We start from the raw sequence: 115,343 nt of genomic DNA, 5'->3' as shown, positions 1-115,343 counted from the left end.
AACCCAGGTCCAGCGAGCAGGTCGCCTCCAGGGTTGGCATCAGCACGCGTTTTTCCGGGTTGAGGATCTTCGCCGTCTCGCCCATGAACTTCACGCCGGCGACCACCACGGTCTTGGCCGGGTGGGCATTGCCGAAGCGCGCCATTTCCAGGGAGTCGGAAACACAGCCACCGGTTTCTTCGGCCAGGGCCTGAATCACCGGGTCGCAATAGAAGTGCGCCACGAGCACCGCGTCCTGAGCCTTGAGCTCGGCGGCGATGGCGGCACGGTAATAAGCCTCTTGCTCGGCAGTCAGCGGTTTGGGCTGTTTGGCATCGAGGTGGGCTTGAACCAGAAGGCGTTCGGAAATCTGCGTCATGTTCGCAAGACCTGCAGGCGCATTCGCGCGAAAGTCGAGTATACACCCGGCTCCGGACCGCTAGAGGGTACCGCCGGGAGAGTGAGTAATATCAGGCACGGACAGCGTTGAAGCTGCGCAAGGCTACAGAATATCCCGTTGATACAAAAGATCATTCTGACCTGCGTCAGCGCAGGCATCGGCGAAACAGGCGATGGCCGAATTGCAGGCAAAAAAACCCGGAAATCCTCACTTTCGTGGGCCTTCCGGATTTTCTAAACCGCCAAATATGGTGGGTCGTGTGGGATTCGAACCTACGACCAATTGGTTAAAAGCCAACTGCTCTACCAACTGAGCTAACGACCCGCTGTGTGGTGGCGCGTATAATACTGATTTTTAAGGACTATTCAACACCTTTTTGAAAAAAATCAAAAATAAGGGGTTGGATCGTCCACACCCGCTGCCGCGAAGCCTTCTGCGCGCAGGCGGCAGCTGTCGCATTTACCGCACGCACGGCCGTCATCGTCGGCCTGATAGCAGGAAACGGTCAGGCCGTAATCAACGCCCAGCTTCACACCAGCCTGGACGATCTGTGCCTTGCTCAGGTTCTGCAACGGCGCCTGGATGCGGAAACCGTTGCCTTCCACGCCGGCCTTGGTTGCCAGGTTGGCCATGCGCTCGAACGACTCGATGAACTCCGGGCGGCAATCCGGGTAACCGGAATAATCCACTGCATTGACGCCGATGAAGATATCGCGCGCACCGAGCACTTCCGCCCAACCCAGCGCCAGCGACAGGAACACGGTGTTGCGTGCCGGCACGTAAGTCACCGGAATGCCCTCGCCCAGCTCTTCAGGGATGTCGATGCTGGTGTCGGTCAGCGCCGAGCCGCCCATGCCATTCAGATTAAGACCGATGACCTTGTGCTCGACCACACCCAGATTGCGAGCCACGCGCGCAGCGGCGTGCAATTCGGCATGAGAACGCTGGCCGTAATCGAAACTCATGGTATAGCAGGCATAACCTTCGGCGCGGGCCATGGCCACTACGGTGGCCGAGTCGAGGCCGCCGGACAGCAGAATGACGGCACGTTTTTCGGTAGTGTTCAGTTGTTCAGTCATCTCAGCGCCCCGGCTCGTCATTCCAAAGATATTTGTGCAGCTGCAATTGCAGGCGCACCGGCAAGTTGTCCGCCACCACCCAGTCCGCCAGCTCACGCGCATTCAAGTCATGGTGGCTGGGGGAAAACAGCACTTCCCCGGCGCGGCGATCGAGCCCGTACTGAATCAGTTTCGATACCGCCCAGTCGTAGTCCTCACGCGAGCAGATGACAAACTTCACCTGATCGTTGGGCGTAAGCAGCTCGATATTTTCGTAGCGGTTGCGATGGGCTTCTTTCGAGCCCGGCGTTTTCAGGTCCACAACGCGACTGACGCGCGGATCGACCGCCGAAACGTCCAGGGCACCGCTGGTTTCCAGCGAGACCTCGTAGCCGGCATCGCACAGCTGCTGGAGCAAAGGAATGGCGTTCGGCTGGGCCAGCGGCTCACCGCCGGTCACACAGACGTATCGCGGGCGAAAACCGGCGACTTGCTCGAGGATGTCGTCGAGGGTGCGCACGGTGCCGCCGCTAAAGGCGTAGGCGCTGTCGCAGTATTGGCAACGCAAAGGGCAACCGGTCAGGCGCACGAAAACTGTGGGCAGCCCGGCAGTCCGCGTTTCCCCCTGCAACGAGTAGAAAACTTCGGTGATTCTCAATGTGTCTTGCATAGTCGCCACGGGCGTAACAGCTAAACAGGCTGTCCGCCTCCGTCAGGCACTTCAGGCAATCCCGCCAACGCGTGGACCACAAGAAGCGTGTTTCAGAAAAAGGGCGTGAATTCTAACGAAAAAACCCGCGACAAGCGCGGGTTTCTTCCAAACGGGTCAAGCCTGCTTACATGCGTTGCAGATCGCGCTGGGCCAGTTGCGCGGCGGAAGTCCCCGGATACTGGGACACCACCTGCTGCAAAATGCCTTTGACCTTGTCGGTGTGACCGAGGCGGCGCTCTACGTCAGCCAGCTTGTACAGCGAATCCGGCACTTTGTTGTGCTTGGGATACAGCTGCGAAACCTTGGCAAATGCCTGACCTGCACCTTGCAGATCGCCTTTGGCCAGGTTCACTTCGCCCAGCCAGTATTGGGCATTGCCCGCGTACTGGCTGTTCGGGTACTTACGCAGGAAAGCGGCAAACGCCTGGCTGGCCTTGTCGAAATCCTTGGCTTTGATCAGGTCGAAAGCGGCATCGTAATACAGCTTTTCCTTGGCCGGATCAGCCGGTTCGCTACCTGCGGCAGGTGCCTGGGCCGCCGTGGCAGCCCCCGCACCCGCGGCAGCACCGGCAGCAGCACTTGCATCGCCACCGGCAGAAGAATTCTCGGGAGTCGCGGCTGGTGCAACGCCGGATCCTATGCGCCGATCAAGATCCTGGTATCGCTCCAGGGATTCCTGCTTCATGCGCGCAACCTGATTCTGCAGTTCTTCGATCACGCCTTGCTGGCGCGAGATCTGATCCTGCATCTGTTGCAATTGGTTGAACAGCATGCCTTGTGCCGAGGCAGGGGCCGAAGCCGCTCCCCCGGCATAGGCGCCGTTCGTACCGTAACCCGCAGGCGGATAACTGCTCCCGCTATTTGAATAACCGGAGTTGTCATCGACCACAGGAACCGCAGCCCACGCCGCAAGCGGCGCGAGGCTGAGAGCCAGAACAGTTACAGCACGACGGCACGTTCGCATATCGAATTACTTACGCAGTTCGACGCGACGGTTCTGGGCCCAGGACTGCTCGTCGTTGCCGGTAGCAACTGGACGCTCTTCGCCGTAGGAAACCAGTTCCAGCTGAGCTGGGGAAACACCTTGCAGTACCAGGTAGCGCTGAACGGCTTTCGCACGACGCTCGCCCAGTGCCATGTTGTACTCACGAGTACCACGTTCGTCGGTGTTGCCTTCCAGAACAACGCGAGCGCCGTTTGCTTTCAGGTCTTTGGCGTGAACGTCCAGAGCGCGCATGGCTTCTGGCTTCAGGTCCGAGCTGTCGTATTCGAAGTAGAAGGTGGTGATTGCGCGCAGAGCAGCTTCTTCGCTCAGGGAACCGTCAACGGCACCGGTGTTTGCGCCGTAACCAGCGTTTGGATCAACAGCGCCTTCACCGGCGTTGTCGCCGCCTTTGGACGAGCAACCTACAGCTACAGCCATGGCCAGAGCCAGCGCAGCAAATTTACCAAACTTCAGCATTTCCATCGTGAAACTCCTAATGAACCCCAGTGTGTTAAGTAAAACGTGTAGCGCCCGCTCACTTCAGGTAAGGGGACCAGGACGGTTCTCTGACTTCGCCTTGAGCGGTAGGAAGCGGGAGCCTCACGCGTCCATTAATGGACACGAGCATCAAGACTCCCCGGCCCTGTTGGCGGGTGGCGTAGATTACCATGGTGCCGTTGGGCGCAACAGTAGGTGACTCGTCCAGAGTGCTATCAGTGAGGATCTTTACACTACCCCGCTGCAGATCCTGAGCTGCCACCTTGAAATTGGTGAAGCCATCCTGACGATGAATCATCACCAAAGTCTTTTCATCAGCCGAAAGTTTCGGGTTGGCGTTGTAGTTGCCTACGAACGTCACACGCTCGGCACCACCGCCACCGACGCTGGTTTTATAGATCTGCGGTTTGCCGCCACGGTCGGAGGTGAAGTAGATGGTCGAACCATCCTTGCCCCAGAACGGTTCGGTGTTGATGCCAGGACCGGAAGTTACGCGGGTCAGCTGACGCGAACCGAGATTCATCACGTAGATGTCCGGGTTACCGTCTTTCGACAGTACGAACGCCAGACGCGTGCCATCCGGCGACCAGGCTGGCGCGCCATTGAGGCCTTCGAAGTTGGTGATCTGCTCGCGGCGACCGGTGTCGATGTTCTGCATGAAGATGCGCGGACGCTTCTGTTCGAACGACACATACGCGATACGCTTGCCATCCGGTGCGAAACGCGGCGACAGGATCGGCTCACGCGATTGCAGCAGGGTCACTGCACGGGCGCCGTCATAGTCGGAACGCTGCAGCGTGTAGCGAGTGTTTTTCTCGGAGAAGCGCTCGGCGGTCACGTACAGCAAACGCGTCGAGAACGCACCGTCGATACCGGTCAGCTTCTGGAACGACTGATCGGAAATGAAGTGCGCCATGTCACGAATCTGGTCGGTCGTGCCGGAAACACTGCCGTCGGCCACTTTCTGTTCGGTGGCAACGTTGAACAATGCCCACTGCACCTGCAGGCGACCGCCCGCTGGAGCGATGCTGCCGACCATCATGTACTGAGCACCTACCGCCTTCCAGTCACGGAAGATGATTTCGCTCGGCTGGCTTGGCTGGCTGATCATGTTGGCTTTTGGAATCGGCGAGTAATAGCCCGAGTTGCGCAAATCGTTGCCAATGATTTCGGCCATGTCATCCGGCAGCACCGCACCGCCCTGCATGCCGAACGGCACGACCGCGATCGGCGTTGCCCGATCGCTGCCGCTGGTGACCAGAATGTTCTTTTCATCTGCCATCGCGATCCCTGCCATGCAGCAGATCACGACCAGCATTCCTCGAAGAAGGTTTCTCACAAGGCTAGATCCTCAGGTGTGAATGTCATCTTGAATGAACGATACGGAGCGAAATCGCTCGGCTTCATTCCCTGCATTTCTGTCAAACGTCCAATATTCTTCACTGCCGCGACTGCCGAAGCATCGAACGGGCCGTCACCACTGGATTTGGCCACATTGACCGAAGTCACCGTACCGTCCGGCAACATGCCGATCTGCAGCACCACCGTCATGCCTTTGCGTGCCGAAGGTGGACGTGCCCAGCCTTCTGCCGCTCGTGCACGAATCAGGTCATCGAAACTGCCCGCGACTTCGTCACCCTGCTCATCAGCCAAGGCCTGCTGACGTTGCGGCGTGTCGGAAAGCAGGTCTGCCAGGGCCTGAGCCTTTTTATCCTCGGCAGATTTGCGTGCCGCTTCCTGCGCTTTCTTCTTCGCAGCATCGGCAGCAGCTTTCTTCTTCGCGTCTTCGGCGACTTTCTTCTTCGCCTCTTCAGCTTCGGCTTTCTTCTTGGCGTCTTCGGCGGCTTTCTTTTTCGCGTCTTCGACGATCTTTTTCTTGGCTTCTTCCGCAGCGGCTTTCTTGGCCTCTTCTTCAGCGGCCTTCTTGGCTTCGTCTTCGGCTTTCTTCTTGGCTATATCAGCCAATTGTTTCTCTTCGGCCTTTTTCGCCTCGGCTTTCTTCGCGTCGTCGGCTTTCTTGGCTTCATCAGCCTTTTTCGCTTCGTCCGCTTTCTTCGCCTCGTCGGCCTTCTTGGCTTCCTCGGCCTTTTGAGCCGCTTCCTCTTTCTTTTGTTCCGCCGCCTTCACCGCTTCCTGCTCGATCTTTTTCTGTTCCATCTGCTCGACTTCGGTCTGGCGCGCGGCGGATTTCTTCGCCTCACCCGCAATCTTCTGATTGGTCTGGGTGGTTGCCTGACTTTTCGATTTCAGCTGGTACAGAGTCGCCTGGACGATCGGCTTGGCCGGCGGCAGTTCGGGCGTGAAGGCAAAACTGACGAACAGCATGCCGAACACCAGCACGTGCAGGACAATCGCCAGAACGCTGGGCCAGAAGTAGCTTTCCGAGGCGGACGGCTCTCGCTGTTGCTGCATCAGGGGGCCTCGGTAATCAGACCAACGTTACCGACCCCGGCCTTCTGCAACCCGCCCATGGCACCCATGACGGCGCCGTAGTCGACAGTCTTGTCGCCACGGATGAACACCTGGGTGCGTTTGCCACCCTCGGTGCCGGCGCGAATGATCTTGGTCACCGCATCGGTCATCTGTGGCAGGGTCATGGCGCGATCCTGCTGTTTCTCGGTGTCTACTTCGCTGCCAAGGTTCCAGTAGTAGGTCTTGTCAGCCTTGATCGAAATGGTCAGGACCTGGGTGTTGTTGTCCTGCGGCAAGGCTTCGCTGGAAACCTTGGGCAGATCAACTTTCACGCCCTGATTGAGCATCGGCGCGGTCACCATGAAGATGACCAGCAGCACCAACATCACGTCGATGTAGGGCACTACGTTCATCTCGGCGACCGGCTTGCGCTTTTTGCGAGCTCGAGCGATTAAAGCCATCGGGAAATACCTGCTTATTCTTCGCTGGTGTGCACTTTGCGGTGCAGGATCGCCTGGAATTCATCGGCGAAGGTGTAGTAGCGGCCCAGCAAGGTTTCGCTGCGCGCAGCGAAACGGTTGTAAGCGATGACCGCCGGGATTGCGGCGAACAGACCGATCGCGGTGGCGATCAGTGCTTCGGCAATACCCGGTGCCACGGTGGCGAGGGTCGCCTGTTGGGCGCTGGCCAGACCGCGGAAGGAGTTCATGATCCCCCAAACGGTACCGAACAGACCGATGTACGGGCTGACCGAACCGACGGTGGCGAGAAACGGCAGGCTCTGCTCGAGTTTCTCTTCTTCGCGCGAGATGGCGACACGCATGGCACGCGCCACACCTTCCATCACTGCTTCAGGATCGACGCCTGGCTGCTGACGCAGACGGGAGAATTCCTTGAAGCCGGCACGGAAGATCTGCTCTACGCCCGAGTCCGGATCCGGGTTGCTGCCGGCCTGACGGTACAGCTTCGACAGATCGATCCCCGACCAGAAGCGCTCTTCAAAGCTCTCCAGGGCGCGTCGACCGGCACGCAGCAGATTGCTGCGCTGAAAGATCATGATCCATGAGGTCACCGATGCGGCCACCAGGGTCAACATTACCAACTGCACCACGATGCTGGCATTGCTGACCAGGCTCCACATGGAGGAATGGTCGACGACGTTAGCTTCCACGCTTTATCTCCTGCTTTGAGTGTGTACCCGGACCGACCGCGTCGGCGAAGGCCGCCCGCAAGTCTTCGGGAAGGGCCCGGGGTTTCAAACTGTCGGTGCGCACACAGGCCACCAGAAACTGCCCTTCGCAGAGCAGCACATTATCCGTCGCCCGCCTGACCTGCTGCTTGAAGCGCAGGCTGGCACGGTTCAATTCGGTTACATCAGCGCTTACCAGCAGTTCGTCGTCCAGTCGCGCCGGCGCGTGGTAGCGCGCTTCGCTGGAATGCACGACAAACAACAGGTCCTCCCCGGCAAGCTGCGACTGGGCAAAGCCCAGTTCGCGGAGCCGCTCGGTTCGAGCCCGTTCCATAAACTTGAGGTAATTAACGTAATACACGATGCCGCCCGCATCGGTGTCCTCGTAATAAACGCGACAACGATGTGCGAACGGCCCAAGCCCGTTTTGCGCGCGCATACTCTAGTGCTTACTCCTCAGGTTGCCAATCCGGCGAGACAACTGTTTTTCGTGGTTTCAAAGCTTTACCGCAAAAGTACCGTGCTGTGACAGTACAAACCCTGAATAAATCGCCAACAAATGTGTATCAATCGTCCGCCGCATCAAGAAACTCGTCTGCCACGGGCATCTCGCCCATGCGTGACGGAATGTTCAAACCGAAATGCAGGTACGCATGTCGGGTCACTACCCTGCCCCGCGGCGTGCGCATGATGTAGCCCTGCTGAATCAGATAAGGTTCGAGGACGTCCTCGATGGTGTGGCGCTCTTCGCTGATCGCCGCCGCCAGGCTGTCGATGCCGACCGGGCCACCGTCGAACTTCTCGATCATCGTCAGCAGCAGACGCCGGTCCTGATGATCGAAACCGTGTTCGTCGACATCCAGCAGATTCAACGCCAGATCCGCCACCGACTTGGTGATATGACCTTTGGCGCGCACTTCGGCAAAGTCCCGCACTCGACGCAACAAACGGTTGGCAATGCGCGGGGTGCCACGCGCGCGACGAGCGATCTCGAACGAACCCTCCGGATCCAGCGGCAGCCCGAGAATACTCGCCGACCGGCTGACGATCGTCGCCAGATCCGCCGTGCTGTAGAACTCCAGGCGCTGGACGATACCGAAGCGGTCACGCAACGGATTGGTCAGCATGCCGGCGCGAGTGGTGGCGCCGACCAGGGTGAACGGCGGCAGGTCGAGCTTGATCGAACGCGCCGCCGGCCCTTCGCCGATCATGATGTCGAGCTGAAAATCTTCCATGGCCGGGTACAGCACTTCTTCGACAATCGGCGACAGGCGATGGATTTCGTCGATGAACAACACGTCGTGCGGTTCGAGATTGGTCAGCAGTGCCGCCAGATCCCCCGGACGCTCCAGCACCGGACCGGAGGTGCTTTTGATCGACACGCCCATTTCTTCAGCGATGATATTGGCCAGTGTGGTTTTACCCAGCCCCGGCGGGCCGAAGATCAGCGTGTGATCCAGCGACTCGCTGCGCCCGCGCGCAGCCTGGATGAACAGCTCCATCTGCTCGCGCACAGTTGGCTGGCCGATGTAGTCGGCCAGGCTGACCGGGCGAATAGCGCGGTCCTGGACTTCTTCGCGCTCGCGCGGGCTGTGCGCAGCGGCAATCAGACGATCAGCTTCAATCACTTAAATCATTCCCTTCAGGGCGCGGCGGATCATGTCTTCACTGCTCAAATTCTTGTCCTTGATGGCGGAAATCGCCTTGCTCGCTTCCTGCGGCTTGTAGCCCAGGGAAATCAGCGCGCTGACCGCATCGTTTTCGGCGGTATTGACCGGCGCCGGGCCGTCTGGCTGATTCGGCACCAGCGCGAACATGGCCGGCGAGGTTTCCCACGCCTTGAAGCGATCCTTCAATTCGACCAGCAGGCGCTCGGCCGTTTTCTTGCCGACACCCGGCACCTTGGTCAGCGCCGAGGTGTCCTGCGACTGTACGCAACGGATCAGTTCGTCGACTTCCAGGCTCGACATCAGTGCCAGGGCCAATTTCGGCCCGACCCCGTTGAGCCGGATCAACTCGCGGAAAAAGTCTCGCTCACGCTTGCCGGCAAAACCATAGAGCAACTGCGCATCTTCGCGTACGACCAGATGGGTATGCAGGGTCAGCGGTTCACCGACCGACGGCAGGCGATAGAGGGTGGTCATGGGCACTTCGAGCTCATACCCGAGGCCGTTTACATCCAGAATCAGGTGCGGCGGCTGTTTCTCAACCAGGGTGCCGCGCAAGCGTCCAATCACGTTTCAGATCCTTGAGCGTTGGCCAGCCGTGGGCTGGCGACTGTCGAAAGGCGAAATCCGCGCCGACGACACAGGCGCACACATCCGCTTTCAGGAAAATTGTTGCTGATGCTATCAGAGACGCAGGCGCCCGCCACGACTGCGTGCGGTCCCCAGGCCGTGCGGTAGCAGGCTGGAACGCGTGTGCGCATGGCAAATAGCGATCGCGAGGGCATCGGAAGCGTCGATCTGCGGCTTGCTGGTCAGCTTGAGCATGTGCATCACCATCATCTGCACTTGTTCTTTATTGGCGGCACCGGTGCCCACTACGGCCTGCTTGACCTGAGTGGCGGTGTATTCGGCAATCTCCAGGCACTCTTCGGCGCCCGCAACGATAGCCGCGCCACGGGCCTGCCCTAGCTTGAGCGCCGAGTCGGCATTTTTCGCCATGAAGACCTTTTCGATGCCCATGGTGACCGGACCGTAAGTCTGGATGATTTCGCGCACGCCGCGATAAACAATTTGCAAACGCTCGTGCAACTCGCCCGCACCGGTACGGATGCAGCCAGACGCCACATAAACACAGCCGCCCCGCCCGGTATCGCGAACGATCCCGTAACCGGTGATGCGCGAGCCGGGGTCAATACCAAGAATTAAAGTCATAGCGCCTGCTGGTTCGAAATAACACAAAAACAAATGTGGGAGCTGGCTTGCCAGCGATGACGGAGTGTCAGGCGCCATCAATGCTGATGCGCCGACGCCATCGCTGGCAAGCCAGCTCCCACATTGAATCGTAGTCGCTCTTAACCGAGCTGAGCAGCGACGTCTTCCGGAATATCTGCGTTGGAATAGACGTTCTGCACGTCATCCAGGTCTTCAAGCATGTCGATCAGCTTGAGCACCTTCTCCGCACCTTCCAGATCCAGCTCGGCGCTGGTGGTCGGCTGCATGACGATTTCCGCGTCATCGCCCTTGAACCCGGCGGCTTCCAGCGCATTACGCACCGCGTAGAAGCTGGTGAACGAGGTGAACACGTCGATTGAGCCGTCCTCATGCGTGACGACGTCATCGGCATCGGCTTCCAGCGCCGCTTCGGTCAGCGCGTCCTCATCGACGCCCGGCGCGAAGCTGATCTGGCCCTTGCGCTCGAACAGGTACGCCACCGAACCGTCGGTGCCGAGATTGCCGCCACACTTGCTGAACGCGTGACGCACAGCCGCAGCGGTACGATTGCGGTTGTCGGTCATGCATTCGACCATCACCGCCACGCCGCCCGGGCCGTAACCTTCGTAGGTCAGCTCTTCAACGTTGTCCGCCTCGGTCGCACCGGCGCCGCGCGCGACGGCGCGGTCAATGATGTCGCGGCTCATGTTGGCGCTCAGCGCCTTGTCCAGGGCCAGACGCAGACGCGGGTTGGAGCCCGGATCACCGCCGCCCTGACGGGCCGCAACGGTCAACTCGCGGATCCACTTGGTGAAGATCTTGCCTCTCTTGGCATCCTGACGTTCTTTGCGGTGCTTGATGTTCGCCCACTTGGAATGACCTGCCATAACTCGCTCCGAATTCTCTTTGAAACGTTGCCCGCCCTGCGTGTGCAGCGGCCAGCAAACACAAAAATCTCGACCTGCTCTTATAGAAAGAAAAAGGCGCATCCGAAGATGCGCCTTCAGGCCCGTCTTACTCAGCCTTTGGCGTTTCGCGCAAACGAATGTGCAGCTCGCGCAAGGCCTTGGCATCCACCACGCCCGGAGCCTGCGTCATCACGTCGGCAGCACTCTGGGTTTTCGGGAAGGCGATCACTTCGCGGATCGACTGGGCGCCGGTCATCAGCATTACCAGACGGTCCAGACCGAAGGCCAGACCACCGTGTGGCGGTGCACCGTATTTCAGCGCGTCGAGCAGGAAGCCGAACTTCTCTTCCTGCTCCGCTTCGTTGATGCCCAGCAGACGGAACACCGCTTGCTGCATTTCCTTGCGGTGGATACGGATCGAACCGCCACCCAGCTCGGTGCCGTTGAGCACCATGTCGTAGGCACGCGACAGGGCACCGGCCGGGTTGGCCTCGAGCTCTTGCGGGGTGCACTTCGGTGCGGTGAACGGGTGGTGCAGCGCCGAGAAGCTGCCGTCGTCGTTTTCTTCGAACATCGGGAAGTCGACGACCCACATTGGCGCCCACTCGCAGGTCAGCAGCTTGAGGTCGTGACCGAGCTTGATGCGCAGCGCGCCCAAGGCTTCGCTGACGATCTTGGCCTTGTCGGCGCCGAAGAACACGATGTCGCCATCGACAGCGCCGACGCGATCGAGGATCACGTTCAGCTTGTCTTCCGGGATGTTCTTGACGATCGGCGATTGCAGACCGTCAACACCGGCTGCGCGCTCGTTGACCTTGATGTAGGCCAGGCCCTTGGCGCCGTAGATGCCGACGAACTTGGTGTAGTCGTCGATCTGCTTGCGCGGCATGCTCGCCCCGCCTGGAACGCGCAGTGCGGCAATGCGGCACTTCGGATCGTTGGCCGGACCGCTGAATACCTTGAATTCGACTTCCTTGAGCTGGTCGGCAACGTCCACCAGCTCCAGCGGAATACGCAGGTCCGGCTTGTCGGAACCGTAGCGGCGCATGGCTTCTTCGAAAGTCATGTGCGGGAATTCGCCGAATTCCAGATCCAGCACTTCCTTGAACAGGTTGCGGATCATTTGTTCGGTCAGGCCCATGATCTCTTTTTCATCGAGGAAGCTGGTCTCGATGTCGATCTGGGTGAATTCCGGCTGGCGGTCGGCGCGCAGGTCTTCGTCGCGGAAGCACTTGGCGATCTGGTAGTAACGGTCGAAACCGGCCACCATCAGCAGCTGCTTGAACAGCTGCGGCGATTGCGGCAGGGCGAAGAACGAACCGGCGTGGGTGCGGCTCGGCACCAGATAGTCACGCGCACCTTCAGGGGTGGCACGGGTCAGGATCGGTGTTTCGACGTCAAGGAAGCCGTTTTCGTCGAGGAAGCGACGGATGCTGGTGGTCATGCGCGAACGCAGACGCAGCTTCTCGGCCATTTCCGGACGACGCAGGTCGAGGAAGCGATAGCGCAGACGGGTTTCTTCGCCGACGTCGGAGAACTCGTTGAGCGGGAACGGCGGGGTTTCCGACTCGTTCAGCACTTCCAGTTCGTAACCCAGCACTTCGATCATGCCCGAAGCCATGTTGGCGTTGGTTGCACCGGCCGGACGCAGGCGCACCTTGCCGGTGATCTTCACCACGTATTCGCTGCGCACGCGATCGGCGGCAGCGAAGCTCTCGGCGCGATCCGGATCGAAGACCACCTGGGCCAGACCGTCACGATCACGGATATCGAGGAAAATCACCCCGCCGTGGTCGCGGCGACGGTGAACCCATCCGCAAAGGGTAATTTCCTGACCTTCCAGGCTTTCGTTCAGTTGGCCGCAATAGTGGCTGCGCATCATGATAATGGTTCGCTTCTCGTCATTCGATATTCGGTGGAGATTCCGTTGCCCAAGCAATGCGGAAACTCACGCGTGTCGTTCGTTCAGGGCTTGAACCCTAGTCAGCTTTGTCGCCACCGGCCAGATTCTTCTTGGCTCCGGTCTTGAAATCGGTCTCGTACCAACCGTTGCCGCTGAGGCGAAAACCCGGCATGGACAGCTGTTTCTTCAGTTCAGGTGCCTGGCAGGCAGGGCAGGCGACCAACGGTGCATCGCTGATCTTCTGAATGGCTTCCAACTGATGACCACAGGAAGCACATTGGTAATCGTACATCGGCATGGAGGTGTCTCGGCGATCAGATTGCTGCCGCGCGCAGGGCTTTGCGGCGAAAGAGCGGGATTATATCGATTAAATGCGGCCTGTGCAGCCGCTAAGCTGCACAGGCCGCGACCTCATTTGCAAGCGCCGTATCAGAGCGAATCGGACCGCGCCACCTGACCGATTCCGTTCATCACACACACGACCCGCACCAGCGCGCTGAAATTCTTCACCCCGCCGTGCCGCAGATGCACTTCACGATCGACGTGAGACAACAGCGAGCTGATCGAACAGCAGTTGTCCGCCGCCATCGAGCCGAGGATGTTCCAGTAAACCTGCTCCAGACGCAGGCAGGTTGCATAACCGTTCAGGCGCACGGACCGCGACAACGGCCTGATCAGCGCCATGTCGAATCCGCTGACGAACGGATCGACCCTCAAATCATGTGGCGCGCCGACCCTGCGGTCGCCGCGCCTGTCTCCTTCTACCATATCGCTGACACTCCTTTGTCATCTCTGCTTGCTTGAAAGGGTCACATCCTGTGGCTTTCATAAAAGCGCAGACACAAAGTTATAGCCAGACGACTTGTTGACCGTCACCGTAGGATAAGCCAACGATACAAGTAAGATTTTGCACGGACGCAGGCCTCGGGTTGCAAGGCCTGCGTACTGCCATCAGGCCTCGAGCAGTGCGCGCAACATCCACGCGGTTTTCTCGTGCACCTGCATGCGCTGGGTCAGCAGGTCGGCCGTCGGCTCATCGCTGACCTTGTCGAGCAGCGGGAAAATCCCGCGCGCCGTGCGAGTCACCGCTTCCTGGCCTTCAACCAACTGCTTGATCATGTCTTCGGCGCTCGGCACGCCCTCTTCTTCCTTGATGGACGACAGACGTGCATACGTGGCATAGGCACCCGGTGCTGGAAAGCCCAGGGCGCGGATGCGCTCGGCGATCGAGTCCACCGCCAGCGCCAGTTCGTTGTACTGCTCTTCAAACATGAGATGCAGGGTACGGAACATCGGGCCGGTGACGTTCCAGTGGAAATTATGGGTTTTCAGATACAGCACGTAGGTGTCCGACAGCAGACGCGACAGTCCTTCGACGATGGACTTGCGGTCTTCTTCACTGATACCGATATCGATTGCCATGTTGACCTCCTGAGGGTGATTGATTTCATCCAGAAGCTGCAGGCCCACTCTAGCAAGGCTGCCGCCACCTCGCAGCCCTGATCAAACGCTTGCCCTGCGACAAAACGACCGACGCACTGCCACTGGCCGGGCTGATTTGAGTCGTCGCAGGCTTTGCTGTTAAATAGGCGATGTGTCGCCATGCCCCGTTTTTCGGGGTGTTCGCGCATAGGCTGATGCCGTGAACGTGTCCACCGCCTCTTTATTTTGTTCCGAAGCGAACCGTTCGCCTTCAGCTCTTCCTTGTGAGCCGTCATAAACGTGAGCCAATCAAAATGTTGAAAATCGTCCACCTGCTGATGGGCGCAGCAGCTTTGCTGCTGTCGTTCATACCCAGCTTGAAATCCGAAGCCGTTCCCTACCTGCAACAACCCGATGCACTTTACCTGGCCTTTTTCGGCCTGCTGAACCTGATCCTTGCCCCCGTGATCCCTTACTGGAACAAAGGCCCGCGTCAGCATCTGCAAAACCTGGTCAGCGCTCTTCTGGCATTGACCGTCGTCCTGCAAACCTTGACCCTGATCGCGCCGATGCCGGTCATTGCCGGCCAGCCAGCGGTGCTGTTCAGTCTGGTGATCGCCCTGGTTGCGGTGGTCGTGCACCTGTCGGTGAGCTTCTATCGTTCTTCACCGGCCGCCGCGCCGACCAGCTATGACATGACCAACCGCGATACCGGTACCGTCAAGTGGTTCAACACCTCCAAAGGCTTCGGCTTTATCTCGCGCGATTCCGGCGATGATATTTTCGTGCATTTCCGCGCGATCCGTGGCGAAGGTCACCGCGTTCTGGTCGAAGGCCAGCGCGTGGAGTTTTCGGTGATGAACCGCGACAAGGGCCTGCAAGCCGAGGACGTCATCGCCGCGCTGCCGCGCCGCTGACCCAAAGCAAAAAACCGCGAACAGCCTGGCTGCTCGCGGTTTTTTTTATGCCTGCATGAAATCAATAATGCGGCGGCGGTGCGTCTTCCTCGAAAGAGCCGAACTGCCCGACCATTTCCTCCTGGCGCTTTAGCAGTGCCGCCATCTGCAGTTGCAGGCGCTCGACCATGCGCTGCTGTTCCACCAGCACGTCATTCAACGCCTGAATCGTATCGTCCTGAAAAGCCAACCGGCTCTCCAGATCGGTAACGCGTTGTTCCAGATCCATGACTCAGCCCTCCACAAACGTGAAATCGTCGGTCAGCACCAGGCGCAGACGCTCGCGGATGGCGGCCACTTGCTCAGCACTGTAGGCCTGGGCCGGGTGTTTGCCCCAGACCGGGGCCGGCCAGGCGGCATCAGTGCGTTTGCGCACAATGACATGCATGTGCAACTGGCTGACGACGTTGCCCAGGGTGGCGACGTTCAGTTTGTCGGCATCGAACGAATCCTTGAGCAGCTCGGCCAGCGTGGTGGTTTCCTGCCAGAGCTGCTGCTGGTCGGCGACATCCAACTGAAACAACTCGCTGATATCTTCGCGACGCGGCACCAGGATGAACCACGGGTATTGGCTGTCATTGGACAGCAGCAAGCGGCAGAGCGGGAAGTCACCGATGACCAGGGTGTCCTGTTGAAGTCGTGAATCCAAAGCAAACACTGCGCATTCTCCTGGGCTGATCCTGATGGTTGAGCCTGGCGCTCCACCGGTGGACGGCGCGCCAGACAACAGATGCGCAGCATACCTGCGAATGCGTCGATCTTCACGATCACTGCGCCTGCTTGCCGCTGCGGCGCCCCGACATGTCACATTTGCTCGGCGTACGCACCAGCATGGATCCTGAAGCAGTTGCCGGATAACGCGAATACCCGAACATCCCCGCGCATCCGCAAGCCGTGCCGATTCCGCTTGCAAGCGTTTGAGCCCATGAGTGATTTTTTTGCACCAAAACCGCTCACTACGTCTACGCTCAGTGCGTCGGACATCCGCCGAATACTCAGCAACGGGGTGAACCGGTAACGTTTTTTGTTGTCTTGCGCGCGCCATGGCTTGGCAACACCATGGCATGCATGGCGTCAAGACACTTTGAAAAAGGGCCTGGCGCCCCGTATTTACAAGGCTTTTATGGACACAGACGCGTACCCCGAAAAATAACCGCAACGAAACTGCGGTTTGTGCACGCTTGTTGCATTCGTACCCATATGGACTATAAGCGCACCACCGGAAGTGAACGCTTAAAGCCAAGAAAAACCGTGGCATGGCTGCCCGACTGGAGATTCAAGTGTTTTGCCAAGGACTCTTTTTTAGCGATGCAAACGACTGCAAAACAGCAGAAAAAGTTGTCGGTCCGATTGCATCGAAACTGTGAATTTGCGACATCTACCAAGCCGATTGCGACAGCGTCGTAAAGAAGCCGAAAGGTTGTATTCGCAAGTATCGCCAACAATGTCGGCGTGATATAAGTTTGCGCCGACACAAAAAAAAGAGCCGCCCAGATAATAAAACAGGTGGGACGGCAGTACTCTTCTAAAAACCAAAGGAGCAAATCACGATGCGCGTGATGAAGTGGAGCATGATCGCCCTGGCTGTTGCAGCAGGCACCTCGCAGTTCGCAGTGGCGTCCTCTCAGGACGAAGCCAAAGGTTTTCTGGAAGATCAGAGCCTGAAGCTGAAGACTCGTTTCGAGTACATGAACCGTGACTACAAGAACGGCGCAGGTAACGTTTCCAACGGTGACGGCACTTTCAAAAGTGGCTATCGCCAGGATAGCGGTATCAGCCAACTGCTGACTTACGAATCGGGCTTCACTCAAGGCACCGTAGGCTTCGGTCTCGACGCCATGGCCATGGGTTCGGCCAAACTGGACGGCGGCTCGGGTCGTCGCGGCAACGGTCTGTTCGCCAATGACAGCGACGGCAACCCTGAAAAATCCCAGGGCAAGATCGGCGGCGCGGTCAAATTCCGTGTATCCGACACCGTTCTGAAATACGGCCAGCAATTCGTTGCCAGCCCGGTTTTCGCCACTGACGACAGCCGTCTGTTGCCAGAAGTCGCTACCGGTACCCTGATCACTTCCAAAGAGATCAAAGGTCTGGAACTGAGCGCAGGTCGCTTCACTGCTCTGAGCAAGCAAACCGGCATGGGTCGTGACAGCATCGGCGGTCTGCCGGACGAAGATGGCAACGGCGGCAAAGGCCTGACCAGCATCAACATCTTCGGTGCCAGCTACTCCTTCACCGACAACTTCACCGGTGCCCTGGCTGCTTCCGACGCTGACGATTACTTCAAGAAGTACTACGTCAACCTCAACTACACCTTGCCAATCAACGACGAACAGTCGCTGAACTTCGACTTCAACGGCTACCACACCAAAGGCGACAGCCGCGGTGATCTGGTTGACGCGATTGGCGACGGCACCACTGGCGTGGACAACAATCTGTGGTCCCTGGCTGCTGCGTACAGCATCGGTGCTCACAAATTCACCCTCGCTCACCAGCGCTCCAGCGGCGACAACGCTTACTACTACGGCGTTGACGGCAACAGCACCATCTTCGTTGCCAACTCCATTCAGATCTCCGACTTCGTGGGCCGCGACGAGCGCTCCTGGCAAGCTCGCTACGACCTGAACATGAAGACTTACGGCGTACCTGGCCTGAGCTTCATGACCCGTTACGTGATGGGTGACCACATCACCACCAACGGGCTGGGCGAAGGCAAGGAAAACGAGTGGAACGCCGAATCCAAATACGTGATTCAGGAAGGTCCGGCCAAGGACCTGTCGTTCCGCCTGCGTTATGCCATGTACCGTTCCAACGGCGCATACAGCGGCTACTCGTCTGACAACAACGACACCCGTCTGATCGTTGAGTACCCACTGAACATCCTCTAATCCGGATGCACAGTTGACGTACTGTAGAGCGCTGCTCTAACAAAAAACCGCTCACCTGATTCAGGTGAGCGGTTTTTTTATGGCTCTGCCTGAACAATTCAAGTCAGAACATTAGGAAACTATCTATTAGCTAGCAAACTTTAATGATCATAAAAAACCCCAGGAAGTTTCCTGGGGTTGATGCAGTACTGAAGTATCAACTTGCAGACTTAACGCCGGGTTCCTGAACTACGCGAATAACCCGCTGAGGAAACGGAATATCGATACCGGCGTTTTTCAAACGATCTCGCGACTGTTCATTGAACATGAACATTACATCCCAGTAATCGGCGGTTTTAACCCAAACTCGCAGGGAAACCGTGATCGAACTGTCGCCGAGTGTCGAGATCACCGCTTGTGGCTCAGGGTCCTGCAGCACGCGCTCATCCTTGGCCAGATCCAGCAGCACCTGACGGGCCTTTTGCAGATCGGCTTCGTAATCGACACCCACATCGAAAACAACCTTGCGGGTCGGTTGACGGTTGGTGTTGGTGATGATGCCGTTGGACAGATTGCCGTTAGGCAGGATGATGGTCTTGTTGTCGCCGGTACGCAGCACCGTGTGGAAAATCTGGATGCTGTCGACGGTGCCTGCCACGCCTTGGGCTTCAATCCAGTCGCCGATACGGAACGGCCGGAACAGCAGAATCAGCACGCCACCGGCGAAGTTCGCCAGGCTGCCCTGCAATGCCAGACCGATGGCCAGACCGGCGGCACCAATGGCGGCTACGAACGAGGTGGTTTCGACGCCGATCATCGACGCGACGCTGACGATCAGCAGCACCTTGAGAATGATGTTCGCCAGGCTGCTGATAAAGCCTTGCAGCGCCAAGTCAGCATTGCGCAGGGCCAGCAGGCCGCCGAGCTTTTGCGTGACCTTGTTGATCAGCCACCAGCCGATGGCCAGAGTAATCACCGCCAGCAGTACGCGACTGCCGTATTCCATGATCATCGGAATCCACGCCTGGGACGCCTTGACCAGGTTGTCCACCTCAGCATTCAAATCCATGTTCTTTCTCCTGATTTCCGGCTTCCCGGGTGTACACAAAATAATGTGGGAGCGAGCCTGCTCGCGAAAGCGGTGTGTCAGTCAACTTTTCGCTGAATGAAACACCGCATTCGCGAGCAGGCTCGCTCCCACAAGCCATCCGACAGAGCTTAGTCGCGGAAGTTGTTGAACTGCAGCGGCATGCCGAATTCCTTGGCGCGCAGCGCCGCGATGGCTTCCTGCAGGTCGTCGCGCTTCTTGCCGGTCACGCGCACTTGCTCGCCCTGGATGGCGGCCTGCACTTTCAATTTGGCTTCCTTGATGTGGCCGACAATCTTCTTCGCCAATTCCTTGTCGATGCCTTCCTTGAGCACGGCGTCCTGCTTCATCAGCTTGCCCGAGGCGTAAGCGTCCTTGACCTCAAGGCACTGCACGTCGATCTTGCGCTTGACCAGCGCCAGCTTGAGGATTTCGATCATTGCTTCGAGCTGGAATTCGGCCTCGGCGGTCAGGCTGACGGTCAGGTCCTTTTCCTTGAACTCGAAGCTGCCTTTGCCTTTCAGGTCATAACGACGGTCGAGTTCCTTCACGGCGTTCTCGACCGCGTTGGTGAGCTCGTGTTTGTCCAGTTCGGATACCACGTCGAACGACGGCATGTAATCTCTCCAATAAAAAGGCGCGCTCGATGGTGATGGAGCGCGCTTGGCTTGCGGTTAAAATCGGGCTCATTATAACGGGTCTTTTCCCACCGATACGGCGCGCCGCACATGCCTGCAAGCAATCGAGCAAAAAACTGATGTCGACTCCCTGGCATGTACTGGGCGCCGGCAGTCTCGGCACTCTATGGGCGACCCGCCTGGCCCGCGCGGGCCTGCCGGTGCGGTTGATCGTGCGCGACCAAACGCGTTTGCGCAGCTACACGGCTGCCGGTGGACTGACCCTGGTAGAAAACGGACAAGCCAGCACCCATGCAGTTCCCGCTGAAACCGCGGATAACCCCGCGCCGATCCGCCGCCTGCTGGTGGCGTGCAAGGCCTATGACGCCGAGAACGCCGTCGCCCGTATCGCCCCGCGACTGGCGGCCGATGCCGAGCTGATCCTGCTGCAGAACGGTCTCGGCAGTCAGGATGCCGTCGCCGCCCAGGTCCCGCATGCGCGGTGTATCAGCGCTTCCAGCACCGAAGGTGCGTTTCGCGATGGCGACTGGCGCGTGGTGTTTGCCGGACACGGTTTTACCTGGCTCGGCGATGCTGCAAACCCATTGGCGCCGATCTGGCTGGACGATCTGCAAACGGCGAACATTCCCCATGAATGGACCGCTGACATCCTCACCCGCCTGTGGCGCAAACTGGCGCTCAACTGTGCGATCAACCCGCTGACGGTGTTGCACGACTGCCGTAACGGCGGATTGACCGAGCATCACTGTGAAGTCGCCACCCTGTGTGGCGAGCTGGCCGAATTGCTTGAACGTTGTGGCCAACCGGCAGCGGCGGACAACCTGCAAGCGGAAGTCGAGCGAGTGATTCAGGCCACCGCGGCCAATTATTCCTCGATGTATCAGGACGTCGCCAACCAGCGCCGCACCGAAATCAGTTACCTGTTGGGCCACGCCTGCAAAGTTGCTGAACGTCACCGGGTAAACCTGCCGCACCTGCAGCAACTGCAACAGCGCCTGATCGCCCGTCTTTGCAGCCTCGGATTGCCCAGCGACTGAGCAGCGGCTACGCTGGCGACTTGTTCCTTTGTTGCGATAAACCTGATGCCATTGCGCCAGCGCCTCGAAAACCTGCCGGTCGGCCAGAAACTGTTGGCCGCCCTGCTGGTGTTGTTGACCACGGTTCTGCTGGTCGCCAACCTGACCTTCATCAGCGCCGCCTATTACATCTCCCAGGAAAGCATGGCGCCGCAGGCCTTGCAGACCATCGGCCGGCTGATCTCCAACCCGAGCCTGGTCAGCGAAGCCCTGCAATCACCGCAAAGTGCCGAGCGCCTGCTCAAGGAGCTCGACAGTTATTCACCGCTGCGCGCCGCCGCCCTCTATGACGGTAAGGGGCAGCGTCTGGCGCAAGTACAGCGCGGCGACAAGCTCAGCCTGCCGGAGCATTACCGCCACGTCGAGGCGTGGCAACTGACCGAATTTCGCAGCAACCAACTGATCACCCTGCCCCGTCCCGGCACCTCGCCGGGCCATCTGTTGCTGGTCGCCAGCAGCGAATTGCCGATGGCGTTCTACACCGGCACGTTGACCGCAAGCCTTGGCATCCTGATCTTCAGCGTGCTGCTGTGGCTGGTGATTGCCCGGCAGATCAAACGCCTGATCACCCGGCCGATCCATCAGCTTGAGGAGCTGTCGCGCCAGGTCACCCGCGAAGAGAACTACGCCCTGCGGGCCGCGCGCGGCAACCACGATGAAATCGGCAGTCTGGCCGAGGCGTTCAACACCATGCTGTCGCGCATCGAAGCGCGTGAGCAGCAGCTCAAGCGTGCCCGCGATGATTCGCAAGCGGCTTACGATCAGGCCCAGGGGCTGGCCGAAGAAACCCGCCACACCAACCGCAAACTGGAACTGGAAGTCCAGGTGCGCAGCAAGATCGAGAAGAAGCTCACCGGCTTCCAGAACTACCTCAACAGCATCATCGACTCGATGCCCTCAGCGCTCATCGCCCTCGACGAGCAGCTCTACGTCACCCAATGGAACCAAGAAGCCAGCGCCCTCTCCGGCACGCGTCTGGACGAAGCACTGAACCAGCCGATCTTCCTTGCCTTCGAACCGCTCAAGCCGTTTCTGCCGCAACTCAAGCAGACCGTCGAGCAGCACACCGTGGCAAAAATCGAGCGGGTCACCTGGTTCAAGGACGACGAGCCGAAGCACTACGCGCTGACCTTTTATCCGCTGATGGGCGGTGCCGGGCGCGGGGTGGTGATTCGCATCGACGACATCACCCAGCGCCTGTCGCTGGAAGAAATGATGGTCCAGTCGGAAAAAATGCTGTCGGTCGGTGGCCTGGCTGCCGGCATGGCCCATGAAATCAACAACCCGCTGGGCGCGATCCTGCACAACGTGCAGAACATTCGTCGGCGCCTGTCCACCGATCTGCCAAAAAATCTGGAAACCGCCGAGCAACTGGGCATCGACCTGGACACCGTCAACCGCTACCTGCAAGGCCGCGAAGTGCCGCAACTGCTCGACGGTATTCAACAGGCCGGTGCGCGGGCGGCGAAAATCGTCACGCACATGCTCAGTTTCAGCCGCCGCAGTACCCGGCAGATGGCGCCATGTGATCTACCGGCCCTGATCGATCAAGCCGTGGAAATCGCCGGCAACGACTTCGATCTGGCCATCGGTTTCGACTTCAAGGGCCAGGCGATCATCCGTCAATTCGACCCGGCGCTCGGCCCGGTGCCGGGCACCGCCAACGAGCTCGAGCAGGTGCTGCTCAATCTGTTGAAAAACGCCGCGCAGGCGATCCACCAGCGCGAGGACGACAGCGAGCCGGGGCGGATCATTCTGCGTACCAGACTCAATCCGCCCTGGGCCGAGATTCAAGTCGAAGACAACGGTATCGGCATGAGCGAAAGCGTGCGCAAACGCACCTTCGAGCCGTTCTTCACCACCAAGGAAATCGGCCAGGGCACCGGACTGGGCTTGTCAGTCTCATACTTCATCATTACCAACAATCACAAAGGGCAGATGGAAGTGCAGTCCGCGCCGGGCCAGGGCACCTGCTTTACCTTGCGCCTGCCGCTGAGCCAGCCAACGCCCATCGCCGCCGAAAACCATCAACTACCGAGGTAACCCATGGGCTTTCGCCTGTCGAAAATCTACACCCGCACCGGCGACACCGGCGAAACCGGCCTGGGCGACGGCCGTCGCGTGCCCAAGGATCACCCACGGATCGAGGCGATCGGCGAAGTCGATACGCTGAACAGTCAGGTCGGCGTGCTGCTGGCCGGATTGATCGCCGAGCGTGAAAGCTGCCCGGGGCTGAATGAGCTGATCGAGGTGTTGGCGCCTTGTCAGCATCGCCTGTTCGATTTGGGCGGCGAACTGGCGATGCCGGAATATCAGGCGTTGAACGCAGCGGAAATCGAACGGCTGGAAGCAGCGATCGACGTGTGGAATGAAGAGTTGGGGCCGTTGGAGAATTTCATTCTGCCGGGCGGCTCAATGCTGATCGCCCAAGCGCATGTGTGCCGCAGCCTGGCGCGCAGTGCCGAGCGACGCTGCCAGCATCTGAATGCGCTGGAACCGCTGGCCGGAGTTGGCCTGGCGTATATCAATCGGTTGTCGGATTTGCTGTTTGTTGCGGCAAGGTTGATTGCGCGGCGGCAAGGGGTGGCGGAGATTTTGTGGCAGGCGGCCCAAAAGCCAACAGAAATGTAGCGCCTGTTTAGCCGCCATCGCTGGCAAGCCAGCTCCCACAGGTTCAACAACATTTGTGAACGACACAAAACCCTGTGGGAGCTGGCTTGCCAGCGATGAGGCCAGCAGCCTTTACAGAGATTCAGGCCAGAACGCGCGAATCCCCGCGACACCCTGCGCCCCGATGCTCCAGGCCTTGTCCCGCTCCGCCGGCCCTACCCCACCGAGCAAAAACACCGGTTTGCTGAAACCTTCGATAAGCGTCCCAGCCTGCTCCCAACCCAACGGCTGCGCATCCGGATGGGTCAGCGTCGGCTGTACCGGCGACAGGGTGACGAAATCCACGCCCATCTGCTCGGCCAGCGCCAGTTCTTCAGCGTTGTGACACGACGCCGCCAGCCAGCGCTCCGCCGGCAACGGCCGCCCCGCCGCCGCGTATTTACGCAACTGCGCCGATGTGATGTGCCAACCGGCCGATGGGAAATCGCCGAGCCATTCGAACGGTCCCTTGATCATCAACTGCGCCTTGCCGGCACACAGCCCGACCGCATCGACGGCCAGATCGCGGTATTTGGGGTCATAGCCATTCGGCGCGCGCAGCTGGATCAACTTGATGCCGCTAGCAATTGCTTTCTGGATCCCGCGAAGCAGCGCCGGGGTTTCCAGATCTTCCGGAGTGATCAGGTATTCGGCTGGCAAACGCGCCGCGGCAACGATCGGCTGGTTGGCCGCCGGGACTTCATAATTCACCAGCTCCTTCGACGTCACCCAGGCCAACGGCTGGCCTTCGGCGCCATGCGGTTCGCCACTGAATGCCGAGACTTCCCAGACATCCAGCAACACTTGTTTGTCCGGATAATCGTGGCGCACCTTGATCAGCGGCCGGGCGGCGCCAACGACGATGCCCAGTTCTTCGTTTAATTCCCGCGCCAGCGCGCTTTCTACTGACTCGTCGGCCTCGACCTTACCGCCGGGAAACTCCCACAGACCACCCTGATGCTGAGTGTCGGCACGGCGCGCGATGAGGATTTTGCCGCTGGCGTCACGAATGACCGCAGCGGCGACATGAACGCGTTTCACGGCTTCAATTCCTCCAGCCCGGCCTTTTGCCACGCTTTGAATGCAGGCCATTGGTAGACGGTTTCAACATAGGCTTCGTCGGCGGCCGGCAGTTGCACTTGATAGGTACGCAGGCGTACGGCAATCGGTGCGAAGAAGGCATCGGCCAGACTGACCCGGCCGAACAGGTAGGGCCCTTCTTCGGTCGCTGCTGCACGACATTCCGCCCACAAGGCGAGCATGCGCTCGATGTCGACCTTCACTTCTGGCGGCACCGGATTGAGCGGCGCGTCGTGATTGAGGTTGAACGGCATGTGATTGCGCATGGCGAAGAAGCCGCTGTGCATTTGCGCGCAGGCGGAGCGGGCTTGGGCGCGGGCGAACACATCACTCGGCCAGAGCTGCTCGGAGGGGAATTGTTCAGCGAGGTATTCGGCGATCGCCAGCGAGTCGGCGATGGTGCCGCGGGTGGTTTTGAGCAGTGGCACCTTGGCGGTCGGCGAATGCTTGAGCAGCAGCTCGCGGGTATCGGGCTTGCCGAGCTTGATCAGTTCTTCGCTGTAAGGTGCGCCGGTCAGCTCCAGCGCCAGGGCGGCGCGCAGGGACCAGGAGGACAGCAGTTTGTCGCCGATGATCAGGTGCAGGGACATGGTGGTGGCGCCTTTTCGTCAGGGAAACAATCCAGAATGTCTGGCGTCTGGTCGTCCGTCATCGCGGGCAAGCCCGCTCCCACAGGTTTTGGTGGTGTACACGGCATTTGTGAACGACCGCAATCACTTGGGAGCGGGCTTGCCCGCGAAGAGGCCGGCAGCCCACTCCCACACTTTGAATCACGTACGGTACTCAGCGTTGATCTTCACATACTCGTGCGACAGGTCGGTGGTCCAGATGGTTTCGCTGCAATCGCCGCGACCCAGCTCGATGCGGATAGTGATCTCTTCCTGCTGCATCACTGCCGAGCCTTGCGCTTCAGTGTAGGTTGCCGCGCGGGCGCCGCGGCTGGCGATGCACACCTCGCCAAGGAACACGTCAATCTTGCTCACGTCCAGGTCCGGCACACCGGCACGGCCAACGGCGGCGAGAATGCGACCCCAGTTCGGGTCGGAAGCGAACAGCGCGGTCTTGATCAGCGGCGAGTGGGCCACGGTGTAGCCGACGTCCAGGCATTCCTGGTGATTGCCGCCACCGTTGACTTCCACGGTGACAAACTTGGTCGCGCCTTCGCCGTCCCGCACGATGGCCTGGGCCACATCCATGCACACTTCGAACACCGCTTGTTTCAACTTGCCGAACAGCTCGCCTTCGGCGCGAGTGATCTCCGGCAGTGCAGCCTTGCCGGTAGCGATCAGCATGCAGCAGTCATTGGTCGAGGTGTCGCCGTCGATGGTGATGCGGTTGAACGACTTGTTGGCGCCGTCGAGCATCAGGTTGTGCAGCACATCGCGCGAGACTTTGGCGTCCGTGGCGATGTAGCCGAGCATGGTCGCCATGTTCGGGCGGATCATGCCCGCGCCTTTGCTGATGCCAGTCACGGTGATGGTCACGCCGTCATGCTCGAACTGGCGGCTGGCGCCCTTCGGCAGGGTGTCGGTGGTCATGATCCCGGTGGCGGCGGCTTCCCAGTTGTTTTCCGACAGATCGTCCAGCGCCGCCTGCAGTGCGCCTTCGATCTTCTCGACTGGCAGCGGCTCACCGATCACGCCGGTGGAGTACGGCAGGATCTGACTGGCATCGACGCCGGTCAGCTCGGCCAGTTTCGCGGTGGTGCGCTCGGCAGCCGCCAGCCCCGGTTCGCCGGTGCCGGCATTGGCGTTACCGGTGTTGGTCAACAGGTAGCGCACGGCGTTGTTTACGCGTTTTTTTGCCAGAATCACCGGCGCTGCACAGAAAGCGTTCAAGGTGAACACGCCCGCCACGGTCGAGCCTTCGGCACAGCGCATTACTACAACATCCTTGCGCCCGGGGCGCTTGATGCCGGCCGAGGCGATACCGAGTTCAAAACCGGCAACCGGGTGCAACGTTGGCAACGGACCAAGACCAACAGCCATGAATGCGCTCCTTACTCAATGATGTCAGCACCGCCACTGGCAGCGACGGTGGTGTGAATGGCAAAACGCCGCGACGGCAGAAGCCGGTCGCGGCGCGGGTATTTCAGCGATCGCTGCGGGTTTTACTGGATCTGCCCGTGGCAATGCTTGTATTTCTTGCCCGAACCGCAATAGCACAGCTCGTTGCGGCCCAGCTTCTGCTCGTTGCGCACCGGTGCGGTGGCGAGGGCGACATCGACGTCTTCACCCAGCGCTTCGGGCTGATCCAGCCCCGGCGCTTCGGCGTGTTCGAACTGCATGCGGGCGGCCAGCGCTTCGGCTTCCTGACGCAGACGTTGCTCTTCGGCTTCCGGATCTTCGCGGCGAACCTGAACGTGCGACAGCACACGGATCGAGTCGCGCTTGATCGAATCGAGCAGCTCGGAGAACAGCGTGAACGACTCGCGCTTGTATTCCTGCTTCGGGTTCTTCTGCGCATAACCACGCAGGTGGATGCCGTGACGCAGGTGATCCATGGTCGACAGGTGGTCTTTCCACAGATCGTCCAGTACGCGCAGAACGATCTGCTTCTCGAACGAGCGCAGCGCCTCGGCACCGGCCTGATCTTCTTTTTCGTTGTACGCCGCCATCAGCTCGGTCATGAGCTTCTCGCGCAGGGTTTCTTCGTACAGGTGATCGTCTTCGTCGAGCCACTGCTGGATCGGCAGGGTCACACCGAAATCGCTGGCAATCGTCGCTTCCAGACCGGCGACGTCCCACTGCTCGGGCAGCGACTGCGGCGGAATGTGGGCGCTGACGGTCGCGTTGAGCACGTCCTGACGGAAGTCGGCGATGGTTTCACCGATGTTGTCGGCGGCCAGCAACGTGTTACGCATGTGATAGATCACTTTACGCTGTTCGTTGTTGACGTCGTCGAACTCGAGCAGTTGCTTGCGAATGTCGAAGTTGCGGCCTTCAACCTTGCGCTGCGCCTTCTCGATCGCATTGGTCACCATGCGGTGCTCGATCGCTTCGCCCGGCTGCATGCCCAGGGCTTTCATGAAGTTCTTCACCCGGTCAGAGGCAAAGATGCGCATCAGGCTGTCTTCCAGCGACAGGTAGAAGCGGCTCGAACCGGCATCGCCCTGACGGCCGGCACGGCCACGCAGCTGGTTGTCGATACGACGCGATTCGTGACGCTCGGAGGCGATCACCTGCAAACCGCCGGATTCCAGCACCTGCTGGTGACGCTTCTGCCAGTCGGCCTTGATCTGCGCGATCTGCTCAGGGCTCGGGTTTTCCAGTGCCGCGACTTCCACTTCCCAGTTGCCGCCCAACAGAATGTCGGTACCGCGACCGGCCATGTTGGTGGCAATGGTCAGCGCGCCCGGACGACCAGCCTGAGCGATGATTTCAGCTTCTTTTTCGTGGAACTTGGCGTTCAGGACCTTGTGTTCGATGCCTTCCCTGGCGAGCAGGCTGGACACGTGCTCGGAAGTTTCGATGGTCGCCGTACCGACGAGGATCGGACGGCCCTGGGCCATGCCTTCCTTGATGTCGTTGATGATCGCCGCGTATTTCTCTTCGGCGGTCAGGAACACCAGGTCGTTGTAGTCTTTGCGCGCCAACGGTTTGTTTGGCGGAATGACCACGACCGGCAGGTTGTAGATCTGGTGGAATTCGAACGCTTCGGTGTCAGCGGTACCGGTCATGCCGGACAGCTTTTCGTACAGACGGAAGTAGTTCTGGAAGGTGGTCGAGGCCAGGGTCTGGCTCTCGGCCTGAATGTTCAGACCTTCCTTGGCTTCGATGGCCTGGTGCAGGCCTTCGGACAGACGACGACCCGGCATGGTACGACCGGTGTGTTCGTCGACCAGCACGACCTGACCGTCCTGCACGATGTATTCAACGTTGCGGTTGAACAGCTTGTGCGCACGCAGACCGGCGTAAACGTGGGTCAGCAGACCGAGGTTGTGCGCCGAGTACAGGCTCTCGCCTTCGGCCAGCAGGCCGACGCGGGTGAGCATGTCTTCGATGAACTGGTGACCGGCTTCGTTGAGTTCGACCTGACGGGTCTTTTCGTCAACGGTGTAGTGGCCGGCCTTGGTGACCTGACCTTCGACTTCCTCGACGTGGAGTTCCAGCTGCGGGATCAGTTTGTTGATCTCCATGTACAGCTTGGAGCTGTCCTCGGCCTGACCGGAAATGATCAGCGGGGTACGCGCTTCGTCGATGAGGATGGAGTCGACTTCGTCGATCACGGCAAAGTTGAGTTCGCGCTGGAATTTTTCTTCCATGCTGAACGCCATGTTGTCGCGCAGGTAGTCGAAACCGAATTCGTTGTTCGTGCCGTAGGTGATGTCGGCGGCGTAGGCCAGACGCTTCTCTTCCGGCGGCTGGAACGGCGTCACGACGCCGACGGTCAGGCCGAGGAATTCGTACAGCGGACGCATCCAGTTGGCGTCACGACGGGCCAGGTAGTCGTTCACCGTCACCACATGCACGCCCTTGCCGGACAGTGCGTTGAGGTAAACGCCCAGGGTCGCCACCAGGGTTTTACCCTCACCGGTGCGCATTTCGGCGATCTTGCCTTCGTGCAGGGTCATGCCGCCGACGAGTTGCACGTCGAAGTGGCGCATGCCCATCACGCGTTTGCCGGCCTCGCGGGCCACGGCAAAGGCTTCCGGCAACAGCTTGTCGAGGGTTTCCCCTTTGGCGATGCGGTCCTTGAACTCTTGAGTCTTGGCGCGCAATTGATCGTCCGAAAGGGCCACCATTTGCTCTTCGAAGGCATTGACGAGCTGCACCGTCTTGAGCATGCGTTTGACTTCACGCTCGTTCTTGCTTCCAAAAAGTTTCTTTAACAAAGGCGCAAACATATCGGCAGGATCTTCCACACTAAAGGGATGGAGGGCGGCCCCGTGAGTCGCCCGTGCAGCCCTCATGGCCGCATGCGAACGAGCATTCTACCCGGAAACGGTGGTGAGGAAAGTGGCGATGTTCCACGATGCTGGCACTGCGCTTTGACGGGGCTCACTTGAAATAAGGGCGTTTTGCTCAACTTCAAGCCACAGCGGCAAGAAGTTAGTCGTTGATTTAATGAGCAAAGCAGGGACAAAAGCAATGGGCGAGTGGTTCCGCAGCTTTCTGCTACCATGGCGCCTCTGTTTCTTCAGGTGTTCGATCATGGCATTTCGCCCTCTCACGGCCAGAGCACCCGCCGTTCTGCTACGCGAAGCCAAGCCGCTCAAAGCCATCCTCGGCCATGCCCAACGGCTGGGACATTTGCAACGTCTGCTCGAAAGCCAGCTGCAACCCGCCGCCCGCGAACACTGCCATGTGGCGTCGTGGCGCGAGGGCAGTCTGCTGCTGATTGTCACCGACGGCCACTGGGCCACACGCCTGCGCTATCAGCAGAAACGCTTGCAGCGGCAATTGCAGATGTTCGACGAGTTCGCCAGCCTGACGCGGATTCTGTTCAAGGTGCAGCCGCCGACAGTGCAGCGCGGCGCGACCGGGCACACCATGGATCTGTCGACCGATGCCGCCGCGACGATTCAGGAGACGGCTGACGGAATCAGCGATCCGGGTTTGCGTGCGGCGCTGGAACGACTGGCGGCGCACGCCAAGGCCAAATCCTGACCCGGGTCTGAATTTTCATTCGATACCTTTGTGGGAGCGAGCCTGCTCGCGAAGCGGTTGTGTCAGACGCCATCGATGTTGAATGGCAGACCGCTTTCGCGAGCAGGCTCGCTCCCACATTGGGATTTGCAATAGTTCGGGTTTAGCGGCGTTTGCTGCCACCGAGCAAAGAGCCCATCAAGCCGCGCACCAGTTGCTTGCCCAGATTGTTGGCCGCCTGACGCATGGCTGACTTCAGTGCCTGCCCCGCCGCCGTACCGAGAAACTCCCCGCCCGGTCGGCCAGGCTTGGTTCTTCAGGCGCGGGTTTTCCTGCGGGCACCTCAGCCTCCGGCGCCAGGCCTTTGCGCCCCATCAGGATTTCATACGCCGACTCGCGATCGATCGGTTTGTCATAACGGCCCTTGAACGGCGATCCGGCAATCAGCACGGTACGCTCGGTTGCGCTCAGCGGCCCGATCCGCGATTGCGGCGGCGCCACCAGCACCCGCTGGACCATTTCCGGCGTGCCCTTCTCGGTCAGCGTGCCGACCAAGGCCTCGCCAATCCCCAACTCGGTCAATACCGACAAGCTGTCGAACGCCGGATTCGGGCGGAACCCCTCGGCCACCGCGCGCAGGGATTTCTGCTCTTTGGCGGTAAATGCGCGCAAACCGTGCTGGATACGCAAACCGAGCTGTGCCAGCACGTCATCCGGCAGATCGGCCGGCGACTGGGTGACGAAATACACGCCGACGCCCTTGGAGCGAATCAACCGCACCACTTGCTCAAGACGTTCCTGCAACGCCTTCGGTGTGTCGCCAAACAGCAAATGCGCCTCATCGAAGAACAGCGCCAGCAGCGGTTTGTCGGCATCGCCACGCTCCGGCAATTGCTCGAACAGTTCGGCCAGCAGCCACAACAGGAACGTTGCATAAACCTTCGGCGCTTCGTGCACCAGGCGGCTGGCGTCGAGCAGATGAATACGTCCACGGCCATCGGCGGTCGGTTGCAGAATGTCCTCAAGTTGCAACGCCGGCTCGCCGAACAAGGCTTCTGCGCCCTGCTGTTCCAGGGTCGCCAACCGCCGTAGCAGCGCCTGACTGGAACCGGTGGTCATCAGCGCGGCGTCTTCGCCGAGCAGCTGCGGATTGTCCTTGAGGTGATTGAGCAGCGCTTTGAGGTCTTTCAGATCGAGCAGCAACAGACCTTCGCGATCGGCGACCTTGAACGCCGCATACAGCGCCGACTGTTGACTGTCAGTGAGCTCCAGCAGGCTGCCGATCAGCAGTGGGCCCATTTCGCTCAACGTGGTACGCAGCGGATGCCCGGATTCGCCATGAATATCCCACAAGGTCACCGGATATGCCTGCGGTGTGTGGTTGAGCCACGGCATGCCGGCGATGCGCTCGGCGACCTTGCCCTGTGGATTGCCGGCGGCACCAAGGCCGCACAGATCACCCTTGATGTCGGCGGCGAACACCGCGACGCCGGCGTCGCTGAACGCTTCGGCCAGGCGCTGCAAGGTGACGGTCTTGCCGGTGCCGGTGGCGCCGGCGATCAGGCCGTGGCGGTTCGCCAGGCGCATCGCCTGAGCAGTCTGCTGGCCGGCCGGATCGGCGCCGATTACGAGTTGCGAGGAGTCAGGCATTTTGTCACCCAATGGTTAATCTTTGATGCTGCGTGGCCGATAAAAAGGTTGAGAGACCCGACCCGAGTCAGCCGGACATTTCCCTAAGGAGAGACGGAAATATCAGCTTGTTTTGACCCTTGCCCGTTTCACGTGCCCCTATGAAAGCACGCCCGGGACATTAAGACCTTAGCGGAACCCCAAGCCATGAACAAAAATCTGCGCTTCAGCCATAAAATCCTGCTTGCCGCCGCCCTCGTCGTCATCGCCGCCTTCGCCTCGTTCACCCTTTATAACGATTGGTTGCAACGCAACGCGATCCGCGATGACTTGAACAGCTACCTCGAGGAAATGGGCGAGGTCACTGCCGGCAATATCCAGACCTGGCTGACAGGTCGCATTCTGCTGATCGAAAACGCCGCCCAGAACATCGCCGCCAATCCGGAACCCGCCAATGTTGCCAGTCTGCTCGAGCAGAAAACCCTGACGTCGACGTTCATGGCCACCTACCTGGGCGATGCCACCGGCCATTTCACCATCCGTCCCGACACGAAAATGCCCGACGGTTTCGACCCGCGCGTGCGTCCCTGGTACAAAGGCGCCGAGAGCAGCAGCACCTCGACCCTGACCGAGCCGTACATCGATGCGGCCACCGGGCAGTTGATCATCTCGATCGCCACCGCCTCGAAAAAGGCCGGCCAGAGCGTCGGTGTGGTCGGCGGTGATCTGAGCCTGCAATCGCTGGTCGACACCCTCGCCGCGCGGGATTTCGACGGCATGGGTTATGTGTTTCTGGTCAGCGCCGACGGCAAGATCCTCGTGCACCCGGACAAGGCCCTGGTGATGAAGTCACTCAAAGAAGCCTATCCGCAGGATACGCCGCGCATCAGCAGCGACTTCAGCGAAGTCAGCGTCGATGGCAAGACCCGCATCGTCACCTTCGCGCCGATCAAGGGTTTGCCGTCGGTGAACTGGTACATCGGCTTGTCGGTGGATAAAGATCAGGCATTTGCGATGCTCAGCGAATTCCGTACCTCGGCGGTGATCGCGACGGTGATTGCCGTGGCGATCATTCTGGCGCTGCTGGGCATGCTGATCCGCATCCTGATTCAGCCGCTGCACGTCATGACCCGCGCCATGGAAGACATCGCCGACGGTGAAGGCGACCTGACCAAGCGCCTGACTATCGTCAACAACGACGAATTCGGCGTGCTGGGCACCGCGTTCAACCGCTTCGTCGAGCGCATTCACGGTTCGATCCGCGAAGTCTCGTCGGCCACCGGGCAAGTCAACGAAGTCGCCCTGCGCGTGGTCGCGGCCTCGAACTCGTCGATGTACAACTCCGATCAGCAAGCCTCGCGCACCAGTAGCGTGGCGGCAGCGATCAACCAGCTCGGCGCCGCCGCGCAGGAAATCGCCCGCAACGCCGCGCAAGCGTCAAATCAGGCCAGCGACGCGCGCGGCCTCGCCGAAGATGGCCAGCAAGTGGTCGATCGCAGCATTCAAGCGATGAACCGGTTGTCGAGCATGCTCAGTGCGTCGAGTAGCAATATCGAGTCGTTGAACAGCAAGACCGTGAACATCGGGCAGATTCTCGAAGTGATCACCAGCATTTCCCAGCAGACCAACCTGCTGGCGCTCAACGCAGCGATCGAAGCGGCGCGCGCCGGTGAGGCTGGGCGCGGTTTCGCCGTGGTTGCCGACGAAGTGCGCAATCTGGCCCACCGCACCCAGGAATCGGCGCAGCAGGTGCAGACCATGATCGAGGAGCTGCAAGTCGGCGCCCGCGAATCGGTGAGCACCATGAGCGACAGTCAGCGCCACAGCCAGGACAGCGTCGAGATCGCCAACCTCGCCGGCGAGCGCTTGAACAGCGTGACCCAGCGCATCGGTGAGATCGACGGTATGAACCAGTCGGTGGCGACCGCGACCGAGGAGCAGACTGCGGTGGTCGAGTCGATCAACGTCGATATTACCGAGATCAACACGCTGAACCAGGAAGGTGTGGAGAACCTGCAGGCGACCTTGCGTGCCTGTTCGGATCTGGAGCAGCAGGCTGCGCGGTTGAAGCAGTTGGTGGGCAGCTTCAGGATCTGAAGATCAAGAGCCTCCCCCTCACCCCAGCCCTCTCCCCCAAGGGGGCGAGGGGAAAGGGAGCAGATCTTCAAGCCTTTCAAAACTGAGTTCGACACGAACCACTAGGTCGATTTGGATCAAACATCCAACGCGATCAGTCCCCTCTCCCTGCGGGAGAGGGTCAGGGTGAGGGCGCTCCTCAAACCCACCGCGCAATCCCGACCGAACATCTATTCTCGATAAAGGTCAACAAGGGAGAACCCAGCAGCGGAGGGATGATCACCGTGCATATCGCCGACATCACCATGTTCTACGCCCCGGCCAGCGGCGGCGTGCGGACTTATCTGGATGCCAAGCACCGTCGGTTGACGGGCCGATCCGGCATTCGTCACAGCCTGTTGATTCCCGGTGCCCGCTATGGCGAAAACGACGGCGTTTACACAGTTCCGGCCCCTGCCCTGCCCTTTGGCAAGGGTTACCGCTTCCCGCTGCGTCTGGCGCCATGGCGCAACGTGCTGCAGGATTTGCAGCCTGATCTGATCGAAGTCGGCGATCCCTACCTGACCGCCTGGGCGGCGCTGGATGCGCGGCGGCAGCTGGATGTGCCAGTGATCGGCTTTTATCATTCGGACCTGCCACTGCTGGTCGGCAACCGCATGGGCCATTGGGTCACGCCGAATGTCGAGGCCTACGTGACCAGACTTTACGGCAACTTCGACCGGGTGTTGGCGCCAAGTCAGGTGATGGCCGACAAGCTCACCGGGCTGGGCGTGCGCAATGTCTTCGTGCAGCCGCTGGGCGTCGATCTGCAAACCTTTCATCCGGGCGCGTGCGAGCGCAATCTGCGTGCGGAACTGGGCATCGCCGAGGACACGCGCCTGCTGATTTTCGCCGGGCGCGGTTCGAAAGAGAAAAACCTGCCGGTGCTGCTCAAGTGCATGCAACGCCTCGGCCCGCGTTATCACCTGCTGCTGGTGGGCTCGTCGATGCCGGCCATCGTCCCGGACAACGTCAGCGTCATCGACGAGTTCTGCCCTCCGGCGCGCGTCGCGCAATTGATGGCCAGCGCCGACGCCTTGGTGCATGCCGGGGATCAGGAAACCTTCGGCCTGGTGATTCTCGAAGCCATGGCCTGTGGCATTCCGGTGGTCGCCGTGGCGGCAGGAGCATTCGAAGAAATCGTCGATGAGTCCTGCGGCCTGCTGTGTGCACCGAACAATCCGCAGGCGATGGCCAATGCCGTGCGCGAACTGTTCAGTCGCGGCTGCGCGAAACTCGGCCGGCAGGCGCGCCAGCACGTTGAGCGGCATTATGCCTGGGACACAGTGGTCGACAGCCTGCTCAGCCATTATCACGCCGTCCTCGGCCATACGATTCCCCGGGTGGCCAATGGCTGAATCGAGCAATCGCCGCGCCGTGCTGTTGGTGTTGCACGACGTGGCGCCGGAAACCTGGGCCGACTACCAGCCATTTGTCGAGGCCGTGGATGCCATGGGCGCGGTGCCGATGACCTGGCTGGTGGTACCGGATTTTCATCGACGCAACGCCCTTGATGCTCACCCGGCATTCGGCCGCTTGCTTGACGAGCGGCTGGCCCGTGGCGATGAACTGGCCCTGCACGGTTATTATCACGACGATCAGGAACCGGGCCCGACGACACCGCGTGACTGGTTCATGCGCCGGGTCTACACCCACGAAGGCGAGTTCTATCGCTTGTCCCGAGAAGCCGCGCTCTCCCGTCTGCACGCCGGTCTTGAGATCTTTCAACGCCACGACTGGCCGGTGCACGGTTTCGTCGCCCCGGCGTGGCTGATGAGCGATGGCACGCGCCAGGCATTGGGTGAGTTGCCGTTGCAATACACCAGCGATCCGCAGCACATTTTTCGCTTGCCGGATTTCACTGCCATCGACGCACCGGGGCTGGTGTGGAGCGCGCGCAGTGCCTGGCGGCGCGGCTTGTCCAAAGTGCTCAGCGATCAGCGCGAACAGCGCTGGCGCGACGCGGCGGTGATTCGCCTGGGCCTGCACCCGGTGGACATGCGCCACCCTTTTTCGCGCAACTATTGGCTGCAAACCCTTGAACGCCTGATCGTCGATGGACGCGAACCGCTGACCAAGATCAACTGGCTCGCCCGCCAGCGCGCACAACTGGAACATGCGGCATGAAACGCAGCCTGTTGTTGCTGATCGGCCTGCTGGTCGCGGTGCTGATTCCGGTCGTGCTCGGTGGCGGCGAAACCTGGGCGCGCCTGCAAAGTTTCCCGCTGCGCTGGCTGCTGGTGATGTTCGGCATGATCCTGCTCTGCTGGGGCATCAACACCCTGCGTTTGCGCTTGTTGCTTGGCGACCAGCGTGGGCAGGTGCCGCCCGTCAAGAGTCTCGGCGTGGTGATGGCTGCTGAATTCGCCTACTGCGCCACACCCGGCGGCAGCGGTGGTCCGTTGACCATCATGGCGTTGCTGGCACGCTTCGGCGTGCGTCCGGCACGCAGCAGCGCGGTGTTTGCCATGGATCAGCTCAGCGATCTGCTGTTCTTTCTCTGCGCGTTGAGCGGGATTCTGATTTATGCGCTGTTCCAGCATCTGAGCGACCGCCTCGAGTGGCTATTGACGGTCAGTGCGGTTTCGCTGTTCGGCGGTTTGTTCAGCTGTGTGCTGATCGCGCGCTACCACCGCGCACTGATTCGTCTGAGCGGGCGATTGCTCGCGGGGATGAACGTCACGGCGCGCACGCGGCGGCGCTGGGCGCGCAAGTTGTTGCACTTTCTTGCCGCGTTCACCGACACCCTGAAGTTGCCTTGGCAAACCCTGATCAAGGTCTTCGCCCTGACTTGCGTGCACTGGCTGCTGCGTTACAGCGTGTTGTATCTGGCGCTGCGCGGGCTGGGTGCGGATTTGCAGTGGGCATGGAGCTTTCTGATACAAATGCTTTCGCTGGGCGCCGGGCAGTTCAGTCTGCTGCCGGGTGGCGCCGGGGCGGCGGAGTTGACCTCGGCAGCGCTACTGGCGCCGATGGTGGGCAAATCCACCGCAGCAGCGGCGATCCTGATCTGGCGCGTGGTGACGTACTACTTCTATCTGCTGGTCGGTGGCCCGGTGTTCGTGTTGATGCTGGGCCGGCCACTGCTCAAGAAGCTGATGAATGTCAGGCAGGCTTCTTAGCGTCGTCCTGCTGATCCTGAAGCTGTTCCCACAGTTCGGCGGCCCCGGGAAACTCCGTGCCGTCGTCAGGGCTCATGTCGTCCGGGTCGTAGCGGCTCAGACAGCCTTCGCCCAAAGTCGCCGGGGCTTTGGAGGTGGCTTTGTCGAGTGGATCGCTCATCGGCTTGCTCCGAGTGGCTGAAATAAAAAAGGGCCTGAGCAATTCAACGCCCAGACCCCTGTTTTTTCAAGCCTGTGCGGTCGATCAGAACACCACAGTCTTGTTGCCATGCACCAACACGCGGTCTTCGAGGTGATAGCGCAGGCCGCGGGCCAGCACCATTTTCTCGACGTCACGGCCGAAACGCACCATGTCTTCGATGCTGTCGCTGTGGCTGACCCGCACCACGTCCTGCTCGATGATCGGACCGGCGTCCAGCTCTTCGGTGACGTAGTGGCAAGTCGCGCCGATCAGTTTCACGCCACGCAGCGAGGCCTGGTGATACGGCTTGGCGCCGACGAAGGACGGCAGGAAGCTGTGGTGAATGTTGATCACCTTGTGCGCGTATTCACGGCACAACTCTGGCGGCAGGATCTGCATGTAGCGCGCCAGCACCACCACTTCGGCATCGTGCTGTTTGACCAGCCGCGACACTTCAGCGAACGCCGGCTGCTTGTCCTGCGGATTGACCGGGACGTGGTAATAAGGAATGCCGTGCCACTCGACCATGCTGCGCAGGTCGTCGTGGTTGGAAATCACGCAGGCGATTTCGCAGTCCAGTTCATCGCTGTGCCAGCGATGCAGCAAGTCCGCCAGACAGTGCGATTCACGGCTGGCCATCAGCACCACGCGCTTTTTCTGCTCGGTGTCGGTGATGCGCCAGTCCATCGCGAACTCTTCGGCGATCGGTGCAAACTTCTCGCGCAACTCTTCAATACCGAACGGCAGCGAGTCCGCACGAATTTCGTGACGCATGAAGAACCAGCCCACTTGATTGTCGGAGTGGTGGCTCGCTTCGGTGATCCAGCCATTATGAGTGGCCAGAAAATTACTGACTTTGGCAACGATGCCAACGCGGTCCGGGCAAGAGATCACCAGACGAAAAGTGCGCATGAGGGGGAACTCCAGAACTTCGCAAAGGCCGCCATTCTAGCGACTGCGCAGGAAAACTGCAGTATTGATCGGCCTGTGCCCGTGCCACGGCAGACGGCGTGCCTCAAGCCGGGACTAATAGCAAAAGCCTCAGGCGCTGGCGGCGGCATTCCACCAGACAACTGTGAATATCTGTGATGAGTCGCTCACATTATTTAACGGAATATTCGAAAGTCGGCAGTTTCTCGTAACTAATTCAAATAAAAACCTGGGTTAAATGTTTACTTGATGAAACACCCTGACTATTATTGCGACACTGTCCCCCTGCCATTCAACACTTCACCAAGGTAGTAACCATGTCCCTGATCAACGAATATCGCGCCACCGAAGAAGCTATCAAAGAGCTGCAAGCCCGTTTGAAGAACCTGTCGCAAGACGACAAACTGCAAGCCGAGCTGGAATTCGAAGGCAAACTGCGCACCCTGATGGGCGAATACTCCAAATCCCTGCGTGACATCATCGCGCTGCTGGATCCGGAAGCAAAAACCAAGGCACCACGTGGCGGCGCAGTGAAAACTACCGGCACCAAGCGTGCACGCAAAGTTAAACAATACAAAAACCCGCACAACGGCGAAGTCATCGAAACCAAAGGTGGCAACCACAAGACTCTGAAAGAGTGGAAAGCCAAGTGGGGCGGTGACGTGGTTGAAGGCTGGGCTACCCTGCTGGGCTAAGCCGCAACCCTTTCGCAGAGCAATCGGCGAAAAACAAACGCCAGCGAACGCTGGCGTTTTTTTATGCCTGGCATTTAAGCCCGCGCATGTTCGAATTCAAAGATCCAAACGTTTGCGCAATGCCTGGACATAATTTTGCCAATCATTGAGGACCTCTCTCTGCAACGGTGTGGCATTAACTGCCCATTGCTCGGCAGCCTCTGTAAATGATTGCAAGGTATTCGGCGCGCCGTATTCAGGCAGGGTCAAACGCTGCTGGCAAAATATTCGCCAGCGTTGTTGCTCTTCGCCCGTCAGGGTCTCGGCAAAGTTGCGTGCGCGATATCGAAAGAGCAATTCGGGTAAACGTTCATCATCGAACGGCCATTGCTCTTGTGCCAGTTGCGCCGGGTCGGCATTTCGCACTTGCTCGCACAGACGCCGATCGCGATCACCGATAAATCCGTCGTACAACTGTTGTTCCGGATCTTCGCTGGGAGTGAAATCTTCAGCGACATAAATCTCGGCAACTTTATCTTTCCAGACTTGTTGTGCGTCAGTTAGCCGCAGTGCGCGCTGTTGATACAAAGCCATGTCCAGGCCCAGTCGCTGCTGATCCTGCGCACGCAGCACGGCGAGCGGGGCCACCACCGGGCAACGGTTGATATGGATAAGCTTGAGCGGCACCGGCAATTCGCCGTCCGCCAGGTCATCGCGGCGCGTGTACAAACGCTGACGCAGGGTCTGCGCATCAAGGTCCAGCAATCCCTGCGGGTCGAGATGCAGGTCGCAGACGATCAGGGCATTGCGGTTTTTTGGATGCCAGGCCAGAGGCAGCACCACACCGACGTAACTGCGCGCCGCCGAGAATCGCCCGGACACATGCACCATCGGCTGCAGCAGGCGAATCTGGTCCATGACTTTCTGTTTGCTGCGCAACTGAAACAGCCAGTCGTAGAGTTTCGGTTGTTTCTCACGGATGAGCCTGGCCAATGCAATGGTCGCACGCACGTCCGACAACGCTTCGTGAGCATGGCCGTGATCGATCTGGTTGGCGGCCGTCAGACGTTCCAGCTTGAGGGTCACCCGGCCTTCATCGTCAGTCGGCCAGACCAGACCATCAGGGCGCAACGCATAGGCGGCGCGCACCACATCGATCAGGTCCCAGCGACTGTTGCCGCCCTGCCATTCACGCGCGTACGGATCGAAAAAATTCCGATACAGACTGTAGCGGGTCATCTCGTCGTCGAAACGCAGGGTGTTGTAGCCTGCGCCACAGGTGCCCGGTGCCGCTAGTTGCGCGTGTACGCGGGTCATGAAATCGGCTTCGCTCAAACCTTTTTCCGCAAGCTGGCCGGGCGTGATGCCGGTGATTGCGCAGGCTGCCGGATGCGGCAGGATGTCCTCGCTCGGCTGGCAATACAGGTTGACCGGCTCGTCGATTTCGTTGAGTGCGTGGTCGGTGCGAATCCCGGCCACCTGCAACGGGCGATCGTTGCGCGGATTGATGCCGGTGGTTTCGTAGTCGTACCAGAAGATGGAAGTCACGGGCGGTTCCTGAGCTGAAGATCGGCGAAGTCTAGGCGCTCCCGGGATGCCACGGCCAGCCTCGAAGCCCTCGAACAGTTATTTCTCCAGATTCCTACAGCTGCAAATGCGTTTCCCTGCGGGATTTTCAACCGGCGGCGTTTACATGCAGTGCAATACATAGTTATGTCGTTTTCCCCGAGAGGCTGCTAGCATCGACTCACTCGCATCCCGAACCGGCGAAACATCAGGTAGCCCATGCTCGAGCCCACAGCACCGCCAAGGAAAGCACCGCTGGCCCCACCGCTGGATACGCGGCATCAGGTCGAAACGCCGGAAGGCATCGACCTGCCCTTGCGCCCTGCCGGGTTGATGGTACGCGCGCTGGCCTTCACCATTGATCTGGCCCTGCGCGGGGTGATCATGGGCGTGTTGTTCATCGCATTGGCGTTTCTCGGCAAGCTCGGCATGGGCCTCGGTTCGCTGCTGCTGTTTGCGATCAGTTGGTGGTACATGGTGCTGTTCGAGGTGCTGCGCCAGGGCCGCTCTCCCGGCAAACAATGGATGGGTTTGCGCGTGGTGCACGACGACGGCACACCGGTGGGCTGGTCGGCCTCGCTGTTGCGCAATCTGCTGCGCTTTGTCGATCTGCTGCCGTTCGGTTATTTCCTCGGCACCTTGAGCTGCCTGCATCACCCGACGTTCAAACGCCTCGGCGATATCGCCGCCGGCACGCTGGTGGTCTACAGCGAACGCCCGCTGACCCGGCCGCAACTGCCTGAGGCCGAACCACGGCGCGCGCCGATCCCGCTGACTCTCAAGGAACAACGCGCGGTGCTGGCCTTTGCCGAACGCCAGAGCGAGCTATCGCCAGCGCGGGCCAATGAACTCGCGGCGCTGCTGGCCCAGCCACTGCATGTTTCTGCGCCCAAAGCCGTCGCTGAGCTTAACGGCATCGCCCGCGGCCTGTTGGGCCCGACATGAAGCAAAGCATTTTTGAGAGCCGCCACAAGGCCGAGTGGGAGCGTTTCGCCTTGGCGCTCGAACGTCTTGAGCATGGCAAGGACACCACGCAAGTCGCCGGTTTTCCCAAGGCCTACCGCAGGCTTTGCCAGCATCTGGCACTAGCGCAAGAGCGCGGTTACAGCAGTTTCCTGATCGACTCGTTGCAGCAGCAAGTGCTGCGCGGGCATCAACAGCTCTACCGTCATCGCAGCCACCTCGGCGCCAACCTGCTGAGCTTTGTCCTGGCGGACTTCCCGCGACTGGTGCGTGCCGAATGGCGGTTCGTACTCGCCGCCGGCCTGCTGTTTTTCGGCAGTCTGATCGGCGTCGCTGTGCTGGTGTATGGATTTCCCGACCTCATCTACAGCCTGATCCCCGCCGATCAGGTGCGTGAGATGCAAGGCATGTACGATCCGGTCGCAGGCCACCTCGGCCGCCCCGTCGAACGCGCGGCCAGCGAAGACTGGGTGATGTTCGGTTATTACGTGATGCACAACATCGGCATTGCCTTTCAGACCTTCGCCAGCGGCTTGTTGCTGGGCGTCGGCAGCGCGTTCTTTCTGTTCTATAACGGCATGGTCATCGGCGCGGTAGCCGGGCACCTCAGCGACATCGGTTACGGCCAGACCTTCTGGTCGTTCGTCATCGCCCACGGTGCCTTCGAACTCACCGCCATCGCGCTCGCGGGTGCGGCGGGCCTGCAACTCGGCTGGGCGTTGATCGCCCCGGGACGCCTGACTCGCGGCGAAGCGTTGCGACGTGCGGCGCGCAAAAGCGTGTTGCTGGTGTGCGGGGTGATGCTGTTCCTGTTGATCGCGGCGTTCATCGAAGCGTACTGGTCGTCGAAAACCAGCGTCCCGCCGCTGACCAAATATCTGGTCGGGGCCGGCCTGTGGCTATTGGTTGCGGTCTACCTGTTGTTTGCCGGAAGGACACGCCATGCGCCTGAGTGACGCCACCGTGGAAATTCGCCCGCGCACGACCTGGGAAGCCATGGACCTGGGCGTGCTCATGAGCCAGCAGCATCGGCGTCTGCTGATGACCAGTTGGGCGATCATCACGTTGCCGCTGTTCGCCCTGCTCAGCCTGCTCCTGTGGGATTCGCCGTCGCTGGCGGTGTTCATCTTCTGGTGGCTGAAACCCGCCTATGAAAGGCTGCCGTTGTACATCCTTTCCAAGGCGTTGTTCGGCGAAACGCCGACGCTGCGCCAGGCCTTGGGTGAATGGCCGCGGCTGCTCAAACCGCAACTGCTGGCCAGCCTGACCTGGCGTCGACTGAGCATGAGCCGCAGCTTTCTGCTACCGGTGCTGCAGCTCGAAGGCCTTGATGGCAACGCTCGCCAGCAGCGTTTGCAAGTGCTACTGCAACGCAACGCCGGCGCCGCGCAATGGCTGACCATCATCGGCATGCACCTGGAAACCGCGCTGTGGATCGGTCTGATGGTGCTGTTCTATCTGTTGCTGCCACAGCAGATCGAAACCGATTGGGACTGGCAGTCACTGATCCTGGCAGCGGATCATCAATGGCGCTGGCTGGAACACCTGACCAATGCCTTCTATGCGCTGGTGCTGGTGGTGTGGGGGCCGGTGTATGTTGCGTGCGGCTTCAGCCTGTACCTGAATCGACGCACGCAACTGGAGGCGTGGGATATCGAACTGGTGTTCCGCCGTCTGCGCCAGCGGCTGAACCATTCGGTGTTGGGGCTGCTGCTGGCGGTGTGTCTGGTGTTGCCGAACGTTCCAGTCGTCTGGGCCGCTGCGCCCGATGACAGTCCGCAGGCGCCACGCCTGTTGAATCAGCCGCTGACCAGTCAGGCCTCGCAAGAAAGCATCAAGGCATTACTCGAACAACCACCGTTCAAGAACAAAGAGTCCGTTACCCGCTATCGCTTCGGCGAAGACCCGGCGGCAGCAGCCAAAGGCCCGGAACCCGGCGACGCGCCGCAGTGGCTGAAAACCCTGCTGGGCTGGCTCGACGGGCAGCATCTCAATGGCTTGGCGAAAATCATTGAGGTGCTGTTGTGGGCCGCGGTCATTGCGGTGATCGGCTGGCTGATCTGGCGCTACCGCGACTTCGTACAAGCCTTCGTCAGCCGCCGCCCGAAGCTGCCGGCCAAATCCAGACGCGAGTTGCCGCAGCAGGCCTTCGGTCTGGATTTGAACCGCGACAGCCTGCCTGACGACATCGCCGCCAGCGCTGAACAACTCTGGCAAAGCCAACCGCGCGCCGCGTTGAGCCTGCTCTATCGCGGCTTGCTCAGTCACCTGCTGCACGACTTTGACCTGCAACTGAAACCCGCCGACACCGAACATCAGGTACTGGCGCGAGTCGAGCAATTGCAGCATCCGCAACTGCTCGCCTTCAGCCGCAGCCTGACCACTCACTGGCAGAACATGGCCTACGGACACCGCGTGCCGGCCGCGTCTGCGCGGCAGGAATTGTGCGATGGCTGGCGCGTTCTGTTCGGCAAGGAGACGGCCCGTTGAGTCGCCGCACATTGGCGTGGGTCTGCGCATTGTTGGTTGCTTTGCTCGGCGCGTTGGGCGTTTTCCTGTACGTCAAAGCCACGCCGTATCAGGAACAGATCGATCACGGCCCTTCGCCCGCCGCCCAAGCCAATCCTTATCTGGCGGCCGAATTTTTTTGCGTCAACGCGGCCTACGTGTCAGCCATGGCGAAAGTCTCGCGGTGCTTCCGGGCATCGACCCGCATCAACATACGCTACTGTTGTTCAACGACCGCTCGCGGATGACACCTCGTCAGGTCGACCAGGTGTTGAACTGGACCCGCGCCGGTGGGCGCCTGGTGTTCGTTGCCGAATCGCTGTGGGACGAGCAGAGCAAACAGAGCAACGACCTGCTGCTTGATCGAGTGCAACTGCATCAGTCGCTGAGCAAGGATCTGAAAGACGTCCCCGCAGACGCAGAACCCGAGCCTTTTCCAAAGCTGACCAAACTCTATCTTGAAGACGAAGACGCACCGGCGTACGCCGGCTTCGATACTGACTTCCACCTCGACGATCCGAAAAATCTCGCGCAGGCCTGGGCCAACAGCGCCAAGGCGACGCACATGATGCAACTGCCCCACGGTCTCGGCTCGATTACCGTGGTGACCGACGCCGAGCTGTGGAAAACCGATGCCATCGCCAAGTACGACAACGCCTGGCTGCTCTGGTATCTGAGCGCCGACACCGACGTCACGCTGATCTACAACAGCGAACACGATGGCTTGCTGACCTTGCTCTGGCGCTACTTCCCGCAGGCGATTGTTGCCCTGCTCGCCTTGGTGGGCCTGTGCCTGTGGCATGTCGGCATGCGCCACGGCCCGCTTCAGGCGCCCACGCCGAGCGGGCGTCGACAGTTGCAGGAGCATTTGCGCGCCAGTGCCGTTTTCCTTTTGCGCCACAACGGCCAGCACGTCCTGTTGCAAGCCTTGCAACAGGACGTGCTGCGCCGGGCGCGCCGCCGCCATCCCGGCTTTGACCAATTGAACGTTGCCGAACAATGGCTGGCGTTGTCGCGCCTGACCCGGCAACCCACCCGCGCCATCAGCCAGGCCCTGAGCCCGGTGTCGAACCGGCGGCTGTCCAGCGCTGACTTCTGCCGCCAGGTCGCCCACCTGCAAACCTTGAGGAACACGCTATGACTGAACAGATCGAGCCCGGCAGCGCCAGCCACGCCGCGCAGCAACGCCAGCGTGCCAGCCAGTTGGCGCAAGCGCTGCGCGGCGAATTGCGCAAAGCGCTGATCGGTCAGCATCAAGTAATTGACGATGTGCTGACCGCACTGATCGCCGGCGGCCATGTGTTGCTCGAAGGCGTGCCAGGGCTGGGCAAAACCCTGCTGGTGCGCGCCCTCGCCCGCTGCTTCGGCGGCGAATTCGCGCGCATCCAGTTCACCCCCGACCTGATGCCCAGCGACGTTACCGGCCATGCCGTGTACGACCTGCAAACCGAGCAGTTCAAGCTGCGCAAAGGCCCGCTGTTCACTAACCTGTTGCTGGCCGACGAAATCAACCGCGCCCCGGCGAAAACCCAGGCGGCGTTGCTCGAAGCGATGCAGGAGCGTCAGGTCACGCTCGAAGGTCGCGCCCTGCCGATCGCACAACCGTTCATGGTGCTGGCCACGCAAAACCCGATCGAGCAGGAAGGCACCTATCCCCTGCCGGAAGCCGAACTCGATCGCTTTATGCTCAAGGTGCGCATGGACTATCCCGACGCCGATCAGGAACTGGACATGGTGCGTCAGGTCAGCCGCTCGACCCGCGCCGACATGCTCGATGTGCAACCGCTGCGCACGGTGTTGCAGGCCAAGGATGTGCAAGCCTTGCAGCGCATCGCCAGTGATTTGCCGCTCGACGATCAGGTCCTCGATTACGCCGTGCGCCTGGCGCGCAGCACGCGCACCTGGCCGGGACTGACCCTCGGTGCCGGGCCGCGCGCGTCGATTGCCCTGGTACGCTGCGCCCGGGCTCGCGCCTTGTTGCGTGGTGGCGAGTTCGTGATTCCCGACGACATCAAGGGTTGTGCGCTGGCGGTGCTGCGCCATCGTGTGCGCCTTGCGCCGGAGCTGGACATCGAAGGTCTGCAGGTCGATCAGGTGCTGACGCAGTTGCTCGATCAAGTACCGGCGCCGCGCCTGTGAAACCCTCAAGGCTTCTGCTGGGCTGGGTGGCGACGCTGCTGGTCATCGGCATCGTACTGGGGACCTTGCAGGCTTTGGAAGTCACCATCCCGACCAGCCTGAAAGCCATCAACTGGGGCTTGCTGCTGGCGCTGCTGGCCCTGGCCGTGCTGGATGCGCTGCGCTTGCAGCGAATGCCGCCCGTGCGGGTCAGCCGGCAGATGCCGGGCAGCCTCTCGCTCGGGCGCTGGGCCGAAGTACCGCTGACGATTGAGCACGACTTCAATGCACCGCTGAACATCGACCTTTTCGACCATGTCCCGGATGGCCTGAGCTTCGAACATTTGCCGCTGACGATTGAGCTGCAACCCGGCCAGTTCAGCCAGATCAGCTACCGCTTGCGTCCGTTGAACCGCGGTCATTTCACGTTTGAACACTGCGAAATCAATCTGCCGAGCCCATTGGGCTTATGGACCGGCAAGCGCTTGCTCAAGGTCGACAATCAGACACGCGTCTACCCCGACTTCGCCCGGCTCCACGGCGGTGAACTACTGGCCGTGGACAACTGGCTCAGCCAGCTCGGCGTACGCCAGCGGCAACGTCGCGGTCAGGGTCTGGAATTTCACCAGTTGCGCGAATTCCGCGAAGGCGACAGCCTGCGCCAGATCGACTGGAAAGCCACCGCCCGCCAACGCGCACCGATCGCCCGCGAATATCAGGATGAGCGCGATCAGCAGATCATTTTCCTGCTCGACTGCGGCCGGCGCATGCGCAGCCAGGATGGTGAGCTGGCGCATTTCGACCATGCACTCAACGCCTGTCTGCTGCTCAGTTACGTGGCTCTGCGCCAGGGTGATGCGGTGGGGTTGAGCACGTTTGCCGGTGATCAGCGCTTTGTGGCACCGGGCAAAGGCAGCGGGCAATTGAATGTAGTGCTCAATGCGGTTTATGACCTGCAGAGCACACAGCGTCCGGCCGATTATCAGGCCGCCGTGAATCAACTGCTGTCCCGTCAACAGCGCAGGGCGCTGGTGGTGCTGGTGACCAATCTGCGCGATGAGGATGACGACGAACTGCTGGGTGCGATCAAGCGTCTGAGCGCTCAGCATCGGGTACTGATCGCAAGCGTGCGTGAAGAGGCGCTGGATACACTGCGCACTGCACCGGTACAGTCATTGCCCCAGGCCCTGGCTTACTGTGGGGCGGTGAGTTATCTCAATGAACGCGCAGAACTCCATGAGCGGTTGAGCGCTCATGGAGTTGCGGTGGTGGATGTTCGGCCTGGAGACTTGGGCGCAGCGCTGGTGACACAGTACCTTCAACTGAAGAAAGCAGGTTTGCTTTAGCGCAGCCCTGGCTTTTTCATGGCCTCTCGACGACCGTAAACCGAACCTGTCCGCTATCGAAAACATGACCTTCCGGATCACGAATCTGAGCCTCTATCGTCATGGGGCCCGCGGCATTGGCGCGGAAGTTTTCATGCGTCTCCCCACGTACATTCGTCAGGGTCCGCAAGGGTTGCTCAATGCCATTCTTCAACCAGACGACCTCCATCCCTTCAACCGGCTGGCTGCTCATGGAAGAAGTCACGCTGGCGTAAACGAGCGTGAGCTCATCGACCTCAATGACGTCACCTCCCGGCACGTTAAGTGACTTGAAGACAGGCGCGTCCACATTGATCAGAAGTGATTTCCATTCCCAGCCGGCAATACCTCCTTTGACGATCGCCTCCAACAAACCCTGCCTGATAAACGGAAGTTCAAATTCCAGCGTCGCGATACCCTGCGAATTCGTCTTGCTCGGCGCAATCGAAACACTTTCAAATTGCCACTCCACCCATACTTCCGGCAAAGGTTGACCTGTAATTGCGGACAGCACGACGGCCTGGACGCCAATGACCTGATAGGGTCGACCCGGCGGATCAATGCTTTCGAGCGTCTGTAGTGCCCTGGGCTCGCTGAGAAAAAACGGTAGCGAGATCGACTCTGAAAACGATTCATCCCCCACCGCCACCAACAGTTGCCTGGCGCCAGGCGTTTTGGGAACAAAACGGTTGCGTGCCACACCGTAATAGTCGGTAACCGAGGTCACTTCCCCAAGATCCGCACTGCGCCAAACCACAGCAATGCCCTCCATCGGCCTGCCATTGATTGAAGAGACGACCGTGATTTGCTCAGACAGAGTCTCGCCCCACAGCAACGATCGTTCGGCTCTCGAACGCTCGGAAATCTTCACCGCATGCGCCCCCGTACCTACCGACATCGCATTGGCCGGGGACAATCTGGCGAGCCGCTCGGAAGCCAGGCATAACTCAAAACTGCCGTCCGTCAGATCGCCCACGCTGAAATCGTAATAAAAGCCTGCTTCGCTGAAAACTGCCGGGACGCCCAGTGCCGGCGGATTAAAGCGCAAATCAAACGCCGCCGGGCCAGTACCGCGCATACCCAGCGTCATGTTCTGATTGAACAATGGGCTGTTCTGCGCCGCCTTCACGTCGATCCGATGAATGCCCTTGCGACGTGGAAAAAGGTTTGCTCACCCCAGAGTTGAGGTGCGCCGTTATCGAATTTGATCGTCACCCCGGCCCACGGATCACCGTCCAACGCACTGACTGCCAGCAAACGTGATTGGGTATAACCGTCGTAAGGACTGGTGATGGATACATCAACGGTCTGATCTCCCGCCTCGGTGGGCTCGAAGGGAAAGCCGGACCAGCCATCGGCATCGGTTTCGAACACCTTCGGCTCGTCGTCGACGCTCCATTGCACAGGGAAGCGTTCCACGGCTGCGCCAGTGAAAGGCGAGCGCACCTTGACCCACATCCATGCCGGCTCCTGCCCCACTACCGGCGTCACCGCAGATTCACGCAGGGCTACGATTTCGACTTTGTTGTGGCCCAGATGCATGGGGTTATAGGTGGTTTGGCCGCCATGATGGATGATGAATGCGAGCCGGAACTCTCCGGATGCCGGGCTGCCGGTGCAGTCAAGCGTCCAGGTGAAACCGCTATCGTCGATGACATTTGAACTTTTCGGACGAGGGAGCAGATCAATGCCCAACTCTGCAGCGGTGCTTCCGCCCCACAGCAGATCCATGGCGATCCCGACCAACGGGCTCAACGCATGGGTCCTGAAGATATAACGGTGTGTCGCCCCAAGGCATGGATATAAAGTCTGTCCCTTGGTGGCGCTCATCTGATCCATGACCACCGTGAACTCGTCGTGAATATCAGGTGACATCAGGCGTCCATACAACTCCCGGTCTTCGAAGGCCTCGTTGATCAAACGTAATTCGAACATGCTGCTGAGGCTGGTCGCAAACCCGGAGCTCAGCGTCCAGCTCAGGCCCTCTGTTGCGTCAAGAATCTTCGGTACATCCAGATCACTTATGTTCAATCCGATGTTGCGGTCGATACCACGCCAACTGAGCATTATGGGTTTGCCAACAAGCGTACTGTCTTTCAGCGCCGTGACCTTCAGAACATGAGTACCACCGCGTTTACAGACAAGCCCACTGTCAGGATAAATGTCTGCGCCATCCAGCGTGATGCTGACCTGGGTTTTCCATGAACTTCGCTCGATCACCGTTACCGTGAACGAGTGCTCGATCGGCGTGTCCTCGTCATGTGCCCGGATCCTGGCAGTGATGGTATGAGCCCCGGCTTGTTGAGGCTTGAACAATACGCTGGCCCAGCCGCCGCTGCCTGTTCGCGTCGAAACGACGCCGTTGGGTGTGTCCCAGTCCACCAACGCATCAATCACCGGATCACCGTCGGCGCTGTCAAACGCGTCAGCGCGATGCACAACCTGCAAACGCACCAGCGCGCTTTCGAAGTCGTCGATCACCGGTGACTTGTCGGCTTCGCGGACCTCACCGACCCTGACTTTATTGCGCGCCAACAACATTTTTTTCGGGGACGATGGCAGGAGCAGTTTCGAGCATCTGAGTTCCAGTTCGAACTGGCCGTCGGAAACATCGTCGCAAGCTAGCGCCCAGCTTAGATCGCCGTTGTTGACGGGCACAGGCTGTGCCAGCTCAGGGCTGACCGCGACACCGATCCTGTCGGGCTCGTCGCCACGCCAGTGCAGTGAAAACAGGGCTTCATGAAGAGGGCTGTCTGACGGCAACATGACTTGCATGACGTGAGTCGACCCACGGTTCGGGTAGCCGTTGTCGGTCCAGTTCCGCTCTTCACTGTTTTCCATGTACTTGAGCGTCGGCCACGGATCCGCGGCCAGCACCGTGATGTCGAACGCTTGCGTCACACTACCCGAGGCGTAGTAGGGACTTTCAACCGTTGCCTGAACAACGAAGGTTCCTGCCTGTGTCGCCCGATAATCCCAGTGCACTCGCCCTTGCTCATCGGCGATGGTTTCCCCAAGATCTCCCTGGCCGATGACGGACCATTTGACGGCCCGGCCTGCCACCGGAAAGCCCGTGTAATACGAAGAAACCTGTCCTCCCAAACGAACGCTTTGATCAACCAAAGGGTAATAGTCCGGTTCAAGAAGATCGCGAAATATCAGCCGGTGATGCCCCAGCGAAACATTGATCGAGCAGTCTGGCGCTGCGTAGCGATTGCGCAATACCAGTTGAAACGCGTAGTCGTCTCCTTCAAGCCACGGACACCCCAGATACCACATTGATGCCAAAGGCTGATTGGCCGCCCACTGCGGCTTCGCGACAATCGCACCCGAGAGATCGTCAACGATGTTCAGCGCTGCTTCCGTGCCCTGCCAAGGGCTACCGTCCACCGGCAAGAAAGTCAGTTGGTGGGACATGAACATCGGGTCAGCGGTGTCCGCAGCATCGTTCGCTCCCAGACACAGATACAACGTCCGGTTGGGGTCCAGCGTCTCGCTGTCCAGGGTCATTGCGCGCAGTTCCAGCGCCGGCAGATGCAGTTGCAGATCAATACAGGTAATACACACCCCGGCGCTATAGTCCCCAGCCGCGTTGGCCGGGCTGAAAATACTGACGACGAGGGTATCCCCGGCACTCAAGGGCAGATCAAGGACCTCGTCGTAGCGGATCGGCCTGAACGCCAGTGGCTGCCCCCTCTTGAGCCGTGCCTGGTCTTGCCAATTGCGCAGTGAGCCGGGGTGCAACTGGATTTCTTGCTTGACGTCCGGTTGCCCCTCGATACTGACAACCAGCCTGCCCGCCTCGGTATGTCGCATCTCGCAGTAGAAACCGAGCCTGTAGGTAATCCCGGCGCCCGGGCTCTTGGGAACTATCAGCGCCTGACTGACCGAAGACTGATTGCCCGCTTTCAGAAAGCGTATCTGCTTTTCACCCCAGGCCTCGCTTGCCGTAGCCAGCCAGCTCGGATTGATCGGGCCTTTTTTCCAGTGGCTGAACGCCTGCTCGAAACTGCCATTTTGCACCAGGCTTTCACCGGTCTGCGTAACGGGCTCACTCATGATGGTCTGCTCCAGCGCTGGATCGCTTCCGCTGCCCGGTCAACGCCCGGGTCACCAGATCTTCAACGGCTCGCTTGAATGTCGGTTCTCCCGCCTTGGCGGTGTACCGAACCCGCACATTGATGTCCGTCACCGAAGCGAGCACGTCAGCGTGCGGTTCTGTTGTGGGCCACGGAAAATTCAGCAGCCAGCGTGAAACCGCGCCGGTACATTCAAAAGGATTGAGCAAACCCTCATCGGGCCTCATCGCCGTCATACCGTTATCGCCAACCCCGGTCGACACCACTATCTGCTGACCGCTGCGCAGATTGATCTGCAGGTCGGACGGAGCGGTCAGGTCCGCTGGATCGTGCAGGTAGCTCACCGATGTGGTCGTTGCCTTCGTCGCCGTCATGCTGCTGACTTGCAACAACGTCGCGCAGACGTTCTGGAACGGCCCGACCAACGCCGGCAGGTCGACTTCGACTGAACTGATTTGCCGGCAGTAGTGCCCCGGATGATCGCGATCAAACAGTAACTGGGAGAGATCGAACTCAAGCGACCCGCGATTGCGCAACTCTTGCAGCGCGAGCGCCCAACTGTCGATACCCGGTTGCGGATCGTTTTGTCGTCGAACAATTGCCGCAGGGAAACGTTTTTTCCAGCTCCAGCCGTCGCTCATGACGTTGCAGGTACTCGCGTTCCATGCGAAGCAGATAGCCACGCAGATGCTCGCCAGCCGTCAGACCATGGCGATTGTCCAGCCAGACCTGGGGCAACGGGATCTGTGAGTCGTAATCGCCAGTTTCGGCGCTTAGCGATGCCTGGGCACTGAGGCACAGGCTGACCACCGCGTCGTAGGCCTGATAATGCAACGTCTTGAGCTGGCCCAGCAGCCAGTTGAACAGCTCGGCATTGGTAGCCTTCTTTTTCAGAAAATTGTAAACGGTCAATGCCTGATCATTCGCGCGAAGGGTCTGCTGCAGGCTGGTCTGGGCGGCTTGCACCGCGTGGCCCTGAGCAGCGATTTGCGCCTCGATGGCAGCGACTTCCGCCAATGCCTGATCGCGCTGCAATCGCCATTCTTCGCGGCGCCGACGATAGCCTTCGGTGGTTGCCTTTCTGTCCGCATCCGCACTCAGCACCGACGAGGCGATGTCCAGGCCATAGCACACGGCATCGGCGATTTTATCGATGCGATGCCCGCCGTTGGCCAAGCCATAAATATTGGGGATGGCGGCAACCGCCGCGCCTGCGGTCTTGATGCTCATCGAGGTCAACGCGACTATTTTTGCATCGCGCAGGCTTTCCATAACCTCGTACTCGACTGCGGAAACATTCTCTTCATAACGTTGTGCATACGCCTGCGCACGCTCTTGCGCTACGGCCCGGCTTTGTTCCAGCGCGTTCTGGTTCGCTTGCAATTGATCGATGGTTTGCTCCTGCACGGTCCGGGCGTAAGCGCCCAGCTCCACCAAGTGATTTTGTTGTATCTCCTCTTGCTCGGCCCGGTCTCGCTGCTCAAGAAAACGCAGCAGCTGACTACCGTATTCCTGCAGAGTCTGCACGGCTCGCAAAGCCGCCTCGTACGACACGCGCCAGCGAAACGCACCGACCACCAGCCGACCGCCCATGGGCCTGGGTCCACCCGTCCCTGCTGCCAGATCGCGCAATAACTGGTTGGGATCCGTCGGTGGGCTGAAAAACGGGATATTCAGCGGCTTGCCGTCGATGGTGAGATTGTTGCGCAAGTTGTACAGGCGCTGACCGGGCAGATCGTAGAGCGCGAGCAATTGCTCATTGATCGGTTGCTTGAAGGGCTCGATTGCCAGCAACCCAAACAATGGCGGTGCTTCGGCGGTGGCAGGAAAATCTGCCAGGCTGAAGTCAAGATCACGTTCGAACTGCTCCAGCGCTGGCCGTGTCAGGCTCTTGGTCAAAAGATCGCCGACCGTGGTTGCTTCCCAGCGGTTCACCGTACGCACGGAAGGTGGCTTGCCCATCAGAAACTGCGCCTGGACAAAAGCCAATTTGGCAGTGACCAGACTGTCGCGGCTGAGTTGGCGGTAATCCCTGTCGCCCCATTCAATCAGGCCTTTGACATACTCGGTGAAAATCAGAATCTGCATATGTCGCGGCGCCGAATAGCCGATGGCGTACGGATCGGTCGGTGCCTCGATTTCACAGCCGAGGTTACCGGTGCCAGTCAGCGGCCGGCAGCGCCAGTATCTGGGTTTCGGGTTCAGGGCTGGAGGTTGATCAGGGTCTGCAGGCGCCTGGGGGTCGAACAGGTAATGCAACCAGTTTTGTGCCTGCTGGAAACGGTGCTCACGCCTGTATCGTGCGGAAATATAGTGCGGCAAATGAAAAAACAGTTCCCAGAAGAACAAACCGTTAGCACCGTCAAATGCCCCGTTCGGCTCGTCGATGCTTGCCGATTGCGGCGGCGGCTCCGGCAGAAACTGCGTATCCCAGTGCAGTACGCTATCAATGGAAAAACTGGCACGCTGCACCAGTTGCGGACCGAAAAGCGAATTCAAACGCGTGTATTTGAGCGTCAGTCCCTCTTGATTCAAAGAGAGAAACTGAGCGGCATCCGTAGAGTTTTTAAGCAGTGTCACAGGGGCGAAGCCTGTGACATTGGAAACCGTTACCGCGAATTCCTTGGCTGTATTGGCACCAGCCTCGAAGGAAAAGGTCGCCCTCGGCCAGGCACCTGCATTGCGTCTGAGCTGCAGCCAGTCGGTACTCCAGCCACCGGCAATCGGAAGATCATGCTCGATCGGCGCAGGATCACCCGTGGCTGGATTCAAGACTTTCAAAACAACGGCGACTGTCCCCCGGTCAAGCCCGTAGGCCTGCAATAGCCCTGAACCAGCAGCACATCCTCATCGTCAACGCGAAACGCCAAGGCCTGCAGGTCCAGATGCTTCGTCAGTTCGCCAATTCCCTCTGAGCTGGTCTCAACGCTGGGCTGATTGCGTAGCTGATGCTGAACGGTATCGATTGTGGTGAAGCGTTTTGCCGCTGCATGCTCCAGCCAACTGCCATCGTCCCAGTCCAAAGGGCGAAACAGCACATCGCGCACCGCCGTTACCTGAAAAGGGGCCGAGGCATCCTTGTCATTGATCAACATGACACCCAGCTTGCCCTTGTCGTTGTAACGATCGGCCCATACCGTCGCGATCAGCCGGGTTCCTTCGGAGTGATCATCCACCTGTTCCGAGGTGTGAAGGTTCTGCGGTGCCGACCACTGCCCGTTCTGAGACATGGACGCCGAATGGATGAATAACTTGTGTGGCAAGGTATGGTCTACGCCATCAACCTTCGTCGTCACCTTGTCCTGCCATTCGGCCCAGACCAGATACAACCTCGCGTTCCACAGCACCGGGCGGATGTCGAGAATTTTCACGCCAGCGGGAATCGTCACCGGCTGCCACTCACTCCACGCCGCTGGATTGATTATTCGGCAACTGGGCGAGATTTCCACCTCAGCCTTGCGCCAGAAATACTGAAATGGAGGCACCCGCTGGCGACCAACAAAGTAATAATCGGCACGCGCGGGTGAGGCGATGTCGGTATCACTGCCAATCAAGTCCATGTAGCTGCTGATGACTTCCAGATCGCAAGTCTTCTCGAACGTTTCCAGATAGCTGTTCACCGCAACCTGAACGGAATGGCTGCTCAACGCGGTCTGCTCAATGTCGCTTTCAAGCTTCTTGAACAGGCTGGTCTTGCGTTGCCGCACGTAGGGACTCATGTAATTTTCCGGATACACCGCGATCATTTGCAGTGCCGCCCAATCCGGGTAGTTGCTATAAAGCTCCCAGGTGAGCAGGTCGCGCTTGTCGAACTCGATCTTTTCGTAGCCGCGTTCCAGCTTGCGATAGGCTGCATGAATGAATTCCTGCGTGCAGCTTGTCGCTTCAGCGACAGGGGAATTGGGCACTGAGGACGTGACCAGAGGATCCATGCGCAGCAATTCGGACAAGTCTTCCGGGGTTCTTACGAAACTGTAATCGCCACTTGCGCCGGATTTTCTGATGTGAGCAATGCAGTATTCAACCAGAGCGTCCCGACGCTTTTCGAGCAAGGCTGCCAATATGTCCAGTGCCATTATGCTTGCTCCTTCGTATCGAAAGTGATGGGTTCGAAATCAGCGGACGACTCGTCGTCCTCCGGACTGACCTTGATCCGAAACGTTCCGCCGGTAGGGCTTGAAATGAACACGCGTGTCAGCCCTTCGTCATTGGTAAAAGCCTGGGCCGGGCGGATCGATACTGATGGCGGGCCAGCGCCGTCCTCGAAAGTCTCGCCACTCCACGTTACTGGGGCGTGTTTTGCGCGGTTGCCAAATTTGTCCAGCATCGTCGCGTAGAGTTCGATCTCCTCGCCGAATGCCACGGTCCCCAGTGGCACCCGTGCCATGAGCGGCGCAGGGAATTGCAGGTTTTGCGTGTCGAAGCCGACCTTGATGGCAGGGGCGTACGCTGCTTCGAGCAGGTCCAGCCAGAACTGTGGCGTCTCTGTGCCGGTGACGCTGCCGGGAATGAATTGCGCAAGCGCCACGCCATCAGTGCCCGTTGCCTGGGTCGCAATGCTGCCGAGGGTGGCACGCCAGTAAACGTTGACACCGCTCAATGGGTTTCCCTCACTGTCTGCAAGCGTAACGGTGAAGGTGATTTTCTCTCCCGGCTTATTCGCGATGACCTCGGTTTTATCCGCTACGCAGGTCATGGTGACGATCTGGCGCAGATCCTCGGAGACGATGGTCTTGAGGGCACTCGATTCGGACACGCTCAACAAGGCCCGCTCGGCGGCATCCTTGTAGCGGGTTTTGTCTACGATCTCTGGCAAGGTGCCAATCAGGAAGATCGTCAAGGCATCCATCCCCGTGTGCGACGCCAATACGCGAATGCGCATGAGCTGGTCCAGTTGGGGCAGGGTTTTCAGAATGCCCTTTTCCGGTTCTATACGGCCCATGCACTCGCGCACTTCCTGCACGCTCCAGTCAAAAAACTCCGCGAGCCTGATGGACGCCGCTTGTTGCGCCAAACGCAGCGCGTGCCCGGTGAGCGGGGAAGGCAGCGCGTTGACCTCGCGCAGGTAATCAAGCAGCCGTTGCGCTGGCAGCTCACTCAGTTCGAAGGCTCGCGCCAACGACGTCAGGTAATAGAGCGTTCGCACCGTGAAGGCATGCTTGTCGTCCTGGGCGAGCCAGGCCTGATGTCCGTAATCGAGGTAATCACGCAAGGATTCGACACCGAGGTCCAGTTGTGCAACCACGGCACTGCGACGACGTATATCGGCTAACAACAACATGAGCGGGTCGGAGGATTCAGCGCGTCTGTTGCCAAGCTCTTCGAATGACGAGAGCGGGCGATCAAGTACCAGACGCAACAATCGCGGCACACTCGCATTGGCCCAGCGCAGGACTTGCAAAGCCTGCTCGTCGCTGACACGCGTATAAACCTCAAGACACTCCTTGGCCACCAGCACCTGCGCGTCACGGGCCTGCAAAAGCACGATCAGCATGCTTTCGACGATGTCGGCGCGTTGCTCTTTCTCGGTATGGCCGAGGCCATCTTTCACCGCGTCATCGAGCACAGTTCGGGCAAAGGTCAGGTAATCGGCTTCCGTGCCCGCAAAGGCGAGGAGCAGACCATCGGCATCGGAAAGTTTCGTCAGCAGGTCCAGCCAGCTGGCACCCGCCAGCGGCGGAACACCGGCCATCAACAGGGCCGAGTTGCTGAAGCGGGCGGCGCCCAACAAATCGCGCACCTGTTCGAAAAACTGCAATTCAGCCTCGCCGGCGGCGAGGGCTCGCGGTTCTGCGATTTGCTGAAGCATCCACAACACCGAAAAATCACGCTCGGCACACCATTGCACGCACGACTGCATGGCGTAGATGAGGTTCAGTACATCGGGGCTGTCATTTTCAGCCGAATCGATTTGCGGGCTGCCTGCCAGACCGTCCAGCCATGCCTGGCCACCGAGCAATGTCAGCATCAGTGCGCCTTCGACCGCAGTGAGGCCCAACAGGCGCGGCAACATCACCATGCGGTAAAAACTGGAGATGATCTGTGGGGTACGCAACAACTTGTTGTCTTCAATGCCATGGGCATTGGCAATCGCCACAGCCAGGTAATGATAAGTCTGCAGATCAATGTTCAACGCGCTGCGCAACTGAGTGACGGTCAGCTCAGACTCGCCTTGAGCGGGCAGTACCGGAAACGGCAGACCATCAAGGACCAGAGGATCACGATAGTTGTCTTGGCTGTTGAAAACCTGATCGAACTGCGACAGCGCCTCGCCACGACCGTAAACTGACAGCTCGTCGATAAACGCGGCGAAATCCTGCGCTGTACATCCGTAACGCTCTCTCAGCGACTGAAACAGACCCAGTGCATGAATAACCTTCTCTGTTATTTGCCACGCGTCAGCTTGTGCACCGCCTCCGCGCACTTCAGCTCGCATGGCTGCCGCCAATAACGCATCCACTTGATCAGCAGGCAAATCCAGCCACTGGTCCAGACGCACCTTGCGGTTCATGCGGTCGAAGCGGTCAAGACCGAGTGAAGTACTGGGATAAGCTGAAATATGATGGAGGACCGAGTTCACGCTTCCTGTGGTCAGCAGATATAACGCAGGGTGGGTATGGGCATTGATATAAACTGAACCGGAGTGGCCGCTTTCCGCCTCCGCCGGCGATTCTGTCGCAAACTTCACATTAGCTGAACGCTGTGGAACAAAGCTGCCGACTGACAAAAGTTTCTCGATTCCCTGTGTGTCGAGTTTGGTGCGTTCGCCAAAGTACTTAACTTGACTGATGTTCTGGAATATCGCGCCGGTGCCAAAATTGCGATTGTAGAAACTAACCCTGTCGTCAATATTCGCAGGCTCCTCCGTCAACAACTCGCGCTGATAAGGCCCTAATCGTGTCGCATGCGCCAAGGCACGTCCTGCATCGTCGTCCCAGGCCTGTGCCTGCAGGAAGTAGGGAAAGGACTTGTCCACCATATGCGCAAAATTACCAACCGATAGCCCATGGTGGCGGGCAACCGCATCGATAGTGTTCCAGTGTTTATAGTAGGGCAGTCCGTTGGGATAACGTGCTTCGATCATTTGCTGCTCGATATCCACTGGCTCATCGGGCGATTCCTGCGTCGCCTCAATGAAAGTTTCGAGAACCCGCACAATAATGTCCACCGAAGACACCGGACGATGCACGGCATTGAAATCGACCAGCAGTTTTTTCAGATCGCTACGCCGATCATGCAGTAACAGTCTTTCGTCGGAGTCCGAAGCCGCTTCAATCCGTTGCTCAGCCCACCTCTGATTTTCGATCAGATAGGCGACCGGGGAGGTTTGAGACTCAATAGCCCCCGGCGGGCAATAAGCGTCAAAGTCGGGATCGAACAACACTTCGAAGGTGGGCCCCGGAACCATCGACAATATGCCGTCTTCAGGGTCTGGTTCCCCTGGTTTCTGACGCCGCGCGCCCTGCTCGATGAATTGGCGCCGTATATAAAAGGCCATACTGTTGGCACGCCGCAGAAACTGCCGGGCATCGTTCCCTTTCAGACCAAACTCGCTTTCCAGGAAACGTGCGCCGCCTTCTACCAGCGGGAAGATCGACCCACCCTGCTCAAGGTAAATACCCAGTTTTCTCAGGGCAGTGTCTTTCAGATATTGTTGGTTACCAAACAACTGATCCAGCAGTTGCAGGGCGGGACGGCGCGAATCAACCATGATCGGATTCCTGGAGGCGATAACGGGCCCGCCCCACCTGACGGCTTTCGTCAGGTGGGGCATTCGGTCAACTGGATTTAGCGCTCTGCGAGCGAGTGCGTCTACTGTCAGATCTGACAGGTTTTATGACCGCTCGTCGGGAGCCGCAACAAGGCCCTCTTGAGCGGGCGCAGGCGCAGGCTCAACTTCAAAGCGCTTGCTGTCGGCCCAATCCGACGTGGTTGCGCCGTCCGCACTGTCGGTCAGCGATTGCCTGAATCGGCACCAGCTCCCACCTTCAGGCAATGCCAACGATTCACCTCGCCACAGCCCGCTGGCCACTGGCAACTGCTTTACCCAGTGCACATCCGGGTTGTACCAGCTCACGACCTTGCCAACCCCGTCACGTCCCCTGGCCAGCGAATTCGACAGGCTGGCTCACCTGTTTTCCCGCTGCAGGCTGGTCGATGACAGGTACAAAGCCCGCCAGTTCGACGTCGCGCAAAGACTTGCTCGAGTAAAACTCCCCGGACGAAGCTACCGCTTCCAGTCGGTACTGCGTGCCGACGAGTGAATGGGCATCAAGCGCTACCGACCAGGTGCGACCTGGCTGAACATGCCCACTGACGGGCATCGAGGACCCGTCTCCCACCAAAGTCACCGTGACGGTATCGCCCGGCTCGCCAAAGCCCGACACAACGACCTTTATGCCAACACACTCGTCGGCAACCGGTGTTTCGATGACAGGCGGTCGCGGAACAACGTCAAAATCAAACGCCACACTATTTTCCGATTCCTGCGGTTTGCCATTTTCGTCCATGACCGTTTGCCGCGCCCAGAGGGTTTTGCGGCCTACTGACAACGACACCTGGCCTTCCCAGTCACCGTTCGCGTCGACCGGAATATTTGAAAGCACGGGCGCAACAAGGTCGTTCAGAAAGATATCGACACGCCCTCCTTTCATTCCCTTGCCTTTGAACTTCGCCGCACGTTCCAGCATGCCACCGCGGGTTGGCTGGGTGATTTCGGGAGGCAGCGATACCACCTGAAACTTGACGTCTGCACTGTACTCCGACGGCCGATCACCCAACGTCTGCCATGCATCGAGGGTGTAATGTCGGTAATCCAGGCCCTGCAGAGCGATCGACCAGCCATCGTCGGCTGACAGCGGTGCTGTCTCACCCAGAAGGCGATCGAACTGTTTGTCACGCAGATACACAATGGCCCCCTTCATACCGTCCGCACCCGTCACTACCAAGTCGCTACCGACTTTCGCGTCTGCCACCGGGTGGCTAATTCGTGGTGGCCGCATGGGCAGCGAGACAGTGAAGGTTCTGGACACAGGGTCAGAAGTTTGCGGATCGACGAATTGCGTCACAGTGACCTTGTGTTCTTTATCCGGCGCAAATGGCGTGGTGCGCTTGAACTGCCAGATGCCGGTGGGACAAGGGAGCTCATGCTCGGCCAATGGTTCGTCGTCATACACGAGGGTTACGACTGCGCCCGGCCAGCAGGTGCCGCTGAACGTCGGCGAAAGTCCGTCGGCTTCCGGCTCGTTCAGGCCAGGCGGGTCGGGCGCGATAGTGACTTTGAGAACCAACCAGTTGGGTGACTGTTGTGTGCCCATGAACTGCTTGATATGGACCTCTCGTTCCCATGATGGTCCCCATACTTCAGAAGCCTGGGTCAACCATTCGCCCTGAACAACCGTTTGTGCAGGAGCCGCCAGTTGCGAGCTGTTGGGATGGCGAACCTCAACGGTTGCGCCATTGGAACCTTTACCACTAAAGGTGGGCTGATAATCGACGGTGTATTTCAGGTCACTGACATCAGGCAACCGTTTGACGACTGTGAGTGGGTAGGGCGGCGACTGAATCCAGCCATTGGCGTTGTCATAGACTTTCTGAATCACCTCTACGTCATATTCGCCGAAGGGCCAGTCGGTCGCGCTGGTCTGCCACTTGCTGTCCGGTTGTACGGTGACATTGGGCGGTGCACTGACAGCTGCGGGGACGGCGAACTGAATTTCCGTTCGAAGTTTTATGTCGTAGTGCCCATTACCCGAGAACACCAGTGTGCCCTCGTCGGTTTGCTCAACGGTGACTGTTGTCAATTGAGCGGGGCGAATCTTGAAGTTTCGAGCAACGCTGCGCGGTGAGGGGCTGCCATTGAGGGTTTGCATCGCCACGAGAGACAACGGCCCTGGAGCAAGCGCTATCAAATCCACACTCCAGGCAGCGCCTGAAGCCACCGTGGAGCCCAGCGCGGGGCGATTCAGAAGGTCCTCGAAAATTTCAACGGTGGCACCCGGCAGCGCCCCCGTCCCGGTAACAGGAAAATTGCTGTTTTGTGTACTGCCCGAGGGCGGCGTGCCGATCACAGGCGCCGGAATGCCGATTTCCAGCGGCAGGGCAGCACTGATAGAGATGGAAAAACCTACGAACTGTTTAACCACCAGTTCAATCCGGCGCAGTGGTAGTCCGGAGACTGCGATGCTCCAGTCACCATTCGCAGCCGTTACGGTCGTCGTACCATAAGTAATTGATGGATTAGATTTCTCAACAACCACCAACTGCGCGCCGGGCTCACCGTGGTGACCTTCCATCAGGAAAGACGCATTCTGGGTAGTCGATGGCGACGGTTTCAAAATCTTCGGCGGTACATAGAATTTAAAGTTGTGACCGTGCCCCTCTTCGGAGAGAACGCCGCGCAATGTCTGATAAGCAACAAGTGTATAACTGCCACTTGCCACAAATTCATGGTTACTCGAAGCAGCCCAAGTTCCATCGGCGGCGACTGCCACGCTTTTGAGTACTTGTGTAAGCGTATTTTTTATATAAACGTCAATGGTCGCACCAAACATACCCTTTCCGCGAATTAACGGACGAGGCGTGATGTGGAGCCCGTCGTCTACCGAATCTATCGCAGGAGCAAGCAAGACGGAAAAATTATGCTCAGCAGACAACACTACGCCGTGGTAGCCATTTTGAGTATTTAAAACAACCGCTTTATAGTCGCCCTGGGTCAACTTATGCGTTTGAAACGAGAAGCCGCCACCTGCCGACACTTCGAACTTATTGCTAAGAAGGGCATGTGTTCCTGATCTAGCCAACTGCACGTGAGACCCGGCTTCCGCCACGCCTGTAATGGTCGGAACGTCCGTTTTATGAACCTTCCGGTCCGCCACAGTGATAATCGGGGTCCGCAGAAAGTAGAACCATTCAGAGTCAAACCACACCCCCCATTGAGCACCTGTTTGCCACCGATAATGAATGGCATTTCTTCCCGCCTTGCGACCACCGAGGCTACTTGGAAAATGAACAGGATCCTTGACCGGAGTGGTTTTTTTAACCTGATAATAATTGTAATTATTTACGTCATAAAAATGTAGCTCATACCCGTCTGCAGATCCGATGGCAGGCCCGATCAGATCACTAGAAATGTCATGTACATGATCGGTTTTGGGTGCTGTAAAAGGTCTTTTTATCGGAGCTGCGGCGTCAGGTTCCATGCTCTGGCTCGCTTCTCCAAAAAGCTCGTCTTCAGCCGGTTGTCTTGCGTCATCCGATTCGTTTTCCATGTCCCACGCCTCGATAAAAGGGCATTCAGGGTTTGCCCCCTCCTGGCAGTGAATCGGCAATTCTGAAGTGGCGCACCTGTCAACTCTGACAGTCCGGACAAACGGTCGCGTTGTAAACCGAAGTGCGACAACGCGACATCAGGCATTGCCCGTGTCATAGCCTGATCGTTCACATCACGCGTTAATGATCGCGCTTTTCGCGGGCAAGCCCGCCCCCAGAACCGGCGTACGCCTTAGAGAGACGAGAGCCCGCTCGCGGGTCATACTTGAGGGATGTGAATCAAACCGAAGCCGGCAACGGCTGAAAACTGAAATACTGCCGCAACGCGCGCACCAACAGGCCAAATTCCGCTGGCGGCTGCAAAAGCATGAACCCGGCGTCGTAATGCAGCGGCGTGGCGTCTTCATGGCACCACACGCAACAGGCGCTGAAGTCGATGATTTGCTGGCAGCCATCGCTGTCGGGAATTTTCAGGCGTAGTTGAAAGTCGACGCCGACCATCATCGGCAACTGACTGATGAGCATCAGCCCGTCGTCGGAGACGTTGCCGAGGAAGCCGATCGGTTTGTCGGTGACGGTGTTGAACACTCTGAGGAAGTACGGCAGCTGATGCCGTTCGATCCGGCGGTCGGTAAACATGCGCAGTTCGCCATGCAAGGCTCCGCCACGGAGCCACGCCTTTGCTTCGGAACGCGCCCGCAGGCAGGCACGCTCTCCCCGCTTCCGGTGTGCCGGTCGCTATCTCGCCGACACCTTACCGCTGACCAGTTGCAGGTGTTGCTCCGGCGCTGAGTGATGACTCTGTCCGGGTCATTGGACTATAGCTCAGCCTGTACACACGGCCAGATTTTGTATGAGCCTGTGATCAGAAACGCGTCGGGCGAACCACGGCTGCGGCGCTGCGGGTCGGGTAGTGGCCCAGGCTCTGCAAGGTTTCCAGACGCGCGCGGGCGCGGTAGGCGTACTCGCTGTTCGGGTACGAGGCGATGATGAACTGATAGGTCTGCACCGCGTCGATGTAGAGCTTCTGCCGTTCCAGGCATTGGCCGCGCATCATTGACACTTCCGGCCACACGTACGGGCGGGCGCGGCTGGCGCGTTCGACCTTGGACAGCTCAAGCATGACCTGCTCGCAATTGCCTCGCTCATAGGCGCTGTAGGCGTTGTTCAAATGATGGTTCATCGACCAACGGGTGCAGCCCGTAACGGCGAGGACGCTGAGGGCAAGGGCGGCAATGGGCAACAATCGCATGGGGGTTCTCCTGTCTTGTGCTCTGTATCGACCCCTGGTCGGAAATCTTCAGGCGCGTTTGTCCCGAAGTTGCTGCGTTCAATAAAGAAAACGTTAAGTAGTGCAAACGAACAATGACTACACCCTTCGAGCATAGTAGCCTTCGCTAGCGCTTGAACTCAGGAGTCTTTGCATGTCCGTCCGTCGTACCAAAATCGTCGCTACCCTTGGCCCGGCCAGTAACTCGCCGGAAGTTCTCGAACAGCTGATTCTGGCTGGTCTGGACGTTGCCCGTCTGAACTTCTCCCACGGCACCCCCGACGAGCACAAGGCTCGCGCGAAACTGGTGCGTGACCTCGCTGCCAAGCACGGCCGCTTCGTCGCCCTGCTCGGTGACCTGCAAGGCCCGAAAATCCGTATCGCCAAATTCGCCAACAAGAAGATCGAGCTGAAGATCGGTGACAAGTTCACCTTCTCCACCAGCCATCCGTTGACCGAAGGCAACCAGCAAGTGGTCGGCATCGACTACCCGGATCTGGTCAAGGACTGCGGCGTGGGCGACGAGCTGCTGCTCGACGACGGCCGCGTGGTGATGCGCGTTGATACCCAGACTGACGACGCATTGCATTGCACCGTGACCATTGGCGGCCCGCTGTCCGATCACAAAGGCATCAACCGTCGCGGTGGCGGCCTGACTGCCCCGGCCCTGACTGAAAAAGACAAGGCCGACATCAAGCTCGCTGCAGAAATGGAAGTCGACTACCTCGCCGTGTCCTTCCCGCGTGACGCCGCCGACATGGAATACGCCCGTCAACTGCGCGACGAAGCCGGCGGCACTGCCTGGCTGGTAGCGAAGATCGAACGTGCAGAAGCCGTAGCGGACGACGAAACCCTCGACGGTCTGATCAAGGCTTCCGACGCGGTGATGGTTGCCCGTGGTGACCTCGGTGTGGAAATCGGCGACGCCGAGCTGGTAGGCATTCAGAAGAAGATCATTCTGCACGCACGCCGCCACAACAAGGCGGTGATCGTCGCGACCCAGATGATGGAGTCGATGATCCAGAACCCGATGCCGACCCGCGCCGAAGTCTCCGACGTGGCCAACGCCGTGCTCGACTACACCGACGCCGTGATGTTGTCCGCAGAATCCGCCGCTGGCTTGTACCCGCTGGAAGCCGTGCAGGCCATGGCGCGCATCTGCGTCGGCGCCGAGAAGCACCCGACCGGCAAGACCTCCAGCCACCGCATCGGCAAGGAATTCACTCGCTGCGACGAAAGCATTGCACTGGCGACCATGTACACCGCCAACCACTTCCCGGGCGTCAAAGCGATCATCGCCCTGACCGAAAGTGGCTTCACCCCGCTGATCATGTCGCGTATCCGCTCCTCGGTGCCGATCTACGCCTTCACCCCGCACCGCGAAGCCCAGGCACGCGCAGCGATGTTCCGCGGCGTCTACACCATCCCGTTCGACCCGGCCTCGCTGGAACCGCACGAAGTCAGCCAGAAAGCCATCGACGAACTGACCAAGCGCGGCGTCGTGGAAAAAGGCGACTGGGTCATCCTGACCAAGGGCGACAGCTACCACACCACTGGCGGTACCAACGGCATGAAGATCCTGCATGTCGGTGATCCGCAGGTCTGAGTGACCGGCAGTTGAAAAGCGAAAGCCCCGCCATGTGAATGGCGGGGCTTTTTGTTTACAGCTCTGGAAGATGTGTCGATTGATCCGGCCTCTTCGCGAGCAGGCTCGCTCCTACATTTGTAATGCGTTCCCCTGTGAGCGAGCCTGCTCGCGAAGGTGTCGTAACATTCAGCGAAAAAACCCGGTCAACGCCGCCAACGCTTCCGGCGAGCGCAGCCGCTGAGTAAACAACTCGCCCTCCTCCTCAATCACCTTGCGCAGCAATTGACGATCCGGCGCTCGCATCAGTTGCTTGCTGATGCGCACCGCTTGCGCCGGCAATTCGTCGAAGCGCAGCGCCATCTCCCGGGCCTTGCTCAGCGCTGCTTCGCCACTGTCCAGCGCCTCGGTGGCAATGCCCCAGGCGGCGGCCTGTTCACCGCTGAAACCTTCGCCGAGCAACAACAGCTCTGCCGCTCTGGCCTGCCCGAGCAGCCGCGGCAGGATCAGGCTGGAGCCAAACTCCGGGCACAGCCCAAGATTGACGAACGGCATGCGCAAGCGCGCGTCGCGGGCCACATAGACCAGATCGCAATGCAGCAGCATGGTCGTGCCGATACCCACGGCGGCACCGGCCACGGCGGCGATCACCGGTTTGCGGCATTCGAGCAGATTGAGCATGAAGTGGAACACCGGGCTGTCGAGGTCGCTCGGCGGTTGCTGGAGGAAGTCGGCAATGTCGTTGCCGGCAGTAAAGCATTCGGCGCTGCCGCTGATCAGCACGGCATTGATTTCGGGATCGCTGTCGGCCTGCTTCAGTGCCTCGGCGAGGCGGCTGTACATGGTGCGGGTCAGGGCGTTTTTCTTCTCCGCGCGATTGAGGCGCAGGGTCAATAAACCGCGCTCGCGCTGCAACAAAATGGCTTCGGTCATGGGGTGTCTCGCGTCTGAAAATCAGCGCTCAACCACGGCTGAGGAATACGTCGGCCAGCAATTGGTTGCGCGGCAATCCAGCCAGATACAGGCGCCGGGCGAAGGCGTCGACACTGGCGGTCGAGCCGCAGACTAAAGCCAGGGTTTGCCGGGAAACAAGGCGCAGTTGCGCCAAAGCGGCGGCTGACTCGGCCGCCGTCCACAGCTCGACGCTGAGGTTGTCGCGCTGCGCAGCCAGCGCCGCCAGGGGTTTGGCCAGATAGTGTTCGCGTTCGTCATGGGCCAGGTGAATGACGCGGATGGCGCCTTGGTGATCCTGCCGCAACGCTTCGCGCAGCACACCGAACAACGGGCCCAGACCGGTGCCGGCGGCCAGCAGCCACAACGGTCGGTCGTGCCAGTCCGGGTCGTAATGCAAGGCGCCGCCGCGCAATTCACCGAGGCGCAGCGGGTCGCCGATCTGCAGCTTTCGGGCGGCATCGCTGAACTCGCCGGGCTGGCGGCAATCGAGGTGGAATTCGAGGAAACGGTCTTCTTGCGGCAGGCTCGCCAGCGAATAGGGCCGCGCAATCTGCCCGAGCCACAACACCAGATGCTGCCCGGCGCTATAGCGCAGCGGTTGCTGCGCGGTCAGGCGCAGCCGCAGGACGTTGTCGCTGAGCCAGTCCAGAGCCTCGACCGCGGCCGGGCGACCGTCGGTGATCGGGTCGAAGGTATGGACTTCCAGGTCTTCGGTAATCTGACACTGGCAGGCCAGACGCCAGCCTTCCTGACGTTGCTCGGCGCTGAGGGCGTCCGGACGATTATCGGCGGGCAGGCCTTGTACGCACTGCACCAGACAGGCGTGGCAACTGCCGGCGCGACAGCTGTAAGGCACCGCGACGCCGTTCCGGTTGAGGGCATCGAGCAGGTTGCTGCCCGCCTCCACTGCCCAGTGACGGTCACCGACGCGCAATTCAGGCATCGACGTTCTCCCACGCCGCCGCGCAGCGATTGCGCCCGTCGCGCTTGGCCCGGTACAGCGCCTGATCGGCGCGCTGCAAGGCGTCGTCCAGATCATCGCCCAGGCCGAGCAGGGTCATGCCGGCCGACAGACTCAGGTTGCGCACGTTCAAGCCCACCAGCTCTACGTCGGTAAAGGCGATACGTAGACGCTCGCAGCACGCGGTCAGCCGTTCGGCGTCGCAATCGGGCAGGAGCACTACGAATTCCTCGCCACCATAACGCGCCAGCACATCGCCCTCGCGCAGGCACGCCTGGGCGACACCGGCGAAGGCCTGCAGCACCTGATCGCCCGCCGCATGACCGTGCAAATCGTTAATGCGCTTGAAATGATCAAGGTCGATCAGCGCCAGGCCATGCACGACATCGCTGTCCATCGCATTGAGTTCGCGCGAGGCCAGGCGCAGGAAGTGCCGGCGGTTGAACAGCCCGGTCAGCTCATCGGTGGCGACCAGATCCTCAAGCTGGCGCATCATCCCGCGCAAGGTGTCCTGATGCGCCTGCAGGGCAAACCGGCGCTGGCGCTGGCGTTGCCGCGAAACCTGAACGAAGCGCGCATACAGCACCAGCCACGCCAGCACCAGGGCCAGTACGCAGACCTGCAACGCAGCGAGCGCCGGCTCGCGCAGGCGCAACTGGTAACCGTCCCACAAGGTGATCGCACTGAAACTGAAGAACACCAGCAAGGCACAGCGAACGAACGCGCGCCGACTGAGATGGAACAGCCCGAACAACAGGATCATCACGTAAAACACCAGAAAGACGCCGCGCGCTTCGTCCAGATGGGCGATCAGCCAGGTCTGCCAGCCGAGCCCGAGCAGCACTTGCGCTTCGGTCAGGCTGGGGTCGGCGAAACGCAGGTTGCGCCCGCTCCAGAACAAGGCGAACAGCACCGCCTGGCTGGTGACCACCAGGGCGCTGCCGATGCTCACGGCGCTGAGGGATTGCTCGTAATGACCGGTAAAAAACGCCAGCCACAGCAGCAGCAAAGCCAATCCGTAGGTGGCTGCAGCGAGGGCGAAGCGTTTGAGCAAAAGACGTTGAATGGCGTTATGGGTCAATCGTTGACTCACCGTGCGATAAGAAGCTGACCGAGTGTCCTACTCTACAGACCGGTTGCCACTTTAGAGGCCCGGTCGCTAAATGACCACCGATTTTCGGGCCGGGAAAATGGCGTCAAAAGTGTGGCCCGCCTGGCCCAGGCGGGCAGCTACAAGCCGCGAGCTTCAAGCGGCAAGCTAAAGCTGTCCGCGGACTGCTTCGACTTGCCGCTCGATGCTTGAAGCTTGAAGCTGCCGCCGAGAATGACCGCCGACGCGTGTACGCCCCTTTGATGCGCGGTATACTGCCGCGCCTTTTTAGCGTCGCGCCACAAAGGGACAGCTACAAGCCGCAAGCCTGAAGCGGCAAGCTCAAGCTGTCCGCGTAATGCTTTAACTTGCCGCTCGAAGCTAGAAGCTTGTAGCTGCCCCATCGTGTTTTAGAGGAGCGCGACTCATGACCGTGATCAAGCAAGACGACCTGATTCAGAGCGTTGCCGACGCCCTGCAGTTCATTTCCTATTACCACCCCGTGGATTTCATCCAGGCGATGCACGAAGCCTACCTGCGCGAAGAATCGCCAGCGGCCCGTGATTCGATGGCGCAGATCCTGATCAACTCGCGCATGTGCGCCACCGGCCACCGTCCGATCTGCCAGGACACCGGTATCGTTACCGTGTTCGTGCGTGTCGGCATGGACGTGCGCTGGGATGGCGCCACCATGGGCCTGGACGACATGATCAACGAAGGCGTGCGTCGCGCCTACAACCTGCCGGAAAACGTCCTGCGTGCTTCGATCCTCGCCGACCCGGCGGGCGCGCGCAAGAACACCAAGGACAACACCCCCGCGGTGATTCACTACTCCATCGTCCCGGGCAACACCGTGGAAGTGGACGTGGCAGCCAAGGGCGGCGGTTCCGAGAACAAGTCGAAAATGGCCATGCTCAACCCGTCCGACTCGATCGTCGACTGGGTACTCAAGACCGTTCCGACCATGGGTGCCGGCTGGTGCCCACCGGGCATGCTCGGCATCGGCATCGGCGGCACCGCCGAGAAAGCCGCCGTCATGGCCAAGGAAGTGTTGATGGAGTCCATCGACATTCACGAACTGAAGGCCCGTGGCCCGCAGAACCGCATCGAAGAAATGCGTCTGGAGCTGTTCGAGAAGGTCAACCAGTTGGGCATCGGCGCCCAGGGCCTCGGTGGCCTGACCACCGTGCTCGACGTGAAAATCATGGATTACCCGACCCACGCCGCCTCCTTGCCGGTGTGCATGATCCCCAACTGCGCCGCCACCCGTCACGCGCACTTCGTGCTCGACGGTTCCGGCCCGGCCTCGCTGGAAGCGCCACCGCTGGACGCCTACCCGGAAATCGTCTGGGAAGCCGGTCCGTCGGCTCGTCGCGTCAACCTCGACACGCTGACCCCGGAAGACGTGCAGAGCTGGAAACCGGGCGAAACCGTGCTGCTGAACGGCAAGATGCTCACCGGTCGCGACGCCGCGCACAAGCGCATGGTCGAGATGCTCAACAAGGGTGAAACCCTGCCGGTCGACCTCAAGGGTCGCTTTATCTACTACGTCGGCCCGGTCGATCCGGTCGGTGACGAAGTGGTCGGCCCGGCTGGCCCGACCACCGCGACGCGGATGGACAAGTTCACCCGGCAGATCCTCGAGCAGACCGGCCTGTTGGGCATGATCGGCAAATCCGAGCGCGGCCCGACCGCAATCGAGGCGATCAAGGACAACAAAGCCGTGTACCTGATGGCCGTGGGCGGCGCCGCTTACCTGGTCGCTCAGGCGATCAAGAAGTCCAAGGTGCTGGCGTTCGCCGAACTGGGCATGGAGGCGATCTACGAGTTCGAGGTCAAGGACATGCCGGTTACCGTGGCGGTAGACAGCAAAGGCGAGTCGGTGCACATCACCGGCCCTGCGATCTGGCAACAGAAGATCAGCGAAAGCCTGGCGGTCGAAGTGCAGTAAGCGTTTTGCGCGAATGAAAGCGGCCGGTTCATCCACAGCGATGACCCGGCCGTTTTTGCTTGCGCCTGCATTTGGCGATAAAAAACCTGGCCAAGCACACAAAACAGTCTTGCGCACCTGTCAGATCTGACAGGTCCCTTCCCCGGCGATTCTTGTTAGCGTCAACCCATTCGCGCCCCCTGCGCGCAATGGACTCGATCATGGCTGAGCCACAAGACCTGAGCATCACCACGCCCTCCATCGCCACCAGCACGTCGATCGCCACCATCGGTAAAAGCTGGGGCAGCGTCGGACCGACCGGCGCGGCGTCGTTTGAACTGCCAATACCCACCTCGGCCGGGCGTGGCTGGGATCCGCAGTTGTCGCTGAGTTACAGCAGCCAGAGCGGCAACGGTACCTTTGGCATCGGCTGGAACCTGCTCGGCGTCGGTCAGATCAGTCGTCGTACCAACCAGGGTGTGCCGCGCTACACCGATCACGATGAGATCATCGGTCACGACGGCGAAGAGTGGATGCCGGAGCTGAATGTTGACGGCGACCTTCAATTGCGTGAAGAAACCACCTACAACGGCGCCCCCATCGGCCTGCACCGGGTGGTGCGCTACTGGCCGCGAATCGAAAGCGATTTCGCCTTGCGCGAACGCTGGACCAAGGTCGAGGATGCATCGGTTTTCTGGTTGATTCACGGTGCCGACGGTTCGCTGCACCTTTACGGCAAAACCGCCGCTTCACGTCGCGCCGATCCCGATGACCCACAGCGAATCAGCGCCTGGCTGCTGTGCGAAAGCATGAACGCGCACGGTCATCACATCTATTACGAGTACAAGGCCGATGACCAGGACGCCGACCCGCTGCACGACTACCGCGCGCAGCGATATCTGCATCGGGTGTGCTATGGCAATTCAACCGCCAGCCGTGAGCTGTACAGCTGGGGAACACCCAACCCCGGCGAACTCGACTGGTACTTCCATCTGGTGTTCGACTACGGCGAACGCAGCACTTCGTTAACCGGGACCCCGGTCTATGACGGTGCAACCCTCGAACCGTGGGCGCTGCGAGCGGACCGTTTTTTCACCCATGGCCAGGGCTTCGAACTGGGCACCCGCCGCCTTTGCCGGCAAGTGTTGATGTTTCATGACGTACTGGCTGAAAACGGCGAGCCAAAAAAACTCGCTCGCCGTCTGCTGCTGGAATATCGCCAGCCCCAAAACACCGGGCAATGGGCTTTCAGTCAGATCAGCGCGGCTCACTATCAGGCGTTCGATGCCAATGGCCTGGTCGAGGACACCCCGCCGGTCGAATTCGACTACAGCCCTTTCGAACTCGATAAAACCCCGACGCGTCTGTTCGAACAGGACGTTCAGCCGGGGATTGAAGACGCTGGTTTCTATCAGTGCGTGGACCTCTTTGGCGAAGGCCTGCCGGGCTTCCTGTGTCGGTATGACCAGAGCTGGTATTACCGCGAACCGCTGCGAGCCGCCCAGGGCACTGACGAAATTGCCTACGGGCCGTGGTCCGCGCTGGAGCGGATTCCCGTGGCCAACCGTAACCGCGCGGTGCAACAACTGCTCACGGACCTGACCGGTGACGGGCGTCTGGACTGGATCACAGCGCAACCGGGCGGCAGCGGATTCCGCACGTTGACAGCGAAACATCAATTCGCCGACTTCGTCCCCTTCAGTGCATTCCCGCTGGATTTTTTCAACCCGCGCGCGGTTCGCGGTGACTTCAGTGGCGATGGCCTGCTCTCGATCGGTTTGATCAGCCCGCACTCGGTCAAGGTTTACGCCAACCGGCGCGAACACGGCTTCGCCGCCGCTGAAGAGGTTGCCCACCAACCCGACGATGACCGGCTGCCGTTGTTCGGTGATTCGCCAACCGAACGGGTGCTGCTGGGCAACTTTCTGGGCAGTGACATGCCTGAGCTGTCCCGGATTCGCCACGACGAAATACGTTGCTGGCCGAACCTCGGCCATGGTCGGTTCGGCAAGGGCCGCAAGATCAGCGAACTGCCCTTTCGTTACGACCAATTCGACTCGTCCCGCGTGCGTCTCGCCGACGTCGACGGGTCTGGCGCGACAGCGTTGATCTATCTGCGCTCCGAGGGGTTCGATATCTACCTGAACCGCGGCGGCAATGGTCTGGAGCAGATTCCGGTCAGCGTGCCATGGCCTGCCGGTGTGCGCTACGACCGCCTCACGCAAGTCAGTTTCGCCGACCTGCAAGGGCTCGGTTGTGCCAGCCTGATCCTGACAGTGCCGTACATGCAGCCACAGCACTGGCGCTACGATTTCGTTGCGACAAAGCCCTATCTGCTGACCACCAGCAACAACAATATGGGTTGCAGCGCCGAGGTGCTCTACCGCAGTTCGGCGCAGGAATGGCTGGATGAAAAACATCGCTTGCTGACCCTCAAGCGCCTGCCGGTCTGCCATTTGCCCTTCCCGGTACCGGTGGTGAAAAAACAGCGGCAACTCGATGAAATCACCGGCAACTGTCTGACCCAGACCTTCAACTGGCGCGCGGGCACTTACGACAGTCGCGAACGTGAATTTCGCGGTTTTGGTCAGTTACAGCAGGCCGACAGCGAGAGTGCCACGGGTGACGATGATGTCGGTTTCAGTGAGGCCGTGCGGGTCTGCACCTGGTTCCACACCGGGCAATCGCTGGATCTGCCGCGCGATGACTATTTCAATCGCGATGCGGGTGCGATACCGCTGGGCGATACCTTGTTCAGTCGCCATCACGCCAACGATGACGAAGATGAAACGATCGAGCCCCCGGACGAGAACACTCGCTACCAGATAGCCCGAGCCCTGGCCGGTTCGGTGTTGCGCAGCGAAACCTGGGCCGCAGCCGATCTGGACGTGCCCGGCCTCGCCGTACCTTACGCGGTGCAGGAGCTGCGCTACCGGGTCCGCGAGATACGCCCGCAAGGCGTTTATGCGGCTGCCGTGTTGTTGCCGCTGCTACTGGAAAAAATCGACTGCCAGTACGACCGTTTCATCGATGATCCCCTGTGCCGCAAAGAACTCAATCTGCGCTTCAACGCCCATGGTCAGCCGACCCATACGCTGACTGTGAGCTACGCCCGCCGACTGACCGAAACGGACACGCCTCCGTACCACGACCCCGATGAACAGCGCTGGTGGTGTGACGCCCATGACCCTTGCCAACAGTGCTACTACGTCAGTGAGATGCGCGCGCGGTTCATTGATCTGCTTGAGCCTGATTACTGGCGCCTGGGCTTGCCCTATCAACAGCGGAGCAACGCTCTGGTGTTGCCCAAAGGCACGCTGCCGCAAGGCCTGGAACCGGCGCAGGTCACGTATGAATATCTGATCGAGCATGAGGGGAGCGCGCACTGGAACGCCGAACGCGTATTGACCAGCCAGTCGGTGCAACGCTATGTCGATACGAGCGGTCGTGAGCTACCCGATGGCGTGGCCGGATTCGAAGCATTGGCCGGGCCACTGGAAGTAGCGCAACTGGACAAGACTGCGCTGGATGCCTACGGCGATCCCGCGCTGGGCATCGATATACGCGACGAGCTGAGAAAAATTGGCTATGCGAGCATGGATTTTCTGTTTCCGGTGCTCCCCCGACGACGAGCAGAACCTCTGGTCCGCCTGCTACGGTTACGCTCAATACGCTCCTCTCGAAGGTTTCTACAAGGTACTGCGCTACCGCGAAACCAATAGTCACGGTGACACCCGCGCCGAATATGACGCCTGGTGGCTGGCGGTCAGCCTCGTGGAGCTGCCGGATGGCTGCACCACCCACATCACTTACGACTATCACATGATGCAACCACGGTGCATCGTCGACGCCAACGACAATATCCATGAAGCCTTGCACGAGCCTTCCGGCCAGCCGCTGGCGACCAGTTTCTACGGTACCGAGAACGGCTTGCCCGCAGGGTTCATGCCGCTGAATGTCTACCAACGTCCGCAAGACCACCGCCCGGAAGCGGCGATTGCCGACCCGGTCGGGACCGTGCAAAAAGCCGCCAGCACCTTGCACAAGGATCTGTTCAGCTGGATGGGGCTCGTGGCCGGTGAAATCGCACAATGGATCGCTGCAGGCTATCTCCTGCCCAGCGGTCATGTCAGAGCCAGTGCGCGCTGGCAACTGGAACGGCGCCGGCCACACCTGACGCCCGATGAACAGGTCTTGTATGAGGCGATCAGCGCGGCGCATCGCGAACCGGTGCACAGCGTGGTACTCAGCGCCGACCGTTACCCCGACGATCCGGTGCCGACGCAGATCCAGATCATCAAGGCCTGTGTCGACGGCTTTGGCCGAGCCTTGCAGACTCAGCAACTGGTCGATCCCGGGATGGCTTACGCGGTAGACGCCGACGGCTCGCTGATCGTGGAAAACGGCCAGATCAAGGAAGTCGATGCCGACCCGCGCTGGCGCATCAGCGAACGCGTCGAATACAACAACAAGGGCTTGCCGGTGCGTCAGTTCCGACCGTTTTTTGCCAACACTCACCGCTATGTCAACGACCAGTCGCTGCGCGAGTCGGGCTATTTCGATCAAGTGTTTTATGACGCGTTGGGCCGACAGATCAGACTGATCAACGCCAAGGGCGATTTTTCTCGCGAGTCGTATCACCCGTGGTATCACGCCAGCGAGGACTTCAATGACACCGCCGAGTCACCGCTGCCAGAAAGGGTGCGGCGGCCATGATCGCCAGCCTGCATCGGCGTACGCCGGCGCTGGCGGTGAGCGATGCGCGCGGTTTGCCAGTGCGGCAGATCGCGTATCTGCGCACTGTCGCCGATGAGCCGCCCGTTGCCCTGGTGACCCGACAGCAGCATGACCACGCGGGCCGAGTGGTCGAGCAGTGGGATTCGCGTCTTGCGGTGCCGGCGCTGATCGCGGTACACCGCCTCGACGGCACGCTACTGCGGTCCGCCAGCGTCGATTCCGGCTGGCGCCTGCACCTGCCGGGGCCCGCCGGGGAGCCGTTGCAGCGCTGGGACCAGCGCCACACGCGCTGGAACTCGACCTTCGATGCACAACTGCGCGTGCTGACGCTTGCTGAAAACGCTGAGGTAACCGACAGGTTCATTTATGCCGATGCGTTGGCTGATGCCGGACGCAATCAGCGTGGCCAATTGCTGGAACAGAACGATCGCTCGGGCACATTGGCAGTGGACAGCTTTTCTCTCGCCGGCCAAGCGCTAAAAGAAACCCGCGCTTTTGCCGACGCCCAGGCGTTCAGCAGTCAGCGGCGGTTCAGTCCCTTGGGCGCGGTGCTGGAGCAGACCGACGCCGGCGGCCACCGGCAACAGTCACGCTACGGTCTGGCCGGGCAACCCAGACAATTGCATCTGCTGATCAACGGCCACACCGATTGGCAAACGGTGTTGCAGGATGCGCAGTACAACGCCACTGACCAGATCGTCGAACAACAGGCTGGCAACCAGGTACGCAGTCGCTGGCGCTACGACCCGGCCGACGGCCGTCTGCACACCCAGTCCAGCCGCATAAGCAATGGCGATGTTCTGCAGGATTTCGAATACTTTTACGACCGCGTCGGCAACATCACACGCATCGAAGATCATGCGTACGAGCCGCATTATTTCGCCAACCAGCGCGTCGACGGCCACCGCGAGTTCAGCTACGACTCGCTCTATCGATTGACTCACGCCACAGGCTACGACGACGCGCCACCCAGCGATATTCCCGGTCTGCCGCAACCGACCGACCCGAACAACCGCCTCAACTACACCCAGACCTACCAGTACGACCACAGCGGCAACCTGATCGAGTTGCGCCATGTGCGCGCGGGCAACAGCTACACCCGCCTGATGCGCGTCGACCCGCAAAGCAATCGCGGCGTGCGCTGGAAACCGGGCGATGGCGAACCGGACTTCGACACGCTGTTCGACCGCCACGGCAATCAACGGGCCGTGCACCCCGGCCAACCTCTGCTCTGGACTGTTCGCGACGAAGTGCAACAGGTGACGCTGGTCGCCCGCGAGCAGCAGAAGTGCGATATCGAGCGATACGCGTACAGCCAGGGAGTCCGGGTCTGCAAACGCCACGAATACCTGGCCGCCAACGCCGAACATTTTCATCAGGTGCGCTATTTGCCAGGACTGGAAATCCGCAGCAAAGACAACGGCGAAGAACTGCACATCATCAGCGTCGGCAGTGCACGCTGCCTGCACTGGGTGGCGAACAAACCCGAAGGCATCGACGCTGATCAGCTGCGCTACAGCCTTGAGGATCACCTCGGTTCCTGCATGATCGAACTCGATCAACACGCACAACTGATCAGCCATGAAGGGTATTACCCGTTTGGCGAGACGGCATGGATGGCCACGCGATCAGCGCTCGAGGTGAGCTACCGGTTCGTGCGTTATTCGGGCAAGGAAATGGATGTCAGCGGGTTGTATTACTACGGCGCCCGTTATTACGCGCCGTGGTTGCAGCGCTGGATCAGCACGGATGCGGAGCAGGCGGATGGTTTGAATCTGTATGCGTTTGTGGGCAACAACCCGATGCGCTATGTCGATCCAGACGGAAACAAAAGAGCGGAAGGTGTAATCATGCTGGCGTCGCAGTTCGTTTCTGCAGTCAACGAACATTCCCAACAGGTGGTCGCCCAGCTACATAACATCCTCTATCCGCAGCCCGCGACCGCGAACATGCTGCTGAATCTTGGCGTAGAAGGTGCCCATTGGTTTGCATCGACTTACCACGGAGGCAATCTGGGAAGCGGCCTTGTCGAACCCGTTCTTCCCATGCCTGACGCCAACATATTGCCCTCACCCGCCGGGCTTATCGGCGGCAACATCGCCGGCGACGTCACTGCAGGCATGATCGCTCCGGTAGCTGAGAGTGCCGGGCTGGGGTTTGGTCCGCTTATTCCGCAGACGTCGAAAATGTCGGTCAGTGCCATTGACGAACGATTGGGCGTCAGTGGCGCCGTCAGCGAAATCAATTCCTGGTCAGACATGAGGGAGGAACTGCTCGACCCGGCGCTCAATTCCGTCCTCAATTCCGACTTCATGATGAATCGAGTGGTTGGCTCAGTATTCTCGATCATTCCCCATTTTCTGACGCTGTTGACCAGAGCCGTGGAGAACGAGGACATCAAGAATCGGCTCGATCCGGCAAAAATCGAAAAAATAGAAAAAATGCTGGATGAATGGAAAGCTGCCGTCGGGCAACGCGCTGCCTGGGCAGAAAACGCCTTCGATGCTTTGGGCACTGACGCCGTCGATCCTGCAAAAGTACTGACCAACATCACCCATATGACGTCCCCGGAAGCGCTGGCACCGATCACTCGCTCGGGGCTACGCCAGCAGGCCAACACCACATTGGGCCACATCACCCGTGCGCAAAACATGCTCGCCTACTACAAGGAAATGGGCACAACGGACAATCAGCACCTGTTGAGACAGGCTCATCAGGCAAACAAAAAACCGCACGGGCGGGTCTATAACTGGATCACCAAAGGATGAAAGCCGGAGCAGTCCATTGGCGTACGCCGATGCTTGCCGTGACAGATCCTCGCGAGTTGCCGGTACGGCGGATCGAGTACCTTCGCGAAACAGCCAACGGCGCCGTCATCGCGCTGGTCACCCGCCAACAGCACGACCCGGCAGGCAGACTGATAGCCCAGCGGGACCCACGCCTGCCCGCGGCCAACCTCACTACCATTCATGCACTGAACGGCGAACGGTTGAAAACCGACAGCGTCGATGCCGGCTGGCGCTTGAATCTGCCGGGTCTGGCGGGCGAGCCGTTGCAGCGCTGGGATGCGCGCGGCAACCATTGGCGCACGACCTTCGATGAGCAACTGCGCAAAGTGGCGGTCGATGAAAACAACGAGGCCGGTGTCGACCTCTTCACTTACGCTGGCGCCACGGCTGATGCAGGATATAACCAGCGCGGCAAGTTGCTGGAACAGAAGGATCGCTCGGGCTCTCTGCGCACCGACAGCTTCGCCCTTGCCGACCACACATTGAGCGAAACCCGCACCTTCGACGATGGTGCAGCGCTCACCAGCCGATTTGTGTTCAGCCCGCTGGGCGCTGTGCTGGAGCAGACCGACGCCGGCGGCCATCGACAACGCTCGCGCTACGGCCTCGCCGGACAACCCAGACAACTGCATCTGCTGATCAGCGGCCACAGCGATTGGCAGGCGGTGCTGCAAGACATCAGCTACAACGCCGCCAACCAGATCATTGAGCAACTGGCCGGCAACGATGTGCGCAGTCGCTGGAGCTACGACCCGGCCGACGGCCGTCTGCACACCCAGTCCAGCCGCATAAACAATGGCGAAGTTCTGCAGGATTTCGAATACTTTTACGACCGCGTCGGCAACATCACACGCATCGAAGATCATGTGTTCGAACCGCATTATTTTGCCAACCAGCGCGTCGACGGCCACCGCGAATTCAGCTACGACTCGCTCTACCGATTGACTCACGCCACAGGCTACGACGACGCGCCACCAAGCGATATTCCCGGCCTGCCGCAACCGACCGACCCGAACAACCGCCTCAACTACACCCAGACCTACCAGTACGACCACGGCGGCAACCTGATCGAGTTGCGCCATGTGCGCGCGGGCAACAGCTACACCCGCCTGATGCGCGTCGACCCGCAAAGCAATCGCGGCGTGCGCTGGAAACCGGGCGATGGCGAACCGGACTTCGACACGCTGTTCGACCGCCACGGCAATCAACAGGCCGTGCACCCCGGCCAACCTCTGACCTGGAACAACCGTGACGAAGTGCAACAGGTGACGCTTGTCGGCCGCGAGCAGCAGAAGTGCGATATCGAGCGATACGCGTACAGCCAGGGAGTCCGGGTCTGCAAACGCCACGAATACCTGGCCGCCAACGCCGAACATTTTCATCAGGTGCGCTATTTGCCAGGACTGGAAATCCGCAGCAAAGACAACGGCGAAGAACTGCACATCATCAGCGTCGGCAGTGCACGCTGCCTGCACTGGGTGGCGAACAAACCCGAAGGCATCGACGCTGATCAACTGCGCTACAGCCTTGAGGATCATCTCGGTTCCTGCGTGATCGAACTCGATCAACAGGCGCGGCTGATCAGCCAGGAAGGGTATTACCCGTTTGGCGAAACCGCATGGATGGCCGCACGCTCAGCGCTTGAAGTGAGCTACCGGTTCGTGCGCTATTCGGGCAAGGAAATGGATGTCAGCGGGCTGTATTACTACGGCGCCCGTTATTACGCGCCGTGGTTGCAACGCTGGGCAAGCGCTGATCCCGCGGGGGATGTGGATGGTTTGAATCTGTATGCGATGGTGTCGAACAATCCTATGGTTCATGTCGACATCGATGGGCGCAAGCAGTACGGATTTGCCGACTTCCTCAATCTATTCCGCACCACTGCCAACGTTGCTAGCCAAGTGCATGACGCAGCGACGGTGTTTGATGGTCCAGCGGATGAAGAAGCGAACATGACTGCGCAAGCCAAGGAAAATGTGAGTTTTCGCAGTTATTTATTCAGTAAAAACGGAATCGCAGCTTTTAGTGCCGGTTTCACTATCGGAGGCGCCTTGGGCGGCGCGGCAGGAAGTCCGCTCCCTGGCGTCGGCAACGCGATTGGTGGCGTCGTCGGCGGACTGTTAGGAGGACTCGGCGCCGCTTATATACGCTACCGTTTCTTCAAACGCGGAATCCGGTTAACGGAAGCGCTGCACACTGCCGAAATACGCGACGCCACACAGACTGTTGCCGACAGTGCAGAAGACTTGGCAAACGGAACAGTTCCAGGAATCATCATGGGAAAAGTCGATCAAATGCGACTCAAAGCTGAAGAAAAGGTCCTGGCAATGGTTGAAGAAATGTCCCCCTTCGCACAGCTGGACTTTGCAGACCTAATGGAAAAGGGTGCTTCAGTAGTAGATGCGTATCGCCAGATATCGGCTCAAACAGCCGCTCTGGTCGAGACTGTTCAGAACACGGTGGAAGCGACTCAGCACGCCATCGATAACCTCAGCGAGGCTGAAGGTGTTACCGGGCGCCTGCAACAACTGGAGCGCTCTATCACTGAAGAGCCCAGCCGCAAACCCGTCCCTAAACCACGCCTGGATCTGCAACGCCGACGCCAGGCAGAACAATCATCGGCATGACCGCCATGGCCCGAGCCATCAGCACGCCGGGCCACGCCAACCCATGCTATCGTGCCCGCCCGTCCTGCCGACCCATCGCCCAGCATGCTGCCGACTTCCCGTACCCTGCGTCTGTCGTTGTATTCCCTGCTGATCATCGCCGGCACCGCACTGGCCGCCACGCTGGCGATCCGTCACGCCGAACGTCAGGCACTGGAAGAAGACGCCGCCCGCGCCAACCAGCAATTGGCGCTATATGCCAACTCGCTGCACACCCTGATCGACCGCTACCGCGCCCTACCCGCCGTGCTCGCGCTGGACCCGCAACTGCGTACGGCGCTGGCAGGTCCAGTGGATGCCGAAGAACAAGCGGCGCTGAACCTGAAACTGGAAAAGATCAACGGCGCAGCGCAGTCATCGACCCTTGAACTGCTTGATCGCACCGGCCTGGCCGTAGCCGCGAGCAACTGGCGTCTGCCGAGCAGTTATGTCGGCCACAACTATGGTTTTCGCCCATATTTCAGCCAGACCCGCACCCAAGGCACCGGGCGTTTTTATGCGGTGGGCGTGACCAGCGGAATTCCCGGCTACTTCCTCTCCAGCGCCGTGCTCGGCGACAACGACGAGTTTCTTGGCGCGATGGTGGTCAAGCTGGAATTCCCTGAGCTTGAGCGCGAGTGGCGCCAGGGCAGCGACACGCTGCTGGTCAGCGACGCTCGCGGGATCATCTTCATCGCCAATCAGCCGGGCTGGCGCTACCGCGCGCTGCGGCCGTTGAGCACCAGCGACAGGGCCGAGATCAAGGCCACGCGGCAATACGACAAACAATCGTTGCTGCCGCTGACCCACCTGGCGCTGCGCCGCTTCGATGACAACAGCGACCTGCGCCGCGTCGAAGGCCCGGATGGCACGGCCGATTATTTGTGGGAGTCGCTGCCGCTGGCCGCCGAAGGCTGGACCCTGCATCTGCTGCGCCGTCCGCAGGTGGCGTTCGAAGACCTGCGCAATGCCGGGCTGGCCGCCGCCGGGGTGTGGCTCGCCGTGGTGTTTCTGCTGCTGTTTCTCAATCAACGCTGGCGCTTGTCGAAGATCCGCCAGCGCAACCGCGAAGAGCTGGAACGGCTGGTGGAGGAACGCACCCGCGACCTGCGCACCGCGCAGGAAGGTCTGGTGCAATCGGCCAAACTGGCCGCACTCGGGCAAATGTCTGCAGCACTGGCGCATGAAATCAATCAACCGCTGACCGCTCAGCGCATGCAACTGGCGACGCTGCGCCTGCTGCTCGAACACGGCCGCGTCGACGATGCCTACAAAGCGCTGAAACCGGTGGACGACATGCTCACGCGCATGGCCGCCCTCACCGGCCACCTCAAGACCTTCGCGCGCAAGAGCCCCAGCGGTTTGCGTGAACGTCTCGATCTGGCGACCGTGGTCGATCAGGCCTTGCAACTGCTCGATGCGCGGCTGCGTGACGAACAGATCAGCTTGGTGCTGCACCTGACCCGCCCGGCGTGGGTGCGCGGTGATGCAATTCGCCTCGAACAGGTGTTGATCAACCTGCTGCGCAACGCACTGGATGCGATGCACGGCAAAGCCTGCAAGCGTCTGGAAATCCGTCTGCAGGCCGATGAGCAACTGTGGCACCTGAGTGTCAGCGACAATGGCGGCGGGATTGCCGAAGAGCATCTGGCCCAGGTCTTCGACCCGTTCTTCACTACCAAACCCGTAGGGGATGGCCTGGGCCTTGGCCTGGCGGTATCGTTCGCGATCGTGCATGAATCCGGCGGGCGCCTGAGCGCCGAGAATGGCGACGCCGGCGCGGTGTTCAGCCTGACTTTGCCGATCGATCTGGAGGCACACATCTGATGCTCAATTCGGTGATGGTCGTTGATGACGAAAGCAGCATTCGCAGCGCCGTCGAACAGTGGCTGAGCCTGTCCGGGTTCGCGGTGCAACTGTTCAGCCGCGCCGAAGATTGCCTCGCCGCCCTGCCCGCGCACTTTGCCGGGGTGATCCTCAGCGACGTGCGCATGCCCGGCATGGGCGGCTTGGCGTTATTGGCCGAAGTGCAGAAACGCGATGCCGGTCTGCCGGTGATTCTGCTCACCGGCCACGGCGATGTGCCAATGGCGGTCGAAGCGATGCGCGACGGCGCCTATGACTTTCTGGAAAAACCGTTCAGCCCGGAAAGCCTGCTTGGCAGCTTGCGTCGCGCGCTGGACAAACGCGGGTTGATCCTGGAAAACCGCGCACTGCACACGCAGGCCGATAACCGCGCCCGACTCGATGCGACCCTGCTCGGCGTTTCCCGGAGTTTGCAGATCCTGCGCCGGCAAGTGCTGGATCTGGCCGCGTTGCCGGTCAACGTGCTGATCCGCGGCGAAACCGGCAGCGGCAAGGAACTGGTCGCGCGCTGCCTGCATGATTTCGGCCCGCGCGCAGACAAGCCGTTCGTGGCGCTGAACTGCGCGGCGATTCCCGAGCAACTGTTCGAAGCCGAGTTGTTCGGCCACGAGAGCGGCGCGTTCACCGGCGCCTCGGGCAAACGCATCGGCAAACTCGAATACGCCGATGGCGGCACGCTGTTTCTCGACGAGATCGAAAGCATGCCGCTGGCCCAGCAAGTGAAACTGCTGCGTGTGTTGCAGGAGCAGAAGCTGGAACGGCTGGGCTCGAACCAGAGCATCCGCGTCGATCTGCGCATTGTCGCGGCGACCAAACCCGATTTGCTCGACGAGGCGCGTGCCGGACGCTTTCGCGAAGATCTGGCCTATCGCCTGAACGTCGCCGAGCTGCGCTTGCCGCCGCTGCGCGAGCGCCGCGAAGACATTCCGTTGCTGTTCGACACTTTCGCCCGCCAGGCCGCCGAACGCCTCGGCCGCACGTTTGCGCCGTTGAGCGGCGCGCAGTTGAGTCACCTGCTCAGTCATGACTGGCCGGGGAATGTGCGGGAACTGGCCAACGTCGCCGAACGCCAGGTGCTAGGGCTGGATGAACCTGTCGCCGGAATCGATCCGGGGCAATCGCTGGCCGCTCAGCAGGAAGCGTTCGAGGCGCAGTGCCTGCGCGCGGCGCTGACCCGGCACAAGGGTGACGTGAAAGCCGTGCTTGAGGAGCTGCAACTGCCGCGCCGGACCTTCAATGAAAAAATGCAGCGGCATGGGTTGAGTCGGGAGATGTTTGTCGCGGAGTGATGCACGATGATCGTTCCCACGCGCAGCAAAGGAATGCAGCCCGGGACGCTCCGCGTCCCCTTCGAAGCCGAACGCGGAGCGTCCGTTGCGGCATTCCCACGCAGAGCGTGGGAACGATCGCAACCATCCCCCTCACCCCAGCCCTCTCCCCCAAGGGGGCGAGGGGGAAAGGGAGCTGATCTTCATGCTTTTCGAAACCTGAGTTCGACTCGATATTCCAGGTCGGCGTTACTTCCAAGAACACCTCGGTCAGTCCCCTCTCCCTCCGGGAGAGGGCTAGGGTGAGGGGCTTTGGGCTTGCGCCTCAATAAGCGGAAATCCGCTCATCAAACCAAATCCTTCGGCGATATACCGCTCACCCAGTCCCGCCAGCCCCTCTAAACCGGCCCTCCCCCGTTGGCACAGCTTCTGCTACAGCCCCGGCAGGCTGCGTTTCGACGCGCTCCACAAAAACAATTAAACGAAGGATCCTTCAATGGATAACTCCAACGCCCTGCCACTTGGGTCGGCGGCTGCGCCGGTCAAAGCAAGAACCACCGCCAGCCGGATCAAATCGATCTTCAGCGGTTCCGTCGGCAACATGGTCGAGTGGTACGACTGGTACGTGTATGCCGCCTTCTCGCTGTACTTCGCGAAAACCTTCTTTCCCGCCGGTTCCACCACCGCGCAATTGATGAACACCGCAGCGATCTTCGCCGTTGGCTTTCTGATGCGTCCGATCGGTGGCTGGCTGATGGGCATGTACGCCGACAAGGTCGGCCGCAAGAAAGCCCTGATGGCCTCGGTCTACCTGATGTGCTTCGGCTCGCTGCTGATCGCGCTGAGCCCGAACTACGAAACCATCGGCATCGGCGCGCCGATCCTGCTGGTGTTCGCCCGTCTGCTGCAAGGCCTGTCGGTCGGTGGCGAGTACGGCACCTCGGCCACTTACCTCTCGGAAATGGCCACCAAGGAACGTCGCGGCTTCTTCTCGAGTTTCCAGTACGTGACCCTGATCTCCGGCCAGCTCATCGCGCTGGGCGTATTGATCGTGCTGCAGAACACGCTGACCACCGAGCAACTGTACGCGTGGGGCTGGCGCATCCCGTTCGCCATCGGCGCGCTGTGTGCCGTGGTTGCGCTCTACCTGCGTCGCGGCATGGAAGAAACCGAGTCGTTCACCAAGAAAGAAAAGTCCAAGGAAAGCGCCATGCGCACCTTGATGCGCCACCCCAAAGAGCTGTTGACCGTGGTCGGCCTGACCATGGGCGGCACCCTGGCGTTCTACACCTACACCACCTACATGCAGAAGTACCTGGTGAACACGGTCGGCATGAGCATTTCCGATTCGACCACCATTTCCGCCGCCACGCTGTTCCTGTTCATGTGCCTGCAACCGATCATCGGCGGCCTGTCGGACAAGATCGGGCGTCGGCCGATCCTGATCGCTTTCGGCGTGCTGGGGACGATCTTCACCGTGCCGATCCTGATGACCCTGCACACCATTCAGACCTGGTGGGGCGCGTTCTTCCTGATCATGGCGGCGCTGATCATCGTCAGCGGCTACACCTCGATCAACGCGGTGGTCAAAGCCGAACTGTTCCCGACCGAGATCCGCGCTCTGGGCGTCGGACTGCCGTACGCACTGACCGTGTCGATCTTCGGCGGCACTGCCGAATACATCGCGCTGTGGTTCAAAAGCATCGGCATGGAAACCGGTTACTACTGGTATGTCACAGCGTGCATCGCCGTGTCGTTGCTGGTGTACATCACCATGAAAGACACCCAGAAGCATTCGCGGATTGTGACTGACTGATCGGGTTTCGCAGCGCCACTGCAACGGTGGCGTTGATGGGCCCCATCGCGAGCAGGCTCACTCCTACAAGGGATCGGTGGTCGACACCAACCCCTTGTAGGCGTGAGCCTGCTCGCGACAGGGGCTCCACGGTCTACAGGCTTGAAAATCAACCTCCCCTCAAATCGATTAATCGCTAATTAATCCCGCCAACGCATCCTGCCCCTACCTGATCGATGACCTGCGCGACGCTCGCTCCTGCGAAGAAAGCGAAAAATATGCGCCGCCCTTAATATCAACTTAATCGATCTTTTCTAGCATAAATTTGCGCTTTTTAATCAATTTAGTTGGCGTAGCATTAACCCCATGCAAGACACACCCGCCAACGAATCTGGAGTGACCCACATGAAAACCAAACTGATCCTCGCTTTCGCCCTTTCCGTTCTGGCCGCCAACACGTTTGCTGCCGATGGATACGACCGCACCGGCTCCGCTGTTGCCGCGGATGGCTATGACCGCACCGGTTCTGCCACTATCGCCGCTGACGGCTATGACCGCACGGGCTCTGCCACCGTCGCCGAAGATGGCTACGACCGCACTGGCTCAGCCACTTTCGCCGCTGACGGCTACGACCGCACCGGCTCCGCTACCATCGCTGCAGATGGCTACGACCGCACCGGCTCCGCTACCATCGCTGCAGATGGCTACGACCGCACCGGCTCCGCTACCATCGCTGCAGATGGCTACGACCGCACTCAATCGGCCGCGATCAGTTGATTGCAGTGATATAGCGCATAGCCCGGCTTCGGCCGGGCTTGATCATTTGTGGCGACGAGATGTTCTGAAACCAACGCAAAACCCTCTGGGAGCGTTTGCATCCGGCTGGAAATCTGCGACGCGGGCTTGCACTATGTAGCGCTCGAAAAACACAGCGCAGGACCACCCGCCATGCCCGATGACATCCACTTCTACGAACCCGCCAACGGCCACGGCCTGCCCCACGATCCGTTCAACGCCATCGTCGGTCCGCGGCCCATCGGCTGGATTTCTTCGCAGAGTGCCGAAGGTCAGCTCAACCTGGCGCCGTACAGTTTCTTCAACGCGTTCAACTACATTCCGCCAATCATTGGCTTCTCCAGCGTCGGCCGCAAAGACAGCCTGAACAACATCGAGCAGACCGGCGAATTCGCCTGGAACCTCGCCACACGTCCATTGGCCGAGCAGATGAATCAGAGCTGCGCGATGGTCGCGCCTGAGGTGAACGAGTTTGAACTGGCGGGGCTGACGACCGTAGCGTCGAAGGTGATCGCCGTGCCGCGCGTGGCAGAAAGTCCGGTGTCCTTCGAGTGCAAGGTCACGCAGATCATCCAGTTGCAGCGCGCCGATGGCGAAACCGTGCCGAGCTGGCTGATCCTCGGCGAAGTGGTCGCCGTGCACATCGCCAAGTGGTTGTTGAAGGACGGCATCTACGACACCGCCGCGGCGCAACCGATTCTGCGCGGCGGCGGGCCGGCGGACTATTTCCAGTTGGGGCCGGAGGCGCTGTTCAAGATGTGGCGTCCGGGCGCCAGCAAGTAAGCGCTTACCAGATCAGCTCGGCGTCATCAGTGACGCCCTTGAGTTTGTCCAGTTCGTTGATGGCGGCGTCGTCGGCGGCAATGGCACCGGGAAACACCTGCTCATCGAGCAATTTGTGAAAGCGTGGCGCACCGCCATCGACCAGGGCCTTGACCGCAATCGCTGCGTAATAACCCTTGTTGCCGCCCAACTCGACGGGGACCACTGCGGAAACTGCTTCGAAGCGTTCGAACTCTTTACGTGCCATGTCACACATCCCGGCTCAGACAAATAAGCCGGCCATTAAACCCTCAACCGACGAGTTTGTGTACCGGCGCCGGGCACTGGTGCAGGGCTTGTGCCGCGGAGACGTCGCGGAAGGTGTGAAAATCGAGGCTGTTGACCACCAGGTCCTGTACCAGCTCGGCGAACACTTCCATCGATGGGCTGTTGAAATAAGCAGTCATCATCTGTTGACTGCTCCAGAACCCGGACACCAGCCACAGCTCTGGATCGCATTGCGATTGCTGCAAGGAAAAACTCAGGCAACCGGGTGCCGATCGTGAGACTTCGATCAACGCGCTCAGGCGCACACCGAGTTCCGCCGAACGTCCGGCCTGGGCACGAACGAAAGCCATATGACTGACAGGCATCTGCTTGGACATGATCAACCCTCCATGAAATCGCGTGGCAGCCAGGGGCGGGCTGCGACTGAAGCACAGATTAAGGGCCGAGGCGTTTGCGCCGTTAGTCGATTCCTGTCGTCGAGTTGCCCAATCCTGCGTGGCCGCGCCCTGCACCTGTAACAAGCTGTAAATCCTTGTCACAGGCTTGTCATACGGCGTATCAAGCAAGTTTGCCGGGCCGCGTCCTGCTGTGATTGGGCAGCCGGGCAAGCGCCGGCACGATCAGGCAAGCATTTGACAGAATGTGTCTACCGCTCGCGCTTGCACAAACTTATGCTCTGCTGCATTCCACCTCACTTGCCGAGGATGCCGTGCATGACGTCATTCGATCGTTTTCAAGCCGAACCCACTGCTGACATGGAAAAACAGCGCGCGGAGCTGGCGGCGATCATTCGCCGCAACACCAGCGACGATGGCAGCTACCAGACCGCCATCGGCTCGCTGTTCATGTCGCGTCACACCCAGTCCCACGACTTCGCCCCGGTGCTCGCGCAACCGGCGCTGTGCATCATGGCCCAGGGTCGCAAAGAGGTGCGGCTGGCCGACGAGTACTTCAATTACGACCCGCTGAATTACCTGGTGGTATCGGTTTCGATGCCGCTGAGCGGGCGCGTGGTCAATGTCTCGCCGGACGAACCGATCCTCGCCGTGCGCCTGGATATTGATCCGACCGAAATCACCGCGCTGATCGCCGACGCCGGCCCGATGGGCGTGCCGACCCGCCCGACCGGGCGTGGTCTGTATGTCGAGCGCATCGACAGTTCGATGCTCGACGCGGTGCTGCGTCTGGCACGACTGCTCGATGCGCCGAAAGACATCGCCATGCTCGCGCCGCTGATTCGCCGCGAAATTCTCTATCGCCTGTTGCGCAGTCCGCAGGGCCATCGCTTGTACGAAATCGCGATTGCCAACAGCCAGAGCCATCGCATCAGTCAGGCGATCAAATGGCTCAACGGCAACTTCGAGCAGCCGCTGCGCATTGACGATCTGGCCAAAGAAGTGAACCTCAGCGTCTCGACCTTGCATCACCGCTTCAAGGCGATGACGGCGATGAGTCCGTTGCAGTACCAAAAGCAGTTACGCCTGCAAGAGGCGCGGCGCTTGATGCTGACCGAAGGGCTGGAGGCGTCGGCGGCGGGGTATCGCGTGGGCTATGAAAGCCCGTCGCAATTCAGCCGCGAGTACAGCCGCCTGTTTGGCGCGCCGCCGTTAAGGGATCTCGCACGGTTGCGGCTGTCGGTGTGAACCTTCAAGAGCCCCTCATCGGAACGCCGCCCGCCTAGCCCTTTCCCAGAGGGAGAGGGGACTGATTGGGGATATTGAAGAGGTTCGCCGAATTGAGATATCGGTCCTGAATCCAGAATCAGAGACATCAAGTCCATAATCGACTAGATCTTTCAGGTCGATGTATAGCGCCAGACACCTCGGTCGGCTCCCTCTCCCCAGGGAGAGGGCTGGAGGAGGGTAGGCTTCTACACCGCCCGGATCACGTGTTTGATTTCCTGAAACGCGGCCAGGCCCCAAGGCCCCAGTTCGCGGCCGATGCTGCTCTGTTTGTAACCGCCCCACGCCGTCTGCGGGAAGATCACTTGTGGCGCGTTAAGCCACACCAGCCCGGCCTGCAGGGCATTGGCGACACGTTCGGCAGCCTCGGCGTTACGCGTCACCACACTGGCGACCAGGCCGAACTGACTGTCGTTGGCCAAGGCGATCGCCTCGGCTTCGCTGCTGAAACTGCGCACGCACAACACCGGGCCGAAAATCTCTTCGCACCACAGCGCACTGTCGAGGGGCACTTCGGTGAACACCGTCGGCTGCAAAAAAAGCCGCGCGGCAGGTGCGCCGGACGATTGCCACCGCATACCAGTCTGGCGCCGGCACTGAGGCCGCGATCGATGTGGCCGAGCACGCGCTGGTATTGCGCCTGATTGACCAGCGCGCCCATTTCCACGTCCGCCTCGAACGGGTCGGCCACGCGGATCGCCTGCGCTCGCTGCTGCAGGCGCGCGAGAAATTCGTCTGCCAGTTCATCGGCGACCAGCACGCGACTGGTGGCCGAGCACATCTGCCCGGCATTGAAGAAACCGCCGCCACAGGCCAGCTCCACCGCCAGCTCCAGGTCAGCGTCTTCGAGCACCAGCAGCGAAGACTTGCCGCCCAGTTCCAGACTTACGCCCTTGACCGTTTCCGCCGCGCGTTGCATCACCTGCACGCCGACGGCGTTGCTGCCGGTGAAGGAGATCTTGGCAATGCGTGGGTCCGCCGACAGCGGCGCGCCCACGGCCAGGCCGGTGCCGCAGACCAGATTGAATACGCCTTCGGGCAGACCGGACTCGGCGATGATCGCCGCCAGTTCCAGCTCCGGCAACGGCGTGACCTCCGAGGGTTTGAGCACCACGCAGCAGCCGGCCGCCAGCGCCGGGGCGAGTTTCCAGGCGGTGGTGACCATGGGGAAATTCCACGGCACGATCAGCCCGACCACACCGCACGGCTCGCGGCGCAGACGCGCGCTGAAGTCGTCGCTGGGCAGCGGCACATTCGTGTCGCGCTGCGCGTCGAGGGCCTTCGGCAAGTTCGGCGTAGTACTCGAAGGTCGCGATGACATCATCGACATCGATCGCCGCTTCGAACAACGGCTTGCCGTTGTTGCTCGATTGCAGGTTCATCAGGTGCTCGCGACCGTTGCGCACGCCGTTGGCGATGTTGCGCAGGACCACAGCGCGCTCGGCACCCGTGGTTTTCGACCAGTCCTTGAATGCGGCAACCGCCGCGGTCACGGCGTGCTCGACCGCAAATTCGTCACCGCCGTTGACCGTGGTCAGCAGCGCTTCGGTGGCCGGGTTGATCACCCGCAAATGCTCGCGGCCAGCGGACCATTGGCCGTTGATGTAGAGGCCGTCGAGTGTGGTTGGGAAATTGATCATTGGGCCACCGCCTGCATCCACTGGTTCTGGTCGATTTCGATGACGGTCGGACCCTGGCGGTCGGTAGCGGCACGCAGCGCACTGCGCAATTGCGCTACCGAGCTGATCGCTTCGGCGGCGCAGCCGAGGGCTTTGGCCACTCCGATGAAGTCCGGCGTGTAGATATCGACCCCGACCGGTTCGATGGCGCGGTTGACCATGTATTTCTTGATCTCTTCGTAGCCCTGGTTATTCCACAGCAGGACGATCACCGGCGTGCGCGCTTCGACCGCGCTGGCCAGTTCCGGCAGAGTGAATTGCAGGCCGCCGTCGCCGATCAGACACACCACTGGCGGACGAATGCCTTTCTCCAGTGGCCCACCGAGCCAGGCGCCAATGGCCGCTGGCAAGGCGTAACCGAGGGTGCCGTAACCGGTCGACGAGTTGAACCAGCGTCGCGGGCGCTCGGGATTGAAGGTGAGGTTGCCGGTGTACACCGGTTGCGTCGAATCGCCGACGAATACCGCGTCAGGCAATTCCTGCAGCACGGTTTCAAGGAAACGCGTCTGCGCCAGGGTCGCGGTGTCCCAGCTCGCCGCCAGCTCATCACGCAGACGCGCCGCGCGTACTTGCCCCCAATCGTTGCGGCGCTCGGCCAACGCTTTATGCGACAAGGCGCTGAGCAGGGCCTGCGCGGCGTTGCGCGAGTCGGCAACCAGCGCGATGTGCGGCGGATAGTTGCGCACGGTCTGATCGGCATCAATGTCGATACGCAGCAACTTGCCAGGAATCTCGAAACCGCCAGCGAAGGTCACGTCGTAATCGGTTTCGGCCAGTTCGGTGCCGATCGCCAGCACTACATCGGCATCGGCGACCAGTGCGCGGGTGGCGACCAGGCTTTGCGTCGAGCCGATCAACAGTGGGTGCGTCAAAGGCAGCAGGCCTTTGGCGTTGATGGTCAATGCCACCGGCGCGTCAAGCAGTTCCGCCAGCTCGCTGAGTTCAGCAGCGGCGTCGATGGCACCGCCACCCGCCAGGATCAGCGGCCGTTGCGCGCCGGCCAACAATTCGGTCATGCGGCTGATAGCAGCCGGCGCGGCACCGGCGCGGTCGATGTGCACCGGCAGGCTGGCGAGCAGTTCGTCGGCGTCTTCGACCAGCACGTCCAATGGAATTTCGATGTGCACCGGGCGCGGGCGGCCAGCCTGGAACAAGGCAAATGCGCGGGCCAGCACGCCCGGCAATTGCGCGGCCGACATCAAGGTGTGCGAAAACGCCGCGACGCCGCCGACCAGCGCGCTCTGGTTCGGCAATTCGTGCAGCTTGCCGCGCCCGCCGCCCAACTGGCTGCGGCTCTGCACGCTGGAGATCACCAGCATCGGAATCGAGTCGGCGTAGGCCTGGCCCATCGCCGTGGTGATGTTGGTCATGCCCGGGCCGGTGATGATGAAACACACGCCCGGTTTGCCGCTGGTGCGCGCATAACCGTCGGCCATGAAACCGGCGCCCTGCTCATGCCGAGGCGTGACATGGTTGATGCTCGAACGGGCCAGCCCGCGATACAGCTCCACGGTATGCACGCCGGGAATGCCGAACACCTGCTCGACCCCGTAACCTTCGAGTAACTTGACCAGTACTTCGCCACACGTCGCCATGTCGATTGCCCTTCTGTCAGCTAAAAATACAGATCCCTTGTGGGAGCGAGCCTGCTCGCGAAAGCGCTGGGTCAGCCAACATCAATGCTGAATGTGCAACAGCTTTCGCGAGCAGGCTCGCTCCCACATGGCCTGAACATGGGCTCATTGAACGGTCGGCCGCTGGCGGCAACAATCGATTAAAAGTCATACTAGCCATGTCCTCACGTCATACCTTGGATCCACATGAAACGATTGCCTCCCCTGCCCGCGCTGCATACGTTTCTGATCACGGCGCAGTGCTGCAACTTCACCCGCGCCGCCGAGCAGTTGCACATCACTCAGGGGGCGGTGAGCCGGCAGATCGCCGGGCTGGAAAATCATCTGGGGTATGAGTTGTTCATTCGTCTGGCCCGCGGTCTGGAGCTGACAGCCGAAGGGCGCGAGTGGCTGCCGCGAGTGGAGAAGGTCTTCGCCATGATCAGCGAAGCCAACGAACAGATCGGCCTCAAGCGCGAGACCTTGCAACTGAAAGCGCCGAGTTGCGTGATGCGCTGGCTGGTACCGCGCCTGTTGCAGTGGCAGAAGGAACGCCCGGACGTGCCGGTGAAACTCACCACCACGTTGGCCCATGGCGTGGATTTTCAGCGTGAGCCTTTCGAAGCCGCGGTGATCTACGGAACACCGCCAGACAACTCGGCAACCGCCCTGCACCTGTTCGATGAACAACTGACACCGGTGTGCTCGCCGGCGCTGTTGAAAGGCCCGCCGGAACTGTCGGACCCCGCAGATCTGCAACAGCATTTGTTGCTGCATCCAACCCCCGACCCCCACGACTGGACGGTGTGGCTGACGGCGGCGCAGCTGCAGTTGAACAACGTCAACGACGGTCAGCATTTCGAGACGCTGGATCAGGCGATGTCGATGGCCTCGCACGGCACGGGCGTGGCCATCGGGGACTGGTCGCTGATTGGTGATGATCTGAACGCGGGAAGGCTGGTCATGCCGTTTGCATTGAAGGTCAAGACGGGGCTGGCGTATTACGTGGTGGTGCCTGCCGCAGCGCAGCCGTCGCCGCAGCTGGAGGAGTTGATGCTTTGGCTGGTTGAGCAGGCGCATTTGCGCTGAGGCCTTTTTCCCTCACCCTAACCCTCTCCCAGAGGGAGAGGGGACTGACCGTGTTGTTTGGTCTAGCTGCGCCGACCTGCAACAGTGAGTCGAACTCAGGCCTGGAAAAGCATGAAGATCGGCTCCCTTCCCCCTCGCCCCCTTTGGGGAGAGGGCTGGGGTGAGGGGGAAAAGATCTGAAGCCAGACCAGTCTCTCAGCGTCACCTCAGTCAATAACCCACAGTAAACCGCTGACGCACATGCTTCGGCGTTTCCACTTCGTCGATCAGCGCAATCGCATAATCGGCAAAACTGATCCAGCTGCGCCCTTCGCTGCTCACCAGCAAATGATCCTTGCCGACACGAAACGTGCCTGTGCGCTCCCCTTCAACAAACTCCGCCGACGGCGACAGGAACGTCCAGTCCAGATCGTGCTCCTCACGCAATGCTTCAAGAAACGCCGCCCCTGCGCTGGCTTCAGCTTTGTACTCGGCCGGGAATCCCTCGCTGTCGATCACCCGCGTGTCATCCGGCAACAACAACGAACCGGCACCGCCGACCACCAGCAGGCGTTTCACCCCGGCGCTTTGCACCGGCCCGACAATCGCCGCCGCTGGCACGGTGGCGAAATGCGCGGCAGTGATCACCGCATCGTGACCGGACACTGCGTCCTGCAGCGCCGCCGCATCAAGCACATCAACATTCTTGCTCACTACACCGGCACGGCTGCCGATCTTCGACGTGTCGCGGGCGATGGCGGTAACGCTGTGCCCACGACGCAGGGCTTCTTCCAGCAATTGGCTGCCGGCACGTCCGGTGGCACCGATGATTGCGATCTTGCTCATGACGTTCTCCAGTTGGCTTGAGAGTGCTGCGTATGCGGATCCGGCTTACCAGGCCATTTCGCCCTTGGCGACTTTGGCGCTCAGCTCCAGCGAGCTTTCTTCGCCAAGCGAGGGGTAGCGTTTCTTCATCGCCGCGATCAATGCTGCGGAATCCTTGGCCTTGGCGGTTTCGGCATCGAATGCCTTGATGTAGTCGGCGGTGAACTTGACGCTGGTCAGCGAACGGCTGCTGTCGCCCAGGTAGTGGCCTGGTATCACCGTGGCCGGTTTCAGGCGTTCGATCGAACGCAGCGTGTCGAGCCAGTCGGCGTGGGATTGCGCGGTCTGGGTGTCGGCCATCCACACATGAATGTTCTCGGCGACCACCACGCCGCCGACCACCGCTTTCAACGACGGAATCCAGACGAAGCTGCGATCCGGTTGTTTGCCTTGCAGGCCGATCACCTGCAATTTCTGCCCTTCGAGCGTCAGGCTGTCGCCCTTGAGCACGCCCGGCACGATGGTTTTCGCTGGAACATCGGCGCCCATTTTCGGACCCCAGAAAGCCAGTTTGCCGGCAACGGTCTGGTTGATGTGATCGACGGTCGGCTGCGAGGCCAGCACCTTGGCATTCGGGAAGGCCTGGGTCAGCGTGTCGAGGCCGAAGTAGTAATCCGGGTCGCCATGGCTGATGTAGATCGTAGTCAGTTGCTTGCCACTGGCGCGGATTTTTTCCACCACCTGTTGCGCCTGGGATTTACCGAACTGTGCGTCGACAAGAATCGCTTCTTTCTCGCCGCTGACCAGCACCGAGGTCACCGGAAAAATCGCCTGGGTGCCCGGGTTGTAGACGTCGAGGGTCAGGCTGGCCGCCGCTGCGTGCGCCGCGAAACCGAGAGCTGCCGTGGCGAGTACAACGCGTTTGAGTGTGGTGAAGCCGATCATCTGTTGCTCCGCTGTGCGAATGCCGTTGCTGGCGATGGGACAGAGCTTAGTTGCCTGACTCAGTACAAAAAATGCGATGCTTGAACATAGTTTGTTTCTGAAAGCGGGCAAATCATGGATCGGCTACAAGCAATGCGCGTATTCGTCAGTGTGGTCGATTTCGGCAGCCAGTCGGCGGCGGCCGATCATCTGGACCTTTCGCGGCCGGTGGTGTCGCGTTATCTGGCCGAGCTCGAAGACTGGGTCGGCGCGCGCCTGATGCATCGCACCACACGCAAATTGAGCCTGACCGCCGCCGGCAACGAGATCCTGCCGCGCTGCCGGCAGATGCTCGAACTGTCGAGCGACATGCAGGCCGCCGTCAGCGAACCCGACGACGCCCCGCGCGGGCTGCTGCGGATCAGCGTCAGCACCTCGTTTGGTCAGGCGCAACTGGCCGACGCGATGGCGGTTTACGTCAAGCGCTATCCGGGTGTAAGCATTGATCTGCAAATGCTCGATCGCACGGTGAATCTGGTGGATGAGCGCATCGACCTGGCGATTCGCACCAGCAACGACCTCGACCCCAATCTGATCGCCAGACGTCTGACCGTGTGCCGTTCGGTGGTCTGCGCTGCGCCGGCCTATCTGCAAGAACATCCGGCACCGTTACGGGCCGAGGATCTGAGCCGGCACAACTGCCTGACCCATTCGTATTTCGGCAAAAGCCTGTGGCATTTCGAAGAAGATGGCGAAGCGGTTTCGGTGCCGGTGCAGGGCAACATCAGCGCCAACGAGGCCAGCACCCTGCTGCGCGCCACCCTCGCCGGCGCCGGAGTGGCGATGCTGCCGACCTATCAGGCCGGCGTGCATATCCACAGCGGCGAACTGGTACGCCTGCTGCCCCACGCCGAACCACGGCAAATGAACATCTATGCCGTGTATGCCTCGCGCAAGCACATGCCGGCGGCACTGCGCAGCCTGCTGGATTTTCTGGTGGAACGCTTCCCCGAACATCCGCAATGGGACGAAGCTGCAAGCGGCGAGCCACAAGCGACAAGCTAGCGCCGTCATGACTCAACTTGCAGCTTACAACTTGAAGCTTGCAGCTGCCCCTCACTGACCTATGCTGAAAGTAGTACCGCAGGGTATGTCGTTCAGAGGTCATCGCCATGAACATCAAAACAAAAAGATACGCCGCTATTTTCATCACCTGCGCCGCCACGCTGGCGCTGTACGGCACCGCGGCCTGGCGGGTCGAGCAGTTGCGTCAGCTGCCGCGCGAGTACGCGAGCTGCAATTACGAGCGCTGTATTCCGCACAATGCGACGCTCAATGCTTTGCGCTGATGGGTCGGGCTTTAATTGAGCCCCTGTGGGAGCTGGCTTGCCAGCGATTGCAGACAGACATTCAGCATTGCAGGCGCCTGATCCACCCCTATCGCTGGCAAGCCAGCTCCCACAGGGTTTGGCGGTGTTGTCAGGATTACTGCTCGGCCTTCAGGCGATCACGAAACGCCTTCGGCGATATCCCCACCCGACGCCGGAACAGGCGTGTGAAGTTGGTCGGGTCGGAAAACCCCAACAGCTCCGACATCTCGTAAATGGTCATGCTGGTGTAGGTCAGCAAGCGCTTGGCTTCGAGTAACTGACGCTCGTGCATGATCTGCAACGCCGGTTGTCCGGCCAGCTCGCGGCAGGTGCCGTTGAGGTGCGACACGGAAATGCCCAGGCGATGGGCCAGATCCTCGACCTTCACATGCTGGCGATAGGTTTCCTCGACCAACTGAATAAAGCCATTGAGGTATTCGCGCTGACGCTGCGGCCGTTGACTGGCTTTGTGGCGCACGATCGCCTGGCGACTGACCCAGACCATGATCACGCTGACCAGCGAATGCATGAGCATTTCCCGCGCCGGTTGATGGCCGTTGTACTCGGCCTGCAAGGCGCTGAACAGACTGTTGAGATAGTCACCGTCCGCACCGGCCGGGTAATGCTCGGCGCTGGCCAGCGCATGCACCGAATCGCCCAATTGCGCCTGCAAGTGGTTGATCAGCGGTGTGGCGAGGGTAACGATGAAGCCCTCGACGTCCTCGGAAAATCGAAAACCATGCACCGACAGCGGTGGCAGGACCTGGATCGCCGGGGTCTGCAATTGCGTGCGCTGGCCTTCGATTTCAAGCTCTGCCTGACCTTTGAAAACGAACAGCAACTGGCACAGATCAGCGTGGCGATGGGGTTTGATTTCCCATTCGTGTTCGCGACTGCGTGAGGAAATGGTTTCACAGTGCAGCAAGTCAGGGGTCGGCCAGTCCAGGCTTTCACCGTAGAGCTTGAACACGGGAATCGAAGGCAGCTCAGGCTTGTTCATCACTTCCATCCAGGCCTCGGGGGTGTGGGCGATAATCGCACCGATTGGCAGAATGTACAGGTATCGGCTCAGTTTTCACCTTCAATTGACAGACCCGCAAGGGAAAAATGCAAGCACTCGATCCATAAAAAACCCTCACCGGCGTTTGCCGCGTGACGCTTGCGAGCCATAAAAACAATGAAAACGCTAAAAACCCAAATCGCGATCATCGGCGCCGGCCCCTCCGGTTTGCTCCTCGGCCAGTTGCTGCACAACGCTGGCATCGACACCCTTATCCTCGAACGGCAGACCCCCGATTACGTACTCGGGCGCATCCGCGCCGGCGTGCTTGAACAGGGCATGGTAGAGCTGTTGCGCCAGGCCGGGGTAAGTCAGCGCATGGACGCCGAGGGGCTGGTCCATGGCGGCTTCGAACTGGCGCTGGACGGGCGCCAGGTGCACATCGACCTGCACGCTTTGACTGGTGGCAAAACCGTGATGATCTACGGCCAGACCGAAGTTACCCGCGACCTGATGGCCGCTCGTCGGGAGGCCGGCGCGCCGACGATTTATCAGGCGAGCAATGTCGTTCCGCACGGCATGAAAAGCGACGAAGCGTTCGTCACTTTCGAAAAGGATGGCGAAAGCTGGCGGGTCGATTGCGATTACATCGCCGGCTGCGACGGTTTCCACGGTGTCGCCCGGCAGTCGATTCCGGCCGATAGCCTGAAGGTCTTCGAGCGGGTTTATCCGTTCGGCTGGCTGGGCATTCTCGCCGACACCCCGCCGGTACACGACGAACTGGTTTACGCCCGTCACGAACGTGGTTTTGCCTTGTGCAGCATGCGTTCGCAAACGCGCACCCGCTATTACGTGCAGGTACCGGCGGATGACAACGTCGAGGACTGGAGCGACGAGCGCTTCTGGGACGAATTGAAAAGCCGCTTGCCCAGCGCACTGGCGGAGAAACTGGTGACCGGTCCGTCGATCGAAAAAAGCATCGCGCCGCTGCGCAGTTTTGTCGTCGAACCGATGCAGTACGGGCGCATGTTCCTGGTCGGCGACGCCGCACACATCGTCCCGCCCACCGGCGCCAAAGGCTTGAACCTGGCGGCCAGCGATGTCAGCACGCTGTTCAATATTTTGCTGAAGGTGTACCGCGACGGGCGCACCGACTTGCTGGAGAAATACTCAGAAGTCTGCCTGCGCAGGGTGTGGAAGGCCGAGCGTTTTTCCTGGTGGATGACTTCGATGCTGCACCGCTTCGACGATCACGACGCGTTCAACCAGCGCATCAGCGCCGCGGAACTGGACTACTTCGTCGACTCCGAAGCCGGGCGCAAAACCATTGCAGAAAATTACGTCGGGCTTGCGTACGAGGCTATCGAATAGCTTCCTACCGACTTACACTGGCGAGCATTCCCGCTCGCCATGTCCGTGCGGGTCCATCACTGCCCGCAGGTTTTCCGTGACCACTCTGAACCCGCCTGAAACACCCAAACCGGCCATTCGCAGCGTGCTGGTCGCCTTGATGATGGCGATCTTCCTCGGTGCGCTCGACCAGACCATCGTCGCCGTATCGATGCCGGCCATCTCCGCGCAATTCAAGGACGTCAGCCTGCTGGCCTGGGTGATTTCCGGTTACATGGTGGCGATGACCGTGGCGGTGCCGATCTACGGCAAGCTCGGCGATCTGTACGGGCGGCGCAAACTGATGCTGTTCGGCATGGGTCTGTTCACCCTGGCTTCATTGTTTTGCGGCATGGCGCAGAGCATGGAGCAACTGGTACTGGCGCGCATTCTTCAGGGCATCGGCGCCGGCGGGATGATTTCGGTGAGTCAGGCGATCATCGGCGACATCGTGCCGCCGCGTGAACGGGGTCGCTATCAGGGCTATTTCAGCAGCATGTATGCGGTGGCCAGCGTTGCCGGGCCGGTGTTGGGTGGCTACATGACCGAATACCTGTCATGGCGCTGGGTGTTTCTGATCAACCTGCCGCTGGGCCTCGGCGCCTGGTGGGTCGCCCGGCGCAACCTGCGCGGTTTGCCGATACCGCAGCGCAAACCGGTGATCGACTACCTCGGTACGGTGCTGATGATCATCGGTCTGACCGCCCTGCTGCTCGGGATCACCGAGGTCGGCCAGGGGCATTCGTGGCGCAGCAGCGAAGTGCTCGGTCTGCTCGCTTGTGCAGTGCTGGTGCTGGCCGCGTTCGTCTGGCATGAGCGGCGCGCGCGCGAGCCGTTGCTGCCGATGCACCTGTTTGCCAACCGCAGCGCCCTGCTGTGCTGGTGCACGATTTTCTTCACCAGTTTCCAGGCCATTTCGCTGATCGTGCTGATGCCGCTGCGCTTTCAGAGCGTCACCGGTGCCGGCGCCGACAGCGCCGCGCTGCACTTGCTGCCGCTGGCGATGGGGCTGCCGATCGGCGCGTATTTCGCCGGTCGCCGCACCTCGATCACCGGGCGCTACAAACCACAGATCCTCACCGGCGCGATATTGATGCCGATCTCGATTCTCGGCATGGCCTTCAGCCCACCGGAAGCCACGCTGCTCAGCGGCGTGTTCATGTTGCTCAGCGGTATCGCCGGCGGCATGCAATTTCCGACCTCGCTGGTCGGTACGCAAAATTCGGTGGAACAACGCGACATCGGCGTGGCCACCAGCACCACCAACCTGTTTCGCTCCCTCGGTGGCGCGGTCGGCGTGGCATTGATGTCGGCGCTGCTGCTGGCGCTGCTGCAGCATTCGAGTTTCGCCCACCTGGCCAGCAGTTCGCTGCTCAGCGAGGGGCATTCGGGCAACGTCCTGCTCGATGGCCTCAACGCCGCACCGGGGGATGCGCAGCATGCCTTGCGCGCAGAGCTGCTGGTGACATTCCGGCATCTGCTGTGGGTGAGTGCGGCGGTGTCGCTGCTCGGGCTGGCTGCAGCGATTGCCATGCCGAACAACCTGCTGCGCGGGCGCGAACACGGCGCGAAATAACTGTCACCCCTGCCAAACCTGTGGGAGCGAGCCTGCTCGCGAAGACGTCGTGTCAGCCGACATCAGATTTAATGACACACCGCTTTCGCGAGCAGGCTCGCTCCCACAAGGGGGCGCGGTGTTTCGGTCAGGGGCTGTAGTAACCCACCGCAACGAGGAAATGCCCGACCTTTTTCAGATAGGCGTGCTTGTCCTCGATTTTGCCGGTTACCGGGTTTTTCCAGCGATATTCGTACTCGCCTTCATCCTGCTTGCCGATCAGCGCCAGAATAGGTTCACCCACCGGTTTGCCTTCCGGATCCTTGACCTTGGCGAAATCGGTGTTGATCAGACGCAGGTTGGTACCGTGGGCCACGTAGCGTCGGGTGTTGAGGTCAACCACGAACACATAAAGGTCATCCTGCAGATAGCCGCCCTTGAGCGAGTTGACGGCGGTCAGCGTGCCCTTCTCGTCTTTAACAAGGTCCGCCGCGGCTTTATCCAGCAGTGCCTTGGCCTGCTCCGCCGAAGCGCGCGGCAGGTAATAACCGACCGCCAGAATTCGCTGGCCGACGCGCTGGTAAAACACGTGCTTGCGTTCGACCTTGCCGTCGGCCCAGTTCTGCCAACGGTATTCGGCCTGCTGGATGCCGTTGCCTTCCGGTACTTTCAGGGCGTCCTTGAAGGCTTTCTGCAAATCCGGACCAAGCACTTCGCTGACATCGCGCCCGATCAGCGCCGCAGAGGGTCCGCCGCTGGCCAGCATCACGCCCTTGGTATCGACCACGAAGACGTAGCGATCCTTGTCGACAAACTCACCCTGCCGGCTGAAGGCGGCGAACGCCTTGTCGCCGTTGTCGTGGTAATAAGCCAGGGCTTTTTCCAGCAACGCGACGGCGGCCTGACTGTCGTCCTTGCCATCGGTCGCGGCGCTGGCCTGGCCGAAACCGGCCAATAGCATCACGCCAAGCCAGGCCACTTTGTGCAAAAAACCCATAGCGCATCCCTCGTTCTTGTTGGTGTTTCAAGAGCGTAGACGGCCCGGGCTGATGTAGGGACATTCAGAGGGTTTCTGAACGTTACGCGGTCGCTGTGGCGAGAGATGCCCCGCCACAGCGATGACCGCTAAGGTCGCGCGTTGATCTGCTGTTGCAGGTTCTGGATCTGCGCCTGCAGGGTGTTGAGGTTGCGGGTCATCTGCGCGCGGAAGGCGTCGAACTCCGCGGTGTTGCCGCCACCCTGCGGCGCTGTCGGGCGGTTGTCCTGCTCGCTTTTGAGCACGACGATTTCCTGCTCGAGCCGATCGATGGCGGCGCTCGGGTTGCCCTGTTTCTTCAGCGCCACGATATCGGCGCCGAGGCTTTTGAATTGCGCATCGAACGCTTTCAATTCCGCGTCGAGCTTGCTGGTGTCAGCCGGTGTGCTTTTCAGCGTCGCCAATTCCGTGCTCAAGGTTTTCACCTGTGCCTGCAACTGGCTGTTGGCGTTCTGCAGTTCGCTGGTCTGCGCGGTCATCTGCGCCAGACGCTTGTCCAGATCGCTGGCCTGCCCGGCAACGCCTTGCTGCTGCTTGCTCTGATCAAGCAATTTGCCTTCCAGTTGCTTGATTTGCAGCTTCAGTGCTTCGCTGTCGCTATTCACGTTGGACTGGCTGGCCACCACCTTGCCGGAAATGTCCTGCAGGCGCCCGGCCGCTTCTTCGCTGATCCGCGCAAAGCTTTCCTGGGTTGCGACCAGTTGCTGCTCCATCAGCGAGATTTGCTGGAAGCTCCACCAGGCCAGACCGATAAAGGCAAAGAACAGTGCGCCGACCAATGCCCACAAAGGCCCGGTGCTGGCTGCCTTGACCTTGACCACCGGCGGCGTGCGCGAATGCACAGAGGTGCGCGCGGTGGTCGGGATGTCATCGTCATCGAAAGGGTCGGCGCGCAGGCTGGGCACGTTATCGAAATCGTCGTCGTGAGCATCGTTACGCATGGACATTGAGGCAACCTTTGAGAAACGCGGTGATGGCTAAATGCTGCGAAGTATAACCGCCGCAGCCGCAGGCATTGACCCCCATCCGGGGGCGCGGTTCATTGCCGGCCGACCGAATGGTTTCAGCGAATGTCCTGAGCCTTCCACCAGGCGCAGAACTCGTCGAGGGCCGACCACAGGCTGACTTTCGGATCGTAGTCCAGATAATGCCGGGCGCGGCTGATGTCGAGGGTGAAATTTTTGTTCATCACTTGCATGCCCAGCCGCGACAGCGTCGGCTCCGGACGCCCCGGCCAGAGTTTGCAGGCGCCTTCGTTGAGCGCGGCAACGCTGTAGGCCAGTGCGTAGGAGCGATACTTGCGCACCTGCGGCACGTCCATGTTGCGCATTACATAATTGACCACGTCCCACAGCGGCACTGGCGCGCCGTTGCTGATGTTGTAGGCCTTGCCCAGCGCCGAGCCCGCCGCCAGCAGACTGCTGAGCATGGCTTCGTTGAGGTTGTGCACGCTGGTGAAATCGACCTTGTTCAGGCCATTGCCGACGATCGCCAGACGGCCCTTGCGCTGCATGTTGAGCAGGCGCGGAAAGATGCTCATGTCACCGGCCCCGGTGACAAAGCGCGGGCGCAGCGCGATGGTTTCCAGTCCGAACTCCTGGGCGCCAAAGACCTTCTGCTCGGCCAGGTACTTGGTCGCCGCGTACGGATGCCGAAAGCGCTTGGGTACTTGTTCTTCGGTCAGACCGAGATGATCGCGGCCATCGAAATAGATCGACGGTGACGACAGGTGCACCAAGCGTCGCACGCGCTGCTTGAGGCAAGCCTCGACGATGTTCTCGGTGACCTGGACGTTGCCCTGATGGAAATCCTGATAACGCCCCCACACCCCGACCGCACCGGCGCAGTGCACCACCGCTTCGACATCCGCGCACAGCTCGCGGGCCAGTTCGGCATCGGTCAGATCGCCGGGCACGAACTCGGCGCCACGGCGCACCAGATGCTCGACGCTCTCGGCCCGGCGCCCGTTGACGCGCACCTCAAGGCCCTGCTCCAGGGCGAAACGCGCAAAGCGCCCGCCAATGAAGCCGCTCGCGCCGGTAACCAAAATCTTCATCAAAAACTCCACGAATACAGCTGCAAGCTACAAGCCATCAGCTGCAAGTTAAAACGCTGCGCTTGCCGCTTGCAGCTTGACGCTCGTAGCTGCTTCTAAGCCACTAGCCATTGCGGTGACGAGCGCAGTAATTGCTCGGTGAGCAGGTTGAGCAATTGCCCGCCGTTGCGCCAATGATGCCAGTACAACGGCACGTCGATCGGTTTATCTGGCAATAACTCGCGCAATACGCCGCTGCGCAACTGTTCGCGCACCTGTAACTCCGGCACCAGTCCCCAGCCGATTCCGGCCTCGGCCAAGCGAATGAAACCTTCCGAAGACGGACACAAATGGTGTTCGAAACCACCATCGACGCCCAGCGATGCGAGATAGCGATGCTGCAGAAAATCGTCCGGGCCGAACACCAGTGCCGGCGTGCGCGGCAGTTGTTCGGCGCGCACGCCCTGAGGAAAATGCCGTTCGATGAAGGCCGGGCTGGCCAAGGCGCGGTAACGCATCGCCCCGAGCAACACACTGCGCGCGCCGGCCACCGGTCGCTCGCTGGCGCAAAGGCAGGCCGCCACTTCGCCGGCGCGCATGCGCTTGAGGCCGACCGTCTGGTCTTCAACGATCAGGTCGAGCAGCAACTGCTGTTCAGCGCAGAAATCGCCCACCGCTTGACCCCACCAGGTGGCGAGACTGTCGGCGTTCAGCGCGATGCGCAGACGATCCGGCAGACCCTCTTCGTCCAGCGCCGGGACGACGCTTTGCAAGTCGCGCTCCAGCAAACGCACCTGCTGCACATGGTTGAGCAGGCGTCGGCCGATCTCGGTCGGCGCCGGCGGTGTGCCACGAATCAGCACCGGCTGACCGACGCGCGCTTCGAGCAGTTTGATCCGCTGCGAAATCGCCGATTGCGACAAACCCAGTACCTGCGCGGCCCGGTCGAAGCCAGCCTGTTCCACCACCGCGGCCAGCGCGGAGAGCAATTTATAGTCGAACATCAGTTTTCCTAATGAGCGATCAGCAATATTGGTTTTTCTTATACCGCGTCCGACCGGAAAATAGCCAGCAAGCACTTTATGACGCGGAGTAAACGTTATGTGGCAAAGCTATGTGAACGGCCTGCTGGTGGCCCTCGGCCTGATCATGGCGATCGGTACGCAGAACGCCTTCGTATTGGCGCAGAGCCTGCGCCGTGAACATCATTTGCCGGTCGCTGCGCTGTGCGTGGCCTGCGATGCGCTGTTGGTGGCGGCCGGAGTGTTCGGGCTGGCGACGATTCTGGCGCAGAACCCGACGCTGCTGGCGATCGCCCGTTGGGGCGGCGCGACGTTTCTGATCTGGTATGGCAGCCAGGCGTTGCGCCGGGCCTGCTCAAAACAAAGCCTGGACCAGGGCGCGAACCAAGCCGTGCGTTCGTTGCGCGCGGTATTGCTCAGTGCGCTGGCGGTGACGCTGCTTAATCCACACGTTTATCTGGACACGGTGTTGCTGATCGGCTCGCTCGGCGCCCAGCAATCGGTGCCGGGGGCCTATGTGGTGGGTGCGGCAAGTGCTTCGCTGCTGTGGTTTTTCACCCTGGCACTGGGCGCGGCATGGCTGGCACCGTGGCTGGCTCGGCCGAGTACCTGGCGGATTCTCGATCTGGTGGTAGCGCTGATGATGTTCACCGTGGCCGGGCAACTGATCCTGGCTTCCTGAATATTCGAAAACGCTCTGGAACCTCTATCCCACACAGTTGTTGCGTGGTTATGCCGCAACCCCGGTGCTATGATCCAGACCCTGCGCCGCAAAGAGTAAAAACTCGCCGGTGCATTTCTGGCCGCCCGTGATCGGCCTTGCGCTCACCGCAACAGACCTGATTAGGAGAATCATCATGGCTTTCGAATTGCCGCCGCTGCCTTACGCACACGATGCCCTGCAGCCGCACATTTCCAAGGAAACCCTGGAATACCACCACGACAAGCACCACAACACCTATGTCGTGAACCTGAACAACCTGGTGCCAGGCACCGAGTTCGAAGGCAAGACCCTGGAAGAAATCGTCAAGACTTCCTCGGGCGGTATCTTCAACAACGCCGCTCAGGTCTGGAACCACACTTTCTACTGGAACTGCCTGGCGCCAAATGCTGGCGGTCAACCAACCGGCGCGCTGGCTGAAGCGATCAACGCAGCCTTCGGTTCGTTCGACAAGTTCAAGGAAGAGTTCAGCAAAACCTCGATCGGCACCTTCGGTTCCGGCTGGGGCTGGCTGGTGAAAAAGGCTGACGGTTCCCTGGCCCTGGCCAGCACCATCGGCGCCGGCAACCCGATCACCAGCGGCGACACCCCGCTGCTGACCTGCGACGTCTGGGAACACGCTTACTACATTGACTACCGCAACGTGCGTCCAAAGTACGTAGAAGCGTTCTGGAACCTGGTCAACTGGAAGTTCGTGGCCGAGCAGTTCGAAGGCAAAACCTTCACCGCTTAAGCTGCGCGCCAGACAAGAAACCCGGCTATTGCCGGGTTTTTTTATGCCCGCCCATAGCGCTTTTCTCACACTCAAAGCAGCTTTGCGCCGTTGGTCGGCAGCCCACGGGCGGCTACTCTTGCACAGCGCAAAAAATATCGTGCGCAAGCTCAAGTTGAGGGCAGCCACTACCGACACAGTTAATTCAGAGCTAATACTCCAAATGGCAGCATTCTGGCCGAGGCACGGGTGAATCTCCCTGGCCTCGATTGTCCCTTTGACTGCCACCCCGGGATTGCCAATACTCATGGCAACTTGACGCTACCCGCACGGAACAAGGAATACCCCTTTGAAGCTGGAACTCAAGAACAGCTTGTCGGTGAAGTTGCTCCGGGTCGTGCTCCTGTCGGCATTGATCGTCGGTGTGGTCTTGAGCTGTGCGCAGATCGTCTTCGATGCCTACAAGACCCGTCAGGCGGTGGCCGGCGACGCCGAGCGCATCCTCGACATGTTCCGCGACCCGTCGACTCAGGCCGTGTACAGCCTGGACCGGGAAATGGGCATGCAGGTGATCGAAGGCCTGTTCCAGGACGACGCCGTGCGTCAGGCGTCCATCGGCCACCCCAACGAAGCCATGCTCGCGCAGAAATCCCGCGAGCTGCAGCATTCCAGCAGCCGCTGGCTGACCGACCTGATCCTCGGGCAGGAACGCACCTTCACCACCCAACTGGTGGGGCGCGGGCCGTACAGCGAGTATTACGGCGACCTGAGCATTACCCTCGACACCGCCACCTACGGCGAAGGGTTTATCGTCAGTTCGGTGATCATCTTCATTTCCGGAGTCCTGCGGGCGCTGGCCATGGGCCTGGTGCTGTACCTGGTCTATCACTGGCTGCTGACCAAGCCGCTGTCGCGAATCATCGAGCACCTCACCGAGATCAACCCGGATCGCCCCAGCGAACACAAAATCCCGCTGCTCAAAGGTCACGAGAAAAACGAGCTGGGCATCTGGATCAACACCGCCAACCAGTTGCTGGAATCAATCGAACGCAACACCCACCTGCGTCACGAAGCGGAAAACAGCCTGCTGCGCATGGCTCAGTACGATTTCCTTACCGGCCTGCCGAATCGCCAGCAATTGCAGCAGCAGCTCGACAAGATTCTGATCGACGCCGGCAAGCTGCAACGCCGGGTCGCCGTGCTGTGTGTTGGACTGGATGACTTCAAAGGCATCAACGAGCAGTTCAGCTACCAGACCGGCGACCAGCTGCTGCTGGCCCTGGCCGACCGCTTGCGCGCCCACAGCGGTCGCCTCGGCGCCCTCGCCCGTCTTGGCGGCGATCAGTTCGCGCTGGTCCAGGCCGATATCGAACAGCCCTACGAAGCGGCGGAGCTGGCGCAAAGCATCCTCGACGATCTGGAGGCGCCATTCGCCCTTGATCATCAGGAGATCCGCCTGCGCGCGACCATCGGCATCACTCTGTTTCCGGAGGATGGCGACAGCACCGAGAAGCTGTTGCAGAAAGCCGAGCAGACCATGACCCTGGCCAAGACTCGCTCACGCAACCGCTATCAGTTCTACATCGCCAGTGTCGACAGCGAGATGCGTCGCCGCCGCGAGCTGGAAAAAGATTTGCGCGATGCGCTGATCCGCGATCAGTTCTACCTCGTCTATCAGCCGCAGATCAGCTATCGCGATCACCGCGTGGTCGGTGTCGAAGCGTTGATTCGCTGGCAGCATCCCGAGCACGGTCTGGTGCCGCCGGACCTGTTCATTCCGCTGGCCGAGCAGAACGGTACGATCATCGCCATTGGCGAGTGGGTGCTGGATCAGGCCTGCAAGCAGTTGCGCGAATGGCACGATCAGGGTTTTGCCGATCTGCGCATGGCGGTCAATCTGTCGACAGTGCAGTTGCACCACGCCGAGCTGCCGCGGGTGGTCAACAATCTGCTGCAAATGTACCGCTTGCCGCCGCGCAGTCTGGAACTGGAAGTCACCGAAACCGGCCTGATGGAAGACATCAGCACCGCTGCCCAGCACCTGCTGAGCTTGCGCCGCTCCGGAGCGTTGATCGCCATCGACGATTTCGGCACCGGTTATTCATCGCTGAGCTATCTGAAAAGCCTGCCGCTGGACAAGATCAAGATCGACAAGAGCTTCGTCCAGGATCTGCTCGATGACGACGACGATGCGACCATCGTTCGCGCGATCATCCAGTTGGGCAAGAGCCTCGGCATGCAGGTGATTGCCGAGGGCGTGGAGACCGCCGAGCAGGAGACCTACATCATCTCCGAAGGCTGCCACGAGGGTCAGGGTTATCACTACAGCAAACCGCTGCCAGCCCGTGAGTTGAGCGCTTACCTCAAGCAGGCGCAACGCAGCAACGCCGCCATTCTCTAAAACGCCGTGAACGCGGCGCCTCCTGCCACGCAGGCTGGTGCGCTTGATCCAGCGCACCCATGTTGTAAATAAGAAATATTTCCAGCCACAACCCTTTACACATAATGCGAAAGATTTGCATTATGTCGCAGTTTTGCGCGCCTCCGGCGCCAGTCCACTCAACTACCGAAGCAGGATGTTCGCCATGATTCGTATGCCTCTGGCTACCGCCAGTCTGCTGGCCATCGCTATTTCCCTCGCCGGTTGCGGCGAAGGCAAGGACAAAGAAAAAGCCTCCGAAATGACGCCGGCTTCCAGCAGCGCTGCTCCAGCCCCTGCCGCTACGCCTGCGCCTGCTGCCGGTAAAGTCGACGATGCTGCCGCCAAGGCCGTGGTCGCGCACTACGCCGACATGGTCTTCGCCGTCTACAGCGATGCCGAATCCACCGCGAAAACCTTGCAGAGCGCGGTCGACGCGTTCCTCGCCAAGCCGAACGCCGACACCCTGAAAGCCGCCAAGGCTGCCTGGGTCGCCGCGCGCGTTCCGTACCTGCAAAGTGAAGTGTTCCGCTTCGGCAACACCATCATCGACGATTGGGAAGGTCAGGTTAACGCCTGGCCGCTGGACGAAGGTCTGATCGACTACGTCGACAAATCCTACGAGCACGCGCTGGGCAACCCGGGCGCCACCGCCAACATCATCGCCAACACCGAAGTTCAGGTCGGCGAAGACAAGGTCGACGTCAAGGACATCACCGCCGAAAAACTCGCCAGCCTCAACGAGCTGGGCGGTTCCGAGGCCAACGTCGCCACCGGCTATCACGCCATCGAATTCCTGCTGTGGGGCCAGGACCTCAACGGCACCGGCCCGGGTGCTGGCAACCGTCCGGCTTCGGACTACCTGGAAGGCGCCGGCGCCACCGGCGGTCACAACGACCGTCGCCGTGCCTACCTGAAAGCCGTGACCGAGCTGCTGGTCAGCGACCTGGAAGAAATGGTCGGCAACTGGAAGCCGAACGTGGCCGACAACTACCGCGCCACGCTGGAAGCCGAGCCGGGTGAATCGGGGCTGCGCAAAATGTTGTTCGGCATGGGCAGCCTGTCCCTCGGCGAACTGGCCGGCGAGCGCATGAAGGTTTCCCTGGAAGCCAACTCCCCGGAAGACGAGCAGGATTGCTTCAGCGACAACACCCACTACTCGCATTTCTACGATGCCAAAGGCGTACGTAACGTTTACCTGGGCGAGTACACCCGCGTCGACGGCACCAAGATGACCGGCGCCAGCCTGTCGTCGCTGGTGGCCAAGGCTGATCCGGCTGCCGACACCGCACTGAAAGCCGATCTGGCCGCCACCGAAGCCAAAATCCAGGTCATGGTCGATCACGCCAACAAGGGTGAGCACTACGACCAGTTGATCGCGGCCGGCAATACCGCGGGCAACCAGATCGTCCGTGACGCGATCGCCGCGCTGGTCAAGCAGACCGGCTCGATCGAAGCCGCTGCCGGCAAACTGGGCATCAGCGACCTGAACCCGGACAACGCCGATCACGAGTTCTGATCACAGCGTCCGCTGCAAAAAAGGCGACCTTCGGGTCGCCTTTTTCATCTCTGCCTTTTGTGTTGATGCTGATGGCCCCATCGCTGGCAAGCCAGCTCCCACAGGGATCGGTTGGCGTACACAGATTTTGCAAACACTGCAAAACCTGTGGGAGCTGGCTTGCCAGCGATAGGGGCCGCACGGCCTCAAGTGAAACTCTGCCGCAAATCAAGCAAACGATAATTCCTCTTATTCAAACTCCCCGGCCCTGTTAGACTTTGCGCCTTTGTTTTCGCCCGTCTGCAGGATGTCTGATGCCCTCGCTGCCTCTTCGCTTGTCCGCACTGTTGCTGGCCCTGGGCCTGAGTGCCTGCGATGACGCCCCGCGTTTCACCAAGGCCGAGCCCGGTGAGGCGCGTTCGGGTGGCGCGGCGACGGTGCGCAAGAGTGATCAGAACGCGTTTTCCCTGCCGTCGGCCAACCTGCCGCCGTCGCGCCGGGTGGATTTCAGCGTCGGCAACAGCTTCTTTCGCAGCCCGTGGGTGATCGCGCCGTCGACCACCACCGCGCGCGACGGCCTCGGCCCGTTGTTCAATACCAACGCCTGCCAGAACTGCCACATCAAGGACGGTCGCGGCCATCCACCGGCGCCGGACGCAACCAATGCCGTGTCGATGCTGGTCAGGCTGTCGATTGCCGATGCGCCGCAATACGCCAAAGTCATCGAACAGCTTGGCGTGGTGCCAGAACCGGTCTACGGCGGCCAGCTCCAGGACATGGCCGTGCCAGGTGTCGCCCCGGAAGGCAAGGTGCGCGTCGACTACACGCCGGTGCCGGTACGGTTCGCGGATGGCACCGAGGTTGAACTGCGCAAACCGGTCCTGCAGATCACGCAACTGGGCTACGGGCCGATGCACCCCGACACGCGGTTCTCTGTGCGAGTGGCGCCGCCGATGATCGGACTGGGTCTGCTGGAAGCGGTCCCGGAAGAGGCAATTCTCGCCAACGCCGCCGCGCAAGCCAAAGACAACCAGGGCATCAACGGCCGGCCGAACTGGGTCTGGGACGATGAACTGCAGAAAACCGTGATCGGCCGTTTCGGCTGGAAAGCCGGGCAACCGAACCTCAATCAACAAAATGTTCACGCGTTTTCGGGTGACATGGGCCTGACCACCAGCCTGCGTCCCTTCGATGACTGCTCCGACGCGCAAACCGCCTGCAAGCAGGCACCGAACGGCAACGGGCCGAACGGCGAACCGGAAGTCAGCGATAACATTCTGCGGCTGGTGCTGTTCTACAGCCGCAACCTCGCGGTGCCGGCGCGACGCGGCGTCAACGATGCCGAGGTGCTGGCGGGCAAGAATCTGTTTTTCCAAGCGGGTTGCCAGTCGTGCCATACGCCGAAATACACCACCGCCGCCAACGCCGCCGAACCGGAACTGGCCAATCAGGTGATTCGCCCGTACAGCGATCTGCTGCTGCACGACATGGGCGACGGTCTGGCGGACAATCGCAGCGAATTCCAGGCTTCCGGCCGCGACTGGCGCACCCCGCCGTTGTGGGGCATTGGCCTGACGCAAGCGGTCAGCGGCCACACCCAGTTTTTGCATGACGGTCGCGCGCGCAATCTGCTTGAAGCCGTGCTCTGGCACGGCGGCGAAGCGCAAGCCGCGCAGCAACAGGTTTTGTCTTTCAATGCCGAGCAACGTGCTGCGTTGCTGGCATTTTTGAACTCACTTTAAATACTGAAAAAGAATCGGGAGCCCGACATGTTCCGTCCCAAGCTACTGTTCACCAGCCTCGCCGCGCTCGCCCTCGGCGCCTGCTCACCGCAGGACCCGCAAGCGGTCACGTCGGCAGCCATTGCCAAATCGGTGATCCTGCCGACCTACACGCGCTGGGTCGAAGCTGACAAGCAACTGGCGGTCAGCGCCCTCGCCTACTGCCAGGGCAAGGAAACCCTGGAAACCGCGCGCGCCGATTTCCTTCACGCGCAAAAGGCCTGGGCTGAACTGCAACCGCTTCTGATCGGCCCGCTGGCCGAGGGCAATCGTTCGTGGCAGGTGCAGTTCTGGCCGGACAAGAAGAACCTCGTGGGCCGTCAGGTCGAGCAACTGGTCGTTGCCCAGCCGCAGATCGACGCCGCGGCACTGGCCAAATCGAGTGTGGTGGTTCAAGGCCTGTCGGCCTACGAATACATCCTCTTCGATGCCAAGCCTGATGTCGCCAATGCCGAGCAGAAAGCCAAATACTGCCCGCTGCTGATCGCTATCGGCGAACGCCAGAAGCAACTGGCCGAAGAGATTCTGCAGAGCTGGAACACCACCGACGGCATGCTTGCGCAGATGAGCAAGTTCCCCAACCAGCGCTACGCCGACTCCCACGAAGCGATCGCCGATCTGCTGCGCGTGCAGGTCACCGCACTGGACACCCTGAAGAAAAAGCTCGGCACGCCAATGGGCCGCCAGAGCAAGGGCGTGCCACAGCCGTTCCAGGCTGATGCGTGGCGCAGCCAGTCGTCGCTGACCGCACTGGAAGCCAGCCTCGCAGCGGCCAAAACCGTCTGGGAAGGCGTCGACAACAAAGGCCTGCGCGGTCTGTTGCCCGACGAGCAGAAGCCGTTGGCCGACAAGATCGACGCCGCCTATGCTGCCTCGCTGAAACTGTTCGACAGCACCCAGCGCTCGCTCGGCGAAATGCTTGAAGATGACGCCGGTCGCCAGCAATTGAACGATATCTACGACAGCCTCAACGTCGTCCATCGCCTGCACGAAGGCGAGCTGGCCAAGGCGCTGGGCATTCAACTGGGCTTCAACGCCAACGACGGTGACTGATGAGGGCAAGTGCCATGCTGCGACGCCAGGCTCTGACTTTAGGTAGTGTGCTGCTGGGAGCAGTGACGCTGGGCGGCTGGACGCTGTTCAAACGCAAGGATCAGAGCCCGCTGCTGTTGTCGGCGCGCGACGACACCGACGGCAAGCATTACGCCGTCGGTTATCGGCTCGACGGTACGCGGGTGTTCGCCACGCAGGTCGGCCAGCGCTGCCACGACATCATCAACCACCCGACGCAGCCGATCGCGTTGTTCGTGGCCCGGCGTCCGGGCACCGAAAGTTACCTGATCGACCTGCGCGACGGGACCTTGCTGCAAACCGTGACGTCACAGCCGAACCGGCATTTCTACGGGCATGCCGTGGTGCACAAGGACGGCGAATACCTGTACGCCACCGAAAACGACACGAGCGATCCCGGTCGCGGCTTGCTCGGTGTGTACAAGTTCGAAGGCGCGCGGCTGGTGCACAGCGGCGAGATTTCCACGCATGGCCTCGGCCCGCATCAGGTGTCATGGATGCCCGACGGCGAGACGCTGGTAGTGGCCAACGGCGGGATTCGTACCGAAGCGGAAAGCCGCGTCGACATGAACCTCAACGCCATGGAGCCGAGCCTGGTGCTGATGCAGCGCGACGGTACTTTGCTGAGCAAGGAAACCCTCGCCCAGCAGATGAACAGCGTACGTCACCTGGGCATCGCCAGTGACGGTACCATCGTCGCCGGTCAGCAATTCATGGGCCCCTCCCATGAGCGCTCGGAGCTGTTGGCGATCAAGCGACCGGGGCAGTCGTTCGTGGCGTTTCCGGTGCCCGAGCATCAGTTGCAGGCGATGGGACATTACACCGCCAGCGTCGCGGTACACAGCGAGTTACGCCTGGTCGCGCTGACCGCGCCGCGCGGCAACCGCTTCTTCATCTGGGACCTGGACAGCGGCGAAGTGCGCCTCGACGCGCCGTTACCCGATTGCGCCGGTGTCGGTGCGGTGCAGGACGGTTTTGTCGTGACCTCAGGGCAAGGGCGTTGCCGTTATTACGATTGCCGTCAGGCCGAACTATTGGCCAAGCCGCTGGAATTGCCCGCAGGGCTCTGGGACAACCATCTGCACCTGATGGCATAAGCCGCGCGCGGCAATGGCCGGTAGTACCTCAAGGGCGAGCGTCATTTCATGGCGCTCGCCCTTTTCATCACCTGTAATAACTGCCAGTTGGAATACCCCTTGTACTCGGAGTAATGTGCCCGCCTGTCTCACCTGATTTATCCAAGGAACTGGAAATATGCTGCGTCGCCGCATGCTGATCATGTTGGGTGTTGTTTTGCTGATCGTCCTGGTACTGGGCGGCTACAAAGCCTTTTCGATCTACACGATGATCCAGGGCTTTTCCAAACCGAAACCGCCGATCAGCGTCGCCGTGGCCAGGGCCAGCGAACAGCCGTGGCAGATGCGCCTGCCGACGGTCGGCACGCTCAAGGCGCTGCAAGGTGTCGAGCTGAGCCTGGAAGTCGCCGGCACGGTGACCGAACTCAAGTTCGAATCGGGGCAGAAGGTCAAGGCCGGGCAGCCGCTGCTGCAACTCGACAGCGCCGTGGAAACTGCGCTGCTGGAAACCGCCAAGGCCGATCTCGGCCTGGCACAACTCGACTTCGGCCGCGGCAGCCAACTGGTCGACAGCCGCGCCATCTCCAAAGGCGAGTACGACCGGCTCTCCGCCGTGCTGCAAAAGAACAAGGCCACGGTCAATCAACTCAACGCTTCGCTGGCGAAAAAACGCATTCTCGCGCCGTTCAGCGGCACCATCGGCATCCGTCAGGTCGACGTCGGCGACTACCTCGCCAGCGGCACCAGAATCGCTACATTGCAGGATCTGAGCAGCCTCTACGCCGACTTCTACCTGCCTGAACAATCGGTGCCGAAACTGGCCATCGGTCAACCGGTACAGATCGCCGTCGCTGCGTATCCGAAGCAGAACTTCGCCGGCAAGATCAGCGCGATCAACCCGATCGTCGAAAGCTCCACGCGCAACATTCTGGTCCGCGCGACCCTGGCCAATCCCGATGGCAAGCTGCTGCCGGGCATGTTCGCCAGCCTCGACGTGCTGCTGCCGGAGCCACAGAAACACATCGTGGTGCCGGAGAGCGCGATCACCTACACCCTCTACGGCAACTCGGTGTATGTGGTCGGGCAGAAGAAAGCCGAGGACGGCAGCGTCGAAAAAGACGAAAAAGGCCAGCCGGTGCTGATCGCCGAACGCCGTTTCATCGAAACCGGTGAGCGCCGCGATGGCCTGGTGATGATCAACAAGGGCGTGCAGAGCGGCGAACAAGTGGTGACGGCCGGCCAGATCAAACTGGACAACGGCGCACATATCGCCATCAGCGACGACAAGACCCTCGGCGAGCAGAACAGTCCGCCTCGCGCCGACTG

Annotated in this window: 92 protein-coding genes, 1 tRNA gene and 4 pseudogenes (2 of these 97 running past the window's edge); 42 read left to right on the top strand and 55 right to left on the bottom strand. The window is 60.4% G+C overall.

Annotated elements, in window-relative coordinates:
- The 19 genes from nadA to M0746_RS03410 all read right to left on the bottom strand — a co-directional run.
- On the bottom strand, positions 1-358 hold the 5' portion of the coding sequence (nadA, locus tag M0746_RS03500; protein WP_258448208.1) for a quinolinate synthase NadA. Its footprint begins 701 nt before the window's first position; the window shows 358 of its 1,059 coding nt (coding positions 1-358); it begins with the start codon at positions 356-358; its stop codon lies off the left edge, out of view.
- 269 nt (positions 359-627) lie between these two features.
- Positions 628-703 (bottom strand) — tRNA-Lys (locus tag M0746_RS03495).
- 62 nt (positions 704-765) lie between these two features.
- Complete coding sequence (gene queC / locus M0746_RS03490; protein ID WP_258448207.1) at positions 766-1,458, bottom strand: 7-cyano-7-deazaguanine synthase QueC; 693 nt, start codon at positions 1,456-1,458, stop codon at positions 766-768.
- A gap of 1 nt (position 1,459) precedes the next feature.
- Complete coding sequence (gene queE / locus M0746_RS03485; protein ID WP_133339757.1) at positions 1,460-2,107, bottom strand: 7-carboxy-7-deazaguanine synthase QueE; 648 nt, start codon at positions 2,105-2,107, stop codon at positions 1,460-1,462.
- 166 nt (positions 2,108-2,273) lie between these two features.
- Entirely contained in the window at positions 2,274-3,113 is an 840-nt protein-coding gene (ybgF, locus tag M0746_RS03480) for a tol-pal system protein YbgF (protein WP_208940040.1), read from the bottom strand.
- 6 nt (positions 3,114-3,119) lie between these two features.
- Entirely contained in the window at positions 3,120-3,617 is a 498-nt protein-coding gene (gene pal / locus M0746_RS03475; protein WP_003178634.1) for a peptidoglycan-associated lipoprotein Pal, read from the bottom strand.
- Positions 3,618-3,669: 52 nt separating this feature from the next.
- Positions 3,670-4,950: a Tol-Pal system beta propeller repeat protein TolB gene (tolB, locus tag M0746_RS03470; RefSeq protein ID WP_208941055.1), complete on the bottom strand. Its 1,281-nt coding sequence runs from the start codon at positions 4,948-4,950 to the stop codon at positions 3,670-3,672.
- Positions 4,951-4,967: 17 nt separating this feature from the next.
- Positions 4,968-6,044, bottom strand: a complete 1,077-nt coding sequence (tolA, locus tag M0746_RS03465) for a cell envelope integrity protein TolA (RefSeq protein ID WP_258448206.1) — start codon at positions 6,042-6,044, stop codon at positions 4,968-4,970.
- Positions 6,044-6,496 (bottom strand): protein TolR, encoded by a 453-nt coding sequence (tolR, locus tag M0746_RS03460; protein ID WP_160767866.1) that lies wholly within the window; start codon positions 6,494-6,496, stop codon positions 6,044-6,046. Before tolR ends, tolA begins: the two co-directional genes overlap by 1 nt.
- A 23-nt stretch (positions 6,497-6,519) precedes the next feature.
- On the bottom strand, positions 6,520-7,215 hold the full coding sequence (gene tolQ, locus M0746_RS03455; protein WP_008080223.1) for a protein TolQ: 696 nt from the start codon (positions 7,213-7,215) through the stop codon (positions 6,520-6,522).
- Positions 7,205-7,672 carry a tol-pal system-associated acyl-CoA thioesterase gene (ybgC, locus tag M0746_RS03450; RefSeq protein WP_186550560.1) on the bottom strand — a complete coding sequence of 156 codons (468 nt, stop codon included), beginning with the start codon at positions 7,670-7,672 and terminating at the stop codon, positions 7,205-7,207. Before ybgC ends, tolQ begins: the two co-directional genes overlap by 11 nt.
- A 127-nt stretch (positions 7,673-7,799) precedes the next feature.
- Positions 7,800-8,861, bottom strand: a complete 1,062-nt coding sequence (ruvB, locus tag M0746_RS03445; protein WP_090285613.1) for a Holliday junction branch migration DNA helicase RuvB — start codon at positions 8,859-8,861, stop codon at positions 7,800-7,802.
- Complete coding sequence (ruvA, locus tag M0746_RS03440; protein ID WP_090285615.1) at positions 8,862-9,470, bottom strand: Holliday junction branch migration protein RuvA; 609 nt, start codon at positions 9,468-9,470, stop codon at positions 8,862-8,864.
- Between the two features lie 114 nt (positions 9,471-9,584).
- Positions 9,585-10,112, bottom strand: a complete 528-nt coding sequence (ruvC, locus tag M0746_RS03435; RefSeq protein WP_208940039.1) for a crossover junction endodeoxyribonuclease RuvC — start codon at positions 10,110-10,112, stop codon at positions 9,585-9,587.
- Between the two features lie 140 nt (positions 10,113-10,252).
- Positions 10,253-10,999 (bottom strand): YebC/PmpR family DNA-binding transcriptional regulator, encoded by a 747-nt coding sequence (locus M0746_RS03430; RefSeq protein WP_034153419.1) that lies wholly within the window; start codon positions 10,997-10,999, stop codon positions 10,253-10,255.
- A gap of 127 nt (positions 11,000-11,126) precedes the next feature.
- Entirely contained in the window at positions 11,127-12,902 is a 1,776-nt protein-coding gene (gene aspS, locus M0746_RS03425; RefSeq protein ID WP_090285617.1) for an aspartate--tRNA ligase, read from the bottom strand.
- Between the two features lie 97 nt (positions 12,903-12,999).
- Positions 13,000-13,221, bottom strand: coding sequence for an FmdB family zinc ribbon protein (locus tag M0746_RS03420; protein ID WP_258448205.1), 222 nt, complete (start codon positions 13,219-13,221; stop codon positions 13,000-13,002).
- 131 nt (positions 13,222-13,352) lie between these two features.
- Positions 13,353-13,691: a ribbon-helix-helix domain-containing protein gene (locus M0746_RS03415; protein WP_258448204.1), complete on the bottom strand. Its 339-nt coding sequence runs from the start codon at positions 13,689-13,691 to the stop codon at positions 13,353-13,355.
- 183 nt (positions 13,692-13,874) lie between these two features.
- The gene (locus M0746_RS03410; protein ID WP_007951212.1) at positions 13,875-14,345 is read right to left on the bottom strand and encodes a Dps family protein; all 471 of its coding nucleotides are present in this window, start codon (positions 14,343-14,345) and stop codon (positions 13,875-13,877) included.
- Positions 14,346-14,659: 314 nt separating this feature from the next.
- Between M0746_RS03410 and M0746_RS29005 the strand changes: the two genes are divergently transcribed.
- Positions 14,660-15,262 (top strand): cold-shock protein, encoded by a 603-nt coding sequence (locus M0746_RS29005; RefSeq protein ID WP_274705867.1) that lies wholly within the window; start codon positions 14,660-14,662, stop codon positions 15,260-15,262.
- Positions 15,263-15,323: 61 nt separating this feature from the next.
- Here the strand turns inward: M0746_RS29005 and M0746_RS03400 are convergent, their stop codons facing one another.
- Both M0746_RS03400 and M0746_RS03395 read right to left on the bottom strand, forming a co-directional pair.
- A complete protein-coding gene (locus tag M0746_RS03400; RefSeq protein WP_258448203.1) occupies positions 15,324-15,530 on the bottom strand; it encodes a SlyX family protein in 207 nt (68 codons plus the stop codon).
- A gap of 3 nt (positions 15,531-15,533) precedes the next feature.
- On the bottom strand, positions 15,534-15,959 hold the full coding sequence (locus M0746_RS03395; protein ID WP_258448202.1) for an HIT family protein: 426 nt from the start codon (positions 15,957-15,959) through the stop codon (positions 15,534-15,536).
- A gap of 892 nt (positions 15,960-16,851) precedes the next feature.
- On the opposite strand from M0746_RS03395, the gene M0746_RS03390 reads away from it, so the two are divergent.
- Entirely contained in the window at positions 16,852-18,189 is a 1,338-nt protein-coding gene (locus M0746_RS03390) for an OprD family porin (protein ID WP_208940034.1), read from the top strand.
- A 196-nt stretch (positions 18,190-18,385) separates the two neighbouring features.
- Here the strand turns inward: M0746_RS03390 and M0746_RS03385 are convergent, their stop codons facing one another.
- Positions 18,386-19,237: a mechanosensitive ion channel family protein gene (locus tag M0746_RS03385; protein WP_258448201.1), complete on the bottom strand. Its 852-nt coding sequence runs from the start codon at positions 19,235-19,237 to the stop codon at positions 18,386-18,388.
- Positions 19,238-19,386: 149 nt separating this feature from the next.
- Complete coding sequence (locus M0746_RS03380) at positions 19,387-19,872, bottom strand: YajQ family cyclic di-GMP-binding protein (protein ID WP_090285634.1); 486 nt, start codon at positions 19,870-19,872, stop codon at positions 19,387-19,389.
- 140 nt (positions 19,873-20,012) lie between these two features.
- On the opposite strand from M0746_RS03380, the gene M0746_RS03375 reads away from it, so the two are divergent.
- From M0746_RS03375 to M0746_RS03365, 3 genes are read left to right on the top strand one after another with little or no spacing between them, the layout of a single operon-like run.
- Positions 20,013-20,930 (top strand): putative 2-dehydropantoate 2-reductase, encoded by a 918-nt coding sequence (locus M0746_RS03375; RefSeq protein ID WP_258448200.1) that lies wholly within the window; start codon positions 20,013-20,015, stop codon positions 20,928-20,930.
- A gap of 45 nt (positions 20,931-20,975) precedes the next feature.
- The gene (locus M0746_RS03370; protein WP_258448199.1) at positions 20,976-23,012 is read left to right on the top strand and encodes a sensor histidine kinase; all 2,037 of its coding nucleotides are present in this window, start codon (positions 20,976-20,978) and stop codon (positions 23,010-23,012) included.
- A 3-nt stretch (positions 23,013-23,015) separates the two neighbouring features.
- Positions 23,016-23,600: a cob(I)yrinic acid a,c-diamide adenosyltransferase gene (locus M0746_RS03365; RefSeq protein WP_208940030.1), complete on the top strand. Its 585-nt coding sequence runs from the start codon at positions 23,016-23,018 to the stop codon at positions 23,598-23,600.
- Between the two features lie 111 nt (positions 23,601-23,711).
- On the opposite strand, the gene M0746_RS03360 is transcribed toward M0746_RS03365, so the two are convergent.
- The 5 genes from M0746_RS03360 to M0746_RS03340 form a co-directional block, all read right to left on the bottom strand.
- A complete protein-coding gene (locus M0746_RS03360) occupies positions 23,712-24,659 on the bottom strand; it encodes a Nudix family hydrolase (RefSeq protein WP_258448198.1) in 948 nt (315 codons plus the stop codon).
- On the bottom strand, positions 24,656-25,288 hold the full coding sequence (locus M0746_RS03355) for a glutathione S-transferase family protein (protein WP_208940028.1): 633 nt from the start codon (positions 25,286-25,288) through the stop codon (positions 24,656-24,658). The genes M0746_RS03360 and M0746_RS03355 overlap by 4 nt, the downstream gene beginning before the upstream one ends.
- Positions 25,289-25,468: 180 nt before the next feature.
- Positions 25,469-26,686, bottom strand: coding sequence for a bifunctional glutamate N-acetyltransferase/amino-acid acetyltransferase ArgJ (gene argJ, locus M0746_RS03350; RefSeq protein ID WP_208940027.1), 1,218 nt, complete (start codon positions 26,684-26,686; stop codon positions 25,469-25,471).
- A 122-nt stretch (positions 26,687-26,808) separates the two neighbouring features.
- Complete coding sequence (gene secA, locus M0746_RS03345) at positions 26,809-29,544, bottom strand: preprotein translocase subunit SecA (RefSeq protein WP_258448197.1); 2,736 nt, start codon at positions 29,542-29,544, stop codon at positions 26,809-26,811.
- An 87-nt stretch (positions 29,545-29,631) separates the two neighbouring features.
- Positions 29,632-29,853 (bottom strand): hypothetical protein, encoded by a 222-nt coding sequence (locus M0746_RS03340; protein ID WP_258448196.1) that lies wholly within the window; start codon positions 29,851-29,853, stop codon positions 29,632-29,634.
- Between M0746_RS03340 and M0746_RS03335 the strand changes: the two genes are divergently transcribed.
- On the top strand, positions 29,852-30,307 hold the full coding sequence (locus M0746_RS03335) for a DUF721 domain-containing protein (RefSeq protein ID WP_208940025.1): 456 nt from the start codon (positions 29,852-29,854) through the stop codon (positions 30,305-30,307). The two genes, M0746_RS03340 and M0746_RS03335, sit on opposite strands and share 2 nt — an antisense overlap.
- 142 nt (positions 30,308-30,449) lie before the next feature.
- Here M0746_RS03335 and M0746_RS03330 read toward each other — a convergent pair.
- Positions 30,450-31,936, bottom strand: a pseudogene (locus tag M0746_RS03330) (helicase HerA-like domain-containing protein).
- Positions 31,937-32,122: 186 nt separating this feature from the next.
- Between M0746_RS03330 and M0746_RS29365 the strand changes: the two are divergent.
- The 5 genes and pseudogenes from M0746_RS29365 to M0746_RS03310 form a co-directional block, all read left to right on the top strand.
- Positions 32,123-33,154: pseudogene (locus tag M0746_RS29365) on the top strand (HAMP domain-containing protein); the annotation flags it as partial.
- A 93-nt stretch (positions 33,155-33,247) separates the two neighbouring features.
- Positions 33,248-34,012 (top strand): methyl-accepting chemotaxis protein, encoded by a 765-nt coding sequence (locus tag M0746_RS29360; RefSeq protein WP_394598233.1) that lies wholly within the window; start codon positions 33,248-33,250, stop codon positions 34,010-34,012.
- Between the two features lie 254 nt (positions 34,013-34,266).
- A complete protein-coding gene (locus tag M0746_RS03320; RefSeq protein ID WP_258448194.1) occupies positions 34,267-35,388 on the top strand; it encodes a glycosyltransferase family 4 protein in 1,122 nt (373 codons plus the stop codon).
- Positions 35,381-36,157, top strand: a complete 777-nt coding sequence (locus M0746_RS03315) for a DUF2334 domain-containing protein (RefSeq protein ID WP_258448193.1) — start codon at positions 35,381-35,383, stop codon at positions 36,155-36,157. The genes M0746_RS03320 and M0746_RS03315 overlap by 8 nt, the downstream gene beginning before the upstream one ends.
- Positions 36,154-37,152, top strand: coding sequence for a lysylphosphatidylglycerol synthase transmembrane domain-containing protein (locus tag M0746_RS03310; protein WP_208940019.1), 999 nt, complete (start codon positions 36,154-36,156; stop codon positions 37,150-37,152). The genes M0746_RS03315 and M0746_RS03310 overlap by 4 nt, the downstream gene beginning before the upstream one ends.
- On the opposite strand, the gene M0746_RS03305 is transcribed toward M0746_RS03310, so the two are convergent.
- Together M0746_RS03305 and purU are read right to left on the bottom strand one after the other, a co-directional pair.
- Entirely contained in the window at positions 37,136-37,312 is a 177-nt protein-coding gene (locus tag M0746_RS03305; protein WP_208940018.1) for a hypothetical protein, read from the bottom strand. The genes M0746_RS03310 and M0746_RS03305 overlap by 17 nt on opposite strands.
- A gap of 84 nt (positions 37,313-37,396) precedes the next feature.
- On the bottom strand, positions 37,397-38,245 hold the full coding sequence (gene purU / locus M0746_RS03300; protein WP_208940017.1) for a formyltetrahydrofolate deformylase: 849 nt from the start codon (positions 38,243-38,245) through the stop codon (positions 37,397-37,399).
- A gap of 335 nt (positions 38,246-38,580) precedes the next feature.
- On the opposite strand from purU, the gene mvaT reads away from it, so the two are divergent.
- Positions 38,581-38,958, top strand: coding sequence for a histone-like nucleoid-structuring protein MvaT (gene mvaT, locus M0746_RS03295; RefSeq protein ID WP_085689457.1), 378 nt, complete (start codon positions 38,581-38,583; stop codon positions 38,956-38,958).
- A gap of 96 nt (positions 38,959-39,054) precedes the next feature.
- Here mvaT and sbcB read toward each other — a convergent pair whose 3' ends face one another.
- Complete coding sequence (sbcB, locus tag M0746_RS03290) at positions 39,055-40,485, bottom strand: exodeoxyribonuclease I (protein ID WP_208940016.1); 1,431 nt, start codon at positions 40,483-40,485, stop codon at positions 39,055-39,057.
- 237 nt (positions 40,486-40,722) lie between these two features.
- Here sbcB and M0746_RS03285 point away from each other — a divergent pair, with 237 nt between their 5' ends.
- The 6 genes and pseudogenes from M0746_RS03285 to M0746_RS03260 all read left to right on the top strand — a co-directional run bounded on the left by M0746_RS03285 (position 40,723) and on the right by M0746_RS03260 (position 47,438).
- Positions 40,723-41,448 carry an RDD family protein gene (locus M0746_RS03285; protein WP_258448192.1) on the top strand — a complete coding sequence of 242 codons (726 nt, stop codon included), beginning with the start codon at positions 40,723-40,725 and terminating at the stop codon, positions 41,446-41,448.
- Positions 41,445-42,422 carry a stage II sporulation protein M gene (locus M0746_RS03280; protein ID WP_258448191.1) on the top strand — a complete coding sequence of 326 codons (978 nt, stop codon included), beginning with the start codon at positions 41,445-41,447 and terminating at the stop codon, positions 42,420-42,422. The genes M0746_RS03285 and M0746_RS03280 overlap by 4 nt, the downstream gene beginning before the upstream one ends.
- Complete coding sequence (locus tag M0746_RS03275) at positions 42,409-43,956, top strand: DUF4129 domain-containing protein (RefSeq protein ID WP_258448190.1); 1,548 nt, start codon at positions 42,409-42,411, stop codon at positions 43,954-43,956. Before M0746_RS03280 ends, M0746_RS03275 begins: the two co-directional genes overlap by 14 nt.
- Positions 43,953-45,115 (top strand): annotated as a pseudogene (locus tag M0746_RS03270) (DUF4350 domain-containing protein). The gene M0746_RS03275 and the pseudogene M0746_RS03270 overlap by 4 nt, the downstream one beginning before the upstream one ends.
- Positions 45,112-46,113: an AAA family ATPase gene (locus M0746_RS03265; RefSeq protein ID WP_258448189.1), complete on the top strand. Its 1,002-nt coding sequence runs from the start codon at positions 45,112-45,114 to the stop codon at positions 46,111-46,113. The pseudogene M0746_RS03270 and the gene M0746_RS03265 overlap by 4 nt, the downstream one beginning before the upstream one ends.
- A complete protein-coding gene (locus M0746_RS03260; protein ID WP_258448188.1) occupies positions 46,110-47,438 on the top strand; it encodes a DUF58 domain-containing protein in 1,329 nt (442 codons plus the stop codon). The genes M0746_RS03265 and M0746_RS03260 overlap by 4 nt, the downstream gene beginning before the upstream one ends.
- Positions 47,439-47,454: 16 nt before the next feature.
- Here M0746_RS03260 and M0746_RS03255 read toward each other — a convergent pair whose 3' ends face one another.
- The 9 genes from M0746_RS03255 to M0746_RS03225 form a co-directional block, all read right to left on the bottom strand.
- Entirely contained in the window at positions 47,455-48,585 is a 1,131-nt protein-coding gene (locus M0746_RS03255; protein ID WP_258448187.1) for a hypothetical protein, read from the bottom strand.
- Positions 48,582-51,515: an Ig-like domain-containing protein gene (locus M0746_RS03250; RefSeq protein WP_258448186.1), complete on the bottom strand. Its 2,934-nt coding sequence runs from the start codon at positions 51,513-51,515 to the stop codon at positions 48,582-48,584. Before M0746_RS03250 ends, M0746_RS03255 begins: the two co-directional genes overlap by 4 nt.
- Positions 51,508-52,071 carry a Tc toxin subunit A-related protein gene (locus M0746_RS29125; protein WP_342454954.1) on the bottom strand — a complete coding sequence of 188 codons (564 nt, stop codon included), beginning with the start codon at positions 52,069-52,071 and terminating at the stop codon, positions 51,508-51,510. The genes M0746_RS03250 and M0746_RS29125 overlap by 8 nt, the downstream gene beginning before the upstream one ends.
- Positions 52,049-54,115, bottom strand: a complete 2,067-nt coding sequence (locus M0746_RS29120) for a Tc toxin subunit A-related protein (protein WP_342454979.1) — start codon at positions 54,113-54,115, stop codon at positions 52,049-52,051. Before M0746_RS29120 ends, M0746_RS29125 begins: the two co-directional genes overlap by 23 nt.
- A 197-nt stretch (positions 54,116-54,312) precedes the next feature.
- The gene (locus M0746_RS29115) at positions 54,313-55,611 is read right to left on the bottom strand and encodes a neuraminidase-like domain-containing protein (protein ID WP_342454978.1); all 1,299 of its coding nucleotides are present in this window, start codon (positions 55,609-55,611) and stop codon (positions 54,313-54,315) included.
- Entirely contained in the window at positions 55,611-59,246 is a 3,636-nt protein-coding gene (locus M0746_RS03240) for a Tc toxin subunit A (protein ID WP_258448185.1), read from the bottom strand. The genes M0746_RS29115 and M0746_RS03240 overlap by 1 nt, the downstream gene beginning before the upstream one ends.
- A 382-nt stretch (positions 59,247-59,628) precedes the next feature.
- A complete protein-coding gene (locus M0746_RS03235) occupies positions 59,629-62,805 on the bottom strand; it encodes a hypothetical protein (RefSeq protein ID WP_258448184.1) in 3,177 nt (1,058 codons plus the stop codon).
- Between the two features lie 280 nt (positions 62,806-63,085).
- Positions 63,086-63,445 (bottom strand): PilZ domain-containing protein, encoded by a 360-nt coding sequence (locus tag M0746_RS03230; RefSeq protein ID WP_258448183.1) that lies wholly within the window; start codon positions 63,443-63,445, stop codon positions 63,086-63,088.
- A 226-nt stretch (positions 63,446-63,671) separates the two neighbouring features.
- The gene (locus M0746_RS03225) at positions 63,672-64,058 is read right to left on the bottom strand and encodes a tetratricopeptide repeat protein (protein ID WP_208939991.1); all 387 of its coding nucleotides are present in this window, start codon (positions 64,056-64,058) and stop codon (positions 63,672-63,674) included.
- A gap of 172 nt (positions 64,059-64,230) precedes the next feature.
- On the opposite strand from M0746_RS03225, the gene pyk reads away from it, so the two are divergent.
- The gene (gene pyk / locus M0746_RS03220) at positions 64,231-65,682 is read left to right on the top strand and encodes a pyruvate kinase (protein WP_090285716.1); all 1,452 of its coding nucleotides are present in this window, start codon (positions 64,231-64,233) and stop codon (positions 65,680-65,682) included.
- A 168-nt stretch (positions 65,683-65,850) separates the two neighbouring features.
- On the opposite strand, the gene M0746_RS03215 is transcribed toward pyk, so the two are convergent.
- From M0746_RS03215 to M0746_RS03205, 3 genes are read right to left on the bottom strand one after another with little or no spacing between them, the layout of a single operon-like run.
- The gene (locus M0746_RS03215; protein ID WP_258448182.1) at positions 65,851-66,594 is read right to left on the bottom strand and encodes an enoyl-CoA hydratase-related protein; all 744 of its coding nucleotides are present in this window, start codon (positions 66,592-66,594) and stop codon (positions 65,851-65,853) included.
- A 28-nt stretch (positions 66,595-66,622) separates the two neighbouring features.
- Positions 66,623-67,558: an iron-sulfur-binding ferredoxin reductase gene (locus M0746_RS03210; RefSeq protein ID WP_258448181.1), complete on the bottom strand. Its 936-nt coding sequence runs from the start codon at positions 67,556-67,558 to the stop codon at positions 66,623-66,625.
- The gene (locus M0746_RS03205) at positions 67,551-68,657 is read right to left on the bottom strand and encodes a GGDEF domain-containing protein (RefSeq protein ID WP_258448180.1); all 1,107 of its coding nucleotides are present in this window, start codon (positions 68,655-68,657) and stop codon (positions 67,551-67,553) included. The genes M0746_RS03210 and M0746_RS03205 overlap by 8 nt, the downstream gene beginning before the upstream one ends.
- Before the next feature lie 436 nt (positions 68,658-69,093).
- On the opposite strand from M0746_RS03205, the gene M0746_RS03200 reads away from it, so the two are divergent.
- From M0746_RS03200 to M0746_RS03160, 9 genes are all read left to right on the top strand, one after another.
- A complete protein-coding gene (locus M0746_RS03200) occupies positions 69,094-70,617 on the top strand; it encodes a fumarate hydratase (RefSeq protein WP_007916251.1) in 1,524 nt (507 codons plus the stop codon).
- A gap of 200 nt (positions 70,618-70,817) precedes the next feature.
- Positions 70,818-74,318: a SpvB/TcaC N-terminal domain-containing protein gene (locus M0746_RS03195; RefSeq protein WP_342454977.1), complete on the top strand. Its 3,501-nt coding sequence runs from the start codon at positions 70,818-70,820 to the stop codon at positions 74,316-74,318.
- Positions 74,319-75,308: 990 nt separating this feature from the next.
- Positions 75,309-78,101, top strand: a complete 2,793-nt coding sequence (locus M0746_RS03190; protein WP_258448179.1) for an RHS repeat-associated core domain-containing protein — start codon at positions 75,309-75,311, stop codon at positions 78,099-78,101.
- Complete coding sequence (locus tag M0746_RS03185) at positions 78,098-80,749, top strand: RHS repeat-associated core domain-containing protein (protein ID WP_258448178.1); 2,652 nt, start codon at positions 78,098-78,100, stop codon at positions 80,747-80,749. The genes M0746_RS03190 and M0746_RS03185 overlap by 4 nt, the downstream gene beginning before the upstream one ends.
- 84 nt (positions 80,750-80,833) lie before the next feature.
- Positions 80,834-82,594 (top strand): ATP-binding protein, encoded by a 1,761-nt coding sequence (locus M0746_RS03180; protein ID WP_258448177.1) that lies wholly within the window; start codon positions 80,834-80,836, stop codon positions 82,592-82,594.
- A complete protein-coding gene (locus tag M0746_RS03175; protein WP_258448176.1) occupies positions 82,594-83,922 on the top strand; it encodes a sigma-54-dependent transcriptional regulator in 1,329 nt (442 codons plus the stop codon). Before M0746_RS03180 ends, M0746_RS03175 begins: the two co-directional genes overlap by 1 nt.
- A gap of 475 nt (positions 83,923-84,397) precedes the next feature.
- Positions 84,398-85,717 (top strand): MFS transporter, encoded by a 1,320-nt coding sequence (locus tag M0746_RS03170; protein ID WP_203419280.1) that lies wholly within the window; start codon positions 84,398-84,400, stop codon positions 85,715-85,717.
- 345 nt (positions 85,718-86,062) lie between these two features.
- A complete protein-coding gene (locus M0746_RS03165) occupies positions 86,063-86,473 on the top strand; it encodes a heme utilization protein (protein WP_258448175.1) in 411 nt (136 codons plus the stop codon).
- A 171-nt stretch (positions 86,474-86,644) separates the two neighbouring features.
- A complete protein-coding gene (locus M0746_RS03160) occupies positions 86,645-87,274 on the top strand; it encodes a flavin reductase family protein (protein ID WP_258448174.1) in 630 nt (209 codons plus the stop codon).
- Positions 87,275-87,278: 4 nt separating this feature from the next.
- On the opposite strand, the gene M0746_RS03155 is transcribed toward M0746_RS03160, so the two are convergent.
- Positions 87,279-87,521: a hypothetical protein gene (locus tag M0746_RS03155; protein ID WP_016773447.1), complete on the bottom strand. Its 243-nt coding sequence runs from the start codon at positions 87,519-87,521 to the stop codon at positions 87,279-87,281.
- Positions 87,522-87,564: 43 nt separating this feature from the next.
- Positions 87,565-87,918, bottom strand: coding sequence for an antibiotic biosynthesis monooxygenase family protein (locus M0746_RS03150; RefSeq protein ID WP_208939977.1), 354 nt, complete (start codon positions 87,916-87,918; stop codon positions 87,565-87,567).
- Between the two features lie 336 nt (positions 87,919-88,254).
- On the opposite strand from M0746_RS03150, the gene M0746_RS03145 reads away from it, so the two are divergent.
- Positions 88,255-89,184 carry an AraC family transcriptional regulator gene (locus M0746_RS03145; protein WP_258448173.1) on the top strand — a complete coding sequence of 310 codons (930 nt, stop codon included), beginning with the start codon at positions 88,255-88,257 and terminating at the stop codon, positions 89,182-89,184.
- Positions 89,185-89,411: 227 nt separating this feature from the next.
- On the opposite strand, the pseudogene M0746_RS03140 reads toward M0746_RS03145, so the two are convergent.
- Positions 89,412-90,863: pseudogene (locus M0746_RS03140) on the bottom strand (aldehyde dehydrogenase family protein).
- Entirely contained in the window at positions 90,860-92,497 is a 1,638-nt protein-coding gene (locus tag M0746_RS03130) for a 5-guanidino-2-oxopentanoate decarboxylase (protein ID WP_258448172.1), read from the bottom strand. The pseudogene M0746_RS03140 and the gene M0746_RS03130 overlap by 4 nt, the downstream one beginning before the upstream one ends.
- 225 nt (positions 92,498-92,722) lie before the next feature.
- Here M0746_RS03130 and M0746_RS03125 point away from each other — a divergent pair, with 225 nt between their 5' ends.
- Entirely contained in the window at positions 92,723-93,604 is an 882-nt protein-coding gene (locus M0746_RS03125; protein WP_258448171.1) for a LysR substrate-binding domain-containing protein, read from the top strand.
- Between the two features lie 210 nt (positions 93,605-93,814).
- Here the strand turns inward: M0746_RS03125 and M0746_RS03120 are convergent, their stop codons facing one another.
- Positions 93,815-94,429 carry an NAD(P)-dependent oxidoreductase gene (locus tag M0746_RS03120; RefSeq protein WP_258448170.1) on the bottom strand — a complete coding sequence of 205 codons (615 nt, stop codon included), beginning with the start codon at positions 94,427-94,429 and terminating at the stop codon, positions 93,815-93,817.
- Positions 94,430-94,474: 45 nt separating this feature from the next.
- Positions 94,475-95,353, bottom strand: coding sequence for an MBL fold metallo-hydrolase (locus M0746_RS03115; protein ID WP_258448169.1), 879 nt, complete (start codon positions 95,351-95,353; stop codon positions 94,475-94,477).
- 114 nt (positions 95,354-95,467) lie between these two features.
- Here M0746_RS03115 and M0746_RS03110 point away from each other — a divergent pair, with 114 nt between their 5' ends.
- Positions 95,468-96,397, top strand: a complete 930-nt coding sequence (locus M0746_RS03110; RefSeq protein WP_258448168.1) for a LysR family transcriptional regulator — start codon at positions 95,468-95,470, stop codon at positions 96,395-96,397.
- Positions 96,398-96,504: 107 nt separating this feature from the next.
- Positions 96,505-96,681 (top strand): hypothetical protein, encoded by a 177-nt coding sequence (locus tag M0746_RS03105; protein WP_016773438.1) that lies wholly within the window; start codon positions 96,505-96,507, stop codon positions 96,679-96,681.
- 136 nt (positions 96,682-96,817) lie between these two features.
- Here M0746_RS03105 and M0746_RS03100 read toward each other — a convergent pair whose 3' ends face one another.
- Positions 96,818-97,702, bottom strand: a complete 885-nt coding sequence (locus M0746_RS03100) for a helix-turn-helix domain-containing protein (protein ID WP_258448167.1) — start codon at positions 97,700-97,702, stop codon at positions 96,818-96,820.
- Between the two features lie 177 nt (positions 97,703-97,879).
- Here M0746_RS03100 and pobA point away from each other — a divergent pair, with 177 nt between their 5' ends.
- Together pobA and M0746_RS03090 are read left to right on the top strand one after the other, a co-directional pair.
- Positions 97,880-99,073, top strand: coding sequence for a 4-hydroxybenzoate 3-monooxygenase (gene pobA, locus M0746_RS03095; RefSeq protein ID WP_258448166.1), 1,194 nt, complete (start codon positions 97,880-97,882; stop codon positions 99,071-99,073).
- A gap of 76 nt (positions 99,074-99,149) precedes the next feature.
- Positions 99,150-100,667: an MDR family MFS transporter gene (locus M0746_RS03090; RefSeq protein ID WP_258448165.1), complete on the top strand. Its 1,518-nt coding sequence runs from the start codon at positions 99,150-99,152 to the stop codon at positions 100,665-100,667.
- A gap of 127 nt (positions 100,668-100,794) precedes the next feature.
- Here the strand turns inward: M0746_RS03090 and M0746_RS03085 are convergent, their stop codons facing one another.
- The 4 genes from M0746_RS03085 to M0746_RS03070 all read right to left on the bottom strand — a co-directional run bounded on the left by M0746_RS03085 (position 100,795) and on the right by M0746_RS03070 (position 104,721).
- On the bottom strand, positions 100,795-101,643 hold the full coding sequence (locus M0746_RS03085) for a cache domain-containing protein (RefSeq protein WP_258448164.1): 849 nt from the start codon (positions 101,641-101,643) through the stop codon (positions 100,795-100,797).
- 128 nt (positions 101,644-101,771) lie between these two features.
- Entirely contained in the window at positions 101,772-102,629 is an 858-nt protein-coding gene (locus M0746_RS03080; RefSeq protein ID WP_208939961.1) for an ATPase, read from the bottom strand.
- A gap of 116 nt (positions 102,630-102,745) precedes the next feature.
- Positions 102,746-103,738: an NAD-dependent epimerase/dehydratase family protein gene (locus M0746_RS03075; protein ID WP_258448163.1), complete on the bottom strand. Its 993-nt coding sequence runs from the start codon at positions 103,736-103,738 to the stop codon at positions 102,746-102,748.
- 95 nt (positions 103,739-103,833) lie between these two features.
- Positions 103,834-104,721 (bottom strand): LysR family transcriptional regulator ArgP, encoded by an 888-nt coding sequence (locus M0746_RS03070; RefSeq protein ID WP_208939959.1) that lies wholly within the window; start codon positions 104,719-104,721, stop codon positions 103,834-103,836.
- 97 nt (positions 104,722-104,818) lie between these two features.
- On the opposite strand from M0746_RS03070, the gene M0746_RS03065 reads away from it, so the two are divergent.
- The 8 genes from M0746_RS03065 to M0746_RS03030 all read left to right on the top strand — a co-directional run.
- Positions 104,819-105,421: a LysE/ArgO family amino acid transporter gene (locus tag M0746_RS03065; protein ID WP_208939958.1), complete on the top strand. Its 603-nt coding sequence runs from the start codon at positions 104,819-104,821 to the stop codon at positions 105,419-105,421.
- Positions 105,422-105,596: 175 nt separating this feature from the next.
- On the top strand, positions 105,597-106,193 hold the full coding sequence (locus M0746_RS03060) for a superoxide dismutase (RefSeq protein WP_208939957.1): 597 nt from the start codon (positions 105,597-105,599) through the stop codon (positions 106,191-106,193).
- A gap of 328 nt (positions 106,194-106,521) precedes the next feature.
- Positions 106,522-108,573, top strand: coding sequence for a putative bifunctional diguanylate cyclase/phosphodiesterase (locus M0746_RS03055; RefSeq protein ID WP_258448162.1), 2,052 nt, complete (start codon positions 106,522-106,524; stop codon positions 108,571-108,573).
- A 184-nt stretch (positions 108,574-108,757) separates the two neighbouring features.
- Positions 108,758-110,110 carry an imelysin family protein gene (locus M0746_RS03050; RefSeq protein ID WP_208939955.1) on the top strand — a complete coding sequence of 451 codons (1,353 nt, stop codon included), beginning with the start codon at positions 108,758-108,760 and terminating at the stop codon, positions 110,108-110,110.
- Positions 110,111-110,403: 293 nt separating this feature from the next.
- Positions 110,404-111,831, top strand: coding sequence for a di-heme oxidoreductase family protein (locus M0746_RS03045; RefSeq protein ID WP_258448161.1), 1,428 nt, complete (start codon positions 110,404-110,406; stop codon positions 111,829-111,831).
- A 27-nt stretch (positions 111,832-111,858) separates the two neighbouring features.
- On the top strand, positions 111,859-112,923 hold the full coding sequence (locus M0746_RS03040) for an imelysin family protein (RefSeq protein WP_258448160.1): 1,065 nt from the start codon (positions 111,859-111,861) through the stop codon (positions 112,921-112,923).
- A 14-nt stretch (positions 112,924-112,937) separates the two neighbouring features.
- Positions 112,938-114,038: a DUF1513 domain-containing protein gene (locus M0746_RS03035; protein WP_258448159.1), complete on the top strand. Its 1,101-nt coding sequence runs from the start codon at positions 112,938-112,940 to the stop codon at positions 114,036-114,038.
- A 157-nt stretch (positions 114,039-114,195) separates the two neighbouring features.
- Positions 114,196-115,343, top strand: the 5' portion of a protein-coding gene (locus M0746_RS03030) for an efflux RND transporter periplasmic adaptor subunit (protein WP_258448158.1). It continues 1 nt past the right edge of the window; the window shows 1,148 of its 1,149 coding nt (coding positions 1-1,148); it begins with the start codon at positions 114,196-114,198; only part of the stop codon is in view: it crosses the right edge, with 2 bases visible at positions 115,342-115,343.

The sequence above is a fragment of the Pseudomonas sp. S11P7 genome (assembly GCF_023195435.1).
Taxonomy (GTDB): domain Bacteria; phylum Pseudomonadota; class Gammaproteobacteria; order Pseudomonadales; family Pseudomonadaceae; genus Aquipseudomonas; species Aquipseudomonas fluorescens_G.
The sequence above is the reverse complement of the archived record's forward strand: the minus strand, read 5'-3'. Positions and strand labels throughout refer to the sequence as shown.

Coding starts and splice junctions, on each gene's coding strand:
- queC (WP_258448207.1), bottom strand. CDS start 1,458: ATGACTGAACAACTGAACACTACCGAAAAACGTGCCGTCATTCTGCTG.
- queE (WP_133339757.1), bottom strand. CDS start 2,107: ATGCAAGACACATTGAGAATCACCGAAGTTTTCTACTCGTTGCAGGGG.
- ybgF (WP_208940040.1), bottom strand. CDS start 3,113: ATGCGAACGTGCCGTCGTGCTGTAACTGTTCTGGCTCTCAGCCTCGCG.
- pal (WP_003178634.1), bottom strand. CDS start 3,617: ATGGAAATGCTGAAGTTTGGTAAATTTGCTGCGCTGGCTCTGGCCATG.
- tolB (WP_208941055.1), bottom strand. CDS start 4,950: ATGCTGGTCGTGATCTGCTGCATGGCAGGGATCGCGATGGCAGATGAA.
- tolA (WP_258448206.1), bottom strand. CDS start 6,044: ATGCAGCAACAGCGAGAGCCGTCCGCCTCGGAAAGCTACTTCTGGCCC.
- ybgC (WP_186550560.1), bottom strand. CDS start 7,672: ATGCGCGCGCAAAACGGGCTTGGGCCGTTCGCACATCGTTGTCGCGTT.
- ruvC (WP_208940039.1), bottom strand. CDS start 10,112: ATGACTTTAATTCTTGGTATTGACCCCGGCTCGCGCATCACCGGTTAC.
- M0746_RS03430 (WP_034153419.1), bottom strand. CDS start 10,999: ATGGCAGGTCATTCCAAGTGGGCGAACATCAAGCACCGCAAAGAACGT.
- aspS (WP_090285617.1), bottom strand. CDS start 12,902: ATGATGCGCAGCCACTATTGCGGCCAACTGAACGAAAGCCTGGAAGGT.
- M0746_RS03420 (WP_258448205.1), bottom strand. CDS start 13,221: ATGCCGATGTACGATTACCAATGTGCTTCCTGTGGTCATCAGTTGGAA.
- M0746_RS03415 (WP_258448204.1), bottom strand. CDS start 13,691: ATGGTAGAAGGAGACAGGCGCGGCGACCGCAGGGTCGGCGCGCCACAT.
- M0746_RS03410 (WP_007951212.1), bottom strand. CDS start 14,345: ATGGCAATCGATATCGGTATCAGTGAAGAAGACCGCAAGTCCATCGTC.
- M0746_RS29005 (WP_274705867.1), top strand. CDS start 14,660: ATGTTGAAAATCGTCCACCTGCTGATGGGCGCAGCAGCTTTGCTGCTG.
- M0746_RS03400 (WP_258448203.1), bottom strand. CDS start 15,530: ATGGATCTGGAACAACGCGTTACCGATCTGGAGAGCCGGTTGGCTTTT.
- M0746_RS03390 (WP_208940034.1), top strand. CDS start 16,852: ATGCGCGTGATGAAGTGGAGCATGATCGCCCTGGCTGTTGCAGCAGGC.
- M0746_RS03385 (WP_258448201.1), bottom strand. CDS start 19,237: ATGGATTTGAATGCTGAGGTGGACAACCTGGTCAAGGCGTCCCAGGCG.
- M0746_RS03380 (WP_090285634.1), bottom strand. CDS start 19,872: ATGCCGTCGTTCGACGTGGTATCCGAACTGGACAAACACGAGCTCACC.
- M0746_RS03375 (WP_258448200.1), top strand. CDS start 20,013: ATGTCGACTCCCTGGCATGTACTGGGCGCCGGCAGTCTCGGCACTCTA.
- M0746_RS03370 (WP_258448199.1), top strand. CDS start 20,976: ATGCCATTGCGCCAGCGCCTCGAAAACCTGCCGGTCGGCCAGAAACTG.
- M0746_RS03365 (WP_208940030.1), top strand. CDS start 23,016: ATGGGCTTTCGCCTGTCGAAAATCTACACCCGCACCGGCGACACCGGC.
- M0746_RS03355 (WP_208940028.1), bottom strand. CDS start 25,288: ATGTCCCTGCACCTGATCATCGGCGACAAACTGCTGTCCTCCTGGTCC.
- argJ (WP_208940027.1), bottom strand. CDS start 26,686: ATGGCTGTTGGTCTTGGTCCGTTGCCAACGTTGCACCCGGTTGCCGGT.
- secA (WP_258448197.1), bottom strand. CDS start 29,544: ATGTTTGCGCCTTTGTTAAAGAAACTTTTTGGAAGCAAGAACGAGCGT.
- M0746_RS03335 (WP_208940025.1), top strand. CDS start 29,852: ATGGCATTTCGCCCTCTCACGGCCAGAGCACCCGCCGTTCTGCTACGC.
- M0746_RS03340 (WP_258448196.1), bottom strand. CDS start 29,853: ATGATCGAACACCTGAAGAAACAGAGGCGCCATGGTAGCAGAAAGCTG.
- M0746_RS29360 (WP_394598233.1), top strand. CDS start 33,248: ATGTACAACTCCGATCAGCAAGCCTCGCGCACCAGTAGCGTGGCGGCA.
- M0746_RS03320 (WP_258448194.1), top strand. CDS start 34,267: ATGATCACCGTGCATATCGCCGACATCACCATGTTCTACGCCCCGGCC.
- M0746_RS03315 (WP_258448193.1), top strand. CDS start 35,381: ATGGCTGAATCGAGCAATCGCCGCGCCGTGCTGTTGGTGTTGCACGAC.
- M0746_RS03310 (WP_208940019.1), top strand. CDS start 36,154: ATGAAACGCAGCCTGTTGTTGCTGATCGGCCTGCTGGTCGCGGTGCTG.
- M0746_RS03305 (WP_208940018.1), bottom strand. CDS start 37,312: ATGAGCGATCCACTCGACAAAGCCACCTCCAAAGCCCCGGCGACTTTG.
- purU (WP_208940017.1), bottom strand. CDS start 38,245: ATGCGCACTTTTCGTCTGGTGATCTCTTGCCCGGACCGCGTTGGCATC.
- mvaT (WP_085689457.1), top strand. CDS start 38,581: ATGTCCCTGATCAACGAATATCGCGCCACCGAAGAAGCTATCAAAGAG.
- M0746_RS03285 (WP_258448192.1), top strand. CDS start 40,723: ATGCTCGAGCCCACAGCACCGCCAAGGAAAGCACCGCTGGCCCCACCG.
- M0746_RS03280 (WP_258448191.1), top strand. CDS start 41,445: ATGAAGCAAAGCATTTTTGAGAGCCGCCACAAGGCCGAGTGGGAGCGT.
- M0746_RS03275 (WP_258448190.1), top strand. CDS start 42,409: ATGCGCCTGAGTGACGCCACCGTGGAAATTCGCCCGCGCACGACCTGG.
- M0746_RS03265 (WP_258448189.1), top strand. CDS start 45,112: ATGACTGAACAGATCGAGCCCGGCAGCGCCAGCCACGCCGCGCAGCAA.
- M0746_RS03250 (WP_258448186.1), bottom strand. CDS start 51,515: ATGAGTGAGCCCGTTACGCAGACCGGTGAAAGCCTGGTGCAAAATGGC.
- M0746_RS29115 (WP_342454978.1), bottom strand. CDS start 55,611: ATGGCACTGGACATATTGGCAGCCTTGCTCGAAAAGCGTCGGGACGCT.
- M0746_RS03240 (WP_258448185.1), bottom strand. CDS start 59,246: ATGGTTGATTCGCGCCGTCCCGCCCTGCAACTGCTGGATCAGTTGTTT.
- M0746_RS03235 (WP_258448184.1), bottom strand. CDS start 62,805: ATGGAAAACGAATCGGATGACGCAAGACAACCGGCTGAAGACGAGCTT.
- M0746_RS03230 (WP_258448183.1), bottom strand. CDS start 63,445: ATGTTTACCGACCGCCGGATCGAACGGCATCAGCTGCCGTACTTCCTC.
- M0746_RS03225 (WP_208939991.1), bottom strand. CDS start 64,058: ATGCGATTGTTGCCCATTGCCGCCCTTGCCCTCAGCGTCCTCGCCGTT.
- pyk (WP_090285716.1), top strand. CDS start 64,231: ATGTCCGTCCGTCGTACCAAAATCGTCGCTACCCTTGGCCCGGCCAGT.
- M0746_RS03215 (WP_258448182.1), bottom strand. CDS start 66,594: ATGACCGAAGCCATTTTGTTGCAGCGCGAGCGCGGTTTATTGACCCTG.
- M0746_RS03210 (WP_258448181.1), bottom strand. CDS start 67,558: ATGCCTGAATTGCGCGTCGGTGACCGTCACTGGGCAGTGGAGGCGGGC.
- M0746_RS03200 (WP_007916251.1), top strand. CDS start 69,094: ATGACCGTGATCAAGCAAGACGACCTGATTCAGAGCGTTGCCGACGCC.
- M0746_RS03195 (WP_342454977.1), top strand. CDS start 70,818: ATGGCTGAGCCACAAGACCTGAGCATCACCACGCCCTCCATCGCCACC.
- M0746_RS03190 (WP_258448179.1), top strand. CDS start 75,309: ATGATCGCCAGCCTGCATCGGCGTACGCCGGCGCTGGCGGTGAGCGAT.
- M0746_RS03185 (WP_258448178.1), top strand. CDS start 78,098: ATGAAAGCCGGAGCAGTCCATTGGCGTACGCCGATGCTTGCCGTGACA.
- M0746_RS03180 (WP_258448177.1), top strand. CDS start 80,834: ATGCTGCCGACTTCCCGTACCCTGCGTCTGTCGTTGTATTCCCTGCTG.
- M0746_RS03175 (WP_258448176.1), top strand. CDS start 82,594: ATGCTCAATTCGGTGATGGTCGTTGATGACGAAAGCAGCATTCGCAGC.
- M0746_RS03170 (WP_203419280.1), top strand. CDS start 84,398: ATGGATAACTCCAACGCCCTGCCACTTGGGTCGGCGGCTGCGCCGGTC.
- M0746_RS03165 (WP_258448175.1), top strand. CDS start 86,063: ATGCAAGACACACCCGCCAACGAATCTGGAGTGACCCACATGAAAACC.
- M0746_RS03160 (WP_258448174.1), top strand. CDS start 86,645: ATGCCCGATGACATCCACTTCTACGAACCCGCCAACGGCCACGGCCTG.
- M0746_RS03155 (WP_016773447.1), bottom strand. CDS start 87,521: ATGGCACGTAAAGAGTTCGAACGCTTCGAAGCAGTTTCCGCAGTGGTC.
- M0746_RS03150 (WP_208939977.1), bottom strand. CDS start 87,918: ATGTCCAAGCAGATGCCTGTCAGTCATATGGCTTTCGTTCGTGCCCAG.
- M0746_RS03145 (WP_258448173.1), top strand. CDS start 88,255: ATGACGTCATTCGATCGTTTTCAAGCCGAACCCACTGCTGACATGGAA.
- M0746_RS03130 (WP_258448172.1), bottom strand. CDS start 92,497: ATGGCGACGTGTGGCGAAGTACTGGTCAAGTTACTCGAAGGTTACGGG.
- M0746_RS03125 (WP_258448171.1), top strand. CDS start 92,723: ATGAAACGATTGCCTCCCCTGCCCGCGCTGCATACGTTTCTGATCACG.
- M0746_RS03120 (WP_258448170.1), bottom strand. CDS start 94,429: ATGAGCAAGATCGCAATCATCGGTGCCACCGGACGTGCCGGCAGCCAA.
- M0746_RS03115 (WP_258448169.1), bottom strand. CDS start 95,353: ATGATCGGCTTCACCACACTCAAACGCGTTGTACTCGCCACGGCAGCT.
- M0746_RS03110 (WP_258448168.1), top strand. CDS start 95,468: ATGGATCGGCTACAAGCAATGCGCGTATTCGTCAGTGTGGTCGATTTC.
- M0746_RS03105 (WP_016773438.1), top strand. CDS start 96,505: ATGAACATCAAAACAAAAAGATACGCCGCTATTTTCATCACCTGCGCC.
- M0746_RS03100 (WP_258448167.1), bottom strand. CDS start 97,702: ATGAACAAGCCTGAGCTGCCTTCGATTCCCGTGTTCAAGCTCTACGGT.
- pobA (WP_258448166.1), top strand. CDS start 97,880: ATGAAAACGCTAAAAACCCAAATCGCGATCATCGGCGCCGGCCCCTCC.
- M0746_RS03085 (WP_258448164.1), bottom strand. CDS start 101,643: ATGGGTTTTTTGCACAAAGTGGCCTGGCTTGGCGTGATGCTATTGGCC.
- M0746_RS03080 (WP_208939961.1), bottom strand. CDS start 102,629: ATGTCCATGCGTAACGATGCTCACGACGACGATTTCGATAACGTGCCC.
- M0746_RS03075 (WP_258448163.1), bottom strand. CDS start 103,738: ATGAAGATTTTGGTTACCGGCGCGAGCGGCTTCATTGGCGGGCGCTTT.
- M0746_RS03070 (WP_208939959.1), bottom strand. CDS start 104,721: ATGTTCGACTATAAATTGCTCTCCGCGCTGGCCGCGGTGGTGGAACAG.
- M0746_RS03065 (WP_208939958.1), top strand. CDS start 104,819: ATGTGGCAAAGCTATGTGAACGGCCTGCTGGTGGCCCTCGGCCTGATC.
- M0746_RS03060 (WP_208939957.1), top strand. CDS start 105,597: ATGGCTTTCGAATTGCCGCCGCTGCCTTACGCACACGATGCCCTGCAG.
- M0746_RS03050 (WP_208939955.1), top strand. CDS start 108,758: ATGATTCGTATGCCTCTGGCTACCGCCAGTCTGCTGGCCATCGCTATT.
- M0746_RS03045 (WP_258448161.1), top strand. CDS start 110,404: ATGCCCTCGCTGCCTCTTCGCTTGTCCGCACTGTTGCTGGCCCTGGGC.
- M0746_RS03040 (WP_258448160.1), top strand. CDS start 111,859: ATGTTCCGTCCCAAGCTACTGTTCACCAGCCTCGCCGCGCTCGCCCTC.
- M0746_RS03035 (WP_258448159.1), top strand. CDS start 112,938: ATGCTGCGACGCCAGGCTCTGACTTTAGGTAGTGTGCTGCTGGGAGCA.